We start from the raw sequence: 115,343 nt of genomic DNA, 5'->3' as shown, positions 1-115,343 counted from the left end.
GCGGTTCGGCCCCGTCGCGTATGCGCAGGAAGCCCGCACATTGTTCAAAGGCGCGTGGTCCAAGTCGGGTCACGTTCAGCAAATCCTTGCGTGATCCGAATGCGCCATTCAGATCGCGATACGTGACAATTGCGTCGGCAAGACCTGGGCCAAGACCAGAGACATGAGAGAGCAGGGGAGCTGAAGCCGTGTTCAGATCGACGCCAACTGCGTTCACCACATCTTCGATCACTGACTCGAGCGATTGTGACAGGCGATGTTGGTCCACGTCGTGCTGGTACTGACCGACACCGATCGACTTGGGCTCGATCTTCACAAGTTCTGCCAGAGGATCCTGCAGGCGCCGGGCGATGGACACAGCACCACGCAGGGACACGTCCAGATCCGGGAATTCACGCGCCGCCAGTTCTGAGGCTGAATAGACCGAGGCACCGGCCTCGGACACGACAACCTTGGTTGGCGCTTTCACCGTTTTAGGCAACAGGCTGAGGGTGTCTGCCACCAGCCGCTCCGTCTCGCGGCTGGCAGTGCCATTGCCGATGGCAATCAGCTCGATCTTATGAGCGCTGATCAGGTTCAGAATAGCAGCCTGCGCGCCGCGCAGATCGTTCTTGGGCTGAAATGGATACAGTGTATCCGTCGCGACCACTTTGCCGGTTGCATCGACTACTGCTGCTTTCACTCCGGTCCGAATACCGGGGTCCAGGCCCAACGTTGCGCGTGCCCCGGCAGGGGCGGCGAACAGTAAGTCCTTGAGATTGCGAGAGAAAACCTGAATTGCCTCATCTTGTGCGCGTGAGCGCAGATCAGCCATCAACTCAACCATCATCGACAGCGACAGTTTCACCCGCCAGGTCCAGCCCGCCACTTTGCGTAGCCATAGATCGCCCGGCTGATCGCTGCGCGTCTGCAGATGAGAGGCAACAATGGCTTCAGCTCTTGCCCCGCCTGCCTCGGGTTCCGGCGCGATATCCAGTGTCACGATCCCTTCTTTGGACGCGCGCAACATTGCCAGTGCGCGGTGAGAGGGAACCTTTGCCCATAGCTCGGAGTGTTCAAAATAGTCGCTGAATTTGGCGCCTTCTTTGTCTTTGCCCTCGATCAGCTTCGATGTTAGCAGGGCTTCGCTTTGCATGAAGTTCCGCAACTCGCCCAGCAAAGTCGCGTTTTCTGTCAGACGCTCGGTGATGATATCCCGGGCACCGTTCAGAGCGTCCCTTGTGGTTGGCACCGCTTCGGTCACGTAGGCTTCGGCCATCGTTTCGGGGTTTGCCGACCGGTCATTCAGGATTGCATCTACCAGCGGCTCCAACCCGTTTTCGCGCGCGATCATGGCCTTGGTGCGGCGTTTGGGTTTGTAGGGCAGATAGATGTCTTCCAACTGCGCTTTGGTATCAGCCTGCGCAATGGATTTGACCAGATCATCGGTTAGCTTTCCCTGATCCTTGATCGAGTTCAGGATCGTTTCACGCCGGGCCTCAAGCTCTCGCAGATAGGTCAGGCGATCAGCCAGCGTTCGTAGCTGGCTGTCATCCAGCCCGCCCGTTACCTCTTTACGGTAACGTGCGACAAAAGGCACGGTCGCCCCTTCATCCAGAAGCCTGACTGCGGCACCCACCTGCTCGGGTCGCGCGTTGATTTCCGTGGCGATAGTGCGGGCGATACGATCCAAAGGGGCCTCCTGAAATTCGGTTGGGAGAACTTCTTAGCCAGCAGGGCAGGGGAGGGAAAGAGCATCTGCCCGGCCCAAGAGAAAATTCGCCTTCTGCACAAATTCTGCACGACCGATACGCGGTGATCTGCACCTGTTCGGGCCAGACATGGTCGCACAAAAAAGGAGCAGATCATGGGACAGTATGTTGTACGGGGCGTTCCGGCCTCGGTGTTGCAAGACAGCTGGTGGCTGGACGAACCGGAAAATTCCCCGGACCGGTCTGATGGGACCACAAGTCCGAACAAGAAACTGGCCGGCGGTGCGCTCGCACTGTTGGTTGCATTGGCAGATGTGTTGTTTCTGGACTATGCGCCGGGGATTTCGCTGGCAGTGTTCGCGCTGGTTGTTGCGGGTTTAGTTTGGGTATTGCTGGGTCGGCGATCAGGTCTTTTTGGTCCGGCATTGCTTCTGATCCTCAGCGTTTTGCCTGTTGTGGAATATGTGCAGGCCTTGTCCATCGCTTTTCTGATTGGCGGATCGACAGTGGCGCTGTGCTGGGCTGTTTTGGGCAGCAGGCATGATCTGGGCGCTGCCGTCCGCCGGTTTCTGGGTCTGTGGCCTATTCTGGCTATCTGGCAATTGATCGGCGCGCTTCGCAATGGTCAGGCATTGCCTGACAAAGACAGAATTGGTCTGCAGTTTCTGCGGGCCTGGGCCTTTCCGATTGGGGGCGCTCTGGTTCTGGCGAGCCTGATGGTGTCGGCGAATCCCGTTCTGTCCGAATGGGTGGATGGTCTTTGGAGTTTTGATATCCGGTTTGAGCGGGTGCTGTTCTGGATTGGCGCAGCGATAATGATCTGGCCTGTCCTGGCGGTTGCGTCCCAGCCGGGAATACTGTCACCGAAGTCCGGACCTGCCAAACAGCGAAAGTTGCCAGCGATTGGACTGAACGCGCAGTCCGTGGCGAATGCGTTGATCCTGTTCAACCTTATGTTGGCGGTTCAGACCGTAATGGACGCCTTTTTCCTGTGGGGTAATGTCGAATTGCCCGACGGTATGAGCCATGCGGAATATGCCCATCGTGGGGCATACCCCCTGTTGGTAACTGCTTTGCTTGCTGGCGCATTTGCATTGGCCGCGCGGCCATATCTGACCGAGCGCAAAGGGTTGACCGGTTGGATGATGCTTTGGCTGGGGCAAAACGTTTTGTTGGTAATTTCGTCGATCCTGCGTCTGTCGATCTATGTGCAGGAATACGGTCTGACCTATCTGCGCATCCATGCGGCGATCTGGATGGGACTTGTTGCGGCGGGGCTTTGCCTGACTGCATGGCAAATCCTCAGGGGGCGGTCAAACAGATGGTTGCTGCTGCGATCTGCTGCCCTTGGACTTGCGGTCCTTTATGCGTGTTCGTTTGTGAATTTTGCCGCTGTGATCGCCCGAGAAAACCTGCGGCACACCGAACGATACGATGAGTACTATGTTTGCCAGCTGGGTCCGATGGCCTCGGCCGAGATTGCGGCCTCTGCGCGCCCGACGGGTTGCACGATTTATCCCCCGCATATTGCCAACTGGCGGGAATGGGGGTTTCGCGCGGATCGGGTGAGCCGTAGTCTGAACGCTGAATTGGGATCGGAGACTGGCTATGAAAATCCTCGTCGTGGATGACGACCCGCGCCTGCGCGAGCTGGTTTCCATCACATTGGAGCGCGCGGGATACCAGGTCGTTACTGCGCGCGACGGGCAGATGGCCCTGACCCATGCCATGCGGGAGGCGCCTGATCTGGTTGTTCTGGATGTTGGCCTGCCCGAGTTGGATGGGCTGGAGGTCTGTCGCAGGCTGCGTGCACGGTCGGACGTACCGATCCTGTTTCTGACTGCACGCGATGATGAGATTGATCGGGTGCTGGGACTTGAACTCGGCGCCGATGATTATGTCACCAAGCCCTTCAGCCCGCGTGAGTTGGTGGCGCGGATCAAGGCCATTTTAAAGCGCAGTACAGTCCGTGGTGCTGCAACGGTTCTGCGCTATGGACCACTTGAATTGGACCCGACTGGGCATTCGGCAAAGGTGGAGGGCGAAGCACTGACGCTGACCGCGACTGAATTGTCGATCCTGCGGCGCTTGATGCAAACGCCCGAGGCAATTGTTTCGCGGCCGCAACTGATCGACGCCATTTATGGTTCAGGCAGCCCTGTCTCGGACCGTACGCTCGACAGTCACCTGCGAAATTTGCGGCGCAAGCTGGGGGATCAGGGCTGGGCAAGTGCGATTGAAACCGTGCACGGCATCGGGTTGCGGATGGGCCAATGGCAAGGCTAAGGCGTAAATGGCGCCCATCTCTGAGTTTGGTTCTGGGTGGAGGATTGGCCGGAACATTGGCCTTGTCTTTGCTTGGCCTAATTGCCCTGCGTTATCTTGGCCCCGAGATTGGGTTTCGCAACGCTGCAATTCTGCTTGCCGTGTTGATTGGTCTGGCCACCGCATTTCTGGGATATTTGCTAGTACGTTTGTTGTTGAGGCCGATAACTGCACTGGCTGAGTATTCATCCGCTGTTCACAAGGGCGAATCTGCCTCGCCACCGGGTCATTACGGAACACAGGAGCTATCTCGCCTTGCGGGATCGGTTCTGGATATGGCGGCTACGCTGCAGAGGCGCGAGGCGTCGATCCGCAACTTCGCCGACCATGTGACGCATGAACTGAAAACGCCGGTTACAGCCGTGCGCGCCGCGGCAGAATTGCTGCAGGACGCAGAAGGGTTGGATGATCAGGATCGCGTCGTTTTGAATCAGATCATCGGTGCCAACGATCAGATGCAGACCCAGCTGCGCGCTTTGAATCGGGTCGCCGCGTCTCGTGTGCCCGAGCATCACGGGCAAACAACACTTGCGGAGCTGGAGGCGACACTGCGCGATGAGTTTCCTGAAATTGAGCTGACCATCGATGGTGCTGAGGTGCCGCAGCCCCTGGCTATTTCGGGCATGAAAGTGGTGTTTGGGCAGCTATTGGACAATGCGCGCCGTCATGGGGCAGGGCGGGTCAGTCTAACCTCGACCCCGGGGCGGGTAATCGTGCAGGATGACGGCCCCGGCATTTCCGAAGGGAACCGGGACCGTATCTTTGCGCCATTTTTCACCACTGCGCGTGAACAGGGTGGCACAGGAATGGGTCTGAACATTGCCTCAAATTTGCTGGCCGCACACGGTGCCCGGATCGATCTGGTTTCGTCCGATCAGGGCGCCCGGTTTGAAATCCGGTTTCCGCAGGCCTGATGCACGCTTATTGATCAGTTCTGGATTAGCAAGTTCTGCCGGATCATCTGAACCTCAGCGTCACTAATACCCAGAACATCACGACGATAGGCTTCGAATGAACCGTGTTTGTCGGTGATGGTCTGTAGCGATGCCTGGATCTGCTCGGGATGGGCCCCAAATGCGGGTTGGAGCGATTGAGGGCCTTTGCCAACCAACTGTTCCAGTTCGTCGAAAGTATAGAGATTTGTGGTCAGGTAATCGCGCATCACATCCTGTTCGGAATAGCCCAGCGTCAGCAGAGTGACCGCCGCCATATATCCGGTCCGGTCTTTGCCTCCGGCACAGTGAAAAAGCAGTGGAAAGTTCTGATCATCGGTCAGCAGATGCAGGAAACGTGAGACCTGGGGATCGAATTTGGTCGCAAAATCCCGGTAGCGATCGATCCGTACCTGCGGCAGGTCTACGTTATGATCATCCAGTAATTGATCGATTTCGTCGAACTTGCCATCGAACCACAACGGACGGATCTGTGCTGCAACTTCGACCGGCATGATCTTGGCTATGTCAGCGGGATCAGAGCCGATTGGCAGATTGACATCAAATTCGACCGTATCAAGCCGCGTGTTCGGGTGGGTTTCCAGCTCTTCATGCGAACGCAGGTCGACTATGGTTTCAATGCCAATGGCGGTCAGTTCTGAAACTGCATTCTCGGACAACTCATCCAGTTGATCCGAACGAAACAGCAGATTTGGTTTGATCCCGTTGTCGGGAGTGGTCAGCTGCCGAAAATTCCCAAGCCCTTCAACGGGATGTGTCACGGGAATGGTCTCGCACTCGGCCGGAACATCGATATCCAGCGAAGTCTGACATGCCGGCGATTGTGCAGCGGCCATGTGCCCGAGGGTAAGCAGGCTCAGTGTTGCTGCACCCAAGACCAGAAGAGGGGGCGTTCTCATTTGTGTTGTCCTCACAGCAAAGCCGATTCTTTCCGCGCCCTTTAACCAGACCTATATGTGATATAGAAAGTTAAACTCTATCGTAATTCCTGATGGAGTTTTCAATGTCTGATATCGATCAGCTTCGCGCGTTTGTTGCCGCCGCCGACTGTGGCTCATTCTCTGCCGCAGCACGTAATCTGGGCAAGGCTCAGTCCGTTATCAGCACGACGATATCAAATCTCGAAATTGACCTGAATCTGCCGCTCTTTGATCGAAAAGGCTATCGGCCGGTTTTGACCGAGCAGGGCATCTCGGTGCTGCGACATGCCAGAACAGTGCTGGAAAGCGTTGACGCCCTGCGTGGTCAGGCAGAAGCGTTGAACGGTGCGATGGAGCCTAGTTTTTCACTTTATGTCGAGGATGGGTTGCTGGTCGAACGGGTCAGAAGCTTAATTGCAGAACTGTCCGGGACCTTTCCCGGGATCGAGTTGAGCATCGAACAGCGACCAAGGGACATGATCCTGAATGCGGTCGAGAGTGGCGAGGCCAATGGCGCATTTGTAATTCAGGCACCGGAAGGGGAACGACATTATCAAAGCCGCGGCATCGGGTTTCAAAGGATTGTTCCGGTCTGTCGTGCCGATCACCCTCTGGCCGATAAGAAACGTGTCAGCCGAAGTGATTTGGCCTTCTACCGGCAGATCGTGGAAGGGTTGCCATCGTCAAGCATCCGACATTTCAGCCCGGATGTCTGGGTGTCCGTAAACCCGGATATTCGCAAGCAGTTGGTGAGCGATGGTCTCGGCTGGGCCGAGCTCCCGGTTACTACGGTCGAGCGCGATGTGCTGAGTGGCGAACTGAAGGTGATCGACTATGCGTTTGCGCAGAATGCGATCCTGAAAACCGTTGATTTTCTGACCTCAAATCCTTCGGTGGATGGTCCTGTCATGAGATGGGCAATTGAACAGATCAGCAGTTGGGATCAGCGCGCCTGGATCGGTGATCATCGGGTTGGCAGAAGATAGCCGAGCCCCCCGACTCAGCAGGCGGTCTGCAACAGAACACCCGCTGGTCGCCAATCATCCCATGTGACCGGTTCAACCGGTCAGCCACGCCTTCCTGATCTGAACAGGTAAATGAACACAAAGAGCGACCCGATCGATGTTGTCACGATACCCACGGGCAGTTCCTGTGGTGCCAGCAGAAGTCTGGACAGGATGTCCGAGAGGGTCAGCAGCACGGCTCCTACAAGCGCCGCCGTTATCAACAGGTTCTTGTGAAGTGGTCCGGCAATACCGCGTGCAATGTGCGGGACCATAAGGCCGACGAACCCGATCACGCCCGCCACAGATACAAACGCTGCCGTCGCCAAGGCTGCTGCAAAGAACAGTCTGTATCGCAGTCCTTTGACAGGTATGCCCAGAGTCGAAGCGGTGAAGTCTCCGGTCAGCAGCGCATCCAGCCATCGGCTGCGATAGAGCGCATAGGCTAGGATCAGGCCAAGTCCCGCAAGGACAAGGGGGAAGGTTTCCCACCGCGCCAATCCAAGCCCGCCCAGCATCCAGAAAATCACGGAATGGGCTGCGCGGTTGTCGCCGGCAAAGATCAGATAGTTGGTAATTGCCGAGAACAGGAATGAGACCGAAAGCCCGGCAAGGATCAGTTTTTCCGGTGCACTTGTGCGTAAGCTCTGCACCAAAGCCAGAACAACTCCGGATGCGATGAGACCACCGCAAAAGGCTGCAAGTGGTAAGGTCCAGATGCCCAGAACATCGCCGGTAACGGTGATAACCAGAACTGCACCCGCGGCAGCGCCAGAGGACAGGCCAAACAGAAACGGGTCGGCAAGATCGTTTCGAGTGGTGGTCTGAAGCACGACCCCGACAACACCAAGGCCCGCGCCGATGACAGCAGCAAAAAGAGCGCGTGGTAAACGCAGGTCGAACACGATCCGATGCAGCGGGGACATGTCGCCTTCGCTGATGCCAGTGCCAAGCGAAATGGCGGTCAGGACGTCCGCAACAGGGATCGGCGTGGTGCCATAGATTGTCGACACCAGCAAAAGGGCGACCAGAACGGCCGCCCCCAGCAGTGTTGTCCGGCCCAACGGGCCCATATCAGTTGATCTCGGCGTGCATTTCGCGCGCCATTTTCTCGATCGCTTCGATGTTTGCCGGTCCAGGTGTCAGCTCTTCGTAGCGCAGACCGATCCAGCGTTCATTCTTGACTGCGTCGGTCTGGGACATCACCGGATGCTCTTGCAGGAATTTGAAGGTATCCGCAGCGCCGTTGCCGGTCTGGTAGTCCAGCAGAACCAGGAATTCAGGGTTCGTGGCGGCGACGGCCTCCCACGAGGTGCGGCCCCAGCTGGTGTCCAGATCATGGGTTACGTTTTCGCCACCAGCGGCGGTGATCATCGCGTCAGGGATTGCGAACTTGCCCGCGGTAAAAGGCGCATCAGCCGGACCATCCAGCAGGAAGACGCGTGGTTTCGCCAGATCTGCGGTTTTGGCTTCGATGGCGGACAGCTGGCCCTTCCAGCCATCGACCAGAGCTTCGGCTTTGTCCTCAACATGCATGACTTTGCCCAGACGCAGAACGTCATCGAACAACAGGTCCATGCTGGCTTCGGGGCGGTCCTTGTTCAGGTGTACGCAGCTTTCGGTCAGGACCATGGTCTTGATACCGAACGGGGCCAGCGTGTCCGGAGTGACTTCGCCGCCGGGCTTCATGCCATAATACCACCCGGCAAAGAACAGATCGGGTTCTACCGCTACCAGATTTTCGACAGTGGGGTATTTCGGCGCCAGCTCGGGGATGTCACCGCGCAGCGTGTCGAATTCCGGGCTGGTCTTGTACCATCCGGTGATACCGGTCAGACCAACGATCTTGTCCTGCAGGCCAAGCGCAAAGGCCATGTCGGTCATGTTCATGTCGTGTACGACCAACCGTTCGGGCGTTGAGTCAAAAACAAGCGGTTCGCCGCAATTGTCTACGGTGACCTCATGTGCGGCCGCACTGGTGGCGAGGCCGATGATCAGCGCCACGGGCCAGAGTTTCAGGTTCATGGAAAGCTCCTGTCAGTTTGTAAGCTTGGTTTTTCGGATGTCGAGTGCGGGGATCACCCGGTCTTCGTGTTGAAAACACAGGTATTCGACGCCAAAGGTTTCGCGCACGCGCTGTGGCGTCAGGATGTTGCTGACCGGTCCAAAACCCGTCAGTCGGGTGGATTTCATCAACGCAACATGGGTGGCGAATTCTGGTATCATGACCAGGTCGTGGACGATCATGACCACGGTGATACCAAGATCGGCGACCAGCGAGAGCATGCGCCCCTTGGCGTCGGGATCCAGATGGTTGGTGGGTTCGTCCAGAAACAGCAGCGACGGGTTTTGGGCCAAAGCGCGCGCAATATGCGCGCGCTGACGCTCGCCTCCGGACAGGGTCGACATCTGCTTGCCTGCCAGATGATGCAGCTCGGTCAGGTCAAATATCCTGTCCAATGCCTGTTTATGTTCATCTGCAGATCGGTCGCCTTTGATGGGAATCTGCCCCAAGGCAACGTAATCTCTCAGTCGTAACCGTCCATCGGGCAACTCTTGTTGGCTTACAACAGCGATGGTCCGGGCGCGATCCTGAGGCGATAGCGATCGCAGGCTTTGACCGCGTATCAGTACATCCCCGAGCGCGATGGTTTCGACACCACATAGCAAGTTCAGCAGGGTGGTTTTGCCTGCGCCGTTCGGGCCTGCGATGGCCAGTACTGATCCCTCGTCCAGATCAAAGGACACACCCTGCAGCAGCACATCACCGTTCAATGCATAATACTCGAGATTTTCGGCAACCAGAAATGTCATGCCTGACCTCCAGACAAGATGCGCGGCATGCGCGACAAGGTTTTGGTGTAAAGGGCAGAGGGTCTGTCCGTAGCATTGGTCCAGCCGTCAGCGCTGTCCTGATATTGCCAGGCAAACGCGGCCAGCGCTTCAATGTCCTGCGCTGAACTAATGCGACCGAACAGGTATTGCGCTTTGTCCGCTGCCTGAAAGCCAACAGTCGTAGGATGTGAACAGCCAGCCATGCAGGAAACCCCTCGGATGGCGAAGCAGGACGGAAGCTTATCCGCAATCGCCGCTCGAAGCGCATCGGCACTGTCCGAGCCCTGACAGGTCTCGCAAATCAACAGGAAATGATCAGAGTTTTCTGGCATTACGCGCTCCACTTACTGTCAATCTGAATAATTAGCAATGTAATAACGTAACATAAAATTCACTGCAGGGCGTGTTTGCGAAGCGCCACCGTTGCCAATTCTGAAAACACAAAACGAAGGGTTCAGTTGCTTCCGGCATGGTCCGCTCCACTTGTTGCCAAGTGCGGACAGAAGGTGCCGTTTATGTACACACGCAGATTACGCGCCATCAAAGCCTCCTTCCAGGACGCCCCGCCCCGGGTTGGTTAAACATCTGATGGCAGGTCTCCTGACTTGCGGGTCTATGCTTGGCCAACCTTCCCGGCCTTTGGGCCAGTGGTCTTTTGGCTTCGCTCTCCGCCTACAGTTGCGGGGGCAGTCACGGCATTGGTACGCAGAACGCACCGCACCGTATTCCCATTTTCATCCCTCGGGCAAACCGTCGGGAACCATCTCGTGTCAGCTAGTCTGGTGTCGATAGCGTTGTCAAGCGCCAGCTGAAGGCTTGGTCAACGCGGGGATAGGTTTTTACTTCACGGCCCGAAGCATCGGCCGACGGGAGGTGTCGCCGCGTCTGTCGTTACCGGTCGGAAAGCGATTGGCAAGCGTCAGACCAGCCTGAATCAGATGGGCATCCGGATAGCCGCCGGTAACAAGGTTGACGGCATCGCGCGCTTCGGGCGTGTTGTCGCGCCGCATGTGATGCAGCATCTTCATCAGCGCAAGCTCATCGCATGTCAGTGACCCACGCTGTTCAAGGCAAAGCGGGTCGTTGAAGGCCAACCCCGCCGGGCGGCAATGCAACGTGACCTTGACGATTTTATAGATCAGATGAGCGATGTTCAGGCCCTGATCAACGCCCCAGCGTTCGATGGCCGTGGAATAGGCGTGTTGCCACGATTGCGTATCGGAATCGGCAAAACTGAGGATGAAGTGTCGCATAACAGGCAACAGTCCCAGCTCAAAATCATCGAAGTCTGGTCTGCCCGCAGCTGGTCTGTCGCCGTTTGATCCATAGACTGAAAAGCTCATGCGCGCTTCCTTTCAGAATTTGGGGAATGCGCCGACAGGCTGAGCACGTTTTCTGGCAGCTCATCTGCGGTCAGCTCTGTTTCCGGGCGGGGTGCGGTGGCATGTGCAGGGAACCGCAGGTCGGCTTCGATGGCCTCGCGGAGTTTCGGTTTCAATGCACATCCATGTCGGCTGGCAACAGCATCCATGGCCAGCAGGTCAGCAAGCGATTTTGTCATTATCTGGTTGTCTCTTGGTCAGCGTCGGGCAGGGCGGTGACCGGGCGTGAATCCAGAGAATCTGACTAGGTCGGTATTTAACTGACAAAAATAATCGGGAAAAGCAATGAGGAAAAGACGGACCGGTTGCGACGGCCCGTCTTCCGGCGGGAAAACCCGCCTTCCAAGGCGAAAGCCAACCCTGCGAACCCGAGTCAGCTAACTGATGGGGTTATCAGCCGCCGTTGGAATTCGCGAGCGCAGGCTGGGCAAAGTCGTTTGCCTCAGGGGTAAGATCCTGCGCGCCGGTGCCCGGCATCAGTTCGAAGCCAAGATCGAACTGATCAAGTGTCGAGGCCAGTTGTGCTACGATCTCGGTATCGCCTTCAGATTTGGCGGTTCCATCTGCCAGCATGTCGGTCAGCTTACGTTCGCCGGTCATGACCTTTTCCAGATCAGCGCGGTTCAGGCTGATCGACAGGTCGGCGTTTTCCGCAGTCTGATCAACGATATGGGTCAGGGTGGCGTTGCTCATTTCAACCACAATGTTCTCATCGCGATCGGGAATCGACAGGTTGATGGTGAACTCCATGTTTGCCGCTTTTTCGCTGTTGACGCGGATGCCGAGGAAATCCAGCCACATGGTGGTTTGCATCGCCTTGATCGTATCCGGACCGGTGGTTTCGATGGTGGCACCCTGTGGGATACCGTTGCGCAGTTCATAGGCCGCGCCCAGGAATGAGTTGCGGACCGACGGGCTTTCCTTCTGGTACCCGATCTGCTCGAACGCGTCGGCCAGCAGGTCCTTGGCAGCCTGGTTCTGCGGTTCGGCATAAACCAGTTTGTTGAGGATCTCGGTCGCCTCCAAATACTTGCCGGCATCGACCAGTTCTTGCCCTTTCGCCATGATCGGTTCGGCACCGCCCATCATCTCGACAAACAACGGAGCACTGTCTTCAGGCGAAAGCGGTGTCAGCGTGGTCGGGTTAGCATCCCAATACCCCAGATAGCGGTTGATAACCGCGCGGCTGTTATGCTCGACCGAACCGTGGTAGCTGCGCGCCGCCCATTGCTGTTGCAGACTTTCCGGCACCTCATAGACATTGTGCACCTCATTGATGGTGACGCCTTTGTTGGCGAGGTTCAGAACGCCGTTGTTGAGGTTGGCATAGGTATCGCGCTGCGCCCGCATCACTTCCTGAATGCGGTCATTGCCGAACCGTGGCCAGGAGTGAGAAGCAAACATCACCTCTGCCTCCTGGCCGAACTCGTACAACGCATCGTTGATGTGCTTAGACCAGCTCAGCGCATCGCGGACCAGTGCACCGCGCAGGGTGTAGATATTGTGGATCGTACCGGTGATGTTTTCCGCCGCCCAGAAGGCCTTGAGGTCGGGGAAATAAGTGTTCATCTCGGCAGGGGCTTCGGTGCCGGGGGTATTCTGGAAGATCATGCGGACACCATCAATGGTGATCTCTTCATAATCGTCCGAGACATAGCGGGTTGGCTCGATCAGGCCGGTGGTCCCGGCCGAGATGTTCTTACCGATCGACTGATCCACGTGACCATAGGGGTTACGCGGCAGCAGCACGCCATATTGGAAGAACAGGCGGCGGTTCATCACGTTGCCTGCATAGACGTTTTCGGACACCGCATGTTCCATGAAGCCAGCTGGCGCGATGACCTCTACACCATTTGCAACGTCTTCGTCATTGATGACACCACGGACGCCGCCATAGTGGTCAGCATGCGAGTGTGAATAGACTACGGCCTTAACGGGAAGTTCGCCGACCGTGTCGTTCAGCAGTTTCAGCGCTGCTGCAGCTGTCTCTTTCGAAGCCAGCGGATCAAAGATGATCCAGCCAGTGTCGCCCCGGATGAACGAAATGTTGGACAGGTCGAAACCGCGGACCTGATAGATTTTGTCATCCAGAATCTCGAACAGACCATAGTTCATGTTCAGGATTGCCTGACGCTGCAGCGACGGGTGGATCGAGTCGAATTCCTGACCTTCCTCAAGCAGGAAGTCGTAGCTGCCGATATCCCAGGCAACGATGCCGTCTTCGGTTTTGATCTGACGGTAGTCGGGGACGGCGATCAGGCCCTTGCTGCTTTCTTCAAAGTCGCGCTGATCTTCGAACGGCAGAGAGTCACGCATCAACTCTTGAAATTCAACGGTGAAGCGTGAGGGTGCTTTGCCCTTGGGGTCAAAATGCTCCTGCGCGATCGCGACGCTGGCAGTGAGGCCCAGCAGCGCGGTTGTCAGTACCAAAAAGTTTCGGCGTGCCATATTTAGGACGGCTCCTGTGGATGGTGGTGTCAGAATTCGTACGGGGCAGAAAAAGAAGGGGCGTCGCTGTGCTTATGTGCGGCGTACGTAAATGCATCGGTAGCGATGATGGCCGACATTCAGGCGCTCTCCTTGACCCCTTGAAGCTCGCCGAATTGGCAAACAGTCCGCCCGTCCTAGCCATCCGCATCGTTCCGTGAAGTGCGAACATGTTGCTACCTGCGAGGTAAACAGAGTAAGAGCCGTTGATCGCACACGGTAACTCACCGGTTTTAAAAGCTTTTAGTATTGGGGCTCTGACGAGTGACAATTTCGGAACAGGACATCCGCGAACAGCTTTCGCGCTTACTGAAGCACCCGGATTTTGCCGCGACGCCGCAACGCCGGGCATTCCTGACCTATGTTGTCAATGAGTATTTGGCGGGGCGCGCGGATCAGATCAAAGGCGTTTCGATCGCCATGTCGGTCTTTGATCGCGACGCGAGTTTCGATCAGCAAGTCGATCCGGTTGTCCGGCTCGAGGCGCGCCGGTTGCGTCAGGATATTGACGGCTATTATGCGGGCCCGGGACGGAATGACCCGATCCGGCTGTCGATCCCAAAAGGTGGATATGCCCCCCGATTTGAGCGCGTGGAAATCGTCGACCCGCATTCGCAGGATGATCCGAACACGAGCGTCGAACCCGAACAGCGTTTTCGCTGGCCATATCTGGTCGCAAGTTTGGGTTTGCTGCTCGGTTTGATATTGTTTGCAGTGGTTCAGATCACTCTGGCCCCCGGGCGCGATCCGGAATTGCCCAACGGACCGGTCATCGCTGTTCTTCCCTTCACATCACCAGATGAAGCTCAGGAAACGCTTGCAGATGGTATTACGCAGCAGCTGACCACCGAACTGGTGCGGTTTCGCGATCTCTGGATATTGCCGCTGGGTACTGTCAGCCGGTATCGCCAGCAGGAGATGGACCCACAACAATTGCGAGACGAGTTCGGGGCGGATTTCGCGCTGGAAGGGTCAGTGTTGGAAACCGGTGATCAAGTCATCCTCTCAGCGCGCCTGATCGATTTGAATGAAGGGCGTTATTCCTGGGTGCGCTCCTACACGGTCGGGCAGTCCCCGGGCGAGATCTATGCGGCTCAGGATCAGATTGTTCGGGATGTGACCGGTCAGCTGGCCGGAAAGTATGGGTTGTTGACGCAGAACGCGATGCAAACCGCTGCACGTACGCCGCCGGGAAATCGCGATGCCTATGATTGCGTGCTGGATTACTACAGCTATCAGATCACCATCAATCTTGAGCGGCATGGCGACGTACTGGCCTGCATTCAGAATGCGGTGAAACAAGACCCCGGTTATGCCGAAGCCTGGGCTGTGTTGTCGAACCTTTATCTGCAGCAGATCCGGTTCAACCTCGGGGGGGATCGAGCTGAAATTCTTGCGTCAGCGGATATGGCTGCGCGTAAAGCGATTCAGGCGGATCCCAATCTGGCCGCGGGTCATCTGATGTTGGCGAACATGCGATTTGTCACGGGTGATATCGTAGGGTTCAAACAGGCCGGTCAGGCAGCGGTTGCGCTCAATCCCAACGACGCGGCTGTTCTGGCCCATTACGGGATGCGGCTGGCGTTTGGAGATGATTGGGTCGAGGGGCTGGCCATCGTTGATCGGGCCATTGCGCTGAACCCCGTACACCCACACTGGTATCATTTTCCGCGCGTGTTCTATCTGTTCGATCAAGGTGAGTACGAAGAAGCCCTGACCGTACTTGACCGGATCGATATGCCTGGATTTTTCTGGACACATCTCTGGCGCGCGGCCCTGAGTGTCGAGGCCGGGGACCAGCAGCAAGCTAAGGCTGCGTTGGACAGATTACTGGAACTGCAGCCGGACATCGCGGCCAAAGCACCTGACATCTTTTCGATTTGGCAGCTGGATGAACCATTCAAACGCAAGCTGATGGATAGCCTGAACAGCGCCGGATTGGGAAGCTGACCCTAGTAGTCCGCCACCAGCAGAAAATCGGGTTCGGCATCTTCTTCGATGTTGGCGAAACGAGGGATCGGAGCTTCGAACACGTTGTCGGTGCGGTCATCGTTGACGGTTGAAACTTCGCCGATCAGACAATCGCCCTGTTCCGCCCAAAAGGCGTGCCAGATACCGGGCATCAATGTCACGCTTTGACCGGGTTTCAGGCGCAGATGCTCTCCGGGCTGGATGGTCACCGGGCAGGCATCACTTGGCACAACCACGGGATTGTCGCGATCAATCCCACCTTTCGCGTCAGATGCGTAGATCTCCATCACGAGATCGCCGCCACCACGGTTGATGATATCTTCGGCTTTGACGATGTGACGGTGCATAGGGGACAGCTGGTTCTCACGCGAAATCAGCAGTTTTTCGGCATAAAGCATACCGCGACCTTCGCTTAGGTCTTTCTCATTACCGTTGCGCAGGGTGAACAAAAACAGACCCAACTCGTCGAACTTTCCCTGCCCGTAGTCCGTGATGTCCCAGCCAAGGCTGCGTTCGCGAATTCCGGCGGCCTGTTCGCTGCGCATCTGATCCGGCGACCAGTCTGCAAATGGCGGCAGGACTGCGCCAAAGGAGTGGATGAAAGCTTGTGCGTCGGCCTTGATGCGATTGATCTCGGATCGTTTCATTTCTGGTCTCGTCTTTATCAGAGCTCGTGCGCCCATGGCGGGTTTGCCCCGGCGCGAGATACGGTGATTGCGGCCACTTCGGCCCCAAGGGTGAGCGCGGCATTCAGGTCTGCCGGCTTCATAGCCCGTAAACCTGCTTTGGTCAGATGGCCCGAGCGGTCCAGCTCGGCCAGAACACCAGCGTTGAATGTGTCGCCGGCACCAACCGTGTCCACAACCTGAACCGCCTTTACAGAAACCGATGTTTCCGATCCATCGGCCAGATAGCCTGATGCGCCTTCGCTACCACGGGTGACGATTACCACCGCTGGTCCGGCCTGGAGCAATAGTGGAACTTTCTCGTTCAGGCTTTCGGGGCCGGGGATGATCCAGTCCAGATCCTCATCCGATACCTTCACGATGTCAGCTTGGGCGATCATAGCGTTCAGCCGGGTGCGATAGCGGGTTTGATCCTTGATGAAACCCGGTCGGATATTCGGGTCCAGCATGACAGCACGCTCTGACCCATGTCGCTGCAGCAAAGACGCATAAGCATCGGCGCAGGGTTCACAGGCCAGACTAATCCCCCCAAAATAGAGCGCGGAGACCGCAGGCAATTGATCGGGCATATCATCAGGTCGCAGCATCCGCCCGGCGGTGTTTTCATCAACAAAATTATAGCGTGCCTGACCATCCTGTAGCTGCACAAACGCCAATGTTGTTGGCCGATCTGAGCGAATTACATGGCTCGTATCCACGTGGCTTGTCTGCAAAGCTTCTGCCAGTTGAATGCCGAACATGTCCGTGGAAAGACCGGTCAGCATTCCGGCCGGAACACCCAAGCGCCCCAAAGCGATGGCAGTATTGAAGATGGCACCGCCCGAATGAGGCACAAAGCCTTGTTCGCCTGAAACCGTAGGTGCGGCGATCATGTCGATCAGGGCTTCACCGCAGCATAAGATCATGCCGGGCTCCTTTGATTCTAATGGGTTTCAGGTGACGAGTTTAGTGTGCGAGCGCATTTTTGCAGAAATTGTTAGCGCCAACAATGCCAAATTCGCCTTGCTCTGAAACGTAAAGGTTCATCGAACGCCTCAGATCCTCGAACCGTCCGCCCGCGTTGAAGGCTGCCAGAAAGTCACCCTGAAACAGCCAGCGGTTTTTCTCAGCAACGCCGCCAACAAGAAATACACCCCCGGCGGGCACAAGTGCTACCGCAAGATCACCCATGATCGCGCCAAGGTGGGTGATAAACATATGTGCCGCCCGGACCGCATATTCATCCGATCCCTCCCGGGCATCGTGCAGAATATCCTTGGCATTTCGCAAGCTCTCTTTGGCCTTGCCACCAGCCATCGTGACAGCCTGATACAGGATTGGCAGTCCGGTTCCGCTCAGGAACATTTCTGCCTCGAGCGTCAGGCTGTCGTCAAAGAAACACTCCGGGGCGATCTGCCGGGCGGCTTCAAAGATCTCGACCTCATCACGATGCCGGGGGGAAAGCCCCATATGACCACCTTCGCCGGAAACGGTGTGATAGTGTCCTTCAGAATAGAGCAGCGCCCCGACCCCAAGTCCGGTGCCCGGGCCGACGACCAGTCGCGTGCCTTTGGGTGGGGTGGCTTCACCTTGCAAAACCTCGACATCCGCGGCGGTAATTTCAGCTACCGACCATGCAGCGGCGGTGAAGTCGTTGATTACGTAAGTATGTTGAGCGCCCGTTGCCTTGGCCAGTTCATTCTCTGACAAATCCAGATGGGCGTTGGTCAGGCGGATGGTTCCGTTCTTCACCGGTCCGGCCCCGGCAGCGACGACAGCGCGTGGATCGGTGCCAATCTCATCACGCAAATCATGTAGCGCTGCAAGCAAATCGGGCAGCTTTCCGGTCGGGTATTTCCGCAGGTCGGTCAGCTGGCCGTTGGAGACGACACCGAGCCTTGTATTGGTTCCGCCGATGTCGGCGACCAGGTTCCAGTGTTCATGCATGGCGCCCGCCGGCTGAGACAACGGCAGGGAAACGGGTTGTACTTTTGTGAGTACGGATTTCAGGGTTTCAGGATCTGCCATCGACCCAAGAAAGCAACCTTTGATCGGGTGGTTCTGCTTCAGAGCTCCCACTATAGCGCTGAGATGTTGAGACAGGCTATCGGAGCGCTGATCCGTGGGAATCGTTGCATTGTTGTCGGTAAGATAGATCGGCAGATCACCTGTGTAATCCTTGCGGATTCTGGTCAGGACCTGTGACAGTGCACCGGAAATGTCTTTGTCGGTATGTATGGCCGTATCCGATGAAGTAGTCTGATTCTGAGCGCCAAAGGTCAGCCCATACCAATCAATCGGAGTACCAATCGTTTCCAGGTCGTTTTGCCAACCTGAAGGCAGATGGGGCTCCAACTCCTCCAACACAGTTGCGGGATAGACCCTGTGGAACACGCCACCCAGAATGAATCGTTTGCAGAATTCGTTGTTGAATAGTGCGGTCGGTGCTTTTTCTGAATGGTCAATTGTCGCATTGATCCAATCCAGATCGAACATGGCACCTAGATTGGACATGCCCAAACCGCGCATCGCCTGAACCGCGCGCCCATGCGTCAGCAACACATGGTGCATGGTACGTGCAGTGGCGCGTATGTCGGGATATCCGGACGGTTTGCAGTTTCCGATATGGTTGTGCAAACTGATGTGCTCAGGCTCGCTGATTGGGGCGACGCTGTACATACGATCCCCGATCCGGCCCATGATCACTTCGGTAAAGTCAGCAAACCAGTTGGCAACATCTGGATTGCGCCAACCACCAAGATCAGTGATGGCAAGTGGGAGGTCGTGTTGAAAGAGCGTGGCGCATGGGCGTACTTCACGCTCCAACAGCGCATCTGCCAGAAGGTCGTAGAAATCCAGCCCCGCCTGATTGATCCCGCCTTTGCCCTCGGGCAGCACCTGAGCCCAATTGATCGGGAACCGATAGCCATCAAACCCTATAGACTGAACCAGATCAAATTCCTGGGATTGGTGGCCCAAGCGATCGCCAGCTCTGTCAGAGATGCTCGGGACATGATGTTCAACCGAATTGGCAGAGGCGACCGCACCAAAGAGGAAATCTTTGGGAAAGTCAGTACGGGTGAGCTTCATGTTCGGAACCTGTTGGGGCTGGAATGATTGCGCTATCATCTAGCAGTTCAATCACTGAAACTCCAGTTCTATGAACTCTTGATCAGAAAGTGCTCTGATTTCGGATATTCTGACAAACACGCCCGTAGGAACGACATGCTTGACAAGTCGGGTTGTGATGTTTCACGCTAATTGAAACGTTTCAAAATATTCATAAGCGACAGTATGCGGATATCGGCACAGCTTTATACCGTCCGACAGATCGGCGATCTGAAAGCCCAGCTTGAGTTGGTTGCAGGCACTGGGTTTGCCGATGTTGAAACGATTGGCTTTCATGATCTCAGCCCGTCGCAGATGGTCGATCAGGTTCGACAATCCGGGCTGAATGTAAGATCCGCTCATTTTGAGTGGTGGGAGTTTGAAAGCCGGTTTCAAGACATTCTCTTTCTGCTCAGGGAATTGGAATGCCGTGTGGCTGTCATGCCTTGGCTGACGCCCGAGGCAAGGCCCGACACTGTTAGGGGATGGAGGGCAGTGTCGGGCCAGTTGAACATTTGGGCGGATCAACTGGCGGCCCACGGTGTCAGGCTGGCGTATCACAACCATGATTTCGATCTTGAAGTCTATCAGGGTGTCACACCGCTGGATCTGATTCTTGCGCAAGGGAACATCTGGTGGCAGCCAGATATCGGCTGGTTGGTTGCGGCGGGGCTGGATCCGGCTGCAGCGATTAAGCGTTACGGTGATCGCATCATTTCCGTACATGCCAAGGACGTTGATCCGCTGGCCGGGCACGGGGACGAATGCTGGCGCGATCTTGGGCAAGGTGTCGTGGACTGGCCTGCCGTGCTGGCTGCGCTTGGCAACACTGGCTGCACTGACCTGTTTGTAGAGCATGATGAGACGCTTGATCATCGGCGTACGATGGAAACCGGCCGCCGGTTTCTGACTGATCAGCTTTGTGAGGGCGTGTAATGGCCCGTGCAACGATCAAGTCGATTGCCAAACGCACCGGATACTCTGTCGGTACGGTGTCAAACGCACTTCGCGGCACGGATTCCGTCAAACGCGAAACGCGTGAACAGATTCAACGGGTCGCCAAGGAACTTGGTTATCGTGTCAATCTGGATGGCCTGAAGCTGCGCACCAAGAAATCCTATCGCATCGCCGTTTTGGTAGGCGTCTCGGCAGATGTACCTGAGGAATGGGAGGGGGTGGAATTCACCCGCATCCTTGCCGGGATTTCGAATGCACTGCGGGGATCCATGTATGAGCTCAGCGTGTTCAGCGTGGCTGATATCGACGGGTCGATGAAGACACTGCAATCCATCGTTCGTGAGGGGTTGGCCGATGGGGTGATCTTTTCCGGCACTCGCCGGAATGATCCCCGTATCGCTTACTTGCAGGAACAGGATTTCCCCTTTGTCACTTATGGTATGAGCGACAGTTCCCAGCCCCATCCTTATGTGGATTTTGACAGTCAGGCAGCGGCGTTTGATGCGACCGTCCGTTTATTGAAACTCGGTCACCGCCGCATTGCCCTTATCAATCCGCCGCAAGAGCTGATCTATGCTGCGCAGCGGGAGCAGGGATATTCAGACGCCTTGTCCGCTGCGGGAGAGCCCCAGGATCCTGCGCTTGTTTTCAGCGGCCCAACAACAGCCAAAACCGGCCAACAGGGCTTCATATCTCTGATGAAGATGCCGGATCGTCCAACCGCCATCATCTGCGCGAATGAGGCGATGACCCTTGGTGTGTTGTCTGCTGCCTCTGATACCGGCATTCGGGTCGGGCGCGATATTGTTGTAATCTCAACCGACGATCTTCAGCTCAGCCGCTATTTCGTGCCACCGCCCAGCACCTATTACGTACCGATTGCTGAGACCAGCCACCTGCTGGGTGAATTCATGCTTAAATCCCTGGACGGTGTTGATCCGTCCGAGATCCAAAAAAAGATCAGGGCCACCTTAATCGAGCGGCAACCTGACACCCCGGCGCCGGAAGCGGCGTAAACCACAGACCAACAAAGGAGAAACCGGACATGTTCAAGAAACTGCTTGCTGCCGCAACGCTAGCCGCGATGACAGCGCCTGCGGCCTTTGCCGCCGATCTGGAGGGGCGTGTGCTCAAGATCGGAACGGACGCCACTTACCCGCCGATGGAAACCGTTGATGAAACAACGGGGCAGATCGTGGGCTTTGACGTGGATGTGATGAATGCGATCTGTGAAAAGGTCAATTGCGTCCCGAACTTCGTCAACACCGCCTGGGACGGCATCTTTGCCGCGCTTCAGCAGGGCGAGTTCGATCTGGTGATCTCAGGCGTGTCGATCACGCCGGAACGCGAAGAAACCATGGATTTTTCCGAGCCTTATATCGTGGTCAGCCAGGCGATCCTGCTGCAGGTCGACAATGCCGCTATGACACTGGATGACTTCAAGGCTGGCGGTCAGAAACTGGCGGCTCAAACTGGCACCACGAACGCGCAACTGGCCGAAGAACTGGTCGGGCGTGAAAATGTCAGCCTCTATGACAACTTCTCGGCCGCCATTCTGGCGCTGCAGAACGCGGACGTGCAGGGCGTCATCATCGATGGAACCTCTGCCGCCGCATATGAGCAGGAGTTTGCGGGCGAATTGACCGTCGGTATCACGGGTCTGCAGTCCGATCCGCTGGGCATCGTCTTTCAGGAAGGTGACGCAACCGTTGACGCAATCAACGAAGGACTGGCGGCAATCAAAGAAGACGGAACGCTGGATGCTCTGATCGGTAAGTACTGGAGCACGAACTGATCCGATAAAGCTTCCATAGGCTCCGGCGGCCGCAGTCGCCGGAGCCCTGTCCCAGCGGAGAGAATTCATGTCGCGCCTAAGCCGGATTCGCCCGAGCAACCTTGTGTTGCTCGCTGCAGCCCCGTTCATCATTTACCTGTTTGCCACGTCGTCAAAGTACCTGAGATCGCTGATTGCGATTCTGGGGATAGGCAACAACGCAGGGCCAATCTTTATCGGGTTTCTGTTGATGCTGACTGTGGCGGTTCTGGGTTATCTGTGCGCCCGAAATGCTCGTTTCGCGACCGCACCAAACTGGCTGCGAATTGCGGCTTTGGCCGCGCTACCAGCAGCGCTGGGACTGGCCGTTCTGGGACTTGTTGCGCCTCAGGTGTTGATGCCCTTTGCTGAATCCGTGTTCTTTCATGCACTCAGCGAAAACACATCGACCCTGATTGACCGGACAAATCAGACCTGGGTTCTGTTCCCGGAAGTGGTCGGACAAGTGCAGACCGGATTGCAGGTGCTTTTGGCTGTCTACGCGACCGTCATTGCCTTGTGCCTCGCGTCCGGCCGATTACGCAATCCGCTAAGGGGTCGCGTTACGTTGGGGTTTGAAATTCTGACCGGCGCAGCACTGTTCTACATGCTGTTTATGGCGCATTGGCAGTTTGCCACCGGCGTCGCCATTACGTTTCGTGCCGCCATTTTCGCGTATATCTTTGCCGCGATTCTTGGTCTGATCTGGGTGGGGCTACAGTCGTTCAAATCAAAGGCACGAACAACCGTGACCTATGGTTCGATCAGTCTGGCGCTGCTGGCAATCTCGGCTTTTTTCTTCATGCAGCCGCAGGTCAGTTATGTACTGGTCGGCAGCACCGAAGCGCGTATCGCGATCGTACGTGGTACACCGCAGGCGCAGGCAGATATCATCAGGTTTGGTGAATTCGAAGGTGGCGAAGAACGGCAGTATCGCATCCGCAGCGCGACGGATCCGGCAAGTGCGTTGGAACAGATCGAAACGGTCGACAGTGTCTCAGGCGCCTTTGTCCCGGTCGAGGCGCATACGCAAGGTTATCCCGTTCTCTGGCAGACGAGCTTTCTGCCGGACAAGTATCGCAATCCGGCGCTGACTTTCGCCGTTTTTGGCTTTCTGCTGCTGACGCTTACCATTGGAGGGTCACAGCACAAGTTGCACCCGCTGGCCGTCGGGGCCGAGTTCTTTGTCGACACGATCCGGGGCATACCGATGCTGGTGATCATCCTCTATATCGGGTTGCCGCTGGCAGGTGCGGTCAAGGATGCGACTGGTGGCGGGATCGACATGACCAATATGACCCGCGGGATCATCGCGATCTCGGTCGGTTACTCAGCTTACATGGCCGAGATCTTTCGGTCCGGAATTGAGGCAATTCCCAGAGGGCAACTTGAGGCCGGCAGCTCGCTTGGCCTGTCGCGCTGGCAGACTGCACGATTGATCATCCTGCCTCAGGCATTGCGCATCGTGACGCCGCCTTTGGGGAATGAATTCATCGCGATGATCAAGGATACATCGTTGCTATCGATCCTGTCGGTTCGCGACATGACCCAGCGCATGCGCGAGTTTCAGGCGGCCAGCTTTCTGCCCTTCGCACCCTTCAATACGGCGGCGATCCTGTATGTCGTCATCACGCTTGGTTGCGCCAGCTTCCTGAAATGGATCGAGCGGCGCACCGCAAAGGACGAAAGATGAGCAAACTGGAACTGGGGGTTTGTTACTACCCCGAACAATGGGATCGGTCCCAGTGGCGTGATGATGCGGAGCAGATGGTCGCGATGGGTCTGGACTGGGTTCGGATCGCTGAATTCACCTGGGGGCTGATCGAACCCGAGCGGGGTCGTTTCGACTGGGACTGGCTGGACGAAGTGATCGATATTCTGGGTGCGGCCGGTTTGCGGGTAATGATGTCCACGCCCACTGCGGCACCGCCAAAATGGCTGATTGATGAACATCCCGAGATCCTGCCAGTTGGACCAGATGGTCAGGTTCGCGGTTTTGGTTCACGCAGACACTATTGCTTTTCCAGCGAGATCTATCTGGAAGAAGCCTGTCGCATAGCTAGCGCATACGCCCGAAGATACGGGCAAAATCCGCACGTTCATGCGTGGCAGATCGACAATGAGTATAATGATCACGACACGGTGCTCAGCTACTCCGATGCCGCAAAGCATGGGTTCCGTCTTTGGCTGCGACAGCGCTATGGAACGATTGAGACGCTCAACCAGACATGGGGTACGGTCTTTTGGGGATCGCAATATTCTGACTTTGATCAGATCGAACTGCCAAATGGTCTGGTCGCTAACCCGAACCCGACACATGCGCTGGATTTCGCACGGTATTCATCCGATCGGGTTCGACTGTTCAACAAGGCGCAGGTGGATATTCTACGCGAGTATGCGCCCGGGCGGGACATTACGCACAACTTTATGGCCGGTAGTTTCGAGTTCGATCACCACGCTGTTGCCGCCGATCTGGATGTCGTGGGATTTGACAGCTATCCGCTGGGAAATCTGCTGGGCTCAACCCTGTCTGATCAGGAAAAGCACCGGTATCTGAGAACCGGCGCGCCGGATTATCAGGGCTTTCATTGCGATCTCTACCGATCGCAGGGGCGTGGTCGGATGTGGGTTCTGGAACAACAGCCGGGGCCGGTAGATTGGGCCGAAAAGAACCCCTCGCCCGCCGATGGAATGGTGCGGCTGTGGACATGGGCAGCCTATGCCCATGGTGCACAGGCTGTGATGTTCTTTCGCTGGCGGCAGGCGAAGTTCGCTCAGGAACAGTTTCACACTGCACTTCTGCGATCTGATGGAAGTCCTGATCAGGCAGCAGAGGAACTAGCGCAGATCGTAGCGGAACGGGACGTAATGCCACCCGCCGTTCGGACATGTGCGAAGGTGGCAATGGTGCTGGATTATACGTCAATCTGGGCCGCTGATATTCTGCCTCATGATGATGCGTTTCCGAACGCCCAGATCATCCGCGAATGGTATGCGGCATTGCGCAAACTCGGCGTTGATCTGGATTTTCTGGGGCCCGAAGATGATCCGTCGGGTTATGCACTGGTGATCCTGCCGCAGAATATGATCGTGACATCGGATTTTGCGGCCAAACTGCAGGATTGCGAGGCAAAGCTTTTGATTGGAGCCCGGTCAGCCAGTAAGACCGAGAATATGCATACCCCGGACAACCTCGCTCCGGGTGTTCTGGCCGATCTGACCGGGGTTCGAATCAATCGCGTCGAATCATTACCGGAGTTGGCGGAGGAGGCCGTTCGTTTTGGCGGCGCAGCCACCTTTGATTTCATCGGATGGCGTGAAATTATTGAGACAGAACAGGAAGTTATTGCCAGATTTGTCAGCAAATACCGTGATGGTAGTCCTGCTGTGATCAGATCCGAGCGGGCCACCTATCTGGCAATGGTGCCGCAAGGCCAGCTTTTGCGGATGATTCTAGAGGATGTTTTGGCGTGGGCTGGAATCGAATTCACTGTCTGCGATCCGGATTTGCGGATTACGCAGCGCGGTGATCTGAAATTTGCATTTAATTTCGGCGATGAAGATATCCGGCTGCAAACGGACCAAACACGGTCCTTTCTCGTTGGTGGAGAGGTCGTTCCCCCTTACGGCGTTTGTATTTGGCGAGGTAGCTAGGCGAAGCAGAGCGCGTCGGATGTAGGTCCAGCACGGGGCAATTTCCCGAACTGGACTTAAGAAAACCGCGAACTGTCACTTTTGGGCTGACGCGGGCGCCGCAAATCTCTACGCTGTAAAAAAAGAACAAAAACAACACAATCCAACTACGGGAGAAAACCAATGGTGAAAACCAAATCTGTAACCCGCCGCTCGGTCTTGAAGGGTGCGGGTGCCGCTGCTTTGGCAGCGCCACTTTACAGCAAGAGCGCGCTGGCTTCGTCGGGTGAAATCAACATCCTGATGTGGTCGGACTATCTGCCGCCCAGCTTTATTCAAGAGTTTGAAACTCTAACCGGTATCAAGGTGAACTACACCGGTATCGGATCGAACGAAGAAATCATCAACAAGATGAAGGCGACCAAAGGTCAGGGCTTTGACATCGTCTCGCCGACCAACAACCGTTCGCTTCAGTGGGAGCCGCTGGAACTGTTGCAGCCGTTCGACATGAACAAGGTTCCGATCGATCTGGTGAACCCTGCGATGGCCAAGATCGGCACCGACGCATGGAACTTTGGTGACAGCGGCGCGCACTGGCTGCCGCATATCTGGGGTACCGAAGGCATCGCCTATCGTACTGACCTGTGGCTGCCCGAAGGCGATGCGCCGTCCTATGGCGACGTGTGGTCGGAAGAAAACGCTGGCAAGACCATGGGCCGTGCGCACTCGATGATGCTGGGTGCGGGTCTCTACATGGAGCGCGCTGGAGAGATGGAACCGGGTTCGGTCTGGGCCGCTTATGGTGACGAAGACACCATGCGCAAGGTCTGGGGTCAGATTGCCGACTGGTGCATCGAGCGTAAGAACCGGATCAAGCTGATCTGGAACGACGCGGATACCCAGAAGAACGGTCTGCTGAACGAAGGTGTGGTTGTCGGCCAGACATGGGACGGCCCGCCGCTGGCCCTGAAATCCGCTGGTGAGCCTGTGCACTATCAAGCGCCTGTCGAAGGTGCGATGGCGTGGGTTGACGGTATCTCGATGCCGACAGGCGCGGCGAATATCGATCAGGTCTATGCCTTCATCGACTTTGCCTATCAGGCCAAACCGGCCGGTGTCGCAATCGACAGCCACGGCTATAACTCTCCAGTTCTGGGTGCCGATCAGTATTCGGGCGACACCTACAAAAAGAACTTTGCCGAAGCCTATCCGGGCGACTCGCTGGCCAACCTGAACCCATGGCCGGCCGAAGCACCCTGGTATGCTGAAACCCGGACCGAGTTCGTCAATAAGTTCAAGAGCGCCTGATCGCCTTGAAACCGGGCCCCTCGCGTAACACGCGGGGGGCTGCTACCCGTGCGCCGCCCCGGCGTAACGGACAGTTATGTGACACGGCCCTGTGCCGTGCTCCAGGGAGATACCAAAAATGAGTGCAGGGGTCGGAGTCGATCTGGAAAACCTGTGGATCCGCTTCGGTGATTTTGTCGCCGTGCGTGATGCGAACGTAAACATCAACGGGGGCGATTTCTTTTCGTTCCTTGGCCCCTCTGGCTGTGGCAAGACAACCATCCTGCGCGCCGTTTCGGGCTTTCTGGAGCCCAGCGAAGGCAATGTTCTGATCGGTGGCAATAACATGAGAGGGATCGGGCCGAACAAACGCCCGACCGCACTGATCTTTCAGAACCTTGCGTTGTTCCCTCTGATGAAGGTCTGGGAAAACATCACCTTCTCGATGGAAATCAAGGGCGCCAGCGCTGCAGAACGTCGCAAACGTGCTGATGAGTTGCTGGATATGATCGCACTTCCGGGGCAGGGCGATAAGTTGCCCAGCGAATTGTCAGGTGGTCAGCGTCAGCGTGTGGCAATCGCCCGCGCCCTGTGCGCCGAACCCGATGTTCTGCTGCTGGACGAACCCCTGTCGGCGCTGGACCTCAAACTACGCCAGCACATGCGGACCGAACTGCGTGAAATTCAGCAGCGTGTCGGTATTACTTTCATCTACATCACCCATGACCAGGGCGAGGCGTTGACCATGTCGGACAACATCGCCGTTATGCGGGCAGGGGTGATTGACCAGATTGCAGACGGCAAGACCATCTACAACGATCCAAACACTGCGTTTGCAGCTTCTTTCGTGGGCGAAAACAATGTGTTCCGTGGCAAGGTCAAACAAGTCATGGGAAATGAAGCGCTGATCGCGACTAACCGTTCAGGTGATCTGGTCGCGCGAATTTCCACCGCCAATCAGGGCAAGATGAAAGAGGGTGATGACGCCATGATGTTCATCCGCCCTGAAGCCTTTGCAATTGCCTCTGACGGGGCGGCCGGAGATCACTTTGTTACCGCGCGTGTGAACCACGAGGAATTTGAAGGTAACGTCTTCAACATCTTCACCGAAGGTGAGGGCGGCAAAGAGATCAAGGTCTCGATCCCGAACCTGGGTCAGTCCTTTGAGGATCACACCGGGCAGAACATCACGCTGGAATATGAGACCCGCAACGCGGTTGTCGTTCCCGCGGGTGAACTGGCTGCAGAATAGGGAGGCCCCACGATGCCAGGCTTCCTCAAGGAGTTTTTCAATCGCAATGGCACCGGCATGGGGCTGGCGATCTTGGGTCTGGTCCTGTTCTGGACCATCGGCCTGATCATCCTGCCCCAGCTGTCGATGCTGGACTTTTCCTTCCGTCCGAACCTGCCGCCACCAGAGATTGGTGGGCCCAAGGATGTCTATACGCTGGAGAACTACAAATACCTGATCTACGGACCCGAAGGGGGCAGTCAGTCTTATAACGCTGTCGACTTGCGGGTGTTTTTCCGGACGCTGATTGCGGCGGTCTGTGTAACGATCTTCAACCTGATCATCTGTTACCCGATCGCCTATTACCTCGGTCAGTCCAAGGGCAGCCATATCCGCATCTTTGCGATCATGCTGATCATCCCCTACTGGATCAACGAGATCCTGCGCGCCTTTGCCCTGCGGATTATCTTTGGCGAAACAGGCGTATTGAACACATTGTTCATGGGGCTGGGTATCTTTGATACTCCATTCGACTTCATCCGCAACGATATCGCGCTCTATGCGGGTCTGGGCTATGCCTACATCCTGCTGATGATCTTCCCGATGTACAACGTGATCGAAAGTCTGGATGGAAACCAGATCGAGGCCGCGCGTGATCTTGGTGCACCCTGGTGGCGGATTCACTGGCGTGTGGTCATCCCCTACGCCAAGCCAGGCATCAGTTCGGGCTGTACGATGGTCTTCATGCTGAGCGCCGGTGCGCTGGCCGCGCCGCAGATTCTGGGTGGACCGTCGTCTCTGTGGTTTACGCAGCTGATTTATCAGCAGTTTAATGACAACAACGACTGGCCGCAGGGTGCTGCATACGCCATCGTTCTGCTGGTGACCTGTATCCTGTTCGTGCTGGCGATGATGCGCTTGTTCAAGGTGAACATGGGGGATATCGGGAAATGAACACTTCCTTCCTCCGTATAAGCATCTGGGTCTATCTGGCGATCTTCTTCGCCTATCTGCTGGGGCCGCTGGTGATCATGTCGATCACCGCATTCAACTCGTCCGGTTTCCCAAGGATGTCGCCCTGGGAATGCCTGACCTTCCAGTGGTTCAGTGAACTGTTTCAGGATCAGCGCATTCTGAACGGTATCAAGAACTCGCTGATCATCGGTGCCGGAACAGTTGTTCTGTCGGTAGCGATGGGTCTGGCCGGGGCGCTGATGCTGACCCAGATCTGGCCCAAGCTGCGCGCGACGTACTATACGATCATCATTGCTCCGATCCTTATCCCCGGCGTTGTATTGGGTATCTCGACACTGGTGTTCTGGGATCGGATCAACCGGATGTTGGGTCTGGGTGCCGACAGCTTCTTGTCCAACGGTGTTTTCCTGACGGTGATCGGTCAGTCCACCTTTATCGCCAGCTACTGCATGCTGGTACTGGTGGCGCGTCTGCAGCGTTACGACATCGCCCTGACCGAAGCGGCGCTGGATCTTGGCGCAACTCATGCGCAGGCGTTTCGCAAGATCCTGCTGCCGTTCATGCGTCCGGCGATTGCCTCAGCTGCGGTGCTGGCGTTTCTCGCCTCGTTCGAGAACTACAACACTACCACCTTCACCTTTGGTGAGTACCCAACGCTGACGATCGAACTGGCCCAGAAGGTCCGGTATGGCATCACGCCCGCGATCTCGGCGCTGGCCTTCATCATCGTGGCGTTGACTGTGTTCTTTGCACTGTTGAACGAAGCCAAGCTGAAGCGTCAGGAACTGGTGGCTGCGGCGCGCAAGAAAGCCACGGTTGAAGAACTGGCGGGCAAGATCAAGCTGCCAAGCTTTTTTGCGGGCAACATGGCTGCGGTTTTGTTGGTTGTGTTCGCGGTTGCCACGATCACTGTGGTGGGCACGGCTACGGCCTATAACCCAGCGCAGTGTATCGCCAACGTGAAAGAGCAGAAGCAACTGGAAGCCGAACAGCGCATTCAGGAACTGCGCAAGCAGCGTGAAGAGCGCCGCAAGCAACGCGAAGCCGAAGAGGCCGAGCAGGGCGATGCGCAGCAGTCGGCTCCGAAACCGTCAAACAACAGCGGCTTTGGCAACGTCTTTGCGCCGAATACGTTGGGCGGTGAAGAGGATGAAGGCGCTGCGGATACCGAAGAGCAACCTTCGGGCTCCAATAACAGCGGCTTTGGCGGGGTCTTTGATCCCAACAGCCTGCAAAACGATCAATAGGCACAAACGCCTTGCATAAACAGCGTCCCGCCCGGTCAGGTCAGTCCTGTCCGGGCGGGTTGCGTTTCAGGATGGCGACATCGCACCCACCGATGTCATGATCGTTCCACGTAACCGGTTGTGCGTTGTAATTGATCAGAAACACATGCTCTGCCGTTTCGCGCCGTCGCAATCCGGCGGGCATGGGATGCAGCGCGATGCGGACCTCGCGCGCGGCCAACTCAATGACGCGGTCCCACAAGGCTTCATCCGGAAAGCACCCGAGATACCAAAGGTTCCCCGAACTCATGAGCGCTGGGTTTCCGTCTGAGAATGTCAGTAAATTCCGGGCTTCGCCGGACAGCCGTTCAACCCAATGCAATGCAGCGCCACCACCCTCAACTGACCGTTCACTGGTTGGGGGCAGGGTTTCGATGAGATCGACGTCGCAATCCAGACCTGAAAGACCGGGGCGACCTTGTTGCGGGATTTGAAAATCATCTGTTATCGCGCCGGTTCTTGGTCCGAGGATGACCAGTGATCCGGACGCTTCCAGACGATCTGCCAGTTCAGTGTCCAGTGACGCCAAACCCGGTGCCAGGACCAGCTTGTACTGATCTGCCGGGATATCTGTGGCAGACACAAAGTCCACTGACAGGCCGGCGCGGCGCAAGGCTTTGTAGGTTGAGAAAACCAGTCTGAAGTAGTCGAATCCGGCCCCCTGAGGTTGGGTGTTCCAGGCCCAGTCCGAAGCATAGTCAAAGACGATCGCAACCTCTGCGACCCGCTGACGGACATCGCCAAGCTTGGTCAGGTCATCAGCGACGTGCCGCGCTTCAGCTAGTGCAGGTGCCGCGCGATTATGTGACGTCATAAGCCCCGCGTGCATCTGTTCCTGACCGAACGGGGCCTGACGCCAGCGGAAATAGCTGACGACTTCGGCACCATGGGCAACGGCCTCAAGTGACCACAGGCGCACCATGCCGGGCAGTGGGGCAGGATTGTAGGGCGCCCAGTTCACCGGGCCGGGCTGTTGCTCCATCACCCACCAACGGCCACGCCCGACCGCGCGATAGAGATCGTGATGAAAGGCCTGCATATCCGGGTCGCCCTGCTGCAGATAGGCGGTTTTGTGTGCCTCGTCTGCCTCAAGCCGATCTGAAAGAAAGCCGATCGGATAGCTGTCCCATGTAGCGATATCCAGATCTGCCCCGACCTTGAAATGATCGAAATCCAATATGCGCCCCATGTAGTTGTGCAGCAACGGGGCATTGGTCAGCGGGCGCAGCGCATTTGCCTGCGCCTTGTTGAAGGCAACGACCTGATCCGAACTGAAGCGACGGAAGGCCAAAACATGGGATGGGTTGGGCTCGGTCACAGTCAGGTTCGGCAGATCTATCTGATCAAAGCTGTTGTATTCCATCGACCAAAAGACATTTCCCCATGCCTCGTTCAAGGCATCGATGGTGCCGTACTCGGACGCCAACCAGTTCCGAAATGCCTGCAGGGCAGATGCGCTGTAGCTGACAGTGGTGTCATGACAGCCATATTCGTTGTCGATCTGCCAGGCGGCGACATGCGGGTTTTGCCCGTATCGTTCCCCCATGATGCGCGCGATACGCCAGCATTCGTCGATATAGCCCTGATGGCTGAAACAGTAGTGCCGGCGCGACCCGAATTTGCGCGGGTTACCTTGGGCATCAACGGCCAGCATGTCGGGGTGCTTGTCCAGCATCCAGCGCGGCGGTGTTGCCGTGGGTGTCCCCAGGACAACCTTCAGCCCGGCGTTTCCCAGCGTCTCAATCGCTCGGTCCAGCCAGTCGAATTTCAGATGGCCGGGCGTGGGTTCCATCCGGCTCCAGGCAAACTCACCGATGCGAACCCATCTCAGACCTGTTTCGACCATGCGGGCAGCATCGTCGGCCCACATCGCCTCGGGCCAATGTTCGGGATAGTAGCAAACGCCAAGTTCCGGCTTCATAGGATGACTCTGTGTTCCGCCTGACCTTGCGCCACGTTTGGTGCGGCGAAGGTCATTCCGTTAGAAGGTTGTGTATCGATTGCATGCGCATCCAAGCCCTCGCGGGCCGTTGTGCAGAAAAGCGTCTTCAGATTATCGCCGCCAAAGCCGGGGCACGAGGCGTGTCGGGCGTCAAACTGCACGGCCTTGAGGAACTGTCCACTGGGGCTGTAGGCCGCAACGCGCGATGCGCCCCATTGTGCAATCCATATGTTTCCGTCGGCATCCACCACTGCACCGTCGGGGTTCAGGCCTTCGCTGCGAAGGTCCAGAAACACCGCGCTGTTCCCTTCGGGCCAACCGGTTTCGGGGTTCAGACCCCAACGCCTGACCCGTCTGGTCACGGTATCGCAGAAATAAGCGCAGGATTGGTCCGGCGCAAAACTGATGGCGTTCGATATGGTGATGTCCGAAACCAACTGACGCAATTCCCCACGGTAGAAACGATAGATCGCTCCGGCGCCGGTTTCGGCCTGTTTTCCCATGGTCCCGATCCAGAACCCGCCCCAGGGATCGGCGCGGCCATCGTTTGATCGGGTTACCGGATTGTCTGCTTCCATGGGTGAGATCAGTTCTTTCTGACCATGCTCCAATCCAAACCGCCAAAGACCGGTTTCTGAGGCGACAAACAGCGTGTCCCGGTCAACCCATCCTGCCGCCGAGACATGTTCAGCAAAATCCCAGCTTTGGGGTTCATCATTTGCTCGGGTCATCAGGCGCTTGTTGACGATGTCGAACCAGAAAAGCTGTTTCCGTTCGGGGTGCCACAGCGGACCTTCGCCCAACTCGCAGGGGCGGTCATCATAGATGACGCTCATCAGGCGGCCTCATCATAGGCGGCAACGATTTTTTGGGCACGATCAGCGATTTCGTGGACATCCATACCCGGCTTGTAAAGCGCTGAACCAATACCAAACCCGTCGGCTCCGGCTTTGATCCAATCCCCGAAGTTATCCGGCCCGGCACCACCGACGGCAAACACAAGTGTCTTCGCTGGCAATACAGGCCGCAATGCAGCCAAGCCAGTTGGGCCTGCCATCACACCGGGAAACAGTTTCAACCCGGTTGCTCCCGCCTTGAGTGCGGCAAAGGCTTCGGTCGGTGTGTAAACACCCGGCCAGCTTTGTAGGTTCAATTCAACGGATCGGTGGATCACATCCGCATCGTAATTCGGCGACACGATCAGCTTGCCACCGACATCGGCAACCGCATCGACCTGTTCCGGCGTCAGCACGGTGCCTGCGCCGATAAGGGCTTTGTCGCCAAATTCGCGGGCCATCGCGCTAATGCTGTCCAATGGGTCTGGTGAGTTCAAAGGGACTTCGATCCGGTCGATCCCTGCATCGATCAGGGCGTGTCCGACAGGAATGGCCTCGTGCGGGCGTAAACCACGCAGGATCGCAATGATGGGTCGGCTCATGCGTGTTGCCTCGTCAGGTTTCGGGCCTGCATCAGACCTGCCAGTGTTGATTGGGTTGCGTCAGCGCTTTCGACAAAGGCACCTTGCTGTTGCAACGCATTTGAATATGCATCCGCCAGGCCCGGGGCGCCAATGATTGCCAGTTGCTGGCCCAGCCAATAGGGGCGAGTGGCGGCCAGTTCGGCTCCGATCAGATAGCCTGACAGGCGTGCACGGGCGGTATCCCCATCCTGCCCGTGCAGCAGATCGGCTGCGCGCAGGCCAAACAGTCGAGCGGCCAATTGCTCGGGTTTCGACAGCGTATCTGCAACGGCTTCGGCAAAGGCACCATCATCCCAGCCATCCGCAACCGAGTGTCGCAACACGGATTGACCGCGCAGCAGATCGAATAGCTCTCCGGTCATGAAGGTGCGAAAACTGACCACCTCGCTGGCGCTGATCTGCACCCATTTCGTATGGGTTCCGGGCAGGCAGATCACGCCGTCCCAATTTGGACGGGTTGCGAGATACCCTGCGATCTGGGTTTCTTCACCTCGCATGACATCTGCCGGATTGACCTGTTTCAGACCGGGCACAACAAAGGCCCGGATGCGGGGATCGGTATCCGGCACGCGAACTGGTGCGTTGGGCAACGGAGCAGAGGGTACAGCCGCATACGGAGCCTCGACCCAGCCCTGCCGTGCACCCACCATGCCGCAGGCGACAACGTCGGTTGGCGAAGTACCCAACCAGCCGCCGATCAGTTCCAACAATGCCACCTGAAAGTCGCCACCCGCCACGCGGGACATGCCGTTTTCTGATTGCGCGTGATCTAGGACAGTCTCGCCCTGCATGGCCCAGGCGCGCAGGTGTGACGTTCCCCAATCGACCGCTATCCATTCTGTATTCATGGCACTACCCCGTTGTCACTACGCCGCCATCGACCACCATGCACTGACCGGTCATCGCGCGGCTGGCGTCTGAGGCCAGAAACAACGTCGGTGCAATCATGTCCTCGGGTGTCAGATGTTCTTTCAGGCATTGGCGTTCCATATGAGCTGCCAGATCTTCGGGTGTGGCCCACATGTCCAGTTGTTTCTGTGTCAGCACCCAGCCGGGCGCCAACGCGTTGATGCGGATTTTCTGCGGCCCCAGTTCGCGGGCCAAAGACCGTGTCATTCCGGTAATCCCGGCATTTGAGGTGGTGTAGATCGGATAGCCGGAATTACCCATCATGTAGCTGATCGAACTGAAGTTGATGATCGACCCGCCGGTATCCTGCATTTGCCGCGCGGCCTCCTGACAGGCAAAGTAGTAGGCTTTCAGATTCACCTCGATCATCCAGTCCCAGAACTCTGTCGTGGTCTCGGACAACCCGTGGCGTTTGTCATTGGCGGCGTTGTTGACCAATACTTTGATCGGCCCAAAGGTTTCGGCGGCCTTGACCATCGTTGCATGCAGCAGTTCGGTATCGGTGATGTCACCTTGCAGGAATAAGGGCTCGCGCCCGTGTTTGTCGCGCATTTCTTCAACAAAGCCGGTGGCATCAGAGCGGCCGATAAAGGCGACATTGGCGCCCTGTGCCAAAAAGCCGTCGGTCAATGAGGCACCTACCCCGGACCCGCCCCCGGTGATGAAGACAGATGCGCCCTTGAGGTCGTGGAATGTGGCTGGTTGATCCATCAGTGGCTCTCTCTGGTCACGAGGCGGGTGTCTTTGCCGACAAGGAAATCAAGGTCCGCGCCCTGATCAGCCTGCAGGACATGATCGATGTAAAGCTTGGCGTAACCGCGTGTGTAATGCGGTGCGTCCGGTTCCCATGCAGCGCGGCGAGCGGTCAGCTCCGCCTCATCGACCAGCAACTCAAGCTCGCCCTTGCTGGCCGAAACACGGATGCGGTCGCCGGTTTTTACCAGTGCAAGTGGGCCACCTGCCTGCGCCTCGGGGCTGACATGCAGGATGACAGTACCGAACGCGGTGCCCGACATGCGCGCATCCGAGATACGGATCATGTCGCGTACACCTTCTTTCACCAGTTTGGCCGGGATCGGCATATTGCCCACTTCGGGCATGCCCGGATAACCCTTGGGACCGCAGCCTTTGAGTACCAGAATGGTTTCTGGCGTGACCGGTAGGTCGTCGCGGTCGATATTGGCCTTCAGGTCTTCGATGTTTTCAAAGACATAGGCCTCGGCCTCGGTTTCCAACAACTCATCCGTTGCCGCAGAAGGTTTCACGATCGCGCCGTTGGGGGCGAGGTTTCCGCGCAGTACGCGCAGCCCAGCGGCGGGTTTCACCGGGTCATCGAAACTGTGGATCACGTCGCTGTTGAAACACTCTGCGCCTTCGTAATGGGCCGAGATATCCTTGTTCAGAACAGTTCTTGCCGGGCGCAGGAAGGATTTGAGCTCGTTCAGCACTACAGGCATACCGCCTGCATAGCAGAAATCCTCCATCAGATATTTGCCCGACGGCATGCAATTGACGAGCAGTGGGATGTCCGATCCGATTTCAAAGTCTTTGAGTGTCAGATCAACTCCCACCCGACCCGCCAGGGCCAGCAAGTGAACCACCGCGTTGGTCGAGCCGCCAACAGCGGCATTGGCCAGAATGGCGTTTTCAAACGCTTCCTTGGTCAGAATGTCCGAAGGCTTCAGGTCCTCGTCCACCATCTCGACAATCCGTTTGCCGGTCAGATGCGCCAGCGCCATGCGGCGTGCATCAACAGCAGGAAGTGCGGCGTTGGTGGGCAGGCTCATGCCCATCGCTTCTACCAGCGACGCCATAGTCGACGCCGTACCCATGGTCATGCAGACCCCGGCGCTGCGGGACATGCCGGATTCGGCGTTCATAAAGTCCTGAAGGGTCATCTCTCCGGCGCGCACAGCCTCAGAGAACTTCCAGACATCGGTGCCGGAGCCAATGTCCTGACCGCGATACTTGCCGTTCAGCATAGGGCCAGAACTGACCACGATCGAAGGCAGATCGACCGAGGCCGCGCCCATCAACTGTCCCGGCGTGGTCTTGTCGCAACCACCCAGCAGGACAACGCCATCAATGCCATAAGCACGGATCGATTCCTCGACATCCATTGCCAGCAGGTTGCGGAACAGCATGGCAGTCGGCTTCATCTGGGTCTCACCCAGTGACATCACCGGAAATTCGACGGGGAAACCACCCGCTTCCCAAACGCCACGTTTGACGCCTTCGGCCAGATCCCGCAGGCCCGAGTTGCAGGGCGTCAGTTCCGACCAGGTGTTGCAGATGCCAATGATCGGACGACCATCGAAGGCGTGATCGGGAAAGCCTTGGTTCTTCATCCACGATCTGTGGATAAAGCCATCCTTGTCCAGCTTGCCATACCAATGCTGAGAGCGGCGTTTTTTTGTCATTGTTTTCAGCCTTCTAAATTGGGGTCAGGCAGCCTTGGCGGGTTTGCACCAATCCGGCAGCCAATCGGCATGTGCCACTAGTAGATCACTTACCAGACTGCGTATCTGCCGCAGATCCAATTCAGCCGCAGTGTGGGGGTCCATCATGGCGGCGTGATAAATGTGTTCCGGGTTCTGCTCAACCAGTGCACGTACGGTCAATTCCTGCACGTTTATCTGCGTGCGCATCAGGGCAATCAATTGCGGGGGTATGTCTGTCACGACGGAAGGCTGAACACCGTTGGAATCCACAAGGCACGGCGTTTCGACAGCAGCCCCCAGCGGCAATTGTGGAATCTGACCGGTATTGGGCAGATTGCCGTATGCCACATAGGGTGTATCAGTCGTGATTGCATTCATCAGGTCGGCGGCAAATTCGTGGCTGCGGACAACCTCGATATCTCGTCCGTCGGTCAGAGTTTTGGCCTGTTCCTTCCAGCCGGCGACCTGTTCCTCGCATCGTGTTGGATATTCGTCGAGAGGGATGCTGAATTGATCGATCAGGTCCTGCCGTCCGTCTTTGATGAACCACGGCACGTATTCCGCCAGATGTTCCGAGCTTTCCGTACAGAAATACCCCAGATGGTCCATCACTTCATAGCGTACCTTGTTGGGGCAACGTGGCATCAACAGCGGTGGTTTTGGAATGCGCCCACTGGCATATCCATGACGCAACGAAGGGTAGAGATCACGACCGTCATGGTCCAGTCGCAGGAAAAAGGCGACGTGATTGACGCCGGCGACCTTATACCGGATTTCATCCTTGGGCAGGTCCAAATCATGGGCCAGTTCTTCGACCGTGTTTTGCACCGAATGGCAAAGACCCACATGTTTCAGTGCAGGGAAACGTTCCGCAAGCGCCCAAGTGTTGATTGCCATTGGGTTGACGTATTGCAACAGCGTCGCGTTCGGGCAGAGCTGCATCATGTCCTGCGCCACATCCCACAGAACCGGAACGGTGCGCAGGCCGCGCATTATGCCTCCGATACCCAGTGTGTCGGCGATCGTCTGGCGCAGGCCATACTGTTTGGGAATCTCGAAATCGGTCACCGTGCAGGGTTGGTAGCCACCGATCTGAAAAGCAGTGATGACGAAATCGGCCCCGTCCAACGCGGCCCGGCGGTCGGTATGAGTTGATACGGTCGCGCCTGTTCCCACCGAGCGGATCATGGCATTTGCCACGGCCTCACTTTCAGCCAGCCGAACCGGATCGATATCCATGAGTGCGAAATGGCTGTCCGCCAAGGCGGGGGTCAGCAGCGCGTCGCCCACGATGTTCTGCATGAATATCGTGGAGCCCGCCCCGATAAAGGTGATCTTGGTCATTTTTCAAATCTTTGGTTTGACGTCATTTTACAGCTCCGAGCGTCAGGCCCGCGATGAAGTGTTTCTGCATGAGGAAGAACATGGCCACCGGCGGCAGCGCCGCGACGATGGAACCGGCACTCATTAACTGATAAGCCGCCCTGAACTGAGCGTTGAAACTGGTGATACCTGCCGTAACAGGCTGACTTTCTGCGCCTTGCGTCAGCACGACAGCCCAGAAGTAATCGTTCCAGATGAAAGTAAAGATCAGCACGCTGAGCGCCGCAATAGCTGGCTTCATCAGTGGCAGAACCACATACCAGAAGATGCGCCATTCGCTGATGCCTTCAACGCGCGCGGCCTCGATCAGCTCAAAGGGCAGAGCACGGATGAAGTTGCGCATGAAGAGCGTGCAAAATCCGGTCTGGAACGCGATGTGGAACAGGACAAGCCCGGTTTTTGTATTGTAGAGGCCTAGCTGCAGGGTCAGATCGCGTACCGGCACCATCAGGATCTGGAAGGGAACAAAGTTGCCCGCGACGAACATGAAGAAAATCCAGAGGTTCGATTTGAACTTGTAAATCCCCAGCGCAAAGCCGGTCATGCAGCTAAGCGCAACAGCACCGATCACCGTTGGAATGGTAATCAGGAACGAGTTCAGCAGGTAACGCGGCATGTCCGAATTGAAGAACACCTGCCCATAGTTGAATGCCCCCTCAAAGCTAGATGGCATGCCCCAGTAGTTGGCGTTGGTAAAGTCAGCCTCGGGCTTGACCGAGAACAGGGCAACCGCCAGCAGCGGCCCCAGCCACAGCAGCAATGCCAAAGGTAGCATGGCCTGATAGGTGATTTGCGCTGCGCGAGGTTGTTTTTCGATAGGTTTGGGAAACATCTCAGTGCCCCTTCTCTTCGCGGTACATCGACCAGAGGAAATAGGCGATGAAGCACAGCATGATCAGGAACAGGATCACCGCGATGGCGGCACCATATCCCATGCGGAAACCGTATTCGGACAGCGCGACCTCGAACATGTAGTAGGCAAGCACGCGCGACGATCCGAACGGCCCGCCCTGGGTCATGATCGAGATCAGGTCGAAGGATCGCAAAGCACCGATGATGGTGACGACAAACGCGATGAAGGTCGCGGGGCGCAGTTGCGGCAGGATGATGTGCCACAGCATCCGAAAACCTTTGGCGCCGTCCAGACGTCCGGCCTCGATCTGTTCGGGGTCTACTGCATTCAGGCCGGTGAGATACAGGATCATGCAATAGGCCGTTTGCGGCCAGAGGCCCGCGAAAATGATGCCATAAGTGACATAGCGCTCATCGCCCAGAACATTCAGCGGGCCCATACCAAACAGGCTGAGGAATTCGTTCAACAGGCCAAAGGTTGGGTCGTAGAACCATGTGAAGACCAGGCCGACGACAACCTGTGAAATCACGAAGGGGAAGAAGAAGAGCGATTTATAGAGGCGGATGCCCCACACGGTCTGGTTCAGGAACAATGCAATAAACAATCCCGCTGGGATCGCCAGCAGATACAGGATCAGCCAGATCAGGTTGTTCTTGAGCGATATAAAAAAGGCGTCGCGGTCGACCCATTCCCAATAAAGGTCTTCATAGTTACGAAAGCCTACGTATTCGGCAGCCCCAAGTCCGTCCCACTCGTAAAGAGACAGGTTGAAGGACTGGAACACCGGGATGATCACGTAGACCATGAAGAACAACATGCCCGGAGCCAGAAACAGCCACGGCGCTATGCGCTGTTGGTTTCTGTGGAACCAGCTTTCCTGTTCTGGTGCATCAACGGCAATGGTCATGGAGCATCTCGGGTTTGGTTGGGGTGAAGGCGGGCTGACGCCCGCCCTGCAATTGGTGGTGACATAGGCCAGGCTTAGCCCGGCCTAAGCCTGATCAGTTGTCGTAAATGCGCTGACGTGCGCGTTCCAGCTTGGCCAGAATCTTGTCTGCATTGTCAGGCTTGACCATGAATTCCTGGAAACCTTCCATCGAGACCTTTGCCATTTCGGCAGGCGCGTCGCGGTCCCAGAACTGGGCAACACCGCCGGGGCTGTTGGCCGAAAGCATTTCAAAGCCCTGGTTCAGGAACTTGTCGTTATCAACCGAAGACTTTGCGTTGACGGGCAGTTGGCCCAGGTTCGCGCCGTTGTTGATTTCGGTCTGCTCGTCCGCGGACACGACAAAGCGCAGGAACTCACGAGCTGCTTCTTTGTTCGATGCGTTGGCCGGAATGTGGAACGTATCGGTTGGCGCATCTTCTGCCAGTTCGACATCAGGGTTGATCGCAACGAACTGGTAGAAGTCCAGTTGATCGTCGGTCAGACCCGCATCGCGCAGCGGTGCCACCGCGAAGTTACCCATCAGATAAGCCGCGGCATCACCCTTGACCATGAACGGCAGGGCTTCCTGCCAGCTATAGGTCTGATGGTTATCGATGAATGCGCCCATGTCGATCAGCTGTTTCCAGTTCGCGAAGGTCTGTTTGACTCGATCATCTTCCCAGCTGACTTCGCCGTTGGCGAGTTGCTGATGGAAGTCGAACCCGTTGGTGCGCATGTTCAGATAGTCAAACCAGCCACCAGCAGTCCAAAGAAACTTGGTGCCGATGGTATAGCAGGCGCGACCGGAATCGACGATCTTCTGGCAGTTGGCCAGCTCTTCTTCCCATGTGGTCGGCTCGGACAAGCCCAGCTCGTCAAAGATGTCTTTACGATAGTAGACACCCCACTGGTAATAGGTATAGGGCACGCCCCATTGCTTGCCGTCGATGGTCATCGCACCTTTGGTCGAGGCTAGGTTCTCGGCAATTTCAGGCTCGGCCCACAGGTCCGATACATCCTCGAACAGGCCCGCCTCGACATAAGGCTTCATCCGGTTCGCGGCGTACCATGTGGCAACGTCTGGTGTATCCGCAGTCAGGAAGTTGCGGATCTGAGTTTTATACGCCTCACGGTCGATCACCGTCGTTTCAATCTCCAGCCCCGGATGCTCTGCCGCAAACCGGTCGATCATCGCCTCCATCGTCGCACGTGGCGCCGGGTTTGACGTGTCGAGAAAGATTCGCAGCTCACCGGTGAGTTCGGCTGATGCTGGAGCAGCAATTGCCACACTGGCAGCCAACGCCGCCGCCGTGCGCTTGAACATGGAATGCATGGTTTCCTCCCTTAGCTTCCATTTAGAGGTTCCAAATAGTGAAACCAAGTTTTATATATTGAAAACTACACATCGAATCGGTTAGCGTTGTCAATACTCTCGTGAGGAGGATGCGAGGGTATAAGTGGAGGAGATCGGGCACCCGTGGCTGGTGACGGAACAATAGGTAAGGCATGTGACGTGCTTGAACAGGTAGCCGCGTTTCAGCGGCCCGTCCGGTTTGGAGAGCTGTTGGACAGCAGCGATTTCCCAAAGGCGTCCCTGTACAGATTTCTGCAATCCCTGACCAATCAGGGCATGCTTTCATATGATCCTGACCGGCAAACCTATTCGCCGGGATTGCGACTTGTCCGATTGGCGCATTCGGCCTGGACCCAAAGCTCGCTGGCGCCGATCGCACGGCCCATATTGGATATGCTCAGCGTTGAAACAGGCGAAACCGTGCATTTGGCGCAGCTTGATGCAAGCCAGGTTCTGTATGTGGACAAGCGCAACGCCAAGAACCCGGTCGAGATGTACTCCGAAGCTGGCAAAGTCGGTCCGGCCTATTGCACAGGCGTAGGTAAGGCCATGCTGGCCTATCTGGATGAAGACAGGCTGCAAAAAGCAATTTCATTGCAGAGCTTTCACCGCTTCACAGATCACACGCTTACGTCTGCTGACGCATTGCGGGCAGATCTGGAGCTGATCCGCAACCGTGGCTATGCGGTTGATGATGAAGAGCATGAGCCCGGCATCATCTGTATCGCCTGTCCGATCCTGACCTCTGGTGGACGGATGCTGGGCGCGATCTCCGTGACCGGTTCGACCGAACGGATGGGCTTTGATCAATTGGAAAAATGGGTTCCGCGCGTTCGGCAGGCCGCCGAACGGATCGGGGCTGAAGCACAAGCATGGCGGTTTCCTGAAAGCCGCGAGAACAGGATGCAAGCATCATGACGGGCGTTACTCTGAATGGCGCAATCAAGCGCTATGGCCAGACACAGGTTATTCACGGCGTGGACCTGCAGGTCGAGGATGGCGAATTCTGTGTATTCGTCGGACCTTCGGGATGTGGCAAGTCAACATTGCTGCGAATGATCGCCGGGTTGGAAGAAACCACCGAGGGTGAAATTCACATCGGTCAACGCGAGGTCACGCATGTTGATCCCGCCAAGCGCGGTGTTGCGATGGTGTTCCAGACCTACGCGCTATATCCGCATATGAGTGTCGCCGAGAATATGGGTTTTGGCCTGCGCATGAATGGCGTGCCCAAGGCAGAGATCGACACAAAGGTTCAGGAAGCGTCCGAAATTCTGAAACTGGGCCCGTATCTCAAACGCAAACCCAAAGCCTTGTCAGGTGGTCAGCGCCAGCGCGTTGCCATCGGCCGCGCGATCGTTCGCGGGCCGGAAGTTTTCCTGTTTGACGAACCCCTATCGAACCTCGACGCAGAGCTGCGGGTCGAAATGAGGGTTGAAATTGCGCGCCTGCATCAGGAAATCGGTGCGACGATGATCTATGTGACCCACGATCAGGTCGAGGCGATGACCATGGCCGATAAGATCGTTGTGCTGCGTGATGGGCGGATCGAGCAAGTCGGTGCACCGATGGATCTGTATCGTGATCCGGATAACCAGTTTGTGGCGGGTTTCATCGGGTCCCCTTCGATGAACTTTCTTGATTGTGACATCGTCGACGGGATGGTGCGGCATCCGGCGCTGACGGATGCGATCCCCGTAACCTCGTCTGTGCCAGCAGGTGCAACGAAGGTAACGCTGGGCATTCGCCCTGAACACATTCAGGTGGATCGCGCAGGCGACACCTGCACTGTTGATCTGACCGAGGCGCTTGGCGGGGTGTCCTACACCTATCTGATCGCTTCGAACGGCGACAAGATGATCGTGGAAGAGCGGGATGATCAGCGCAGTGCGCAAGGTGAACGGATCGGTATTTCAGTGCGTCCTGAACGGGCAATGCTGTTTGATCCGGAAAGCGGACAACGACTGCGGTGATAGTGACCTGAAGACCTGTAGTTTCACCGCCGGATGAAACGCCTACCCGGGTTCACGGCGGGCGATAAAGATACACGTTGTTCAGATATCCCTGATCCTCGATACGGAAATGGGTTTCACCGATCTGTTTGAAACCTCGCGCGAGATAAAAGTCGATGGCTGGGTCATTCTCAGCATTTGTTGTCAGCCAGACTGACTCGGCTGATTGTTCCTTGCAGTATCGCAGGGCTGCGTCCAACAGACGGCCGCCGATGCCTTTGCCATGGTGGCGAGGCTGAACGTAGAAAGTAGCGATTTCCATCTCAGAGCAACCTGCCACAGGCGCTTTGCTTTCTGAGGAAACACGAATGAAGCCATCGATGCCGTCTTTGTTCTCGGAAACCAGAATGAACTCATCCGGGTTTGAAATGAGCGCTTCGGTTTTTGCAGTTGTGAATTCGTTCAGCGCATAGTCGGCAAAAAATCCGCTGACGCCATGTTTCAGGTAGGTTCCAAGCCACACTTCAATTGAAATGGCGGCGATGCTGGACGCGTCTGTCTTATGGGCTTTTCTTAAAGGCATGACGCCATAGGTGCCAGAAAGCTTGTGGGGTTCAATGTCTAAATTCGTGTGGTTGAGGGTGGCGGCATAAATGATGTGGATTTTGTATCCAATATCCGCTATGCCCTTATGCAATGAACCTCAGATCAAGCCTGGCCCCGGCCATTCTTTGAAGGATAAGCCCAATGCAATCAGATGTTTTTACCGGCACGATGCCTGCCCTTATGACCCCCTGTACAGCGAATCGCGAGCCGGACTTCGATGCGCTTGTCCGTAAGGGTCAGGAAATGATCGATGCCGGAATGTCGGCGGTGGTCTATTGCGGTTCGATGGGTGACTGGCCCTTGCTGACGGATGCCCAGCGGATGGAAGGTGTCGAGCGCTTGATAGGTGCAGGTCTGCCCGTAGTTGTCGGAACCGGGGCGATCAATACAAAGTCAGCCGTGGCGCACGCGGCCCACGCGCAGAAGATGGGTGCAGCAGGTCTGATGGTTATTCCGCGGGTGCTGTCGCGCGGCAGTTCACCCACGGCACAAAAGAACCATTTCAAGGCGATCCTGACGGCCGCTCCGGATGTACCTGCGATTATCTACAACAGCCCTTACTATGGCTTTGCAACGCGGGCTGATCTGTTTTTTGCTCTGCGGACAGAGCACTCCAATCTTGTTGGTTTCAAGGAGTTTGGGGGGAAGGATGATCTGCGCTATGCGGCCGAAAACATCACCTGTCAGGATGATCAGGTCACGTTGATGGTTGGGGTGGACACAGAGGTTTATCATGGGTTTGTCAATTGCGGTGCGACCGGCTCGATCACCGGGATCGGAACGGCACTGCCGCGCGAGGCCCTGTTGCTTGCGGCTTTGTCGCAAAAGGCAGCATCGGGTCATGCCGAGGCACGCCTGCGTGCACAAGAGCTGACCGAAGCTATTCACGTGCTGTCCAGCTTTGACGAAGGTCCGGATCTGGTGCTGTATTACAAGCATCTTCTGGTGCTGAACGGTGAGCAGGAATACCGTCTGCACTTTAACGAAACCGACGAGCTGACCGATGCGCAGCGCAACTATTGCGAACAGCAATACACCTTGTTCCGCAACTGGTTTGCGGATTGGTCCAAGCAGGGCGGAGTAATCGCTGAATGCATGTGATCGACAGCCATACCGGCGGCGAGCCAACCCGGGTTATCCTGGACGGAGCCCCTGATCTGGGCGCAGGCCCTTTAACTGAGCGCGCGCACCGGTTGGCGACTGAGCATGAAAGCTTCTATCGTTCAGTGATGTTGGAGCCGCGCGGCCAGCCTGCCATGGTGGCTGCATTGCTCGTTGAGCCGGTTGATCCGACCTGTGTCACCGGCGTGATCTACTTTGACGTCGATGCGGTTCTGGGCATGTGCGGTCATGGGACGATTGGGTTGGCCGTGACGTTGGCGCATTTGGGCCGGATCAGCGTTGGGACGCACCGGATTGAAACCCCCGCAGGGGTGGTGACGATCGAATTGCACGATCCCAACACCGTGACCGTGACCAATATCGAAAGCCGCCGTGTCCATCAGTCCGTGACCATTGACGTTCCCGAATATGGCGAAGTGACCGGCGATGTGGCTTATGGTGGCAATTGGTTCTTTATTGTTGATCCCAGTCCTATCCCGGTAGATGCCAACAACATCCGCGCATTGACCGACATGACCGTCGCAATCCGCGAGGCTTCGATCGCACAGGGCGTGGGTGGTGAACAAGGTGAACCCATTGATCACGTGATCTTTCAGGGCATTTCACCAAATGCAGACGTGCATAGCCGTAACTTTGTTTTGTGTCCGGATGACAATTACGACCGCTCCCCCTGCGGCACCGGCAGCTCAGCGCGACTGGCTTGTCTGGCAGCGGATGGGCGCCTGGCGGCGGGGGAGGAAATTGTACAGGAAAGCGTTATTGGGAGTTCCTATCGCCTGTCCTATCAGTCGGGTCCGAACGGAGGGGTGATCCCCTCGATTACCGGGCAGGCCTATGTGATGGCCGAGGCCAAGCTGATCTTTGATGGGCAGGATCCGTTCCGGGACGGGATCGAGACGTGACACAAGAGCCGGTCATTGTCATTGGTGCTGGTGTCATCGGCATTAGCATCGCGCTGGAATTGCAACGCAAAGGCAATTCGGTCCGGGTATTGGACCGCAAAGGGGTGGCCGCAGAAGCATCGGCAGGAAATGCCGGTGCCTTCGCCTTTGCAGAAATCGAACCATTGGCAAAGCCGGGCATCATGCGCAGGGCGCCAAAATGGTTGCTGGACCCGCTTGGGCCGCTTTCTATACCGCCTGCCTATGCGTTGAAGATCGCGCCTTGGATGCTGCGTTTCTGGCAAGCCAGCAGCCTGGATCGCTATGAGCAATCGGTCGGCAATCAGGCAGCGTTGATGGAACATTCTCGCGCGGCTTTGGATCGACAAATAGCGTATGTCGATGGCGAGGCGATGATGCAGCGCGATGGGCAAATGCAGCTATATGAATCCGATGCCGAGTTTCGCGACAGCCTGCCCGGTTGGGAGTTGCGCCGCAGAAATGGCGTCGCGTTTGACCTGCTGGAAAGTCCCGAGGCCATCGCCGAGATTCAGCCGGGCCTAAGCCCGCGGTTCACCCACGCCGGGTATACGCCAGGCTGGATGAACACGACCGACCCTAAACGCTGGGTTCAGCATCTGGTGCAAGTGTTCGAGGGGCTTGGCGGGACAATTGAACGACAAGACGTTTGCGCACTGGAAGTCACAGGTGACCGGCTGCGGGTTGTATCACGAGATGGATCAACCGAATGCTCTCAGGTGATTGTCGCGGCGGGTGCATGGTCACATCAACTCGCCACAACAGTTGGGGACAACATACCGCTGGAAACTGAACGTGGTTACAATACGACCCTGCCTGAAGGGGCATTTGACCTGCGGACCCATCTGACCTTCCCGGCTCATGGATTTGTTGCCAGCCGTATCAACGGCGGGGTGCGGATAGGCGGTGCAGTTGAATTGGGCGGCCTCAAACTGCCGCCAAATTACAAGCGTGCGGATGTCCTTTTGCAGAAGGCCAGTCAGTTTTTGCCCGGTCTCAACACCGATGGCGGAACGCAATGGATGGGTTTCCGGCCATCCTTGCCTGATAGCCTGCCTGTTATCGGCCGCTCCTCCAAGTCAGCCGGACTGGTCTATGCATTCGGGCATGGCCATCTGGGGCTGACCCAATCGGCGGGCACAGCCGAACTGATTTCGGCAATTGTTGAAGGCCAGACGCCTGCCATCCCTCTCGATCCGTTTTCGGCCAACAGATTTTAAGGAAAGCTCATGCGCAGCAGCAAAACCATTCATGTGATTTCAGCCCATGCAGAGGGTGAAGTTGGCGATGTGATTGTGGGCGGTGTAAACCCGCCGCCGGGTGAAACGGTCTGGGATCAGCGGTCCTTTATCGAAAGCGATCAGGTTTTGCGAAATTTCGTTCTGAACGAGCCGCGCGGTGGTGTGTTCCGCCATGTTAACCTGTTGGTTCCACCCAAGAACCCCGAAGCAGACGCCGCATTCATCATCATGGAGCCGGAAGATACGCCCCCCATGTCCGGTTCGAACTCGATATGTGTTTCAACGGTTCTGCTGGATGGTGGGATCTTGCCGATGAATGAACCTGAAACCCACCTGACGCTCGAGGCTCCGGGCGGGTTGGTTCGGGTGCGGGCCGAGTGCCGAAACGGAAAGGCCGAGCGCATCTTTGTGCACAATGTCCCAAGCTTTGCTGACAAGCTGGATGCAATGATCGAAGTTGAAGGGATCGGCACTTTGCGCGTCGACACGAGCTTTGGCGGAGACAGTTTCGTTATTGTCGATGCCGAAGATCTGGGTTTTGCACTGACCCCGGACGAAGGTGGAGACCTGGCGCGTCACGGAGCACGCATCACGGATGCCGCCAATGAGCAACTCGGGTTCAGCCACCCTACCGAGGACTGGAACCACATATCCTTTTGCCAGATCGCTGGGCCGCTTAGCCGGCAGGGCGATATCCTTACGGGTCGAAACACCGTCGCGATCAAACCTGGCAAGCTTGACCGATCCCCTTGCGGAACCGGTGCCTCGGCCCGGATGGCGGTCTTACTGGCTAAAGGCCAGATGAGTGCAGAGGATCAGTATCATGCACGTTCGATCATCGACAGCGAGTTTCGATGCCGTATCGTGGCCCAGCATGACCTGAACGGGCGCGCCGCCATTACGCCCGAGATATCAGGGCGCGCCTGGATTACAGGAATACATCAACACATGCTGGATCCGGATGATCCCTGGCCCGGCGGATATCGCCTCAGCGATACCTGGGGGGCTTAGCTTTCGGGAAAAACTTGAACCGCCAATACCCTGCCGCGCTTCGCACTCTTGGGACATTGGCGGTACAGAAAGTACTGTGTATTCCCCAAAAGCTTTAGACCAACAACGCCAGCAAATCGGTGTGTAGCTGTTCTGGAATTTCCGCATAGCCGCGCTGATGGTTTTGGGCGCGGGCTGCAAAACGCCGTTGCGAGGGCAGGCGAGCGCCCTGATCCAGAATGTCAGCAAACAGGCGTTCGGCACGGGCATCATTGGCCTCGGCTTTCCCGCCGCTGAACTGGTTAGGGTCAAAGGCGATGATGATTTCGCCGTGATACGGCGCACCGCCCGTTCCCTCGGCAAATTCCATACTTTCAAGGCTGGTCAGATCATCAATCAACGGACCGGCCAGAAGCTCGATCATGATCGATAAGGCAGAGCCCTTATAGCTGCCGAATGTCAGCATTGCGCCATCCATCGCCGCCTGCGGATCGGTTGTCGGATTGCCGTCCTTGTCGATTGCAACACCGTCGGGCAGAGGTTTGCCCGCCCGTTTGTAAAGCTCGATCTCGCCACGGGCAAAGGCACTGGTGGCAAAGTCGAAGGTAAACGGATCTTTGCCCATACGTGGCCAGCTGAACGCCAGCGGATTGGTGCCCAGACTGCCCCGCGTACCACCCGCTGGGGCGACCCACGAGTGACTTGGCACCATGGCCATTGCCGCCAGTCCGGCAGAGGACAGGCTTTCAACTTCGGGCCAGAGCGCCGAGAAGTGAAAGCACCGATTGATTGCCATGGCGGCAATCCCGTGCGCGCGGGTTTTCTCGATCAGAACGGGCAGCGCTTTCTGAAATGCAAGCAGCGACATGCCGCCCTGAGCATCCACCCGAACAATCGCATTGTCGGAAGGTTCCAGAACCGGTTCTGCATGGCCGTCGATCTTGCCTGCCTGCATGGTCTGGGCGCACATGAAGAGACGGAACAGACCATGGGACTGACAATCATCCAACTGACAGGTGGTCAGCATTTCCGCAATTGCGGCTGCATGGTCAGGGCCATAGCCCGAATGCGACAGAACCTTCAGGGACAGGTCCCGGATTTCTTCGGGTGTCAGTTTTACTGTTGTGCTCATGTCCCATCCCCTGTGCTGATAAGGGATGGATAGCGGGGAAAAGGGCCGGGTTTCAACTGCATTGGCGGGTGTTTCAGGTTGGAATGACACGAAAAGCCGGATATTTGTATCCAAAATTCAAATGACGGATATCCACTTGCCAGCAAAGCGCGCAATAGCCCGGCAGAGCCTTCCTGACGTCATCGCAAATGACTTGCGAGAACGTATTCTGAGCGGCGAACTGGCCGAAGGTGAGATTATCCGGCAGGAAGCACTGGCCGAAGAATATGACGTTTCGCGCATGCCGGTTCGCGAGGCGCTGAAACAGCTGGACGCCGAAGGGCTGGTGTTACTGACCAACAATCGTGGGGCCAGTGTCACCAAGCATTCCCTGACTGAGATTGGTGAGATTTTTGATCTCCGCGTTTTGCTGGAGGTCGATCTGTTCCGTCGCGCCATTCCGTCGATGACGTCGACAGATTTTGCCCGTTGCGAACAAATACTCAAGCAGATGGAGGCATCATATGATGCCAATGATGTGGGCCGCTGGGGGGCACTGAACTATGAGTATCACTCGGCGCTTTACGCACCCGCAGGGCGCAGCCTGACCAATGAGCTGCTGCAGCGGGTCAGCTTGCAATCAGACCGCTACATTCGCATGCACCTGAGTGTGATGAAACAACGCGAACCAGCGCGGAAAGAGCACCGTGAACTTTTGCGATTGGCGAAAGTAGGGCAGGTGGACGAAGCCTGTGCTTTGCTGACCCTTCATATCGGTCGTACCAAGGACCAGCTTGTAAAACTGGTGGCCGACAAGAGGGCATCCGAGGCTTCGCCAACTGAGTAACTCGATCAAGCTCAGCCCTGTGTTTCTGCCTGAATATACGCGATCACATCGGCGATATCGGAATCCTTCTTCAAACCCGGAAAGGCCATCCGGTTTCCCGGGATGCTTTTGCGAGGATTGGCCAGAAACTCGGTCAGGGCAGCTTCGGTCCAGACAATTCCTGAATCCTGCAGCGCTCCGGAGTATTTGAAACCTTCGACCTGTCCCGCGCTGGCATTGATCACGCCATGCAACGTCGGGCCTACTGTGTTTCGACCCGGTTTCAGTTCGTGGCAGGCCTTGCACTTGCGAAAGACCTTTTTGCCCGCCTTCGGGTCTCCGGCAAGACTTGCTGTCTCTGCGATTGCGGCAGCGGTCGGGGTGGCCTCAGCTTTCTTGTCATCCAATGCAAACACAAAGCGGGCGGTCACCGGGACGGTGCGCGTAATGCCGGGTAGTTCCGCCAGTTCCATCAGCTTATCGACACCCGCGTTGACGCCAGCATCCTCGGTGCTGATGAAAACCATATCGTTGGTCGATACCATCACGGTGGTTTCGGACAAACGGGCCACGAACATCTCGGCATCGAATTCGACCTGCGTCCCGGCCAGCGACAGCACAGCCTCGGCATCCACGATGGCGGTTGCCCCGGTCGCTAGGCCAGAAATCTCCTCCATATCGAACTCGGCTGTCAGTGTGGCAGAACCGGCTTTGCGAAATACGTATTCGATCATCCGTTCGTTGCGGATGTCGATATTGGTCTCGACCGAAGACAGGTCAATTTCTATCTCGGCCTTGCCATCTGCGCTGACCCGTCCACTGAGATTGGTAAAGCTGTTGACCTCGCCCACGGTGTCTTTCTTGATCGTGCCATAGGCCAGATGAGAACCCTCAGGGGTCAGCATCCAGGTATCTGCAGACGTCTGGGTTGCAACAATTGCCGACACAATTGTGACTGCCTTCAACAGAAGTTTCATTTCTTTCCTCCTAGATTTGTGCCAGTCCTGACCGCGCGGGTCCGGCCCGTGCAAAGACAAACACACGCAGGTCGCGATTTATTCGATGGTTGGCGAAATGAATTCCGAACAGGCCGTGCGCGGCGCGATCCAGACGCATTCGAAACGCGTCTGGCGGTTTGGACTTGCCTTGTCGGGCGCATCCGATGTTGCGGATGATTTACTGCAGTCGACCTGCTTGCGGGCTTTGGAACGGCATCATCAGGTTACATCGTATGAACGGCTGGATTCCTGGTTGATGACGATCTGCCGATCGATCTGGCTGAACGAAGTGCGTGCAAGGTCTGTTCGACGCGCGCAGGCGTTGTCGGTTACGCCCGAGGCGGAGCTGGTTGCAACCGGTCCGGATTCGGAAACGAATATTTTCGCCGCTGAAGTGTTTACACAAGTGATGCAGCTGCCAGAGGCGCAGCGGGAAACGGTTATGCTTGTGTTCGTCGAGGGCTACAGCTACCGCGAAGCTGCTGCGTTGCTGGACGTTCCCATCGGTACGATCATGAGCCGGCTATCGAATGCCCGGCAGAAACTGAAAACCGTGATGCAGCATGATTTGGCTGACACCGCGCGACGGAGTGGCAAATGAAGTTTTCCGACGAGACGCTGCTGGCGTATCTGGAAGGCAGTCTTGACGAGGATCAGTGTCGCGCCATTGAGGCTGCGGTCGAGGAAGACGTCACGCTGGAACAGCGCCTGATGTCGCTTGATCCTTTTGCGCCGGTTGTTCAGCAGGTCTTTGAGGGTTTGCCAGCCGATACGCCGCAAGTGGATCTGCCGGAAATGGTTGCTGCGTCGCCTGTGCGTTCATCCGGCGGGTATCTGCGTCTGATCGGTGTCGCGGCGGCGACCGCAATTGCTGCGGTGGCTTTGACCTTTTGGGCCACGCGGCCGGTTGAGCCGGGTTGGGCAGAACAGGCAGCGATTTATCAGTCGCTTTATGTTCCCGAAACGATTGCATCCCTGAACAGTTCTCAGCAGTCGCTTGATGCGCAGTTTGAAATGGCCGAGGAAAAATTGGGCCGTTCACTGAACCGTGATGCATTGGAAGCATTGCCGGGGCTTGAGCTGAAACGCGCTCAGATCCTGTCTTTCAAAGGCAAACCGCTGGTGCAGATCGTGTTTGCGGACGCGCAGGGTGAACCATTTGCGTTCTGTGTCATCCGGCAGGGGCCAGCAGCGCCGAACAGGGACGTCAAACAGGCGGTTCTGAGCGGTCTGGCAACTGCAACCTGGGCGCAGGATGGCTATGGCTACATGTTGCTGGGCAGCAATCCGCAGACCAATTTGGATGGTGAACTGGGTGTTCTGAGAGAAACCTTCTCGGGCTAACCACACCCAAGCAGAAAACCTCTTGTGAACCGGCGGAAATGCCCAAAGAATGGCGGGCATGAAGTCGAAACGTGTCATGCCTGATCCGGATGACGAGGCCGCGGATGTCGGGCCTCAGAGCATCTATGACACTGACGAGCCGGATGAAGAGGATCTGTGGTTTCTTCCGCCCGAAGATGATGAAGTCAGGGATGACTATCTTCCGCCCGGCCCACGGGCAGACCGGCGTCTTCTTTTTGATCCGCGCGACTGGCGGGCGGCGCAGGATGAACTGTCATCTGAACTGGCTGATCTGGCCGTCACTTTCGGTGCATTGGACGAACGTTTGCGCGCCGGACCGGATGGCTGGACGCACCGTCTGGCCTTGATGGATGTATCCGATCTGGGTTGGTGGACCGGTGACCGGATCAGCGTTGACCGGTTGGCCCTTTGGACAGGACTTCGGATCGGTGCGACCAGTGATGACGTGCAGGCCCTGTTTCGCGCAGGTTGGGCCGTGCGCCGCCTGACTTCGGGCGCACCACCTGCTGCGGGCGGGTGGGAAGACGGGCTGACGGCATTTCTCGATCGGCTGGCGCAGGGGATCGAAGATGTTCCCGAAACTGTGGGCGATCTTGCCGAAGTGATGCGTAACGCCGAAGGCTTGCACCCCGTCACACAGGCCGCGATCGCCTTTCATGCGTGGCGTGCCTTGTCGCAAGGAATTGGCCACGATACCGAGGCGGCGATCATTGCAGCCCGCCATGCGGCGTCGATGGGACGTGGTGGAGCGATGTTCATGCCTCTGGCCTTGTCGGGGCCCGGCGCACTGCGCGGTGTGGGTGAACCAGCCGAGAAACTGTCCGCGTGGATACGCGGTGCAGGACAGGCGGCGCTGGCCGCCTTGCTGCATCTGGATCGGGTAAGCGCCTGGGAAAAACGCGCCAGAGAGGCAACCGGAGATCTCAGCGGGCGGACACCACCGATATTGATTGACGTGCTGACGGCATGGCCGATGGTTTCCGTCCCTCTGGCCGAAGAACTGACCGAAGCCTCACGGGCGGCAGCACAGCGGAACATCGACATATTCACCCGGCGTGGTCTGGTCCGCGAGGTAACGGGGCAGGGCCGTTACCGCGTCTGGACGGCGGCACTGTAATCCAGCAACCAATCCCGAAAGGCACGTGCAGGCGGCCGCAGCGCTGCGCGATCCGGATAGATCAGGTGATATGCTTCCTGACCCTCTACTTCGATATCCGGCAGACAAGGCACGAGGCCAGACAGTTCCATAATGCGATCCGATGCGGGCGCGCGCGCCAATGCGACGCCACCGCCGCTGGCAGCAAGCTCAGCCGCCATCAACGAATTGTCAGCAAAGAAGTAGCGCGCTTGTCCTGCAGGCAGGCGCAGGCTTTCGAACAGATGGGGCCAGCTGGCGCGGTGGGTTGAAACCTCGATAAGGTTGAACTGGAACAGATCCTGCGGATGCTGAATCTGGGCAGCGATGTTACGCGGAGCCACCGGATAAAGGCGTTCGCGCAACAACTCGTCACCATCGGTGCCGAAAAGTGCGGGATTGCCGAAGACGATTTGCAGATCGGTAAATCGGTTTGCGAAATCAGCGACCATGTTCCCTGTCGACAGCGACAGATTGATCTGCGGGTGATTGGCCTGAAATTCTGGTAGGCTACCCGCAAGAATGCCGTGTGCAAACAGCAGAACGGATTGCACGTAGAGCCTCTGTTCCCGCGTTTCGCCGAACAGCCCCGTGGTCGCTGTTTCCAGCATCAGCAAGGATTGCTGCACGGATGGCAGATAGGCACGGCCAGCTTCGGTCAATGTCACGGCATGGGCGTGGCGATGGAACAGAGGAGTTCCCAACCGGGTTTCCAGTGCCTTGACCTGTTGACTGACGGCGGCGGCGGACATGTTCAGCTGCACGGCCGCGCGGGCAAAGCTTTCGGTTCGCGCTGCTGCCTCGAACACGCGCAGCCAGTTGAGGGATGGGATACGAGTTGCCATGCACGCAGGCTAAGCAAAACTTAGGCTGACCGGCAAGACATTACGTTCTGAGGATTACGTGACGGGTCGTACAGTGCGTGGCAGCGAACAGAAAGAATGAGCTACGTCATGTCAGATCCCGCCACCCCATCGCGCCCCAAGCGCAAGATCTGGAACTATACCCCGCAACTGCCGATCCAAACCTCGCCCTATTGGGACTGGCCGATGAAGCCGCTGGCCACATTGCGATACCTGTTGCAGAGCTGGAATCCGCTGGCTTTGCGGGCGTTTCTGCTGGTCTTTGCGATCATCACCTGGAACTACCTGACACCTTCGCTGGCCCGGATCGAGACATTGAGCTGGGACTGGGTCGCTGAGATATGGTTCCGCAATTTCTGCATTCTGATGGTGGTAGCAGGCGGTTTGCATCTGGCCTTGTGGAAGTTCCGCACGCAGGCCGACGAATACCGCTATGACATGCGCCCGATGATGAAAGGTGCAAAGGTCTTTACCTTCAAAAACCAGGTTTGGGACAACATGTTCTGGACGCTTGGCCCGGCCCTGACATTCTGGACTTTTTGGGAGTGTTTCATCCTCTACTCCTATGCCAACGGCTGGGTAACGATGATCACCTTCGACGGCAATCCGGTCTGGTTTATTGCGATGGTGGTGTTCATCCCGATCTGGGCTGGTTTCCACTTTTACTGGTTGCACCGCCTGCTGCACGTCGGTCCGCTCTACACCAAGGTTCACGCGTGGCATCACCGCAATATCAATACAGGTCCATGGTCAGGCTTGGCGATGCATCCCGTCGAAAGCTTCTTTCTGATGTTCGACACGATGATTTTCTTCCTGCTGCCGTCGCACCCGGTCCACGCCATTTTCCTGCTGTTCCATCACGGGATTGGTGCTCCGACCTCTCATGCCGGATTCGAGCATGTGAAACTTGGCAACAGAGCCAGGTTCCAGGTTGGAGACTTTTTCCACCAACTGCACCACAAGTTCTTCGACTGCAACTATGGTACGTGGGAGACGCCGTGGGATGAGTGGTTCAACACGTTCCACGATGGCACCGATGAGGGCAACGACATGGTCAAGGAACGCCGTCGAAAAATCTGGGCCGCCGAATAGCTCGACCAGAACAAGACTGTGCCGGGTCCTGATGGGCCCGGCAATTGCTATGAAAGAACAGGGTACATCATGAAAAACATCTACACGTTTGGCCGCCGTCCTGCCCAACGCAACTATACGGTCAAGGACCTGCTGGATCTCAAGAAAACCGGCGAACGGCTGACCATGTGCAACCCGGCGAACGAGGCCGAGATTAAGGCTTGTGTCGATGCCGGAATCGATCTGCTGACGCTGTGGGATGTGCATCTGGATATGGCGCGTGAAATTGCGCCAACCCATTTTGCCGGGACCGCCATGAACTGGGGTCAGTTCGCCGCAAATGACGAGATCATGCGCCATGCCATCGACTGTATGGAGAAGGGCGCAGACATGTATTTCACCAACCGTTCGTTCGAAGTGGTTGAGATGCTGGCGCGCGAAAGCATACCGGTTCAGGTTCATATGGGGCTGGTGCCATCGCTCAGCCATTGGGCAGGTGGGCTGCGCGCATTTGGCCGGACTGCGGATGAGGCAATGCAGATTTACCGGACGTTCAAACGCTATGAGGATGCAGGTGCGATCGCGTGCGAGATTGAATGCGTGGCCGAAGACACTCTGCGCCTGTTGAATGATCGAACCTCGATCGTCACCATCTCATTGGGATCTGGCAATGCAGGCGATGTGATCTTTCTGTTTATGGCCGATATCTGCGGTGAGGCTGAAAACCCGCCGCGCCATGCCCATGCATTCCGTGATCTTGGACGCCTGCACCGGCAAATGTATCAGGAGCGTGTCAAGGCGCTGAAAGAGTTTCAGTCCGAAGTCCGCGCCAAAGCCTTTCCCTATCCGGCTCAGGCCATCTCGATGCGAGATGGCGAACTGGCCAAACTGGAAGAGGCTTTGGACAAAGTCTGACGTAGTGATCGGGCGCGCTCAGCGCCCGACACCAACATAGGATTCAAAGCCGGATTTCAGCGCTTTGCTTTCGGCATAGATATTGCGCAGATCAACCATTCGGGCGGTCTTCATCGCGCCGGCCAGCTCTTCAAGGTTCAAGGCACGGAATTCGTTCCACTCAGTCAGCAGAACCACCGCGTCGGCATCCTTGGCGGCTTCGTAAGGATCTTCTGCCCATTCGACGCCCGGCAACAATGCCTCGCCTTCGGCTTTACCTTGTGGATCAACGACGCGCACTTTTGCGCCTCCGCCAATCAGTGCTGGAACAATAGTCAACGACGGGGCATCGCGCATGTCGTCGGTGTTGGGTTTGAACGTCACCCCAAGGATCGCGACGGTTTTGCCGTTAAAGCTGTCATCGCAGGCATCGCGGATTTTCTCGGTCATCCGTTTCTTGACCTCATCATTCACGCGAATGACGGTCTCGGTAATCTGCATCGGGTGCGCATGTTCCTGTCCGATCCGGGCAAGCGCAGCGGTGTCTTTAGGAAAGCACGAGCCGCCATAGCCGGGACCGGCATGCAGGAATTTGTTGCCGATACGGCCATCCAGCCCGATACCGCGCGCAACCTCTTTGACGTCGCCGCCCACACGTTCGCACAGGCCCGCGATTTCGTTGATGAAGGTGATCTTGGTCGCCAGAAACGCATTGGCTGCGTATTTGATCATCTCGGCGCTTTCCAGATCGGTGGTCAGGATCGGGAAGTCGCGCAGGTAAAGCGGGCGGTAAATCTCGGCCATGACTTCGGCAGCACGATCGCTTTCGACGCCTACGACCACCCGGTCAGGGCGCATGAAATCGTCGATCGCCGCACCCTCACGCAAAAACTCGGGGTTCGAGGCCACGTCGAATGCCGCCTTTGGGTTCGCCGCGGTGACCACCTCATGCACTTTGCGGTTAGTTCCCACCGGAACGGTCGATTTTGTGACGATGACGGTATAGGCGGTGATCGCGTTTGCGATCTCTTCCGCGGCTGCCATCACATAGGTCAGATCGGCATGGCCATCCCCGCGGCGCGTGGGTGTCCCAACGGCAATGAACACCGCATCCGCCCCGTCAACAGCCGCCTTCAGATCGGTGGTGAAACTCAGTCGGCCTGCAGCAACGTTTTTGGCCATAAGGGTATCCAGGCCGGGTTCATAGATGGGCACCTCACCGGCTTGCAGCATGTCGATCTTTTGATCCGCCTTATCAACGCAAACCACGTCGTGACCGAAATCCGAAAAACACACCCCCGACACCAGACCAACATAGCCGGTGCCGATCATCGCAATACGCATACTTAAAAATCCTTCTTACCAATTACGCCGATGGCGCGCATACATTCGAAGAAACTGCTGGCGGATTCAATGCCTGTCAGTGACCTTGGGTTGCATTCAATAGTTTCTCGCCGTCATTGAGACAACAGACAGGACCTCGAAATTGCGAAGCGGAACATCGACCAAGATCGCATTGATAATCGATATTGCCGGTCGGGACGGGTTAAATCTGGCCTCGACATCAGAAACTATGGATTGGTACAGGAAACGCCTCAGCGTTAAGCCGCTCCGTTTTATCTCCGATTTCTCTACGCGGTGGTCAAACTGTATTCCTTTGGGATCACGAAGACCCGCAACGGGGCGGAACGTCTGTGACGCGAAAAATCACGTGAGGTCTGGCAAGAATCTCGCGGGGGCTGAAAGATTGTCCGTTCATGGGCAATCTCAACAGCCTGCGCGATTGGGGTGATGCCGGATTTTTCGGGAGAGAACGTAAATTAGGTCGCAAAGGTGATTGCGGTCGAAGGCGACCATGCGCTGGCCTTGAAAGCATGTGATGTGATCATGCGCATCGATTCCCAATATTCCCGCCTGGTCAACGAGACATTCATGCGCAAGACTTACATGGCAGAGCGTCGCGGGATGGTTGGCTGCGCAATTCTGTTTAAGTTACGTGAGCGGCAGAAGGCTCGTGAAATGCTGGATCTTGTTACTCGCAACCGTAGGGGGTTTGACATGACGGACCAGTCAGCGGCGCCTGAATTCTTTCAGGCACTACAACTTGATGTTGTGGTCCTGGCCGTAGCCAAGGTTGGTGGCATTAGAGCCACCAATTCTATCTTGCAGACTTTGAACACGAAAACCTGCGATCGAGAACAAGGTGATCCATCAAACCCTTGAAGTTGGGGTGCATTGGCTTCTGCAGCTTGGCTGCTCTTACATATCCGGCTTGGTATCTGAATCAGGCTACCAGGATTTGCGGACAAGGTGACCGTCCGGTTTCGGACGGTCTGATTGTTTAGAACCAGCGTCCGACAGCTGTGACTGAGGGAGCCTTTGCGGTGGCATCCGATGTCGCGCAAAGCACCTGCAGCGTCACCTGTGTTTCAGACGGCACATCAATTCCTGCGAACCGCTCAACAGCGCCACCGCTTCCGCTCAGTACCGGGACAGAGCCTGCTGCAAAAGCCACCGGAAAGGTCCAAGTCGTTGATGCACTGGCAAAAAGAGCGCCCACAGAGGTAGTGCAGCTGACGGGGTCCAGATTGGCGGTACAGATCTGTGTGCCATCAGCAAACCGCACAAACTCACCATTTGCAGTGCTGCCGCGCTCGATAACCGCACCGGTTGGGGCGCCGGAGGCTTCGGAAACTGAACCCAAGAGATTTCCTGGCCCATAACCGTAGTCAGCGCGCATCAAACGCCCGGCTGTCGTGTCTGTAGCGTTCGCCTGCACAGCCGCGCCAGTTGCTGTACCAGTGGCTGGATCAATGCTCAGCGCTTCGGTCCAGCTGCCACCATCTGGCGAAACCTTGATGGCAAATCCCGTGTTGCCCGATAACCCCATCTCGGCGTGACCGGTCCAGTTGGATTGAAACAGCAAAGATGCGGTATCGCCTGCACTGGCTTTGTTGATCTTCAACTGATGGCCGCCGCCATCATGGCTCAGCAATGTAGCCGGGCTGCGAACGGACAGGCGATTGGTTGCGTCATGTCCGGTTTGGATGCCGATACCCGGCAGGTTCTGGGTTTCAACAGGCAGGTCAGTCCAGGCGTTCCCATCCCAGATCTTGATGCGATCCGTGTCCTGATCCCATGCACGCCAACCTGTACCCGGTTCGATGAAGTGCCACGCATTGTCCAGCCAGGCCGCAAGCTGCCCGGGGTTGTCGCTCCAGTCTCCGGTTGGTGATGCCCCAAGCGCATACACATCTCCCTGCCCGGGGACGGCGGGTGGGGTGGTTGCATTCATGGACACGACACTCAGCTGCACAATCAAATCCAGCTGACGCAGTGCTTCGTTATGGGTGACATGTTTCTGGGCCTGCGAGGGTTGCAAAAACGGCAGGTTCAGACGGGGTGAGTTTTGTGACATGGGCATCCTCCTGTGGCTGTCGGTTCGACGATGTCGTTGCGCGCCAACCTGCCCTGAAGGGTGTGAAACCTGTCTGACCGACCCGGATGCCCTGATAATTTTCCGGTAACCTAGGATTTCCGAAATGGAAACAAATCAAAGAAAGATCCAGTGTTGTGGAGGGGTGCGTCACCACTCCTCGCAAAGTGATTCTATCCGTTTGGTATAGTGCGATGCAGCGCTTCTGCATCGGCGCAGCGATCACGCAGGCCGCTATTTCCGCGCGTAGAAATCTTCGTACCGGATAATGTCATCCTCACCCAGATAAGCTCCGGTCTGCACCTCAATCAGCACCATCGGAACTTTGCCGGGGTTCTCCAGTCGATGCTTGGCCCCGAGCGGGATGTAGACCGACTGGTTTTCACTCACGAGCTGCTCTTCAGCGTCGATCGTGACCTTTGCAGTGCCTTTCACCACGATCCAGTGTTCAGAACGGTGATGGTGCGATTGCAGGCTCAGCGCGGCGCCGGGATGAACGTGAATGCGTTTGACCTGAAAACGATCATCAATGACCAGGCTTTCAAACCAACCCCAAGGGCGGTGATCAACCGGCAGAGACTCGGCCTGTTTCGCACCCTTTGCCTTGAGGGCTGTAACCGCCTGTTTAACATCTTGCGCACGATCCATGCTGGCCACCAGAACCGCATCGGGCATCGCGACGGTTATCAGGTTCTCAACACCCATCGCCACCACGGTCTGAGCAGGGGATTCTGAACGAACCAACACATTTTGACAGTCGATTGTTGTGACATCGCCGGTTTGGGCGACACCATCCACATCTGGGTAGCTGAGCTCCTGAACAGCAGACCAACTACCAACATCCGACCAACCTGCGGCATAGGGGACGACGCTCAGGTTGTCGGCCTTTTCCATCACCGCATAGTCGATCGAAATGCCCTCAACCTGTTCCCAGGATGTCGCATCCAACCGCAGAAAACCCAAATCCGTCTGAGCCTGATCAACAGCTTGTCGAACCGGTGTAACCAACGCAGAAGCATGTTCTTTGAAAGCGGCAATGATATCGCGCACGGCAAACAGGAATATGCCCGAGTTCCACATATAGCTGCCATCCGCCAGCATGGCTTTGGCGCTATCCAGATCGGGTTTCTCGACGAACCGGTCCAGAGGCACTGCTGAGCCCGATGTGTCCGGTACGCAGCCGAGTTTTAGATAGCCATAGCCGGTTTCAGGACGGTCTGGTGTGATTCCGAATGTAATCAGGTCACCGCGTTCTTCGATGGTTATCAAACCTTCGGCTACAGCTGCATGGAAAGCCGCTTTATCGGGCACTACGTGATCGGATGGGGCAACCAGCATCACAGCATCGGGGTCTTGATCAGACAAATACAGTGCAGCTGCCAGAACAGCCGGTGCGGTATTGCGACCTTTGGGCTCGATCAGGATCGGCCCCGGATCAATGCCAATCGCAGATAGTTGTTCCGGCACGACAAAACGAAATGCTTCGTTGGTCAGCATCAGTGGCTTGGCATATGGCGCCGTTGCCGGGCCGCGCATTCGCACGGCGCAATCCTGCAGCAAACTTGTCTCGCCAAGCAGTGGAACAAACTGCTTGGGATAGCTTTTACGCGACAGGGGCCACAAGCGCGTGCCCGACCCTCCGCACAGGATGACAGGACAGACAGTTTTCATGAATTGCATGCCTTAGGACTGCTCATCACAATCGGTATCGTCAAAATGCAGTCAGAGGAAAGAGCACCCGATTATTGTGCCGCCCGCTCCGTTGCAACGATGTCATGCAGATACTGATTCAAGTCCGCGCGCAGATCATCGCGGGCGAGCGCAAACGCTACGGTTGCCTGCAAAAACCCGGCTTTTGAACCACAGTCGAATCGTTCGCCTTCAAACTGATATCCAAAGACGGGAACACCGTTTCCAATATCCGCAGCAATCGCGTCAGTCAGTTGGATCTCTCCGCCGCTGCCCTTCTTCTTTTGGTTCAGATTGTAAAGAACGGACGGGCCAAGAATATACCGACCGATCACAGCAAGGTTCGAAGGCGCTTCTTCGGGTTTGGGTTTTTCAACCATACCTCTCGCGCGAACGACCGTGCCCATGTTTTCGCCCACATCCAAAACACCGTATGAGCTGGTTTTTTCCGCGGGCACTTCCATTGCGGCGACCATATTGCCACCGGTTTCTTCGTAGGCTTCGACCATTTGCTGCAAGCAGGGCTTGTCTGCAGCGATCACGTCGTCAGGCAGCATGACGGCAAAGGGCTCGTCCCCGATCAGACGCCGTGCGCACCAGACGGCATGTCCCAGACCCAAGGCCTTGTGTTGGCGGATATAGGCGATAGCGCCGCTTTCCATGTTGGTCGCATTCAGCGTTTCCAGCAGGTCATCTTTGCCCTTGGCTTTCAGCTCCTGCTCAAGGACCAGATTGTGGTCAAAATAGTCTTCCAGAGCTGATTTTCCGCGCGACGTCACAAAGATGAATTCGGTGATGCCGGCCGCCCGCGCCTCGTCAATGGCGTATTGTACCAGTGGGCGATCAACGAGAGTCATGATCTCTTTCGGGACGGATTTTGTCGCTGGCAGGAAGCGGGTGCCGAGCCCTGCAACAGGAAAAATCGCCTTGGTGACCTTGCGTGTCATGTTACCTCTCAAATTCAATTCTTCGCCCGGTGGTCCGGGGCTTCCTCTTAGGCCGAGAAACCAGATCAATCAACATTGCCCGGTTGACCGGGCATAGACCCCGCAAAAGGTGCCAGCTTGTCGGTGCGGAGTCAAAATCAGGTATCGTTGTTCTCAGCCCTATATTGGTATTTTGGCAGCTTTTGGGCCTGTCTGGCACGGTCGGGCGTGATAGGCGAGATTGTGCCTGTGAAATCACATAAAGTTCAGATTGGCCAGCAACAAAAAAAGCCCCGAAGCTGGTTCGCAACTTCGGGGCTTTTTCTCAAGTGTTTGCCATAATGGCTTCCAGCGTGTCGTGCTCTGCCACAAAGTGATCGGGCGCGACTTCGCTGAGTTTTGGAACATAGTCCGTCTGGCCACTGTTCAACCTGCTGGGCAGGAAGCGCAGCGCAGCCTTGGGGTCCATGGGCGATGGCAACTCGCCCGGCAGCTTGAGCCGCTGGCGGCTGCGTTCCACATCCGGGTCCGGAATAGGCACCGCTGAGATCAGCGATTTGGTGTATGGATGGATCGGCTCGGAACAAACCACTTCACCATCCCCCAATTCGACGATCCGACCGAGATACAGAACCATGATCCGGTTCGAGACCGCGCGAACCACAGACAAGTCGTGGCTGATGAAGATCATCGACAGGCCGAATTCCTTTTGCAGTTCGCGCAAAAGCTCCACGATCTGAGCCTGAATGGACACGTCCAGCGCCGATACCGCCTCGTCACAAATGATCAGCTTGGGTTTGTTGATCATCGCACGTGCAATACCGACCCGCTGGTTCTGCCCACCAGACAGCTCATGCGGGTAGCGGTTGATCATGTTGGCCTTGAGACCGACCCGTTCCATCATTTCGGCGACCATGTCCTTGCGTTCACGCTCGGTCAGGTCAGGGCGATAGGTCTTCAGCGGTTCGGCAATCGAGGCCGAGATGGTCATACGCGGATCAAGGCTGGCCAACGGATCCTGAAACACGATCTGCAGGTCCTTACGGTACTTGTTCAGCTCGGCGCGTTTCAGTCCGACGATGGGATGACCCAACCAGCTGACATTGCCCGCACTGGGCTCGATCAGTTGCAGGACAGCCCGGGCCAATGTGGACTTGCCGCAACCGGATTCGCCCACAACACCCAGCGTTTCGCCTTTGCGGATGTCGAAGCTGACACCATCAACAGCTTTCAGGGGCACTTTGCGACCAAACAATCCGCCTGAGACGTGGATAGGAAAGTGAACCTTGACGTCATCGACTTTGAGCAGTGGCTCTTCGACTTTGTCCAGCGCTTTAGGGGCGTCACCTGCATCGATCCGGGGCATCGCCTCAAGCAGAGTCCGCGTGTACTCGTGCTGGGGCGCGCGGAAGATCTCGCGCGTATCACCGGCTTCGACGAATTGACCCAGCCGCATGACCTGAATGCGGTCACACATACGTGCGACGACACCCATGTCATGGGTGATCAAAGCAATCGCGGTTCCCTCGTCCTTTTGCAGACGCACCATCAGGTCCAGAATGTCCGCCTGTACGGTTACATCCAGAGCTGTTGTTGGTTCGTCAGCAATCAGCAGCTTTGGGTTACACAGCATCGACATCGCGATCATGACCCGCTGGCGCATACCGCCCGACAGTTCATGGGGATACTGATCCAGACGCCGCTTGGCTTCTGGGATGCGCACGCGATCCAGCCATTCCAGGCAACGCGCCCGCGCCGCCGAGCCTTGCAGCCCTTCGTGAACCTGAAGCACTTCGCGCATCTGCTGCCCGATCCGCAGATGCGGGGTCAGTGCCGTCAGCGGATCCTGAAAGATCATACCGACATCGTCGCCACGGATCTGGTTCAGTTTGTTGACGGGCAGGTTCAGGATTTCCTGCCCGTTCAGCATGGCAGATCCCGAGGCTTTGCCAGCCGGAGGCAGTAATCCCATCGCGGCCATGAAGGTTTGGCTCTTGCCAGACCCGCTTTCGCCCACGATGCCCAGACATTCACCCGGGTTGATATCAAAGCTGATGCCTTTGACAGCCTCGACCACGCCATCGGGTGTGTCGAACTGGACGCTCAGGTCCTTTACGGAAAACAGACTCATATCAGCGATCCTTCGGGTCCAGAGCGTCGCGCAGGCCATCTCCGATGAAGAACATCGTGATGATAATTGCGACGTAGAATGTGAGCGGGAACATCAACTGCCACAGGGTGCCATAACCCATCGTTCCGGCCCCTTCGGCGATCAGACGGCCCAACGAAGTGTAAGGTTCCGAAATCCCCAATCCGAGGAACGAAATGAAGCTCTCGGTCAGGATCATCTCGGGCACCAGCAGCGAGGCGTAAACGATCACCACCCCCAAAAGATTGGGCAGGATGTGGCGATACATGATGGTGAACTCGCTGACACCAGCGGCTCGGGCGGCTTCGATGAACTCGCGGTTTTTCAGGGTCAGGGTCTGCCCCCTAACGATCCGCGCCATGGTCAGCCAGCCGACCGCACCAAGTGCAATGAACAGCATGAAGAATGACCGCCCTGCGACCACAAGCAAAAGGATGATGACCAGTGTCGCCGGAATGGCCAGCAGGATGTCGACAAATCGCATCATGGCGCCGTCTGTGCGGCCACCGATGTATCCGGCGGTAATCCCGTAACAGGTTCCAACGATCAGAGCTGTCGCAGCGCCGATCAAGCCCACCAACAGCGATGTGGTCGTCGCCTGAATGACCCGGCTATAGAGGTCACGCCCAAGATCATCGACACCAAAGTAGTGTCCTGTTTCAATGGACGGCATCCCCATGCCGCGTACGTCACCCATGACGTTCCAATCGATTTCCTCGTTGTTCCACACGGCAAAGTAGGGCCCGATAATCGTGAACAACACGATCAGACCCAGAATGAATACGCTCGCCATTGCGGCCTTGTTGCGGACGAAACGCATGCGCGCGTCCTGCCAGAGTGATCGCCCCTGAATGACCGTGTAATCGGTGATTTCTTCGGCCAGATGGGCGGCTTTTTGTGATTTTCCAAGCATTGCCAGCCCCTCAGTAACGGATTTTCGGATCGAACCAGGCATAGGCCAGGTCGGTCAGAAGGTTCACGAAAACGGTCAGAACGCCGTAGAGGATCGTAACCCCCAACAGCACGGCATAATCGCGAGACAGAGCAGATCCCACATAGGCCTGTCCCAATCCGCCGGTCGAGAAGTAGATGTCGACAAAGACCGAGCCGGTCAGAACGTAGACAAAGACCGGACCCAGATAGGATACGACTGGCAACAGGGTCGGCTTCAGTGCATGGCGCCAGATCACAGTTCTTGTCGGCAGACCTTTTGCGCGGGCGGTGCGGATGAAGTTCGAGTTCAGAACTTCCAGCATCGACGATCGCGTGATCCGGGCGATTGATCCCATGTAGGACGTCGCCAGCGCAATCACGGGCATGATCAGATAGGGCCATTGACCGCCATTCCAGCCACCGCCTGGCAGCCATCCCAGCCACAGGGTAAATGTCAGGATCAGGATCGGACCCATGATGAAGTTCGGCAGTGCCTGCGCCGCGATGCCCAGACCAACGGCGAAATAGTCGATCCAGCTGTTGTGCTTGATGGCAGCAGCAATCCCAAGGCTAACACCGACAAAAGTAGCAACAAGAAACGACAGCGATCCATAGGTCAGCGAGATCGGGAAACCCTGCGCGATGATGTCATTTACGTCGCGGTCCTTAAACTTGAAGGACGGGCCGAAATCGAAATGCACGACGATGTTGTACAGGTAATCCCAGAGCTGCTTCCACAGCGGCTGGTCCAACCCGTACCGCGCCTCGATATTGGCCAGAACCGCCGGCGGCAGTGGCCGTTCCGAGGTGAAGGGTCCACCTGGCGCGAAGTGCATTAAAAAGAAACTGGCAACGATCAGCAAAAGGATCGTTGGGACGGCGATCAGCAATCGCCGGATGATATAGGCAAGCATTCCATGCCCCCATTATTGGCTTTGCCCCGGATAGGGTTCCGGGGCAAAGCACGATTTAGGATGATTATTCGGCGATCTTGTAGAGGTTCTTGGAATACCAGTTCTGCTCTACGTTATTGATCGGCCAGTTCCCCAGGTCGCTGTCCATCATGTAGACGCCAGCATAGTGATAGATCGGAATGACAGGGGTTTCTTGCGCGATGATACGCTCGACCTCGGTGTACAGAGGTGCTGCATCATCTGCTGTCTTTGCTTCGGCCAGCAGCTCATCAACGCGGGCATTGTTGTACTTGCCGTCGTTGTAGCCGGAATCCGACTGCAGCAGATCGAGGAAGGTGGATGCTTCGTTATAGTCACCACACCAAGCGCCACGTGCCAGATCGAAGTTCTGGTTGCCGCGCTCTTCCAGGAAGATCTTCCACTCCATGTTGGCGAGTTCGACGTTGGCACCCAGCTTCTGTTTCCACATCTGGCTCAGCGCCACGGCGACTTTCTTGTGCGCTTCAGAGGTGTTGTAGACCATCGAGAAGGTCAGTGGGTTGTCAGGACCGTAGCCCGCCGCAGCCAGCAGTTCTTTGGCCAGTTCGTCACGCTCGGCTTGCGACATCGACGCCATTTCCACTTCCGGAACGTCAAAGCCTGCTGTCGCTTCGGGTGCGAAAGTGTAGGCCTGCGGCTGACCGCCAGCCATGATGTTCTCGGTGATGATCTTACGGTCAACGGCCAGGGACAGGGCCTGACGAACGTTCGGATCCTTGAATGCCTCGGGGCCACCTTCGGACAGGTTGAACGTGTAGTAATAGTTGCACAGACGTGGATAGCTGATCGCCTCGTCAGGATATTCTTTGCTCAGACGCGGGAACTGACCTGCGGGAACATCGGTACGATCCAGTTCACCTGCCAGATAGCGGGTCAGGGCAACGTTCTCATCATTGATGACCAGGGCAACGACTTTGTCGAGGATGGTGTTCTCGTTATCCCAGTACATTTCGTTGCGCTCACGAACCGAACGCTCCTGCGGCAGGTGCTCGGTCAGAACATAAGCGCCATTCGATACGATGTTACCGGGTTTGGTCCAGGCATCGCCGAACTCTTCGATCACCTTCTGCGGGGCCGGGAATGTGGTCGAATGTGTGGTCATCTGCGGGAAGTAGGGCAGGGGTGCGCTCAGTCTCACTTCCAGCGTTTGATCGTCGATTGCTTTGACGCCCAGTTCGTCAACCGGCTTTTCACCGGCAATGATTGCTGCCGCATTTTCAATCGACATCAGTTCCATGAACCACGCGTAAGGAGAAGACAGCGCGGGATCGACGGCTCGTTTCCAGGCGTATACAAAATCGCCTGCGGTTACCGGATCACCATTTGACCATTTGGCATTATCGCGCAGGGTAAAGGTGTAGACGTCTTTGGTATCGTTGACAGTAAAGTCTGTCGCTACCCCGGGAACGAGGTTGCCGTTTTCGTCCTGGTTCATCAGACCTTCGAACAGGTCACGGACGATATCAGCGCCGTCAGTATCTTCGACAACCTGCGGATCGACCGAGCTGTGTTCATCAAGCACGCGGTAGATAAAGGTCTGATCGTCGGCCAGCGGCTCACCGGTTTCCGGATGGGTGCCTGCAGCAAAGGCGGCACCTGCGATCATGGTCGAGGACAGCAGCCCCGCCAGCGAGTTTCGAATGAATTTATTCATGTTGTTGCTCCCATTTGTCGGCGCCAGAATTGCACTCTGAAAAGGGGGTGGCATCCGGCAGCCTGATTTGTCCGACGTCCGCTGGGACTCAGTTCAATTCGATTTTGGTTTTGCCAATTCGCAAGGAACACTGCGTCGCAGCTTTCTTGATTGCAGTCGGTGAGGTGGTTGCGAAAGTCGACTTTCACTGCTGCAGAACGTGGCATTATTTGGGCAGGGGATAAAGGCTTGGTCAGTCATTTGAGCAACCAAAGGTAGAAAGAAACCCAAAGCCGGGGGGTGCTCGAAATTTTCTGAGGCGGGGCAGTGTCATCGTGATATTTTTGTGAAGGCCCGAGTCTTTTGCAGGGAAAACCTAAGTCCAGAACGTTTGTTTTCTGAGGCTCCAAAGCTCAAAATCAACCGAATCGCTGGTCGGTTTTACGACTCGCTACTGCGCGCTGGAGTGCATTGACGATGAGTGTTTCAGGGCTTGAGTTGTGACTTCATACGGCTTTCAGGAAAGCACGTGGGTGGCTGACCGGTCGCCTCTTGCCACCTGCCGATCGAACGTCGGGTTTTAAAACCGGGAAGCCCGTCTGCTCCGCCCACATCATGCCCCTGCTGCTCAAGTGCACGTTGCATGCTGGCGACATCAGATCGGTACAATCCACCGACTTTACCCCAGCCACTGCTGAAGTTGCCCATCCCATACTGAATGCGGTCCCCAACATGGCCGACGAACAGAGCATAGAGATCGCTCATATTGTAGTCTTTGAGAACGTAGAAATTCGGCGTGACGATAAAGGCAGGGCCATTTCGCCCGGCGGGCATCATGAGATATCCTTCACCGGACAGTTCATGAGGTGGAAACGGTTTGCCCGAGGTTCGCGCGATACCCATCGCCGCCCAGTCCCGAATTGGCCGCCCCTGATCCGGGCCTTCCAACGTACAGGACACAGATAAAGGTACTGATACCTCGAAGCCCCAGTCGCGGCCCGCTACCCAACCATGACGGGCCAGGTAATTGCCGATCGATGCGAGCGTATCATCGGTCGACCCCCAGATGTCCGCGCGTCCGTCGCCATTGCCATCTGCGGCAAAATTCAGAAAACTCGACGGCATAAACTGTGGCTGACCCAATGCACCAGCCCAGCTGCTTTTCATGGCCCTGCCTGAAACATGCCCAGCTTCCGCGATTTGCAATGCGGCGATCAGCTCATCGGTAAAATAATCTGACCGAGTACTCATGAAGCCCTTGGTGCCAAGGACCTGGAATGCATCATGACGGATTGCGACCTGCCCATAACCGCTTTCACGTCCCCAAACAGCCAGAATGATACGTCCCGGAACCCCGGTTTGTGCCTCGATGCGGGCTAAAGTCGCCGCATGACGTGCAGCCATTTTGCGGCCAACCGATGTTGCACCCTGAACTGACCCGGCATTGAAGTATTTTCCCGGTGATCCGAACTCGGCCTGCCGCTGTTTTTTGGGTGTGCTGGCTTTGGTGCCCGGTGGCACCAGATCGGGAAGATCCCAGTTCAGCGTGACGCCAGCAAAGGCCTGGTTCATGGTTTGACGAGAAACGCCTTTGGCACGGGCTTTAGGCCAGACCTCTTGTTGCAGCCAGTTCTGAAACTGTTGTTCAACCGCCGCCCGATTTTGTGCGGCAACATTGGTTCCAAACAAGGTCAGGCTAAGGAGCAAAAGAAATATACGCATCATGAACCGGTCTCGCCTGCCTTAAGAGGCAAGTCAACAGGCTGGTTGTTCGATCAAGCCAGCGGTTGAATGCCCGGTGGCCCTGACAATCACCGGTTTGGAAAAAACCTTGAGAAATTTCATGACTTTGCCGATAGTTGGACGGAATCGAGGGCATGAAAGGACGGGTGGGCGTGAGCATTTTCAGGTTGTCCCTTGCGTCAGTGCCAATACTGGCGGCAATTGCAGTTTTGTTTGCTTCGGCGCAGGTGGCCGGAGCGAGTGACAGTTTCATGGATCCACAGGGTCCGATCGCAGCAGTCCAGAAAACGCATCTGTTGCGGGCAACGGGCTTGATCCTGATTGCTGTTATTCCTGTTCTGCTGCTCGTCCCGCTCATCGCCCTGCGATACCGTCGCCGCAAAGGTGGCACCGCAGCCTACCGGCCCGATTGGGATTTCTCGGCAAAGCTCGAGTTCCTGATGTGGGGCGTTCCGGTCGTGATCGTCGCCATTCTTTCCTTCTACTTATGGAAAGCGACACATCGGCTGGACCCTTATGCTGCACCCTTCGGTGATGAACCTGCTTTGAGAGTGCAGGTCGTGGGCCTGGATTGGAAATGGTTGTTCATCTATCCCGATCTCGGCATCGCCAGCGTGGGTGAGCTGGGCATACCGGTCAAACAACAGGTGGCGATGACACTGACGACCGATACCGTGATGCAATCCTTCATGATTCCCGCTCTGGCAGGTCAGATCTATGCCATGCCGGGGATGACAACCCAGCTGCATGTGGTGGCAGATCAGCCCGAAACGATGCAGGGTGAGAACACGCAATACAACGGCCGCGGCTTTACCAAGCAAAAGTTCCAAACAGTCGCGATGCAGCCGGATGAGTTCGATGCCTGGGTTGAGAAGGTACGCGGCAATGGCATTCTTCTGGATCCGACGACCTATCAGACCCTAGCCATGCGCACGGATCGGGATGAGGTTCAGGCCGCGCTGGGAACCACGCAAATGCCCGAGAATGCTCTCTACTTCAAATTGGACGACGGCGATCTGTTCCACACGATCCTGCACCGATACCATAGCGGCAAGGCATTGCCGCTGGATCAGCAACCCGGCACGACCGAATTTGGTCAGGAGGCGAGCCAATGACATCCACCGATAGCGGTTTCTTTGGTCGTCTGAACTGGGACGCATTCCCGATCGCGGGGCTTATCCAGAACCCGAATACGAATGAAATCGTCGCCAATGCTGCTGCTGGCATAGTGATCGTTGGCGTTGTGGCCGTTTTGGGTCTGCTGACATGGTTCCGACTTTGGGGACCGCTCTGGCGAAACTGGCTGACCAGCGCCGATCACAAGAAGATCGGTATCATGTACATTGTATTTGCAATCGTGATGCTGGCACGTGGTGTGCTTGAGGGTGTGGTCATGCGCGCGCAGCAAGCGGCGGGTCCGGGTGACGGGTTCCTCGAGGCCGAGCATTTTGCCGAATTGTTCAGCACCCACGGCACGATCATGATCTTCTTTGTCGCGGTGCCTTTTGTGTTCGGTGTGGCAAACTTTCTGGTGCCGTTGATGATCGGGGCGCGGGATGTCGCCTTTCCGGTGATGAACCAGATCAGTCTGGGCCTGACCGTCTCTGCTGGCATGATGCTTATGGTATCTCTGGTTGTGGGCGAGTTCTCGACCGGTGGCTGGACAGCCTATCCGCCTTATACGGGCGCAGCCTTCAATCCGGGCGTCGGGCCTGACTACTGGATTTGGGCCATTGTCGTCTCGGGTATCGGAACGACGCTGACGGGCATTAACTTTGCGGTTACGATCTACAAGCTACGCGCGCCGGGGATGAAGTTCATGCGGCTGCCGATGTATTGCTGGACAATCATCTGCAGCTCGATCCTGATTATTTTCGCCATGCCGCCGCTTGGGGTTGCCGCGCTGCTGCTGGCAGCTGACCGCTATCTGGATTTCCACTTCTTCACCAACGACCTTGGCGGCAACATGATGAACTATGCCAACCTGTTCTGGCTGTTCGGCCATCCTGAGGTCTATCTGCTGGTGCTGCCCGCGTATGGTATCTATTCCGAGGTCTTCGCCACGTTCTCGGCGAAACGGCTTTACGGGTACAACTCACTGGTCATAGCCACCATGTCCATTGCGGTGCTGTCATTTACTGTCTGGCTGCATCACTTTTTCACCATGGGCCAAAGCGCTCTGATCAACGCAGTATTCGGTATTGCCACGATGTTGATCGCAATTCCGACAGGTGTGAAGGTGTATGACTGGATGGCGACGCTGTGGCGTGGACGAATCCGGTTCTCGGTTCCGATGCTGTATGGTCTGGCCTTCCTGATGCTGTTCGTCATTGGCGGGCTCAGCGGAGTGACCCTGGCCAACCCGACCGTTGATTATCAGGTTCACAACACCCTGTTTTTGGTCGCGCATTTCCATAACGTGCTGCTGCCGGGCGTGCTGTTCGGTTTGCTTGCCGGATACAACTATTGGTTCCCAAAGGCTTTCGGTTTCCGCCTGAACGAGTTCTGGGGCAGGGTGACCGTGGTGCTTTGGACCGTCGGCTTCATGCTGACCTTTCTGCCACTGTACTTTGTCGGCCTGATGGGTATGCCGCGCCGTTCCTACAGCTGGGAAGACCCCAGTTTCCATCCCTATATGATCGTCGCCGTTCTTGGTGCGCTGGTTATCCTCGCCGCACTATTGTCAGTATTGGTGCAGCTTTGGGTCAGTATCCGCGACCGCGAAAAGACCCGTGTGCCAGTGGGCGATCCGTGGGATGCACGGACGCTGGAATGGTCGATCCCGGCACCGCCGCCACCGTATAATTTTGCCATCATTCCGAATGTCACTGATCGCGACAACTTTGCTGCCGCAAAGGAACGCGGTGACGCCTATCCAACGCCAGACGAATATGAAGACATCGTGATGCCGCGCAATACATCGATCGGTTTCATACTGTGTGTTGTCAGTGGGATCTGGATGTTCGCGCTGGTCTGGTGGATCTGGTGGCTGGCTGCGTTAATGACCGTGCTGATCATTCTGTCGATCATCGTCTGGAGCTTTGATACAGACACAGAAGAGGTCATCACGGCCGAACAAGTGCGCAAAGAACACGAAGCCTGGCTGGCGATCGTTCACAGTGCGGCCGCAGTAGACCGTGATCACGAAACTGCCCCTGAAAACCGCGGACTGGCCCGTCCTGATCTGGAGGCCGTGACATGAGGCGAGCGCCATCCCACAGCTATCCCGGTCTGAACCTGGGAGAAGATCATGCCAGCGCCCACAAGTCGAGTGAGGTTGTTACCTTCGGCTTCTGGGTCTTCTTGATGAGCGATCTGGTCTATTTCGGGCTGATGTTCGCGATCTACATTACGATGATAGACGCGCAGGCGGGCGGGCCGGGGCCGCATGAACTGTTCGATCTGAAGAGCATCTTCGCCCAGACCCTGATCCTTCTGACCAGCAGCCTGACGGTCGGGCTTGCCATGCTGGCGCTGAAATACAATCTGCCACGCGCCCGGATCGTGCTTTGGTTTGGGGTAACCCTTGTTCTTGGGATCAGCTTTCTGGTGCTGGAAATCCGCGATTTCATGGCGATGGCTGAACAGGGGGGAATACCACAGCGCAGCGGTTTTCTATCCGCATTTTATGGTCTGGTTCCCCTGCATGGGCTGCATGTCGCTGCGGGCTGCCTCTGGCTGATTGTGCTTGGCATTCAGCTCAGGGTCATGGGTATGACGGACCTTGTGATTTCACGCGTGATGCGACTGGCGCTGTTCTGGCACTTCCTAGATCTGATCTGGATCGGCATCATTACCATCGTCTATTTCGGAGGGCTGACCTATGGATAAGCGTACCGAGATGCACCGCCGTGAACGCCGTCGTTATGTCATCGGTTATGGCGGTTCTCTGCTGCTGACACTGGCCGTTTTTGCGATTGCCTACTACTTTGGCATCGAAACCAAAGGTGTATACCTGACTATTGGATTGCTGGGCCTTGCACAGCTAATCGTCCAGCTTGTGTATTTCCTGCACATCGACCGGCGTCGCAGCAGCCGCGAAGATCTCGACCTCGTCCTGTTCTCGACAATGGTATTGCTGATCATCATTCTTGGCACAGTCTGGATATTGGGCAACCTGGCCATTCGGATGCACATGCACGTTATGTGATCGATCGCGAACAAGGCAAAAGGATACAGGCACATGAAGTCTCTCAAAGCTGTTGCGGTTGTCGCCATGCTTGTTGCCATCGCGATTGGCCTTTTCCTGTTTTGGAGGCATGAAGAGAGATATCCGTCAACTAAGGATGCCTATGTCGGCGCCAATATCATCAATGTTGCCGCACAGGTGACCGGACAGGTCGCCGAGGTGTCAGTGGTCGAAAACCAAAAGGTCAAAACTGGGGACCTTTTGTTCACCATCGACGAAACGCAGTTCCGTGCGTCTGTCGATCAGGCCAAAGCCGATCTGGACAGCGCCGAACAACAGGCAAAATCCTTTGCGACACAGCTTCCGTCGGCAGAGGCCGAAGTTGATAGCGCTCAATCGGCATTTGATACTGCGCAGAACAATCTGGAACGCGCCAAAGCGCTGTTCTCGACAGGAGATATTGCACAGGCCTCTCTGGACCAGACCACCTCGGCCTTTGCGCAGGCATCAGCGCGCCTGACCACAAGCAAGTCCAGCCTGCTGGCACTGGAGAGCGGTCTGGCTGCCAAGCAGGATGACATTCTGTCGTCGCAGGCCCAGTTGGAGATTGCACAAGCCGATCTGGCATGGACCAAAGTCTATGCCGCAGCCGATGGCTGGGTTGCCAATCTGACCTTGCGTCCCGGATCGTCGGTATCGGCAAACTCGCCGCAGTTTTCCATCGTCGAGTCATCTGATTGGTGGGTCGATGCAAACTTCAAGGAAACATCTCTGCCGCGTATTCGCCCCGGTCAGCCTGTGAAGATCGAGATCGATATGCTTCCCGGCATACAGCTGACAGGCACGGTGGCCTCGATCGGACGCGGGTCGGGTGATACGTTCTCGCTCTTGCCGTCTGAGAATTCCAGCGGCAATTGGGTCAAAGTCACCCGGCGTTTCCCGGTCAGGGTCGAGCTTGATCCGACGGATGCACCGCTGCGCGTCGGTGGCAGCAGCAAGGTGACCGTCGACACCACCGTGACACCCAAGGCATCGCAATGACAATGGCAGGTGCCGCCGCTGGCCGGGTTAACCCGGTCATCGTGGTCGCCGTTGTACTCAGTGCCATGCTCGAGGTGTTGGACAGCACCATCGTCAATGTTGCACTACCCCATATTCAGGCCGCTTTTGGAGCAACCACCGATCAGGCGACGTGGATCCTGACCAGCTATATCGTTTCCGCCGTCGTGATCATGCCGCTCACCGGGTTCGTGGCCCGGCGCGTTGGGCGGCGGCGATTGATCCTGACTGCGGTAACAGGATTTGCGACAATGTCGATGATGTGCGGTCTGTCGTGGAGCCTTGAGACCATCGTGGTGTTCCGTCTGGCCCAGGGCATGTTTGGCGCCTTTCTGATACCGCTGTCGCAATCCATTCTGTTCGATGCGTTCCCGCGCGAAAAACGTGGTCAGGCGATGGCAGTTTTTGGTCTTGGCGTTGTTGTTGCGCCAGTCCTTGGCCCGACGGTGGGTGCCATTTTGACCGAATATTTTTCGTGGCGCATGGTATTCTTCGTAAATCTGCCCGTTGCGGCGATGGCGCTGTTGTTGCTGGCCGGTGAGTTGCCCGATGATGAAACCGAAGATGTAAAAATCGACTGGGCGGGTCTGGCCATGCTCGCAATTGGCATCGGCTGTCTGCAATTCGTGCTCGATCAGGGTGAGACCAAGGACTGGTTGTCGTCTCGGGTCATTCAGGTGGCCGTTATCGCTTCGCTTCTCGGAACGCTTGGGTTCATTATCCATGCCGTGACGAAAAAGGGTGCGATTGTTGATCTGCGCCTGTTTGCAGATCGCAACTTTGCCCTGTCCAATCTGATCATTGCCGGTTTTGCTGTGTCCCTGTTCGGTGGCATCGCGATCCTGCCGACCTTTGTTCAGAGCCTGCTGGACTATCCCGTCATCGAATCCGGGCATCTGTTCATTCCGCGCGGTATCGCAGCCGGGGCTTCGATGGTTGTCACGGGTTCAGTTTTGGTAACTCGTTTTGACCCTCGCGTGCTGGCAGGTCTGGGCCTTTTGCTGACGGCAATCGGAAACTTCATGCTGGGTATGCTCAATCTGAACGCGGGATTCTGGCAATTGGCATGGCCCGGTGCGGTCAGTGGCCTGGGCATGGGGCTGGTCTTTGTTCCCCTTTCGATCCTCGCTTTTGAAAGCATCAGCCAACGTCGGCAGGACGAGGCTTCAGGATTGTTCAACGTAACACGCCAGCTTGGCTCTTCGGTTGGCATCGCGCTGGTCGGAACCTGGGTCGTGCGCGGATTACAGACGAACACGGCCAACCTCAGCCAGAATGTGACGCCCTACAATCCGGCAGCGCAGGCCTATCTGGAGCCGCTTGGTTTGACGCCTGACAGTGCTCAGGGCGCGGCCATTCTGGGTCAGGAAATATCCCGTCAGGCTGAGCTGATCTCATATCTGACAGTGTTCAATAATCTGGGTTTGTTGGCGCTGGCGACGATACCGCTGTTGTTCTTTTGCAAGGCGCCAAAGCCGGGCACACAAGCCACAGTTCACGCGCATTAACGCATCAGGAACAGGCCAAGCCACAGGGCAATCCAACACAGCGCAAGACTGAGAAGAATGTTGCCTGCGGCAAGCGCTATGGTGCGTTCCCGGTGTAGTTGAAGCGATTGATAAGCGAAGCTGGAGAATGTCGTGAATCCGCCACAAAAGCCAAAGACAAGACGCTTTTGCTCTTCGCCCATCTCGACCGGCCCACCGAGATAACCGATCCAAACCCCAAGCAGCAGACTGCCAAGGACATTCACGATGAGGGTGGAAAAGGGCAGGTCATGGGTCACTCGAAGCGCGATCCAGTGTCGCAACACCGCTCCCAGCCCGCCGCCAAGGCCAAACATAGTATGCAGATACAGATCGTTCATTCGGGTGGCCGTTCGGAATGAAATGTACGGCCAATGGCTTCACCAAGCATAGCGGCAGCGAGACCCACTATGATCTCGGCGGCCAGCGCGATGATCACAGCCCAGCCATTGGTTTCGGCAATACGCTCAAGCTCAGCTACAAACGATGAAAAGGTGGACAACCCACCACAAAACCCCACTGCACCCAGATGCAAGACATGTGCATGAACCTTGTGCCGGATCGCATAAAGCCATCCCAGAATGAAACAGGCCACTATGTTGATGCCGAAAGTGGCGGTCAGAAAAGGGGCGCCGGGAATTTCAAGAGAGAACGCTTCGCGCAACAACGAACCTGCTGCGCCGCCCACAAAAACGGATGTATACATCAAGGCGCGTTCCCTGAATGCAGTTGCCGTTTTTGCCACTGATGAAAACCTTGCTCAGCCTCAACTTGCCTTTGGCATATCGTCTGCCTGAACCCGGATCAACCGCTCTGGGTCAGGATCGACCAGCTGACGAGAGTTCACGAATCCGCTTGCTATGGTCGTAACCGGTTCAAACTCTTGCAATTCTACCCCAAGATACTCCACGATTGGTATCGAAACGGCACCGCAGGGTCCGCTACCAGAGGGCAGGTCATGACATCCAATTCTGTTTGTAAAGTGTTGCTGGACATTCTGGCGGATGCAGGGGGGCGGCAGATCTTCGGCGTAACCGGGGATGCGCTCAATCCGCTGCTCGAGGTGATGCGCAGCGATGATCGGTTCGAGTGGATTGGCGTCCGGCATGAAGAGAACGCGGCCTATGCGGCCTATGCCCAATCTCATCTGACGGGAGGCATCGGGATTTGTGCCGGTACAGTGGGGCCGGGGGCGTTGCACCTGATCAACGGTCTTTACAACGCGCGGCGCGAGGGGGCCGGGGTCGTGGCCATTACCGGTCAGATCGCACATCGCGAACGCGGCACTGGTTACCATCAGGAGGTCAATCTCGAAAAGGTTTTCGAGGATGTCTGCGGTTTTCAGGCCGTGATCCATACTCCGGATCAGATGCCCCGTCTGGCACAGATTGCGGTTCAGCGAGCACTGATCAATCGCGAGGTGGTGCGGATCGAACTGCCGATTGATGTCTCAGAACAACAAGTACCCAGCCTGCATCAGCTCCATCCGATCCTCAAACACCCTTCAACCCTGATCCCGCCTGCATGTGAAATTGATCGTGCCGCTGAACTCATCAACGCAGGCAAAAAGGTTGCCCTGTTTGCCGGTGTCGGATGTCGCGACGCAAAAGACAAGGTTCTTGCGTTGTCCGAAAAGCTGAACGCACCGATTGCGCATTCACTAAAAGGCAAAGACATCTTCGACTATGACGACCCCAATGTTGTCGGGATGACTGGCCTGATCGGCAATCCGGGCGGTTATCATGCCGTTCGTGATTGCGATGTGCTTGTCATGTTGGGGACAGATTTCCCCTATGAATGGTTCCTGCCGGAAAAGGCCAAGATCATTCAGATCGATCGAAATGTTGAACATCTGGGTCGCCGTGCGCCAATAGCTTCGGGCTTGTTGGGGGATGTTGGGGCGACGCTGGATCTTTTGTTGCCAAAGGTAGATGCCAAGGCAGATCGCAAGTTTGCCGATCATCAGGTCAAGCTGTGCACCAAATGGCTGAAGCAGCAGGACAAGGATGCCAGTCTGGAACGGGATGCCGAACCGCTGCATCCGCAGCTGTTTGCGCGGGAGATTTCCAACCAGGCCTCTGATGATGCGGTGTTTGCCATGGATATTGGTGAATGCACCGTCTGGGTTGCGCGGCAGACACGGATGCAAGGCGAACGCCGGATGGTGGGATCCTTCAACCACTCCTCCTTAGGCTCGGGCCTGCCGTCCGCACTGGGCGCCGCAGCACTTGATCCGGGCCGTGAAGTCTGGACCTTCTGCGGGGATGGCGGGTTTGGCATGTCGATGCAGGATTTTGTGACGGCTGTGCGCTATGACTGGCCGATCAAGGTGATCGTGTTCAACAACCAGACACTGGGTTTCGTGAAGATGGAGATGGAGGTGTCGGGCTATCCTCTGAACCCAGCTGCGACTGACTTAGTGAACCCGGATTTTGCAGAATACGCCAAGGTTTGTGGCGGTGACGGTGTTCGGGTCGAACACGCGGCCGATATCAAAGATGCGATCGCTCAGGCCAAGGCCAGCACCAAGCCCTTTATCATCGACGCCATGGTAACCCCCGGAGAGTTGGTGATGCCGCCGCATATCGACAGCAAGATGGCCTGGGGATTTGGCATGTCCAAACTGAAAGAGGGCATCCTGCTGGCCAAAGGCGACCACGCACAATGGGATAACTGGGTCAAGGAACTCAAGGCCACGCTCTGATCAGCGTCACCTAGGGAGAACAAAATGATTGTACGCAGAATTTACTACGCGGTGACCTATGTGGTGCTGCCTCTGACATTGATATTGGGGCTCTACTGGCCGCCCGTTCATTGGTTGCTGATCATTTTGATCCCATACGCTGTGGTCGGGCTCTATGACATGCTGACCACCAAGCACAACGTGCTGAATAACTACCCTGTTCTGGGCCACTTTCGCTACATGCTGGAATTTGTGAGCCCCGAAATCCGGCAGTATTTTGTGGAAACCAACGAAAGCGGCCGCCCGTTCAACAGGATCGTTCGCGCGCTGGTCTATTCGCGGGCAAAGGGGCAGGTGGATACGCAGGCTTTTGGCACCCAGTACGACATCATGACCGTCGGCTATCACCGGGCGAACCATTCGCTTGCGCCCAAGGATGTGTCGGAATCCGAAGAACGCATCATGTTGGGCGGCCCACAGTGCGAAAAACCTTATAACGCTTCGCGCCTGAACGTCTCAGCCATGAGTTTCGGAGCGCTCAGCGCAAATGCCATCAAGGCGCTGAATGGTGGTGCCAAAGACGGAGGTTTTGCTCATAATACCGGCGAAGGTGGGCTTTCACCGCATCACCTAGCTGAAGGTGGCGATATCATTTGGCAGATTGGCACAGGTTACTTTGGATGCCGCCGACCCGATGGGGGTTTTGACAAGGACAAATTCGCGGAAAAAGCCAAGAAAGATGTCGTAAAGGCCATTGAGATCAAGCTGTCGCAGGGGGCCAAACCATCTCATGGTGGGGTACTGCCTGCAGCTAAGGTGGATGAGGAAATTGCCGAAATCCGGGGCGTACCTGCGCATCAGGATGTGATCTCGCCGCCAATCCACTCTGCGTTTGAGGGCCCTACAGGTCTGATGCACTTTGTTCAGCATCTGCGGGAAATGTCCGGTGGCAAGCCCGTCGGGTTCAAGCTTTGCATTGGTAACCAGTCCGAGTTCATGGCGATCTGCAAGGCGATGCTGGAAACGGGTATATTGCCCGATTTCATCACCGTTGATGGAGCTGAAGGCGGCACAGGGGCTGCACCTGTTGAATTCACCAACCGTCTGGGTGTGCCGCTGAACGAGGCTTTGATTTTCGTCAACAACTGCCTGCGAGGGGTGGGTCTGCGTGACAAAATCAGGGTGATCTGTTCTGGCAAGGTCGCAACCGGCTATGACATGATCGAGAAATTCGCATTGGGTGCCGATATGTGTAACGCGGCTCGCGCCATGATGTTTGCTGTGGGCTGCATTCAGGCCTTGCATTGCAACACCAACCGCTGCCCTTCTGGCGTAGCAACGCAAGACCCGATCCGGGGTCGCGCGGTGAATGTTCCCCAGAAACGCAAGCGGGTGCACCGTTTTCATGACGCAACGCTGGAAAGCTTTCGTGAGATTCTGGGGGCTATGGGTAAAGAGAAAGTATCTGATCTGCGCCCATCCGATATACGCCGTCGTACGGCGGATGAACGGGAACATTCATACGCTGAGCTATATAGCTTTATCGAGGACGGGGCTTTGCTGGGGGATGCGGTTCCCGAACTCTACGCTGCGGACTGGCAGAAAGCTACGGCCAGCCATTTCTGAGTTAAGTCGAAGAAATAATTTTCGCCCGTTGCCAAGGATCGGGGGTTGGCCTGCGTCTTACTGTTCGAGATGCGAATGATGACTTCGGATGAAGACCTGGCCAAGGCTGCTGCTGGTGGTGACGCGGATGCGTTCGCCACCCTGCTTGCGCGTCACTATGATCGCATGTTCCGGTTGGCCTTTCGGTTAACGGGACGGGCAGAAGCAGCCGAAGATCTGACACAGGATATCTGTGCGGCCTTACCTGCCAAGATCGCAGGGTTCCGGGCACAGGCCAAATTCACCACATGGCTCTACCGTGTCGTCGTCAACGCTGCCGAGGATGCGCGTCGGCGACAGGCCAGCCGGGATCGGGCTGCATCCGGGTGGGGCGATGTTGAACAGATGCGCAGGGCAGAAGCCGTAGAAGCGACCGAGGCGATGAACTGGCTGCAGCAGGCAATGAACTCCCTTCCGGACGAGTTGCGTGAAACGCTGGCGCTGACATTGGAGGATGACATGACACACGCACAGGCAGCAAATGTCCTGGGCGTGTCAGAAGGTACGGTGTCCTGGCGTTTATCCGAGGTTCGCAATCGCCTACGTGCCATGAAACAAGAGGAGCTTGCCAATGAGTGATGAGCTCGATGATCTGAAAACCCTGATGGATGCGGCAATGCCCGCGCCTGATGCAAAACGTCGGTCCGAAAATCTAGATATGGCGCAGAAAAATTTTGCCCAAATCCAAGGATCGCGTGTCGGGACGCGTCCCACTGTCAAGCGAGGCTTTTTGGCTCGCATGACAGAAGGAGCGAAATCCATGTTGAATGCCCTCTCACATCGTGGCGCATTAGCTGCGACGACTGCAGTTGCCGCGGTTGCCCTTGTCATGATTGTCCCGCAAACGCGGGATATCGTGGTGAATCCGACATCCCGGTCTGAAAACAGAGCGGCCGCACCGCAGGTGTCGGCTTTGTCTTCCGAGACTGACCTTGCTGATGAACTGCCAGAAGTCACGCTGGAAGAACCCGTTGTTGAAGCCCCGGTTGCAGTTGAAGAGGCGATAGCACCCTCCTCCAAACGGGTGCAGGGATTTGCGGCGCAAGGTGGGGCCACCGCCGGTTTGCTGGGGGGCGTGGTCGAACCGAGCATCACGCCAGAGCAAAATACCGAAGCTTTCTCCAACGGCGAAACCAATCCATTAAAAGTTACTGCCGAAGATCCGGTTTCCACGTTTTCTATCGATGTTGATACGGCATCTTACTCGATCGTCCGATCCTCGCTGATGAGTGGCCATCTGCCTCCGAAAGACGCGGTACGGGTCGAAGAAATGGTGAACTATTTTCCTTATTCCTATCCGGCGCCCGAAGGGGATGTGCCGTTCAGGCCGACGATCACCGTGACGCCGACGCCTTGGAATGAAGGAACACAGCTTGTCCACATCGGCATTCAGGGTGCGACGCCCGAGATTGATGACCGCCCGCCGCTGAATCTGGTCTTCCTGATCGACACCTCAGGCTCGATGCAGGACGCAAACAAGCTGCCCCTGCTCAAGCAATCGTTCCGCCTGTTGTTGTCCGAGTTGCGGCGCGAGGATCAAGTCTCGATTGTGACCTACGCCGGCAGCGCGGGTCAGGTGCTGGAGCCGACATCGGCATCTGAACGCACCAAGATCCTGTCAGCGCTGGAACAGCTTGAGGCCGGTGGCTCGACCGCTGGTCAGGCAGGCTTGCAGCAAGCGTATCAGGTGGCTGAAGGTATGGCGTCGGATGGGGAAGTGACACGGGTCATTCTGGCGACGGATGGTGATTTCAACGTCGGACTTTCGAATCCTGATGCGCTTGAAGACTTCATCGCGAAAAAGCGTGACAGCGGTACATTCCTCAGCGTTCTGGGCTTTGGTCGCGGTAATCTGGATGACGCCACGATGCAGGCGCTGGCGCAGCATGGTAACGGTCAAGCCGCCTATATCGACACATTGGGAGAAGCGCGGAAGGTTCTGGTTGATCAGCTAACCGGTGCTTTGTTTCCGATTGCCAATGACGTGAAAATTCAGGTCGAGTTCAATCCGGCCCAGATCGCGGAATACCGTCTGATCGGATATGAAACCCGTGCCTTGCGGCGTGAGGATTTTTCGAATGACAAGGTTGATGCGGGTGATATCGGCGCCGGCCATTCTGTCACCGCAATTTACGAAGTGACGCCAGTTGGTTCGGATGCAATCCGCAATGGTCCCCTGCGTTATGCGACCGAAACGGCACCCGAGGGATCAGAGGAACTTGGGTATCTCAAGCTGCGTTACAAATCACCCGGGGCAACGGATAGTCAGCTGATTGAACAGCCAATCCTATTGGGGCAGGGGGTATCGAACGATGATGTGCACTTTTCCTATGCGATTGCTGGGTTTGGGCAATTGCTGCGGGGGGGAGAGTATCTTGGCGAATGGTCCTATGACGATGCGATTGCCCTAGCCAACGAGTCCAAAGGTACTGATCCCTTTGGCTACCGGGCTGAGGCCGTCACCCTGATGCGCTTGGCAGAGACGCTCTCGCAATAATGCTCATTGGCTGCCGCTCAGGCGGCAGCCGCGCTACATCCGTACTAGTTGATGGATGGTCTTGGATTGTTGGCCGCGTGCGTGTTGATCTTGCGTACACTCCACTCGACTGCATCCCGCATTGTCCGACCCAGTGCCAGATCAAACGCTCTGACCAGATCGGGCGTCTTTTCACTGGCGGATACAACTTTTTCTTCAAACGAACTGGAGGCAATGATCTGGTCTTCAAATTCGTCGATGATTTTGATGTTCAGGCGAACCTCGATCTGGATCGTTCTTGAGTTCCCGTCTTGAGCAATGACGATCCCTTGGAACTCACGCAGATCGGGAACAACGAGATAGTCTGCACGTAATCCAACGGTGGATTTGCCGACTGCAGCTACTTTGTTGCTGTTCTCATAGCTTTCTACCAACAGGGATTGAACGATAAGTGGCGCACGATCCACCCAGCGTGCACGCGGCAGATATTGCACCTGTAGCGGTGTCGGCTGGATCGCGATCTGATCGGTGTTGACCGCAGCCGTCGCTGTCGGTTCTTCCACCACTATCTGTTTTCGAATACGCGGAAGCGAAGATGAAAACGTGCTTTTGGGTGTCAGTAGATACAGGTCGTTGGGTTTCGACGCCTGCTTCAGGGTCCCCAAGCCAGCGCACCCGCTAAGCGAAGCTATCGCCAGTGTCAGTAGAAAGGGCCTAATCATTGGCGAAACTCCGATGCTTGAGTGCCCAGCAGGAAGCGTGCGGGATCACGTTCTATCTTGTCCACCAGACGATCGAGGCCAATCACCAACCGCTGCGATTCCTCGACGAAGCGGACGAACTGTGGCAACCCGACCCGCAGGAAATCGGAAACCTGCCGACGGTTTTCCTGAACGATCCCATCGATGGTTCCCAACAGTTCCGATGCGGATTTCGATGCGCTCAGGATGTCAGTGGATATTTTGTCGATCTTGTCGGTGACATTCGAAACGGTGGTCGCAACCTGATCCGCCGCCCGACGAATATCTGCAACGACAGCGGACACATCCTCATCCATGACACGGTTGGCTGAATCAAAGGCCCGCTCGGCTGATGTAAGGGTGGTCTTGGCAGTTTCCATGGCCGATGTGATCGACCCTAGTGTCTTGTTTGCGTTCAGGAACGTCTCTGTAACTGTAGCAAGGGTAACGCTGCCTTCTTCGGACAACACCGTCAGATGTTCGGCAAGGTTTGATGCCCGCTCTATGAATGGGCGTACATCCTGCTGGATGACACGATCCGCTGTGGCCAGCGTTTCTTTGGCGCCATCCAATGCCCCTTTAGCGGACTCTGCGGCTGTCTTGACGCTCTTGAGCGTATCGGTACCGGTTGTTAGCGTGGTTTCTGCCGTATCGGCCAACTGATCAAGTCGCTTGGTGAATGCTCCGATCTCTTTCGCGGCACCACCAAGATCTCCGGACAGTGTTTCGAAATCCGAAAGCGTTTTGTCCAGCCGTCCCGATGCCGACGCCAGATTATCCAGAATGTCCGAAACGGCCTTGCGGTTCTTATCGTCCACGATGGAATTCAGATCCTGCAAAAGGGTGATCGCTTCATCCAACACCTTGGGCGCGCCTTCGAACAGGGATTGAATGGCGCTGCGTTTACTTTTGATGACACTGTCTTCGGATAGACGTTTGGCGTTTGGTGCACCGCCAGAAAGCTCGACATAGCTCACGCCAGTCACACCAAGAGATTGCAGTTGCGCGATTGTGTCTTCGGTAACCGGGATGTCGGCGTCGACCTCAATCCGCACCCTGACCTTGGACGCATCGTCATCGTCCAGCCGCAGCGATATGACCTGACCGACCGGCAAGCCATTGTAGCTGACACCACCCGCGGCCGACAGGCCCGAGACATTGTCGAACAACACATCATAATAAGCGTATTGGCGGTTCACTTCGAATTTGGCCAACCACAGGAAAAAGCCAAATGCGCAGAGAATACCCGCAAGGGTGAACGCGCCGATAAGGATGTAGTTCGCTCGGGTTTCCATCGCCTCTACCTGTCCCTACCCCTTCTTTTGCGCCGCACGAGCGCGGGGGCCGGTGAAATATTCTTGTACCCAAGGATGGTCTACCTTGGTCATTTCTTCAATCGGACCTTCAACCAGGACGCGTTTTTCTGCAAGTACTGCGACTCTGTCGCAAATGGCATACAGGCTGTCCAGGTCATGCGTGACCATGAAAACGGTCAGTCCAAGCGCGTGTTGAAGCTCTCCAATCAGCTCATCATAGGCAGCTGCGCCGATCGGATCCAAACCAGCGGTAGGTTCGTCCAGAAACACGATTTCCGGGTCCAGTGCCAAGGCGCGGGCCAATGCTGCGCGCTTTCGCATACCCCCGGACAGTTCCGAGGGAAACTTGCCGCAGCTCAACTGAGGCAGGCCAACAAGACTGATCTTGAGGCCGCCCAAAGACTGCATCAGGCTTTCGCTGAGCTTGGTGTGCTCGCGCAGCGGTGCCATCACGTTCTGCAAAACAGTCAGGGATGAGAACAGTGCGCCATCCTGAAAGGCGACGCCCCAGTGTTTTTCAATGCGCCGCCGGTCTTCCTCGGGGCCGTTCAGCACATCGACGCCAAGAACTTCGATGCTGCCGGAGGCGGGTTTGTTCAACCCCACGATCGTGCGCAGCAGAACCGACTTGCCCGTACCCGAACCACCAACGATACCCAGAACCTCGCCCCGCCAAACGTCGAGGTTCAGGTTGTCATGAACGACCTGCGGACCAAATCGGTTGGTCAGATTTCGGACGCGGATAACAGCCTCGCGCTGCGCGTCTGCGTGTACGGGTTTCTGTTGGGTCGAGCCGTCCATATCAGACCCCAACTTCTGAGAAGAAGATTGAAAATAGGGCGTCGATGGCGATCACCATAAAGATGGACTGGACGACGGATGCGGTTGTCCTTTGGCCAACGCTTTCGGCCGAACCTTTGACCTGCATGGCCTGCCAGCAGGCAATGACGCCAATGACCAGTGCAAAGAACGGAGCCTTGATCATGCCGACGGCCAACTGCCAGACGCCCGTGTTCTCTTTGAGCCGGGTGATAAACATACCGGGGCTCACGCCCAGATCGATCCAACTCATCAATGCGCCGCCGATCAGACCGGCCATATCAGCCACAAACCCGAGTATTGGCAGCATGATGAGCAGAGCCAGAACGCGCGGGATGACCAGAACCTCAATCGGGTCCAGCCCGAGCGTTCGCATCGCGTCTATTTCTTCCTGCACCTTCATCGAACCGATCGACGCGGTGAAGGCTGAACCGGATCGGCCCGCGACAATGATTGCGGTCAACAGAATGCCAAGCTCACGAAGCACCGAGATCGAGATCAGCTCGACCACGAAAATCTCGGCACCGAACTGTTTCAATTGTGTAGCGCCCTGAAACGCCAGAACCACCCCGATCAGAAAACCCATCAGACTGACGATGGGCAGAGCCTTAAATCCGACTTCCTCCATTTGGGAAACCAGCGCGGCGCGGCGCAGGCGCCAGGGCATGATAGCAGTGCGGAACAGCCGGTGCAGCGTGAGCCCCAGAAATCCAAGGATCGAGAGGGTGTCGCGCCAGGCTCCGACAGTTTTCTCGCCTATATGTTCGACCCAATTAACAAAGCCTCGTGGGGGTTCAGCGGTGCCGACCTCTTTGGGAATGTTCTGCGATACGGTGTCGATTAGCGCAGAATAGGCCGGATCCAGACCATGAAACGCCAGCTTGGCACCTGCCGCAGCATATCGGCGTGACATGTTGGCGATCAGCCAGGCTCCGCCGGTATCCAGCGCCTCGACTTCTGACATATCTACTGTCACGTCACCGCCGCTTGGCTGAATGTTCTCAAAGGCGGATTCCACAGCACTCAGGGATTGCGTCAGCATTTCGCCTGAAATCCTTATGCGTGTGCTGTCTCCATCACGCTCTGATGCAATCGTGGGCAATGTCATGGACGTATCAGAGGTTAAACGATGGTCCGCTGCAATGGCTTTATGCATTTGTGCCGGGATTTCAGTTGGATGAATTGCTCAGGTGTTACAGTCCGGGTTGAGCCAGTGGCAAATGTGATGCGCAAACCGGTCCGTCAGGTGTTGGACACAGGGCGTGAACTGACCTCAAAGCATTTGCGTCGACTATTTTTGATGCTATCTTATTGTCAGTTTTCTTGTTGAGTTAGTTTGGTTGTGTTCAATGGCAGATCATCACGCAAATGTTGATGTCGAAATCGGGTCAGAGCGAGGCTTTGGCTACGTCTTTACAGCAGTTTTTCTGATCATAGCTTTTTGGCCGGTTTGGGGAGGTGGCGATGTTCGCTGGATTCCTCTGGCCATCGCGGCAGTAATTCTCGCGATTACCTTCTTTGCGCCACATGTACTTCGGGTGCCGAACAGGCTGTGGTTCAAGTTCGGCATGTTGCTTGGGGCGATTGTCGCCCCAATCGTAATGTTTTTGGTTTTCATTACGACTTTTGTCCCATTCGGCATTGCGGTGCGGATTTTGGGAAAAGATCTTTTGTCTGTAAAAACAGATAGTTCCAAGAAGAGTTACTGGGTTGAGCGCGACGATCAGCCCGGCAGTATGAAACAACAGTTTTAAGATAGGGGGTACCAGACATGACCTTTGTTTCGGAAATCTGGTCGTTTATGAAAGTCAGGAAAAAATTCTGGCTGTTACCAATTCTCATTGTTCTGGGCGTCTTTGGTGGCTTGATCGTTATCAGCCAGGGTTCGGCCGTAGCACCATTCATTTACACACTGTTCTGATACCATGACGTATATTTTAGGAATATCTGCGCTGTACCATGACAGCGCAGCAGCCCTCCTGCGTGACGGCGAAATTGTCGCCGCCGCTCAGGAAGAGCGGTTTTCTCGTCGGAAACATGACCCTGGATTTCCGGAACTTGCGATTGAGTATGTTCTGCAAGAATCAGGCATTTCACTCGCTGAAGTTGATAATGTTGTCTTCTACGATAAACCGTTTCTGAAATTCGAACGATTGATCGAAACTTATATCGCGGTAGCGCCAAAAGGGTTCAATTCTTTCCGGATGGCCATGCCTGTCTGGTTGCGAGAGAAGCTGTTTCTCAAGGACCTGCTGGCCAAGCAGTTGCGAAAGATGGATCCGGATTTCACGGTCGATAAACTGCTGTTCGCTGAACACCATGTCAGCCACGCGGCAAGTGCCTTTTATCCGTCGCCATTCGAAGAGGCGATCGTGCTGACTGTTGATGGTGTGGGCGAATGGGCCACGACCACGGTAGGTGTTGGTCGCGGCAATGAATTGACCATGTTGAAAGAGCTGCATTTCCCGCATTCGCTGGGGCTGCTTTATTCGGCGTTCACCTATTACACGGGTTTCAAGGTCAATTCGGGCGAATACAAGGTCATGGGCCTCGCCCCTTATGGTGACCCGAAATACAAGGATCTGATCCTTGAGCATCTGGTAGACCTGAAAGAGGATGGGTCGTTCCGCCTGAACCAGAAGTACTTCAACTATACCAGCGGTCTGACCATGACCAGCAAGGCGTTAGAGGATCTGTTCGGCCATCCGGTGCGAAAGCCTGAAACCGATCAGCTAACGCAATTCCACATGGATATCGCGGCCTCAGTACAGGCGGTGACCGAGGAGATCATGCTGCGCATCACACGCGATCTGGCGCGTGAACACGGCATTCGCAATCTGTGTATGGCGGGCGGTGTCGCTCTGAACTGTGTTGCCAACGGTAAGATCCTGCGCGACGGCGCGTTTGATAACCTTTGGGTTCAGCCTGCAGCCGGCGATGCCGGTGGTGCATTGGGTGCCGCTTATGCAGCCTGGCATCAGGAGCTGAAAAAACCCCGCAAGGTTGAGCAAGGCGATCAGATGCGCGGCGCCTATCTGGGGCCGAAGTATGAAGATGGCGACATCGCGCGCGAGCTGACCGAAGTCGGGGCGAAATTCACGACTTATGAAAACGGCGAGATGATCGGTGAAACAGCTCAGGCACTCGCAGATGGCAAGGCAGTCGGTTGGTTCCAGGGTCGGATGGAATTTGGTCCGCGCGCCCTTGGGGCTCGGTCAATTCTGGGTGACCCGCGATCTGAATCCATGCAGAAAACGCTGAACCTCAAGGTCAAGTACCGCGAGAGCTTTCGCCCGTTTGCCCCGTCGGTTTTGCGCGAGGATGTCGCTGAATGGTTCGAGCTGGACGGCGACAGCCCTTATATGCTGATCGTCGCTGATGTTCAGGATCGTATTCGCCGCCAGATGACGGATGAGGAGAACGCGCTGTTCGGGATCGAAAAGCTGAATGTCAAACGGTCCGAGATTCCAGCAGTGACCCATGTGGACTATTCAGCCCGCATTCAGACAGTGCACGAACAGACCAACCCGCAGTATCACGCGCTGATTTCACGGTTCAAAGAGCTGACGGGTTGTTCTCTGGTTGTGAACACCTCGTTCAATGTGCGTGGCGAACCGATCGTATGCACACCGACCGATGCGTTCCGTTGTTTCATGGGCACGGATATCGAGGTTCTTGCAATCGGGAACTGCCTGTTGCGCAAAGAAGATCAGGATCCGTCCCTGAAAGAGAACTACGAGACCAAATACGAGCTCGACTAAGGTCAAATTCCCACCGTTTAGCCACATGAATGGTGGGAATATCCTCTCTTGCGGTCATATGCCGACAAATACCGGTCATTGATCCAAAATATCTTGCGCGCCTTTTGTATCCGCGACACAGTCCGCCTCAGAATCGCGGGCCTTGAATCGAGGATGTCATCATGCGGCGAGCCGGAAATGTCCTGTTCATCATCATCGACCAGCTTCGGGCAGATTGTCTGACGGGGGCGCTGGCGGATCATGTCGATCTGCCAAACATGCGGGCCTTCATGGATGAGGCGGTTACGTTCAACCGGCATTTTTCGGTCACCAACCCTTGCGGCCCCTCACGCGCATCCCTGTTGACGGGGCAATACGCGATGAACCACCGGTCTGTTCGCAACGGTACGCCGCTGCGCCACGACATACCCAACATCGCCACTGAAATGCGCAAAGCGGGATATCTGCCGATGTTGTTCGGCTATACCGACACATCCGCAGATCCGCGTGCCTTTGATGCGAATGACCCGGTACTGAAGACATACGAAAATCCCATGAACGGGTTCCACGAAGTGGTCGAGATGCGAATGGAAGAATCCTATCCATGGCAGTCGCATCTGATGCAAAAAGGGTATGAGTTTGAGAACTACTGGGATGTCTACAAGCCGGTTTCACTGAACGGGGGTGAGCCTAAGCTGAACGACCCGGCCCTCTACCGCGCCGAGGATAGTGATACCGCCTTTTTGACGGATGCATTTTTGAACGGGATTGCGGCCTATCACAAACAGAACTGGTTCGCCCATCTGACCTATATTCGCCCACACCCGCCGTTGGTCGCGCCGGCCCCTTACAATGACATGTATGATCCTGCCTCCATTCCGATGCCGGCGGGTCTGGCCTCGCCCGAGGATGAGGTCAGGGTTCATCCGTTCTTTGGGCCAACACTGGATACCTATACTGCGCGAGAATTTGTGCACGGCTTTGATGAGGTGGAGCCAACGGACGAAAATATACAGACGCTGCGGGCAATTTATCTAGGGTTGGCGACTGAGGTGGATCATCACATCGGTCGGGTTGTCCAATATCTCAAGGATAGCGGGCAGTATGATGATACGCTGCTGGTGATTACCGCAGATCATGGTGAGATGCTGGGTGATCGCCACTCATGGGGTAAGATGTCGGTTTATGACGCGGCCTATCATACGCCGCTGATAATCCGGATGCCTGGGAACCAAAGCCAGGCGGGCGCGGTGATCGATGCTCCGACAGAATCCATCGACATCACGCCGACAATTCTGGATTGGGTTGGGCAGGACATTCCGAATTCGATGGATGGCCGGTCCCTGTTGCCGTTGGTCCGGGGCGAGACGCCGGAAGACTGGCGTAATTATTCCTTCAGCGAACTGGATTTTTCCGAGCCTGAGGCTGCAACAAAGTGGCAAAAGATACTGGGTACCGGAAACAGTGACTCGTGTCTTGGGATCCTGCGCGATGACCGATTTACCTTGGTGGAATTTGCTGCCGACCTGCCGCCGATGCTGTTTGACCATCAGGGGCAGGGAGAGCTGGAAAACGTTGCTGATAAGCCAGAGTTTACAGCGGATCTTGCGCGGCTTGGTCGCCAGATGTTGCGCCACAGGATGCGTAACATGGATCACACTCTGTCGCTATACTCGCTGACCTCTGAAGGCGCGAAATCACAGCGCAGGTATGGCTAGCTGATATTGTCAGAAGGTTTTGCCTGAAAGATGTGTCTCTAACAGCAGAATCCATCCGATTGTCACGCCTGTCGACACGATGCCGATGGGCAGGACATCCTTCATGAACTGGGTGAATGTCACCTCGGTGGCACCCATTCGATCTGCCATCTGAAGCACGATGACATTGCTGGCTGCGCTGATGATGAACACGTTGCCCGCCAATGTTGATACACCGGCCAACATCATCAGGTTGGGTACTTCAAAGGACGGCAACAACTTCAGATACATGTCCACCAAGGGTACATTCGAAAAGATCTGACTGCCGAAAAAGCTGATGCCGGCCGTCACCAACGGCTCGTTCATGTGTTCGCGCTCTTCACCCAGAATGGATTGCAGTGACCCGGAATCGAGCAGTGCACCAGTTACAACGAACATTGAGACAAAGAACACAAGCGTCGGCCAGTCCAGACGGACAAAAGTCCTCACGCGTGCGCCATCAAACAGATACACGGGCAGGCAGGCGATCGCGGCGGCAACACCCAGCGGATAACCGAAATCCGATCCTGTCGCTGCCAGAATGCTCTCGACAGTGACCAGAACAACCAGAACAGCAATGGCCAGAAGGACAGGCCATTGTGTGCCTTCGGTGATGTCTGTCATGTCGGTAGACCCACCCTCTGGTGTTGTCACCACCATTCGCTTGGAAAGCCACAGCGCGCTGCCGCCAAGACAGATAAGGGTTGGAACGATCAGCCAGTGAACAAAGGTCACCATGGGTGCTGGTACTTCGCCACTGGCGGCGATCAGCAGATTTTGCGGATTGCCAATCGGCGTTGTCATACTGCCGATGGTAACTGCCACACAAAGGGCGATCAGAAAGGTGCGCTGATCTGCACCGGTCTGATGTGCCAGCATCAGTGCGATCGGAGTTCCGATAATTGCGGCGGCATCGTTCGTTAGTATGGCTGCAACAAGTGCAAACAACATCATGAACGCGACCAAAGAAACACCGGGGGTGCGCCAGCCCACCATCCAGCCCGCGATGCGGTGCGAGATGCCGTTTTCATACAACGCGCGACCTATGGAAAAGACCGAAAAGAGATACAGCATGACGTTCCAGTCAATCGCGTCCAGCGCGGTTTTGGGTGTTATGGTTCCCGTTGCTATCAGAACAAACGCGCCTGCCGTCATCACGTGCCAGATTTTCAGAAATGAGGGCAGCCATTCGCGTATCGCGATAAGCGTGAAGACGGCAATCGAAACCACAAGGCTGAATGACACGAGGTTCTCTCCGGCTTGTTGTTGAAGGTTACGGGGTCTCCGGGCTTTCGCCGCTGTTCTCATCGTGACGCGCGTGTTGCGCGGTCTCGGGCATCAGGGTTGCAAAAATCAAAGCGCCCAGCAGTGAAACGCCTGCCAAGAAGTAAAAGGCGGTATCGTAACCGCTTAGCTGTACAATTTCTTCGGCGATCAGGTTGCTTGCTGATGCACCAACACCGACCAACGCCGCCAGCGCACCCTGCGCCACGTTAAAGCGCCCGGTTCCTTTGGTTACATCCGACACGATCAGCAGAAACAGCACTGCAAAGATACCATTTGCTACCCCGTCCAGAGATTGGATTGCCACCAGCGCCACCGAGTTATCTGTCAACGTATAGAGAACAGCGCGAACTGGCAGGATCGAGAACGCGAGCAGGAACAGGGGTTTGCGCCCCCAGCTATCGGCAGTGCGACCGCACAGAACCGCCATCCCAATCATGATGAACTGGGCAGAGATAATACAGGCCGACGTAAAGGCGATCCCTGATTTGGTGTCGCCGCCGCTGGCCACCTTTTGACTGACCAGGGGCAGCATGCTGGCATTTGCGCAATGAAACAGAACAATGGATGCGCCGAAAATGATCAGTCGTTTGTCGCTGAGGATCGTGGCAAATCCGCTGGGCTTTTCCTGACCGGTACTATCCTCAGCTACGCCACCGCGCGCTGCTTCGTGATCGATCTGCGATGGCTTGATCAAAAGTGTGCAGCCGATCATGCCCACGCACATAACCGAGATCAGTACGAACACCCCGTCAACAAAACCTGCCAATGCGAGACCGGCGGCAATTCCCGCGGCAGCGACATTGCCGGCGTGGTTCCATGCCTGATTGGCACTGGTTTGCCGCGTAAAGGCTTCTCGACCAACCACACCCAGTGTAATGGCGGCGATCAATGGCCCGAGGAAGGCCAACGCCACACCCATCGTGGTCTGGGCACCGTAGATGGCATATTTCTGGTCAGAGATGACAAGAGTAAGCGCGGCCACTCCGACCGCCGTAACACATGCGATCATCAAGCCGCGTTTCGCATCGGTCCAGTCGATCAGCGCCCCGGCCGGGGTCTGTGCCAGAACGGTTACGATGGACCCAAGTGCAAGTGCAAAGCCGATGCTTTGCGGCGACCAGTGCAACTGCGCCAGCAGATAAATTGCCAGATACGGCCCAAACCCTGCGGTGACGTCGCCTGCAAAGAAGTTTATACCCAGCAGGGGCCGGTTTAGTGCCTTGGTTCCTTGCTTTGCCGTGTCGCCGTCTATCAAAAACTCTCGCGCAAAACGAACGCCTCCTGCCCGGTGCGTCAGCCGACCTCGCACGATACTTTGCGCGTGTCAGCGTGTGCCAATACTGTGGCTTACTTTCGGATACCAAACAACCCAGACGGGATTTGGTTGCCTTGCGCTTATCGAGATGGGGCTAAATACACCCGTCTGTTAGTCCTGCTGTGATATTGGCCGCCAGACATAGCAAAGTGGGTTAGGGCTTTGCTTTTGCTCGACACTGTTCGCTAACACAATCTACGCCTCCGGGTTCCGGCAGCATGATGCCATAAACTTTCTGATATTCGGATAATTCTAGACAAACCCGATACTTAGGGTATCGTGACCTCAAAGATTTCCTGTTCTGATTGAATTGGGCCGGACGGGCGGCTCGGAATTCCAGAGAACGGTACGGTGTTTCTGGTGTTCTGCCTGCCCACAAGTTCGGCGCGTTCCGAGCCTGAATGTGGGAGGTGGGCAATGATTGATTGGTTTGTGAATATTCTGCGAACCTATCCTGAACTGGCGGTGTTTCTGGCTATCGGTATTGGGTTTCTGGTGGGGCCATGGAAGTTCATGGGATTCAGCTTGGGGTCGGTCACCGGTACGCTGCTGGCGGCGGTTGTGATAGGTCAGGCACATATTGATATCGATTCAGCCGTCAAATCGACCTTCTTTATCATGTTCATCTTTGCCGTCGGCTATGGTGTTGGTCCGCAATTCATGCGCGGCCTCAAGGTTGATGGCGCGCGAGAGGTATTCTTTGCGCTCAGTGTTCTGGCCTTGTGTCTGATCGTCCCGCTCATATCCGCCAAGATTGCCGGGTTGGAACTCGGTTATGCTGCGGGTTTCTATGCCGGATCTCAGACTATCTCTGCTGCCATTGGTGTGGCGACTGATCAGATCAATCAGCTGGGGCTACCTGCGGATGAAGCGCAGAAATATGCGAACCAAATTCCTGTCGCGTATGCGGTGACCTATATATACGGAACAATCGGTTCCGCGATTATCCTCGCCAAAATCGGGCCGCGGCTGATCGGGGTCGATCTGGTGGCTGCCTGCAAAGAATACGAGGCCAAGCTTGGCGGTGCATCAGCAGTCGAGACTGGCGACGGGATAGTCTCAGCTTATCGCGCGATCGAAGCGCGCGCCTTTGAAATTCCGGACGGCAGCGATCTGCTTGGAAAGCCGGTCAAGGACCTGCTGCCGGGTGTTCGGATATACGCCGAACGTCTGCGCCGGGATGGCAAGATTATCGAGGTTGACGCCGACACAGTGTTGCAGGCCGGTGATGTCGTGATGTTTTCGGGCCGTCGCGGTGATCTGGTTGGATTGTTGGAAACGAGTCTGAAAGAGGCGGATGCACCCGAATTGCTGAGCATTCCGTCGGAAAAACTGGATGTCCTGATTACAAACAAGGACCTGCACGGTAAAACGCTAGAAGAGTTGGGCAAGCTGCCGGTCGCGCGCGGGGTCTATGTCTCAAAACTGTCGCGCAACATGCTGGAATTGCCTCTCTTGCCCGGCACCGAGGTGCACCGCGGCGATATCCTGACGATCCTTGGCAGCAAGCGACATGTCGAAGCGGCGATTGCCGAGATCGGCTATGCCGACCGTCCTGTCGACACTACTGATCTGGCCTTTGTCGGATGGGGTATTTTCATCGGTGGGCTGATTGGCACGCTGGCGATCATGATGGGCGGTTTCCCCATTAGCCTGTCGACGACCGGGGGCGCGCTTTTGGCGGGTCTGGTGCTGGGCTGGCTGCGCACGGTGCACCCGACCTTTGGCCGTATTCCTGCGCCTTCCCTGTGGTTGATGAACACCCTCGGGCTGAACGTATTCATTGCTGTTGTCGGTATATCGGCAGGGCCGGGGTTCGTGGCCGGTTTGCAGCAGGCGGGCATCGCTCTGCTGCTCTGGGGGATCGTGGCGACTTCGCTACCGATGATCTTTTCGGTCTATGTCGGGCATTACGTGTTCAAGTTTCACCCGGCCATTCTGTTTGGTGCCTGTGCAGGTGCAAGGACGACAACAGCCGCGCTGGGTATGATTCAGGAGGCCGCGCAGAGCCGCATTCCTGCCCTTGGTTACGGTATGCCCTATGCCATCGGCAACACACTGCTGACCATCTTTGGTATGGTCGTTGTTTTGATATTGAGCTGATTTGGAGAGGTTTGACCAATGGACAGATTAAAGCTGCACGACTACGAGGCGCTTAGCCCGTTTCAGATCAAGGATGAACTGATCCAGCTGGCTTCGGCCGAAGCGAGAAAGTCCAACAGCGCTTTCCTGAACGCAGGTCGCGGAAACCCGAACTGGGTGGCGACCCGCCCGCGCGAGGCCTTTTTTGCGCTGGGACAATTCGCGGTCACTGAATCCAAACGTGTCATGAACCATCCAGCCGGAATCGGCGGTATGCCAGCAATGGCCGGTTGCCATGATCGGCTGCAGGAATGGGCCAGCGCCAATGCAGATATGCCGGGCACTGACACATTACTTGAGGTGGTCGCCCATGCGATTTCGGCCTTTGACTTTGACCCCGATGAGTTCGTGCACGAACTGACGGATTCGATCATCGGCGACAATTATCCCGTGCCGGACCGTATTCTAAAGCACAACGCCGTCATCGCGCATGAATACCTGATGTGGGCGATGTGTTCGGGGCGCCGACCAGACATGCAGTTCGATCTGTTTGCGGTCGAAGGCGGCACAGCCGCAATGTGCTATATCTTCAAGACGCTTAAAGCCAACCGGCTGTTGAACCCCGGAGATACTATTGCGCTTTGCACGCCGATCTTCACGCCCTATCTCGAAATGCCCGAGCTGGAGGATTACAGCCTTGAATCCGTACATGTCGAAACGGATGAGGAAGATGGTTTTCAGCTGACTGATGCGGCGGTTGAAAAGCTTAAGGATCCCAAGGTCAAAGCGTTCTTTCTGGTCAATCCCGGCAATCCGTCCTCGGTCGCTTTGAATAAACCTTCGCTGGAAAAGCTTGCCGATCTTGTCGAAAATCACCGGCCTGATCTGATCGTTCTGACAGATGATGTGTACGGCACCTTCGTGCATGATTTTACATCCGTCATGGGGTATGTGCCCCGCAACACGATTGGTGTGTATTCATACTCCAAGTACTTTGGGTGCACTGGTTGGCGGCTTGGTGTCATCGCCGTCGCACAGGATAACATCTTTGACCTCAAACTGGCCGATCACCCCGAGGAGATCAAACAGAAGCTGGATAAGCGCTATGGCACACTCAGTCTGACACCGCGCGACATCAGGTTCATCGACAGGTTGGTTGCCGACAGCCGGGATGTAGCCTTGAACCATACGGCGGGTCTGTCCCTACCACAGCAGATGATGATGACGCTGTTCTCGTTGTGCGAGTTGGTGGATACCAAGAAAGCCTATCAGACTGCCTGTATGGAACTGGTGCATCGCCGGTTCAAAATGCTGACCGAGGCGATGGGGATCGAGGTGGATGCAGGCGAAAACTACGACGCCTATTACGGCATTATCGATTTCGAGTTCTGGTTGCGGAAATATGTTGGCGAGGATGTCGTCGACTGGATCAAGCAGAACGTTCATCCGCTGGATATCGCGTTCAAGCTGGCCGAAGACTATGGCATCGTTCTGTTGAACGGCAGCGGCTTTGACGCGCCTGGCTGGTCCGCGCGGGTGTCGTTCGCCAATCTTCCGGACGAGGCCTATTCCCAGATTGGGCGCGCCGTCCGTTCGGTCGCACGGGGATATGTAGAAGCCTATCGCGCTTCGCAGGGTAAACCTCTGCACGGCTGACTGGTCCTCGATAAGTCACAGGCAGAACCCTGCCTGTGACATCGAAGTTGTTGCGTTTTTCGACTTTATTGATAAACCCGAGTGAATCTGAATCATCGGGAAAAATTATCTATAAAATGTCGGCTACATCGAACACCTGGACGCGCGAAACTGCGCAGGCAATTCACGACCTGCCGCTGATGGATCTTCTTTACCGGGCTCAAACCGTTCATCGCGAGAACTTTGATCCCAACAAGGTGCAGATGTCCCGATTGCTCTCAATCAAGACAGGGGGCTGCGCCGAGGATTGCGCCTATTGTTCGCAATCTGCCCGCAACGGCTCCAAGCTCAGCGCGTCAAAGCTGATCGAGGTCGAACGTGTTCTGAGCGAGGCGCGCAAAGCCGCCGCTTCGGGGTCGACCCGGTTCTGCATGGGCGCTGCCTGGCGCGAGCCCAAGGCCCGCGACATGGATGCGCTGGTTGCCATGATCGAAGGCGTCAAGGCAATGGGCATGGAAACCTGCATGACGCTGGGGATGCTGGATGACAATCAGGTGGTTCAGCTGCGGGATGCCGGGCTCGACTACTACAACCACAATATCGATACTTCGGAACGGTATTACCCCGAGGTGATCACAACCCGTACTTTCGCCGATCGGATCGATACGCTGAACCGCGTTCGCGAGGCGGGCATGAAGGTCTGTTCTGGCGGTATTTTGGGCATGGGTGAAAACGGCGAAGACCGGATCGACATGTTGGTGACCCTGGCTAATCTGCCCGAAGCGCCGGATTCGGTTCCGATCAACATGCTGATGCCTCAGGCGGACACCCCGCTGGCCGATGCCAAGCCTATTGAGCCCATTGAGTTCGTTCGCATCATCGCGCTGGCCCGGATCATGATGCCAAAGTCCCATGTACGTCTGTCCGCTGGCCGCAGCGACATGAGCGACGAGATGCAGGCGATGTGTTTCTTTGCCGGTGCAAACTCGATCTTTGCGGGTGATACGCTGCTGACAGCTGAGAACCCCGAAGAAAGCAGCGATGCGCTGCTGTTCGCCAAATTGGGTATTCAGCCTATGGAACCTGAATCCGAAGCGTGCCTGAAGGCTGCCGAATGACAGCCACCGCAAGGCTGGACCGGGCGTTGGATGTGCTGAAAACACGCCATCGCCTGCGTCAGCTTGCGCCCCGTCAGGGGCTGGATTTCGCGTCAAACGACTATCTTGGACTCGCGGGGTCGGATCTGATGCGTCAAGCCGCGCAGGACGCGCTGGCTCGGGGCGTTCCATTGGGTTCAGGTGGCTCGCGACTATTGCGTGGCAACCATCCCGAGCATGAGCGGTTGGAGGCTGAAGCAGCGGCGTTTTTTGGTGCCGACGCGGCTCTGTTCATGGGCGGTGGCTTTCAGGCCAATCAGGCGATATTCTCAACACTTCCCGCTGCGGGCGATTTGATCCTGCATGATGAGCTGGTCCATGCCAGCGCGCATGAAGGGATGCGATTGGGACGGGCGCAAACTCTCGCTTTTCCACATAACGACGTTAGCGCGGCGCGTCAGGTTCTGGCGGACTGGCGGGCCAGTAATGACGGTCAGGTCTGGATTGCTGTGGAAAGCGTGTATTCCATGGAGGGTGACCTTGCACCTCTGGCTGAACTGGCGGCTTTTGCCCGCTCCGAAAACGCTGTGCTGGTCGTGGACGAGGCCCACGCAACAGGTGTTTTTGGGCCTCAGGGACAAGGGTTGGCCCATGGGTTGGTTGCCGAGGTTCTGACCTTGCATACATGTGGAAAAGGATTGGGTGTCAGCGGTGGTTTGATCTGTGGTCCAAAGCCCATGATTGATACCCTGATCAACCGGGCGCGTCCGTTCATATTCGCCACTGCCCCGTCCCCGTTTGATGCGGCCCTGGTTCGCGCTGCGATCAAAGCACTACAGGAAAGCTATGCGCTGACAATTCACGCCCGGGATCTGATGGCCCATGCGCATTCAGAGGCGCAGCGCCTATGTGGACTGGGCGGTTTTCACAGCCAGATTGTGCCCGTGATTATTGGTGCCGACGAACCAACCATGAGGCGTGCCGAACAATTGCAGGAACTTGGTTTTGACGTAAGAGGCATCCGCCCGCCAACCGTCCCGCGAGGCACATCGCGCCTGCGCGTGTCGATCACGGGCAATGTAACAAACGACGACATTACGGCCCTGTTTCAGGCCATCGCCAACCAGCAAACGGATACCCAATGACCGCGCTGATCGTGACCGGAACCGATACCGGAATAGGCAAGACAGTCTTCTCAGCCGGGCTGACCGCAGCTCTGGGTGCGCACTATTGGAAACCGGTTCAATCCGGTCTGGAGGACGCAACCGACAGCCAGATCGTGGCAGAGTTGTCCGGCCAGCCGGTGCTGCCGGAAACCTACCTGTTGGATATGCCAGCATCGCCCCATCTGTCGGCCGAGGATATGGGTGTCGAGATCGATTTGGATCGACTGGCATTGCCTGATGTTGATGGCCCTTTGGTGGTCGAAGGGGCAGGGGGTATCATGGTGCCGCTCACCCGACAGGCCTATTATCTTGACCTATTTGCCAGATGGAAGGCTCCGGTGATCCTTGTGGCGCGCACCGCGCTGGGGACAATCAACCACACGACCCTTTCCCTGATGGCATTGCGCAATGCCGGTTGTCCGGTTGTCGGTGTAGCCTTTGTCGGCGCAGCTGAACCCGATGTTGAAGAGACCATCATCCAGATGTCCGATGTTCCGCATCTGGGGCGCTTGGACATGATCGACAATCTGAACAGCGCAACCCTCACACAGGCGTTTCAGGCCATCGACATGGACAAAATCCGGAGTGCCCTGTGACACCGCTGGAGTTTGATGCAAGCCATTTGTGGCATCCCTACACGAACGTGGCCGATCCCGGCCCGATGCATCTGATCGACCGCACCGAAGGTGTTTACCTGTTCCGCGAAGATGGTACGAAAATGATCGATGCCATGTCATCTTGGTGGTGCACGATCCACGGTCATCGTCATCCGGCCATCGTGTCCGCGATGCAGCAGCAGCTGGAGCAGATGCCCCATGTCATGTTCGGCGGGCTGACCCACAATCCTGCGATCGAGCTTGGGCAAAAGATGGTGTCGATGCTGCCCGAAGGTCTGGACCGCATTTTCTACTGCGACAGTGGCTCGGTCTCGGTCGAGGTCGCGATGAAAATGGCTGTGCAATACCAAATGGCCCATGGGCGGACCGGTAAAGTCGAATTTGCCACCATCCGCGGCGGCTATCATGGCGATACATGGAAGGCGATGAGCGTTTGTGACCCGGTCAACGGGATGCATGGCCTGTTCCGGGGCGCTCTGTCGATCCAGCACTTCCTGCCGCGTCCTCAGGTTCGGCTGGGTGATGACTGGGTTGATGATGGTGTTCAGAACGGGTTGGCCGCGCTTGAGCAGTTGTTGAAGGAAAAGGGCGATCATATCGCGGCGCTTATCCTTGAACCCATTGTGCAGGGTGCCGGCGGTATGTATTTCTATCACCCCGATTGGCTGCGTGGGGCGAAATCACTGTGCGACGCGCATGATGTTCTGATCATCTTCGATGAGATCGCCACTGGCTTTGGTCGAACAGGGCGCCTGTTCGCCATTGATCACGCGGGGATTACGCCGGATATCATCTGTTTGGGTAAGGCGCTGACTGGCGGCCACATTTCGTTTGCCGCGACGGTCACAAGTAGGAAAGTGGCTTACGGCATTGGCGACAGCGAGGCGGGTGTGTTCATGCACGGCCCGACCTATATGGCGAACCCGCTGGCTTGTGCGGCGGGCATTGCAAGCCTTGGCTTGTTGGATGGTGGTGATTGGCAAGTACGTGTTGCTGAGATCGAGGCACAGATGACCACTGAACTTGCGCCAGCCCGGGATTTGCCCGGTGTTGCAGATGTTCGGGTGCTCGGCGCAATTGGCGTGATTGAGATGAAAGACACCGTTGATCCCCGCATCGCCCATCAGCGTGCACCGGAAACCGGTGTCTGGCTTCGACCCTTTGCGCGCAACATCTATTGCATGCCGCCTTACATTATCTCTCCGGATGACCTGAGCCGTGTCACGGCAGCGATGGTCGCCCTCGCAAGGGGGGATGGATGAGACGGCATTGGCTGGCGCGCGAAGGCGGGTCTGAACTGACCCTTGTTTTTGGCGGGTGGGCCCTTGGGCCTGCGCCGTTCGCCTTGCTTGATGGGGCAGCGGATGTACTGGTCGTAGATGACTTTCGCGACCTTGCGGATGAGTTGTCTGAAACCAGCAGCTACGATCAGGTGCGACTGCTGGCCTATTCCTTTGGCGTTGCATCCGCTGCACATTGGCTGGCGTCTGTGCCCCTGAAACCTTCGCAATTGGTGGCGGTGAACGGGACGCTGTTTCCGGCTGATGTCGAACGGGGCATTTCTCCTGAAACTGTTGAGGCCACGGCTGACGTATTGACCGACGCCAGCTTTGCCCGGTTTTGCCGTCGTGCTGGTTTGAATGGTACGCCCCCGGCATTGGATATTGCTGCCGCTCAGGATGAACTTAGGGTGATCGCCCAACGTGGTACGGCACCTGACACGCAATTCGACCGTATCTGGATCGCCAAGCGGGACAGGATTATCCCCACCAAATCGCAGGAAACGGCGTGGCACGCGCAGGCAGAACGGGTTCGGTTGATTGATGCCCCTCATCAGCCTTTTCTTGCTGGCCAAAGCTGGAAGGAGTGGTTCGCATGAACGCCATGACTTCCGCGCGTGTGCAGCGCAGCTTTAGCCGCAGTTTCCAGAGCTATCATGATTCAGCAGGTCAGCAGGCCCGGATCGCGCAGCAACTGGCGCAACGCCTGTCCGATCTGGGTGCACCCAATTCATACAGCTCTGTTTTCGAGATCGGGTGCGGGACCGGGCATCTTACCGAAGCACTGCATCAGCATTTCAGTCTGGAAAACGTCATTCTGAACGACCTGATGCCCGAAGCCAGCGAAACTGCCCATCTATGGGGTGCTGAGTTTCGATCCGGGGACATTCGCAATGTAGTCTGGCCGGTGCAGCAGGATTTGATTGTATCGACATCGACGATTCAATGGCTGGATACTCCGCAGGATGTAGTGGCCGGCGCTGCCCTGTCTCTCGCCCCCGGAGGCTGGTTGGCGATTTCAGGATTTGGGCAGGATCAGTATGCTGAGCTTGTGCATCTTGGCTCGGGCTCGAGGGCGCCGGGTCTGTGTGGACCCGATGTTCTGGCTCAGGCTTTGAAGGCTGCCGGAGACGAGATGGAGATCGTGGACCTTTGGCAGGAACGTCGCAAGTTGTGGTTCGACACCCCTCATCATGTACTCCGCCATCTGCGGAAAACGGGTGTGAATGGCCGCGCGGCCCAAGTTTGGACGCGTTCCACTCTGGCCGCGTTCTGTGAGGACTACAATCGAGCCTTCGCTACGCCGCAGGGCGTATCGCTGACCTATCACCCGGTCTGGGTGATCGCGCGCAAAAAAACCTAGGGGCCAACAGGTCGCATCCGTTCCCTCTACACCTGCGTCAGATCTGATGTTACGCATATGTCCCGGGGAGGAACGATTTGGACATAAGCGAACAGCGTATAAAGGCGATGACGACCGCCGGGTTGAACCTGATCGGTCAAGCGCTGTCGATCTATGACAGTCAGTTGCGGCTGGTTGTCAGTAACCTCCGGTTTCAGGAAATGTTCGATCTGCCAGATAAGCTCGTGCAGCCCGGGGCGTCGTTTCACGACACGATTCACTTTCTTGCCAGCCGCGGAGAATACGGTGACGATCAGAATGTCGATGAAATGGTCGATGTCCGTGTTGAACAGGCATTGGCGTTCGAGCCGCATTACATGGAACGCGTCCGTCCGAACGGGCAGGTGATTTCGATCGAAGGTGCGCCATTGCCGGCTGGCGGATGGGTTGCGGTTTACACTGATATCACCGGTACAAAACGGGCTGAAGAATTGCTGCGCGCCCGATCCGAAGAACTGTCCGGTCAGCTCTTGAGCCACGCAGAGGAGCTGTCGGCAACAAACCGGAAACTGGCCGCCACAATCACGGCGCTGGAAGAAGCCAAGCGGCAGCTGACTGAGATCGAAGCGCGGACGCGCATGACGACCGAGATGATGCCGGCGCATATTGCTCATCTGGATGCCAGTGGTCGCTATGACTATTCTAATCGCCGCCTAAGTTCCGTGATGCCGGGCCGACCGTCCGAGATTCTGGGTCTGCATATTTCCGAAGCTCTTGGTGCCGCGGCCTTCGACAGGGTGGAGCCGCATCTGGAACGGGCCTATTCCGGCCAGCCTTCGGTTTTCGAGTTCACCGAGGATCAGGATTCTCGCCGTATCCGGGTCTCGTTCACCCCCGATGAGCAGGGTGGTGTATACGTGATGTCGGTCGATATTACCGAAGAGACGCAAGCCCGCGTCGCGCTGCAACAGACACGCAGGCGCGCCATGGCCGCCCAGATGACCAGCGGGCTGGCTCATGACTTTTCGAACCTTTTGACCATCATTCTTGGGATGCAGGCCAAGCTGGACCGGATGAACCTGCCCGATGATGCGGCCGAGCTTGTTTCAGCCACCCAACAAACCGCCCGGCGCGGGGGGCAACTGTTGAACCGGATCGCTGATATGACGGGCAACAGAACACCCCATCCACAAGCAACAGACATGAAGGCGCTGTTGGAGGATTTGCGGATTCTGGCAACCCCCTCTCTGCCGCGCGGGGTGGGGCTTTCAGTGGTAAACACACTTCCGGATGGGGCATTGATGCTGGATCCGGGGATGGTGCAGGATGCGTTGTTGAATCTGGTGCTGAACGCTCGCGACGCCTGCGGACCATCCGGTCAGATCACCATCAGCGCCCATGCAATTGGCAACATCTGGATCGAAATCACCGTCTCAGACACCGGCCCGGGATTTTCGTCCGAGGCATTGAAGAAGGCGCTGAACCCATTCTTCACAACCAAGGGCAGTGATGGCTCGGGGCTGGGACTGCCGATGGTCTATGACACGGTCAAGCTGGCAGGCGGAGATCTGAACTTACGTAATACCCCGTCGGGTGCGTCCGTTGTGTTGCGTTTGCCCTACCGACCGGCACCTCCGGTACGCGAAGGATTGGTGCTGTTGGTTGAGGATAACGATGAACTGCGCAGCCAGTTCCGCGATATGCTTATCGAACTGAGCTGCTCGGTGATCGAGGCAACTTCGGTCGATGAGGCGCTGGCCCTGACCAAGGATATCGGTGATATCGGGCTTGTGCTGTCGGACATCCGCCTGGAGGGTGCGGGGACGGGTATCGATCTTGTCGAGAAACTGAACCATTCCGTACCCTGTATCCTGATGACTTCGTTGCCCCATGACGACCCGTTGTATCGGCGCGCGCTTGGCCTTGCGCCGGTGCTGCAAAAGCCGTTTACCGATACGCAATTGTCTGCCCTGATCCGAACCGAGGCTGCCTGATGACCCAACCGCTGGTGACCATCCTTGACGATGAGCCTGAAATACGCCGGATTCTGACTGATGCACTGGAAGAGGCCGGCTTTCGTACACAGAGCTTTGCCCGCGCGCGGGAGTTCGAAGCCTCACTCAAGCGCGTGACACCGGATGTCTGTTTGGTTGACCTGTCTTTGCCGGATACGGATGGTTTGGCACTGGTTCACCGTCTGGCGCTGGAGCAGGGGGCAGCGGTGATCATCATTTCGGGGCGTGCACAGGTTCAGGACCGGGTGACCGGGCTGGAGCTTGGAGCGGATGACTACATCACCAAACCCTTTGATCCGGCCGAGGTGGTGGCGCGTATCCGCGCGAGGTTACGTTCACCAAAAGCGCAGGCGCAAAGCTCGGAAACAGCAGGATTCAACGGCTGGACGGCCCATTTCGACCGTTATGTGCTGGAAGATGAGACCGGTGCCGAAACCACCTTCAGCCACGCTGAAGGTGAGGTGTTGCGATTGTTCCTCGAAAGCCCGAAACGTCTGATCAGTCGGGCCCAGATGCAGGAAATGCTGGGCGGTGCCGCCGGGGAAAGCTTTGATCGGGCAATGGATGTACGTATTTCCCGATTGCGGACCAAGCTGGGTGAAGATCCCAAAAACCCTCAGTTAATCAAGACGATATATGGGGCTGGTTATATATTTTTGGGAGAAGTTGTGTGGCGCTAGAAGCGACGGATTGCTTAGCTGCTGAGGGCCAGAGCGTGTGTTAATGGTCATGTATCCTCCTATTCTTTGCAGGCCCTCTGGAATCTTGCGCCCGTCCCGCATAACTAGGCGCAACCCGTCTTTTGCGTTGAGTCCAATTCGTTGTGGAACTTTCGGCGTGTGACAGACATGGCCGTGACAGGTTAATAATGATGAGATTTTGGAGAACGGAATGATCAGGAAAGCCTGGACGAAATGGCGATCCGGCTATATCGGCCGTTTGGTAGGTGACAGTATCCGTGGTCAAGGGTGGCTGTACGGTATAGCGATGGTTGCGATGGCCGTTGTTGCTGGTACAACTGCGGGCACCGCCTGGATGATGGAAAACATCGTCGATGCCATGACCAACCCAGATATGCGGTCTCAGGTACATCTGATCGCGTTGGGTGTGGTTGCGCTGTTTTTCACCAAAGCGGTCGCTTCATACATACAGTCTGTTTTTCTGGCGCGTGCGGGTAACCGTATCATCGCGGTGCAGCAAGAGAACGTGTATCGAAAGCTGCTTCGGCGCGGTGTTGACTTCTATTCCAAGGTTGAGTCCTCGGAACTTCTGATGCGCGTGACCTATGGAGCACAGGCCGCGCGGCAGCTGGTTGACGTGATCGTGACCAGTTTCGTACGCGACGCCCTTACCCTGGTGGGTCTCGTTTTCGTCATGGTCTATCAGCAACCCGTTCTCTCGGTGCTGTTCTTCGTCGTTGGCCCGATTGCGTTGCTGAGCGTGCGTTACTTGCTGAAAAGCGTACGAAAAATCATGCAGTCCAACCTCAAGTCACTGGCTGAGATCATCCGTGTGCTTCAGGAAACTTCGGGTGGGATCAAGGTCATCAAAGTGTTCGCGCTGGAAGGTCACATGACCGAGCGCATGGATGAGGCGATCCTTGCGGTAGAAAAGCGTTCCAACGACATTGCCAAGTTGCAGTCTGTTGCCAGCCCCCTGATGGAGTTTCTGGCCGGGCTTGCCGTGGCCGGGGTTCTTGTGGTCAGTACGATGGGAATCGCAGGGTCGGAACCACCGACAGCAGGTCAGCTGATGTCATTCATCACAGCGCTTTTGATGGCCTACGAACCGGCAAAGCGTCTGTCACGCATGCGTGTTGTCATCGAAACCGCGCTGGTGCCGATTGGGATGATGTTCGAACTTCTGGACGAAGAAGATCCGATGCGTGAAAGCACGGAGCCGAAACAGCTGCGCTCGGGCCCGGGTGAAATTCGGATGCACAACGTGACATTTGGTTATCAGGGATCGTTGCCCGTCATCAAAGATATGAATTTGACCTTCGAGGCAGGTAAAACCACTGCTCTTGTGGGGCAATCAGGTGGCGGGAAATCCACGATCTTTGGGTTGATCATGCGGTTTTATGATCCTGACGAGGGGTCTGTTGAAATCGATGGTCAGGATTTGCTTGATGTAAGCTTTGCATCGCTGCGGCGGAAAATATCTTATGTGGGTCAGGATACTTTCCTGTTTTCGACCAACGTGATGGAAAACCTGCGTTTTGCGCGTCCTGATGCGACTGACGAAGAGGTGAAAGCCGCGGCGCGTGCGGCACATGCGCATGATTTCATCAGTGAATTGCCGGAAGGTTACGACACAGAGGTTGGCGAGAATGGCGCATTCCTGTCCGGCGGTCAGAAGCAACGTCTGGCGATTGCGCGCGCTATTCTGCGGAATGCAGAAATTCTGCTGCTTGATGAGGCGACAAGCGCGTTGGATGCCGAATCCGAGGCTCTGGTCAAAGAGGCTCTGGATAAGCTGACAGAAAATGTCACCACGATCGTGATTGCGCACCGTCTGTCAACGATCCTGGAAGCGGACCGAATTATGGTTGTGCAGGATGGTGAAGTTATCGAACAGGGCAACCTTGAGGAGCTGATGGAAGAGAATGGCAGCTTCCGAAGCCTGTTCGATCAGCAATTCAAGACACCTGCTGCCTGACCGGAATTAGGCGGTTTCAGGGGTCAATTCATCCTGCAGCGGCAGCATCAAAGCTGCCGCTTCTACATGTCTGATAACAGTCATTCTCTATTAGATGTGTTGGTCTCACACTTGCGTTGGCGCAGATAGTTCCAAGGCCCGGTTCGGCGCTTCGTTGGCCTACTCTGCTACAAATCCGTAAAACCCTGCAGATGTTTTGTAGAAGATATCTTCCCACTGAGTATCGGGAACGAGGGCAGTGTATCTTGATATGAGTTCTGTATAGGTCGAGGACAGGCTGTCGACCGGAAAGTTTGAGCCGAACATGCAGCGCTCAGGATCGAACTGGAACAGGCAGGTTTCAACAATGGCTCTGACATTGTCCGCTGACCAGTCGTGATCAAACATACCAAGCCCTGAAAGTTTGCAAAAAACCTGAGGCATCGAAGACAGGTTTTGCAGCGCTATGGCCCACGCATCCAGGCCATCTTCCGATCGATCATGCGGGGAACCGGCGTGGCACAAAGCGATTTTTGTTCGAGGCGCACGCTCCAATACCCGGGCAGTCTGTTCCATCAGTTCCGGCAATAGCTGCAGATCGAATGACAGGCCCCGCTCACCCAACTCTCTGAGACCGTCCAGAAACTTTGGGTTTTCCAGTAGATCATTCGTACCTGATTTCGCGTCCTCACTCGGTGACCGACCGATGATCTGCCGTACGCCGCGTACCGATGGAAGTGATTGCAGGCGGTCCAGCTGGTCAGGCAGATCATCCGAGGTCAGGTCGCAATAAGCGACCTGCGCCAGAGGCCAATCCGGGTACTGATCGGCCACAGATTGGACCCACTTGGCCTCGGCCCATGGGTCCGCAGCGCCAACCTGAATGTGAACTGATGCCTTGAAACCGTATGCTTCGGCATCCTTTCGGAACTCGGGAAGAAGATAGTCTCGCTGGATCGGAGTTGGGTCACCAAAAAACCGGGGCGTGCCGGTTTCCATCAGCCACGGATAGTGGACTGCGTTCAGGTCCCACAAATGATGATGCGCATCGATCCTCATGGCGTCTCAATCCCGGTAGTCCGTTCAAGGATATCGACACCCTGCTGTTTCCAGAAATGCAGCAGATCGATAAAGATCCAGTTTTCGGCCAGCTTGTCACCGCTCCTGCGATATATATCAATCACGCGAAACTCACCTGCCTTTCCGGTCGCTGGCATGCCCATGAAGCCGCCAGTTGGGGCTGCAGTGAAATTCGGCCAGCCAAAAAAACCGCCATAGTGCCCTTCGGCCATACGGCAGATGTGATTGGTTTTTGACCTATCCTTAAAAGCTGCACGGAAGGGGCCTGAATGTTGCTTGGCATAACGCTCGATCGTGTAGGTCGCGCCGATGCCTTCCGGACCCCACCAGATCATGTCGTCATGCCATGTGCGGGCCAACTCATCTGTCAGCGAAAACCCGCTATCCCATTGCCCAAGGTCTGCAATCATGGCGTTGATCGCGGCGAGGGTGCGTTGACCTTCTTCCTTAGGCGCATCCTTTTCCAAGATCCCATCATGGGTCAGCGGTCCCGGCTGAACGAGATGAGCTGCTGTTTGCGGGGGGAAAGGATTCTGACCCGCCTGCACCATGAGATGGGGAATGTCGAAGAACATTGCCGTCTCGGTGATTTTTCCCTCAGACACTTTGTTGAATTCACAATAGCGTAAAAAGGCCAATTTGCCGGTGGGGCGTATGCCCAGCCAGGGCTTGTCGAACAGGCCCATCAAATGCCCCATCGAGACAACCCAGATAGCACCCTTATCATCCAGTGAGTTTTCTCCGGCAAAGAATATGTCTTGCCGTCGTTGCAAGCGTGTCAGGCTGCGTTTCAGCGGTCGCCAAAACGCATCCACCACCTGCGCGCCGCCAGTGATTTCATTGAATGGGTGGGAGCCATGCCACCGTAAATCCTGCGCGCAGAATCGCTCAAATATTGAGGGTAAATCTGCTCTATCTGCCTTGTCTAGCTCGTCATGAAACGAAGAGACGAGTTTTTTTTCGTTTTGAAAGATCACTGTATTACCGTTTCTTTGCAGTATGTTACGCTTGTTACATCGGAGCAATGAATCACTGCTCTAAACCAGTTTTGCATACGTATGCAAAAAAGTCTTGCCAGAATTGACAAGTGCCGATTACAGTTTTTGCAAACGTATGCAAAACGAATCCGTAGCAGGGGGCACCATGGCGGAAATTCAACTGCGTAATGTCGGTAAGCGTTGGGGCTCCTTTGTTGGGGTTCACAATTTCGACCTGACAATCGCCGACCGCGAGTTTCTGGTGCTGCTGGGGCCGTCCGGCTGTGGCAAGACCACTACAATGCGCATGATTGCCGGGCTCGAGGATGTCACCGAAGGCGATATCCTGATCGATGGCAAAGTAGTGAACGATCTGGAACCAAAGGATCGGGACGTGGCGATGGTCTTTCAGAGCTATGCTTTGTACCCGAACATGAATGTCTACGAGAACATCCGCTTTCCGTTGAAGGTTCGCGGCATTGATCCGTCAACGCATGATGAAAAGGTTCGCCGCGCCAGCGCGATGGTCGAGCTGGATGATTTTCTGCATCGCAAGCCGGCTGAATTGTCGGGCGGTCAGCGGCAGCGTGTTGCGCTGGCACGCGCCATTGTGCGCGAGCCGAACGTGTTCCTGATGGATGAGCCTCTGTCGAACCTGGATGCCAAGCTGCGGGTTTCAACCCGAGCGCAGATTAAGAACCTGAGCCATGAACTGGCAGTCACCACCATCTACGTGACCCACGACCAGATTGAGGCCATGACACTGGCTGACCGTGTCGTGGTGATGAAACAGGGCGTGGTCCAGCAGGTTGGAAGCCCGACTGAAATCTATGACCGACCCGCGAATACATTTGTAGCCAGCTTCATCGGCTCACCAGCGATGAACCTGATGGACGGCGAAGTTGCGGGCGGAGTGTTCCGTGCTGAACACGTCGAAATTCCGGTAGACGCACCAGACGGTCCCATGACGCTGGGATTCAGGGCCGAAGACGCAAGCCTTGCCGAAGGTAATGGCCAGATCACCGCACCGATTTACACGCTGGAGCTGTTGGGCGACGCGACCATGATTTCGGTTCGGGTTGGCGGTGCTCTGGTTTCCGTAAAGGCGGACAAAACATTCCGTGCCGAGATTGGCGAAACCGTTTCGTTCTCGGTGCCAAACGAAATCTGTCATCTCTTCGAAGCTGGAAGCGGTGCGCGGATCGGGGAGCAACCCCACAAACAGCCCATTCGGGCATAACACCGGTCCGGACGTCGACGACGGACCGATCCTGACAGGGAGAAACGCATGAAACTCAAGACGATCCTCATGGCAGGTGCCATGTCCATTGCTGCAAGTGGCGCTTGGGCTGCTTGTTCATTTGAAAATGACGTGCCGCTGAAATCGCTCTCGGCGGGTTTTGAAGCGTGGAAGGCCGTCACCGATGCGATGGCCGAATGCGGAAACTTCAGTGCTTCGCTGGATCAGGAATTCCGCGAAAAGCAGCCCGAAGCTTTTGCTGCAGATCCTGCGCTGTATCAGATTGGCGGCGTATCGAACGCCACTCTTGTACCACTGCTAAACGCTGGCACGATCCGTCCGCTGGATGATCTGGTCGAGAAGTATGGTCAAGATTTGCTGCCCAACCAGTTGATCAAAGTGGACGGAAAGACCATGGCGATCGCGATGATGGTGAATGCACAGCACCTGATGTATCGCGATGACGTGCTTGCCGAACTGGGTATCGAAGAACCCAAGACCTATGGTGACGTTCTGGATGCTGCCGCCAAGATCAAAGAAGCGGGAGTGATGGATTATCCGATTGGTGGAACGTTCAAGACCGGTTGGAATCTCGGCCAGGAATTCGTCAACATGTATCTTGGCGAGGGCGGTTCGTTCTTTGGCGATGGCAATATGCCAGCCATCAACAACGAGCAGGGCGTAGCTGCACTGGAAACGCTGAAGGCTATGACCGAGTACATGGATCCTGAGTATCTGGTTTCAGACTCGACCTACGTTCAGCAACAGTTCCAGCAGGGCAAGATCGCCATGGCGAACCTCTGGGCCAGCCGGGCGGCTGCGATGAACGATGAGGCCGAAAGCCAGGTTGTTGGCAAGGTCACCATGGCTGCGGCCCCAATGGGTTCGGCAGTACCTGCGACCACCATCTGGTGGGACGGTATCGTTCTGGCTTCGAACATGAGCGACGAAGAGGCCGACGCCGCCTTCCGCGTCGCCCTTGAGGGCATGGACAGCGATATGGTCAGCGCAAACAATGACGTCGCTGTTTGGCTGAGCCCTGCGTATTCAGCAGGTGATTTGGCTGCTGGTGCTGCAGCTTCGGCTGAAGGCGGTGCCAAGGCGTATCCGGCCTCTGGTCCGATGGGTATCATGCACACCGCGCTGGGTAACGGTCTGGCAGACTATCTGACCGGCGCCAAGGATGCACAGACAACACTGGCTGATATCGAGGCAGATTACGTCACTGCCGCGAAAGAAGCAGGTCTGATCAGCAACTGATCCTCCCCTGGGAGGGCTACGGCCCTCCCGTCCCCTCCCTTCGAGAATCATGAGAAAGGCAGAGCCATGAATTTCCGGACATTTGCCGCCTTTGTCGGCCCCTCTGTCTTTATGATGCTTCTCTTCATTGCGTTTCCTCTGGTCAGCGTGTTCAAGCAGAGTTTTTACATCACTCAGCCGATCTATGAGACGGTCGAAAAAGAAACCTGCACCCCGGGTTTCCTGACGCAAACCTGTGTGACCGAGCTGGTGTCTCAGCCAAAGCTTGACGAGCATGGCGAGGTCATTACCCAAACCCAATATGTCGGCTTGCAAAGCTATCGTAACGTATTGGAGCCTGAACGCGCGTGGCGGGCCATAAGCGACGGCAGTTGGCATGTACTGTCCACGATCAACTTCTGGAAGGCGCTTCGGTTTACCCTGACCTTCACGCTGATCACCCTGCCATTGGTAGTAGGTTGCGGGCTAGGGATTGCAATTCTGATCAACAACGCGGCGCGGTCTATTCGCGGGCCAGTGATCTTTGTATCGTTGCTGCCCTTTATTATTACGCCAGTGATCGGTGTGCTGTCGATCAATTGGTTGTTCAGAGGTGACGGCATCCTCACTGCTATGATGGAATGGTGGCTGAACCGCGACATAGCCCTGTTTGCCCAAGCCTGGACTATTGAAGTTCTGATGATGCTTTACCGCGTTTGGCACGTGGCGCCGTTCGCCGCCATTGTCTTCTATGCCGGTCTGCAAACAGTCAATCAGGATAGCCTCGAAAGCGCCGTGATTGACGGGGCAACCCGCTGGCAGCGCCTGAAGTACATTGTCATTCCACACCTGATGCCGCTGATCATATTCGTGTCGATGATCCATTTGATGGACGCCTACCGGGTGTTCGAAGAAATCGTGGGCTTCTCAAGTCAGGGCTACGTCATCTCACTGCAGTGGCTGACCTTCGATTACCTAACTCCGGATCAGGCGGGCAACCGATCAATCAGCCGGGCCTCGGCCAACTCAATGCTGACCATGATCGGTGTCGTGATCCTGCTCATTCTTCCGCTGCGTCGAACCTGGCGCGATCACAAAGGAGGTCACTGATATGTCCTCACGCGCGCTTCGCCAACCGTTCAGCCTGCGTCTGACCTCGAACATCTTTCTGGCGCTTTGGTGTCTGATAGCAGCCTTCCCGATCTTCTGGATCGTGGTGATGAGCTTCAAGTCACCGGTCGATGCTTTCGACAGCAACGCCCTGAATGTGATCTTCGGTCCTGCCACGCTGGGTGTTGGAAAGGGATTGTCACTGCTCGACATTGTTCTGGGCATTGCTGTGATCTGGGGCACGATCTTCGCTGCCACCAAGACACTGCCTTCGATGATAAAATCCTACACCAAGCCCGGTCAGGAATGGTTTGGCTGGCTGATCGGTGTGCTGGCGCTGTTAGTCGGATTTTTGCTGGTCTTCTTTCTCATCTTGCCTGCTGTCCTGAACGTGTTGAACCCACTCTTTGGACCTCTCGGACGAGATGTGCTTGGCCTGACCACGGAACATTATAAGACCGTCTGGATCGATCGCGGTTTTTCGAACAATTTCAAGAATTCGCTGATCGTGACGACCGGTGTGGTTACCGTGTCGCTGACGGTTGGAACGCTGGCCGGATATGGTTTGGCGCGTTCCGGATCGACATTGGCCTTCTGGATCCTTATCGTCGCCTTGGTGTTTCGGGCATTGCCGCATTCGGTTCTGGTGGCAGGCTATCTGCCCGTATTCATCAATTCGGCCGAATGGCTCAGCCCGATCTTGGGTGAAAACGCCCCGACCTTGTATGGTAAGCCTTTCGCGGTGATTGCTGTTCTGGTTGCGATCAACCAACCTTTCACGATCTGGATGTTGCGCTCGTTCTTCCAGAACATCCCGGCCGAGCTGGATGAGGCCGCCCGCGTGGATGGATGCAGCCACTTTCAGGCCTTCCGCCGTGTCATCATGCCGGTGATGTGGCCAGGCGTAATCACGACAGGGCTGTTCAGCTTCCTGCTGGCCTATAACGACTTTCTGGTCACCGCTCT

General features: G+C 56.3%; 101 protein-coding genes and 1 riboswitch (2 of these 102 running past the window's edge). Of the genes, 56 read left to right on the top strand and 45 right to left on the bottom strand.

Annotated features, from left to right (window positions below; translation table 11 throughout):
- On the bottom strand, positions 1 to 1,672 hold the 5' portion of the coding sequence (locus ACR0IO_RS12605) for a Tex family protein (RefSeq protein ID WP_480741976.1). It extends 635 nt beyond the left edge of the window; only the first 1,672 of its 2,307 coding nucleotides appear in the window; its start codon is at positions 1,670 to 1,672; the stop codon falls past the left edge of the window.
- 174 nt (positions 1,673 to 1,846) lie between these two features.
- Between ACR0IO_RS12605 and ACR0IO_RS12600 the strand changes: the two genes are divergently transcribed.
- Genes ACR0IO_RS12600 through ACR0IO_RS12590 form a run of 3 tightly spaced genes read left to right on the top strand, consistent with a single transcriptional unit; the run spans position 1,847 to position 4,930 of the window.
- Positions 1,847 to 3,322 carry a DUF4153 domain-containing protein gene (locus tag ACR0IO_RS12600; protein WP_480741975.1) on the top strand — a complete coding sequence of 492 codons (1,476 nt, stop codon included), beginning with the start codon at positions 1,847 to 1,849 and terminating at the stop codon, positions 3,320 to 3,322.
- Positions 3,300 to 3,977, top strand: coding sequence for a response regulator transcription factor (locus ACR0IO_RS12595; protein WP_155148504.1), 678 nt, complete (start codon positions 3,300 to 3,302; stop codon positions 3,975 to 3,977). Before ACR0IO_RS12600 ends, ACR0IO_RS12595 begins: the two co-directional genes overlap by 23 nt.
- Positions 3,965 to 4,930, top strand: coding sequence for a sensor histidine kinase (locus tag ACR0IO_RS12590; RefSeq protein ID WP_480741974.1), 966 nt, complete (start codon positions 3,965 to 3,967; stop codon positions 4,928 to 4,930). The genes ACR0IO_RS12595 and ACR0IO_RS12590 overlap by 13 nt, the downstream gene beginning before the upstream one ends.
- Positions 4,931 to 4,944: 14 nt before the next feature.
- On the opposite strand, the gene ACR0IO_RS12585 is transcribed toward ACR0IO_RS12590, so the two are convergent.
- Complete coding sequence (locus ACR0IO_RS12585) at positions 4,945 to 5,868, bottom strand: tyrosine-protein phosphatase (RefSeq protein WP_480741973.1); 924 nt, start codon at positions 5,866 to 5,868, stop codon at positions 4,945 to 4,947.
- Positions 5,869 to 5,972: 104 nt separating this feature from the next.
- Between ACR0IO_RS12585 and ACR0IO_RS12580 the strand changes: the two genes are divergently transcribed.
- Positions 5,973 to 6,875, top strand: coding sequence for a LysR family transcriptional regulator (locus ACR0IO_RS12580; protein WP_480741972.1), 903 nt, complete (start codon positions 5,973 to 5,975; stop codon positions 6,873 to 6,875).
- A gap of 80 nt (positions 6,876 to 6,955) precedes the next feature.
- Here ACR0IO_RS12580 and ACR0IO_RS12575 read toward each other — a convergent pair whose 3' ends face one another.
- The 7 genes from ACR0IO_RS12575 to ACR0IO_RS12545 form a co-directional block, all read right to left on the bottom strand.
- Complete coding sequence (locus tag ACR0IO_RS12575) at positions 6,956 to 7,966, bottom strand: FecCD family ABC transporter permease (protein ID WP_155148497.1); 1,011 nt, start codon at positions 7,964 to 7,966, stop codon at positions 6,956 to 6,958.
- A gap of 1 nt (position 7,967) precedes the next feature.
- Positions 7,968 to 8,918, bottom strand: a complete 951-nt coding sequence (locus ACR0IO_RS12570; RefSeq protein ID WP_480741971.1) for an ABC transporter substrate-binding protein — start codon at positions 8,916 to 8,918, stop codon at positions 7,968 to 7,970.
- 12 nt (positions 8,919 to 8,930) lie between these two features.
- The gene (locus ACR0IO_RS12565) at positions 8,931 to 9,707 is read right to left on the bottom strand and encodes an ABC transporter ATP-binding protein (RefSeq protein WP_170333510.1); all 777 of its coding nucleotides are present in this window, start codon (positions 9,705 to 9,707) and stop codon (positions 8,931 to 8,933) included.
- Entirely contained in the window at positions 9,704 to 10,060 is a 357-nt protein-coding gene (locus ACR0IO_RS12560) for a DUF1636 family protein (protein WP_480741970.1), read from the bottom strand. Before ACR0IO_RS12560 ends, ACR0IO_RS12565 begins: the two co-directional genes overlap by 4 nt.
- A 241-nt stretch (positions 10,061 to 10,301) precedes the next feature.
- Positions 10,302 to 10,508: riboswitch (cobalamin riboswitch) on the bottom strand.
- Between the two features lie 59 nt (positions 10,509 to 10,567).
- The gene (locus ACR0IO_RS12555; protein ID WP_480741969.1) at positions 10,568 to 11,071 is read right to left on the bottom strand and encodes a hypothetical protein; all 504 of its coding nucleotides are present in this window, start codon (positions 11,069 to 11,071) and stop codon (positions 10,568 to 10,570) included.
- Positions 11,068 to 11,289, bottom strand: coding sequence for a hypothetical protein (locus tag ACR0IO_RS12550; protein WP_480741968.1), 222 nt, complete (start codon positions 11,287 to 11,289; stop codon positions 11,068 to 11,070). The genes ACR0IO_RS12555 and ACR0IO_RS12550 overlap by 4 nt, the downstream gene beginning before the upstream one ends.
- Before the next feature lie 214 nt (positions 11,290 to 11,503).
- Positions 11,504 to 13,558 carry an alkyl/aryl-sulfatase gene (locus ACR0IO_RS12545; RefSeq protein ID WP_480741967.1) on the bottom strand — a complete coding sequence of 685 codons (2,055 nt, stop codon included), beginning with the start codon at positions 13,556 to 13,558 and terminating at the stop codon, positions 11,504 to 11,506.
- Between the two features lie 303 nt (positions 13,559 to 13,861).
- On the opposite strand from ACR0IO_RS12545, the gene ACR0IO_RS12540 reads away from it, so the two are divergent.
- Complete coding sequence (locus ACR0IO_RS12540; RefSeq protein WP_480741966.1) at positions 13,862 to 15,547, top strand: hypothetical protein; 1,686 nt, start codon at positions 13,862 to 13,864, stop codon at positions 15,545 to 15,547.
- 2 nt (positions 15,548 to 15,549) lie between these two features.
- On the opposite strand, the gene ACR0IO_RS12535 is transcribed toward ACR0IO_RS12540, so the two are convergent.
- The 3 genes from ACR0IO_RS12535 to ACR0IO_RS12525 are packed head-to-tail and all read right to left on the bottom strand — an operon-like array spanning position 15,550 to position 19,323.
- Complete coding sequence (locus ACR0IO_RS12535) at positions 15,550 to 16,215, bottom strand: D-lyxose/D-mannose family sugar isomerase (protein ID WP_480741965.1); 666 nt, start codon at positions 16,213 to 16,215, stop codon at positions 15,550 to 15,552.
- A gap of 17 nt (positions 16,216 to 16,232) precedes the next feature.
- Positions 16,233 to 17,159: a carbohydrate kinase family protein gene (locus ACR0IO_RS12530; RefSeq protein WP_480741964.1), complete on the bottom strand. Its 927-nt coding sequence runs from the start codon at positions 17,157 to 17,159 to the stop codon at positions 16,233 to 16,235.
- 40 nt (positions 17,160 to 17,199) lie between these two features.
- A complete protein-coding gene (locus ACR0IO_RS12525) occupies positions 17,200 to 19,323 on the bottom strand; it encodes a family 1 glycosylhydrolase (protein WP_480741963.1) in 2,124 nt (707 codons plus the stop codon).
- A gap of 171 nt (positions 19,324 to 19,494) precedes the next feature.
- Between ACR0IO_RS12525 and ACR0IO_RS12520 the strand changes: the two genes are divergently transcribed.
- From ACR0IO_RS12520 to ACR0IO_RS12480, 9 genes are all read left to right on the top strand, one after another.
- Complete coding sequence (locus ACR0IO_RS12520) at positions 19,495 to 20,277, top strand: sugar phosphate isomerase/epimerase family protein (RefSeq protein ID WP_480741962.1); 783 nt, start codon at positions 19,495 to 19,497, stop codon at positions 20,275 to 20,277.
- Complete coding sequence (locus ACR0IO_RS12515; RefSeq protein ID WP_480741961.1) at positions 20,277 to 21,314, top strand: LacI family DNA-binding transcriptional regulator; 1,038 nt, start codon at positions 20,277 to 20,279, stop codon at positions 21,312 to 21,314. Before ACR0IO_RS12520 ends, ACR0IO_RS12515 begins: the two co-directional genes overlap by 1 nt.
- Before the next feature lie 29 nt (positions 21,315 to 21,343).
- Positions 21,344 to 22,093 carry a basic amino acid ABC transporter substrate-binding protein gene (locus ACR0IO_RS12510; protein WP_480741960.1) on the top strand — a complete coding sequence of 250 codons (750 nt, stop codon included), beginning with the start codon at positions 21,344 to 21,346 and terminating at the stop codon, positions 22,091 to 22,093.
- 67 nt (positions 22,094 to 22,160) lie between these two features.
- Positions 22,161 to 23,804 (top strand): amino acid ABC transporter permease, encoded by a 1,644-nt coding sequence (locus ACR0IO_RS12505; RefSeq protein ID WP_480741959.1) that lies wholly within the window; start codon positions 22,161 to 22,163, stop codon positions 23,802 to 23,804.
- Complete coding sequence (locus tag ACR0IO_RS12500) at positions 23,801 to 25,765, top strand: beta-galactosidase (RefSeq protein ID WP_480741958.1); 1,965 nt, start codon at positions 23,801 to 23,803, stop codon at positions 25,763 to 25,765. The genes ACR0IO_RS12505 and ACR0IO_RS12500 overlap by 4 nt, the downstream gene beginning before the upstream one ends.
- Before the next feature lie 162 nt (positions 25,766 to 25,927).
- Positions 25,928 to 27,052, top strand: a complete 1,125-nt coding sequence (locus ACR0IO_RS12495) for an extracellular solute-binding protein (RefSeq protein WP_155148469.1) — start codon at positions 25,928 to 25,930, stop codon at positions 27,050 to 27,052.
- 118 nt (positions 27,053 to 27,170) lie between these two features.
- Positions 27,171 to 28,283 carry an ABC transporter ATP-binding protein gene (locus ACR0IO_RS12490; protein ID WP_155148467.1) on the top strand — a complete coding sequence of 371 codons (1,113 nt, stop codon included), beginning with the start codon at positions 27,171 to 27,173 and terminating at the stop codon, positions 28,281 to 28,283.
- Between the two features lie 12 nt (positions 28,284 to 28,295).
- Positions 28,296 to 29,216 (top strand): ABC transporter permease, encoded by a 921-nt coding sequence (locus tag ACR0IO_RS12485; protein ID WP_155148465.1) that lies wholly within the window; start codon positions 28,296 to 28,298, stop codon positions 29,214 to 29,216.
- A complete protein-coding gene (locus tag ACR0IO_RS12480; RefSeq protein WP_155148463.1) occupies positions 29,213 to 30,484 on the top strand; it encodes an ABC transporter permease in 1,272 nt (423 codons plus the stop codon). The genes ACR0IO_RS12485 and ACR0IO_RS12480 overlap by 4 nt, the downstream gene beginning before the upstream one ends.
- Positions 30,485 to 30,524: 40 nt before the next feature.
- Here ACR0IO_RS12480 and ACR0IO_RS12475 read toward each other — a convergent pair whose 3' ends face one another.
- The 10 genes from ACR0IO_RS12475 to ACR0IO_RS12430 all read right to left on the bottom strand — a co-directional run bounded on the left by ACR0IO_RS12475 (position 30,525) and on the right by ACR0IO_RS12430 (position 41,792).
- Positions 30,525 to 32,444, bottom strand: a complete 1,920-nt coding sequence (locus ACR0IO_RS12475; RefSeq protein ID WP_480741957.1) for a beta-galactosidase — start codon at positions 32,442 to 32,444, stop codon at positions 30,525 to 30,527.
- Positions 32,441 to 33,301 carry an SMP-30/gluconolactonase/LRE family protein gene (locus ACR0IO_RS12470; RefSeq protein ID WP_480741956.1) on the bottom strand — a complete coding sequence of 287 codons (861 nt, stop codon included), beginning with the start codon at positions 33,299 to 33,301 and terminating at the stop codon, positions 32,441 to 32,443. The genes ACR0IO_RS12475 and ACR0IO_RS12470 overlap by 4 nt, the downstream gene beginning before the upstream one ends.
- Positions 33,301 to 33,903 (bottom strand): 2-dehydro-3-deoxy-6-phosphogalactonate aldolase, encoded by a 603-nt coding sequence (locus ACR0IO_RS12465; RefSeq protein WP_480741955.1) that lies wholly within the window; start codon positions 33,901 to 33,903, stop codon positions 33,301 to 33,303. Before ACR0IO_RS12465 ends, ACR0IO_RS12470 begins: the two co-directional genes overlap by 1 nt.
- On the bottom strand, positions 33,900 to 34,793 hold the full coding sequence (locus ACR0IO_RS12460; protein WP_480741954.1) for a 2-dehydro-3-deoxygalactonokinase: 894 nt from the start codon (positions 34,791 to 34,793) through the stop codon (positions 33,900 to 33,902). The genes ACR0IO_RS12465 and ACR0IO_RS12460 overlap by 4 nt, the downstream gene beginning before the upstream one ends.
- Positions 34,794 to 34,797: 4 nt before the next feature.
- Entirely contained in the window at positions 34,798 to 35,565 is a 768-nt protein-coding gene (locus ACR0IO_RS12455) for an SDR family NAD(P)-dependent oxidoreductase (protein ID WP_155148454.1), read from the bottom strand.
- The gene (locus tag ACR0IO_RS12450) at positions 35,565 to 37,274 is read right to left on the bottom strand and encodes an IlvD/Edd family dehydratase (protein WP_480741953.1); all 1,710 of its coding nucleotides are present in this window, start codon (positions 37,272 to 37,274) and stop codon (positions 35,565 to 35,567) included. Before ACR0IO_RS12450 ends, ACR0IO_RS12455 begins: the two co-directional genes overlap by 1 nt.
- Before the next feature lie 24 nt (positions 37,275 to 37,298).
- Positions 37,299 to 38,639: an alpha-galactosidase gene (gene melA / locus ACR0IO_RS12445; protein WP_480741952.1), complete on the bottom strand. Its 1,341-nt coding sequence runs from the start codon at positions 38,637 to 38,639 to the stop codon at positions 37,299 to 37,301.
- A 22-nt stretch (positions 38,640 to 38,661) separates the two neighbouring features.
- The gene (locus tag ACR0IO_RS12440) at positions 38,662 to 39,510 is read right to left on the bottom strand and encodes a carbohydrate ABC transporter permease (RefSeq protein ID WP_155148447.1); all 849 of its coding nucleotides are present in this window, start codon (positions 39,508 to 39,510) and stop codon (positions 38,662 to 38,664) included.
- A gap of 1 nt (position 39,511) precedes the next feature.
- A complete protein-coding gene (locus ACR0IO_RS12435) occupies positions 39,512 to 40,438 on the bottom strand; it encodes a carbohydrate ABC transporter permease (RefSeq protein WP_155148445.1) in 927 nt (308 codons plus the stop codon).
- 94 nt (positions 40,439 to 40,532) lie between these two features.
- Entirely contained in the window at positions 40,533 to 41,792 is a 1,260-nt protein-coding gene (locus ACR0IO_RS12430) for an ABC transporter substrate-binding protein (protein WP_155148443.1), read from the bottom strand.
- 144 nt (positions 41,793 to 41,936) lie between these two features.
- Here ACR0IO_RS12430 and ACR0IO_RS12425 point away from each other — a divergent pair, with 144 nt between their 5' ends.
- Both ACR0IO_RS12425 and ACR0IO_RS12420 read left to right on the top strand, forming a co-directional pair.
- On the top strand, positions 41,937 to 42,731 hold the full coding sequence (locus tag ACR0IO_RS12425) for an IclR family transcriptional regulator (protein WP_170333474.1): 795 nt from the start codon (positions 41,937 to 41,939) through the stop codon (positions 42,729 to 42,731).
- The gene (locus tag ACR0IO_RS12420) at positions 42,728 to 43,786 is read left to right on the top strand and encodes an ABC transporter ATP-binding protein (protein WP_170333472.1); all 1,059 of its coding nucleotides are present in this window, start codon (positions 42,728 to 42,730) and stop codon (positions 43,784 to 43,786) included. The genes ACR0IO_RS12425 and ACR0IO_RS12420 overlap by 4 nt, the downstream gene beginning before the upstream one ends.
- 52 nt (positions 43,787 to 43,838) lie before the next feature.
- Here ACR0IO_RS12420 and ACR0IO_RS12415 read toward each other — a convergent pair whose 3' ends face one another.
- On the bottom strand, positions 43,839 to 44,348 hold the full coding sequence (locus ACR0IO_RS12415) for an N-acetyltransferase family protein (protein WP_480741951.1): 510 nt from the start codon (positions 44,346 to 44,348) through the stop codon (positions 43,839 to 43,841).
- Positions 44,349 to 44,512: 164 nt separating this feature from the next.
- On the opposite strand from ACR0IO_RS12415, the gene ACR0IO_RS12410 reads away from it, so the two are divergent.
- From ACR0IO_RS12410 to ACR0IO_RS12395, 4 genes are read left to right on the top strand one after another with little or no spacing between them, the layout of a single operon-like run.
- Positions 44,513 to 45,472, top strand: coding sequence for a dihydrodipicolinate synthase family protein (locus tag ACR0IO_RS12410; protein ID WP_480741950.1), 960 nt, complete (start codon positions 44,513 to 44,515; stop codon positions 45,470 to 45,472).
- Positions 45,463 to 46,395: a 4-hydroxyproline epimerase gene (locus ACR0IO_RS12405; RefSeq protein ID WP_480741949.1), complete on the top strand. Its 933-nt coding sequence runs from the start codon at positions 45,463 to 45,465 to the stop codon at positions 46,393 to 46,395. The genes ACR0IO_RS12410 and ACR0IO_RS12405 overlap by 10 nt, the downstream gene beginning before the upstream one ends.
- Positions 46,392 to 47,633: an NAD(P)/FAD-dependent oxidoreductase gene (locus ACR0IO_RS12400; RefSeq protein WP_480741948.1), complete on the top strand. Its 1,242-nt coding sequence runs from the start codon at positions 46,392 to 46,394 to the stop codon at positions 47,631 to 47,633. Before ACR0IO_RS12405 ends, ACR0IO_RS12400 begins: the two co-directional genes overlap by 4 nt.
- Before the next feature lie 9 nt (positions 47,634 to 47,642).
- Positions 47,643 to 48,665 carry a trans-3-hydroxy-L-proline dehydratase gene (locus tag ACR0IO_RS12395; RefSeq protein WP_480741947.1) on the top strand — a complete coding sequence of 341 codons (1,023 nt, stop codon included), beginning with the start codon at positions 47,643 to 47,645 and terminating at the stop codon, positions 48,663 to 48,665.
- Between the two features lie 94 nt (positions 48,666 to 48,759).
- Here ACR0IO_RS12395 and ACR0IO_RS12390 read toward each other — a convergent pair whose 3' ends face one another.
- Positions 48,760 to 49,776, bottom strand: coding sequence for an Ldh family oxidoreductase (locus tag ACR0IO_RS12390; RefSeq protein WP_480741946.1), 1,017 nt, complete (start codon positions 49,774 to 49,776; stop codon positions 48,760 to 48,762).
- Positions 49,777 to 49,912: 136 nt separating this feature from the next.
- On the opposite strand from ACR0IO_RS12390, the gene ACR0IO_RS12385 reads away from it, so the two are divergent.
- Positions 49,913 to 50,602 carry a GntR family transcriptional regulator gene (locus ACR0IO_RS12385; RefSeq protein WP_480742019.1) on the top strand — a complete coding sequence of 230 codons (690 nt, stop codon included), beginning with the start codon at positions 49,913 to 49,915 and terminating at the stop codon, positions 50,600 to 50,602.
- Positions 50,603 to 50,613: 11 nt separating this feature from the next.
- Here ACR0IO_RS12385 and ACR0IO_RS12380 read toward each other — a convergent pair whose 3' ends face one another.
- Positions 50,614 to 51,558 (bottom strand): c-type cytochrome, encoded by a 945-nt coding sequence (locus tag ACR0IO_RS12380; RefSeq protein ID WP_480741945.1) that lies wholly within the window; start codon positions 51,556 to 51,558, stop codon positions 50,614 to 50,616.
- A gap of 97 nt (positions 51,559 to 51,655) precedes the next feature.
- Between ACR0IO_RS12380 and ACR0IO_RS12375 the strand changes: the two genes are divergently transcribed.
- The 3 genes from ACR0IO_RS12375 to ACR0IO_RS12365 are packed head-to-tail and all read left to right on the top strand — an operon-like array spanning position 51,656 to position 54,061.
- A complete protein-coding gene (locus tag ACR0IO_RS12375) occupies positions 51,656 to 52,180 on the top strand; it encodes an RNA polymerase sigma factor (protein WP_209016296.1) in 525 nt (174 codons plus the stop codon).
- Positions 52,177 to 52,923, top strand: coding sequence for a hypothetical protein (locus ACR0IO_RS12370; protein WP_480741944.1), 747 nt, complete (start codon positions 52,177 to 52,179; stop codon positions 52,921 to 52,923). The genes ACR0IO_RS12375 and ACR0IO_RS12370 overlap by 4 nt, the downstream gene beginning before the upstream one ends.
- A gap of 58 nt (positions 52,924 to 52,981) precedes the next feature.
- Positions 52,982 to 54,061, top strand: a complete 1,080-nt coding sequence (locus ACR0IO_RS12365) for a helix-turn-helix domain-containing protein (RefSeq protein WP_480741943.1) — start codon at positions 52,982 to 52,984, stop codon at positions 54,059 to 54,061.
- Here the strand turns inward: ACR0IO_RS12365 and ACR0IO_RS12360 are convergent.
- Positions 54,034 to 54,924: a LysR substrate-binding domain-containing protein gene (locus ACR0IO_RS12360; protein WP_480741942.1), complete on the bottom strand. Its 891-nt coding sequence runs from the start codon at positions 54,922 to 54,924 to the stop codon at positions 54,034 to 54,036. The two genes, ACR0IO_RS12365 and ACR0IO_RS12360, sit on opposite strands and share 28 nt — an antisense overlap.
- Before the next feature lie 108 nt (positions 54,925 to 55,032).
- Between ACR0IO_RS12360 and ACR0IO_RS12355 the strand changes: the two genes are divergently transcribed.
- Entirely contained in the window at positions 55,033 to 56,034 is a 1,002-nt protein-coding gene (locus tag ACR0IO_RS12355) for a sterol desaturase family protein (protein ID WP_480741941.1), read from the top strand.
- A gap of 69 nt (positions 56,035 to 56,103) precedes the next feature.
- Positions 56,104 to 56,928 (top strand): 3-methyl-2-oxobutanoate hydroxymethyltransferase, encoded by an 825-nt coding sequence (locus ACR0IO_RS12350; protein WP_480741940.1) that lies wholly within the window; start codon positions 56,104 to 56,106, stop codon positions 56,926 to 56,928.
- A gap of 18 nt (positions 56,929 to 56,946) precedes the next feature.
- Here the strand turns inward: ACR0IO_RS12350 and ACR0IO_RS12345 are convergent, their stop codons facing one another.
- On the bottom strand, positions 56,947 to 58,251 hold the full coding sequence (locus ACR0IO_RS12345; RefSeq protein WP_480741939.1) for a UDP-glucose dehydrogenase family protein: 1,305 nt from the start codon (positions 58,249 to 58,251) through the stop codon (positions 56,947 to 56,949).
- A gap of 489 nt (positions 58,252 to 58,740) precedes the next feature.
- Between ACR0IO_RS12345 and ACR0IO_RS12340 the strand changes: the two genes are divergently transcribed.
- Entirely contained in the window at positions 58,741 to 59,130 is a 390-nt protein-coding gene (locus ACR0IO_RS12340; RefSeq protein ID WP_480741938.1) for a hypothetical protein, read from the top strand.
- A gap of 118 nt (positions 59,131 to 59,248) precedes the next feature.
- On the opposite strand, the gene ACR0IO_RS12335 is transcribed toward ACR0IO_RS12340, so the two are convergent.
- From ACR0IO_RS12335 to ACR0IO_RS12300, 8 genes are all read right to left on the bottom strand, one after another.
- A complete protein-coding gene (locus ACR0IO_RS12335; RefSeq protein ID WP_480741937.1) occupies positions 59,249 to 60,325 on the bottom strand; it encodes a DUF2793 domain-containing protein in 1,077 nt (358 codons plus the stop codon).
- Between the two features lie 252 nt (positions 60,326 to 60,577).
- Positions 60,578 to 62,014: a mannose-1-phosphate guanylyltransferase/mannose-6-phosphate isomerase gene (locus ACR0IO_RS12330; protein WP_480742018.1), complete on the bottom strand. Its 1,437-nt coding sequence runs from the start codon at positions 62,012 to 62,014 to the stop codon at positions 60,578 to 60,580.
- Positions 62,015 to 62,085: 71 nt separating this feature from the next.
- The gene (gene galU, locus ACR0IO_RS12325; RefSeq protein WP_155148408.1) at positions 62,086 to 62,979 is read right to left on the bottom strand and encodes a UTP--glucose-1-phosphate uridylyltransferase GalU; all 894 of its coding nucleotides are present in this window, start codon (positions 62,977 to 62,979) and stop codon (positions 62,086 to 62,088) included.
- Between the two features lie 304 nt (positions 62,980 to 63,283).
- Positions 63,284 to 65,089, bottom strand: a complete 1,806-nt coding sequence (locus tag ACR0IO_RS12320; protein ID WP_480741936.1) for an ABC transporter ATP-binding protein — start codon at positions 65,087 to 65,089, stop codon at positions 63,284 to 63,286.
- A gap of 1 nt (position 65,090) precedes the next feature.
- Entirely contained in the window at positions 65,091 to 66,020 is a 930-nt protein-coding gene (locus ACR0IO_RS12315) for an ABC transporter permease subunit (protein ID WP_155148404.1), read from the bottom strand.
- Between the two features lie 10 nt (positions 66,021 to 66,030).
- Positions 66,031 to 66,954: an oligopeptide ABC transporter permease OppB gene (gene oppB, locus ACR0IO_RS12310; protein ID WP_155148402.1), complete on the bottom strand. Its 924-nt coding sequence runs from the start codon at positions 66,952 to 66,954 to the stop codon at positions 66,031 to 66,033.
- A 64-nt stretch (positions 66,955 to 67,018) separates the two neighbouring features.
- A complete protein-coding gene (locus ACR0IO_RS12305; protein ID WP_480741935.1) occupies positions 67,019 to 68,647 on the bottom strand; it encodes a peptide ABC transporter substrate-binding protein in 1,629 nt (542 codons plus the stop codon).
- 465 nt (positions 68,648 to 69,112) lie between these two features.
- Positions 69,113 to 70,348: a lytic murein transglycosylase gene (locus ACR0IO_RS12300; protein ID WP_480741934.1), complete on the bottom strand. Its 1,236-nt coding sequence runs from the start codon at positions 70,346 to 70,348 to the stop codon at positions 69,113 to 69,115.
- Between the two features lie 173 nt (positions 70,349 to 70,521).
- On the opposite strand from ACR0IO_RS12300, the gene ACR0IO_RS12295 reads away from it, so the two are divergent.
- From ACR0IO_RS12295 to ACR0IO_RS12270, 6 genes are read left to right on the top strand one after another with little or no spacing between them, the layout of a single operon-like run.
- Positions 70,522 to 71,484 (top strand): cytochrome ubiquinol oxidase subunit II, encoded by a 963-nt coding sequence (locus ACR0IO_RS12295; RefSeq protein ID WP_209016294.1) that lies wholly within the window; start codon positions 70,522 to 70,524, stop codon positions 71,482 to 71,484.
- Complete coding sequence (locus ACR0IO_RS12290) at positions 71,481 to 73,571, top strand: cbb3-type cytochrome c oxidase subunit I (RefSeq protein WP_480741933.1); 2,091 nt, start codon at positions 71,481 to 71,483, stop codon at positions 73,569 to 73,571. Before ACR0IO_RS12295 ends, ACR0IO_RS12290 begins: the two co-directional genes overlap by 4 nt.
- Positions 73,568 to 74,200 carry a cytochrome c oxidase subunit 3 gene (locus tag ACR0IO_RS12285; RefSeq protein ID WP_170333429.1) on the top strand — a complete coding sequence of 211 codons (633 nt, stop codon included), beginning with the start codon at positions 73,568 to 73,570 and terminating at the stop codon, positions 74,198 to 74,200. The genes ACR0IO_RS12290 and ACR0IO_RS12285 overlap by 4 nt, the downstream gene beginning before the upstream one ends.
- Positions 74,193 to 74,519 carry a cytochrome o ubiquinol oxidase subunit IV gene (locus ACR0IO_RS12280; RefSeq protein WP_209016293.1) on the top strand — a complete coding sequence of 109 codons (327 nt, stop codon included), beginning with the start codon at positions 74,193 to 74,195 and terminating at the stop codon, positions 74,517 to 74,519. Before ACR0IO_RS12285 ends, ACR0IO_RS12280 begins: the two co-directional genes overlap by 8 nt.
- A 33-nt stretch (positions 74,520 to 74,552) precedes the next feature.
- Positions 74,553 to 75,539 carry an HlyD family secretion protein gene (locus tag ACR0IO_RS12275; RefSeq protein WP_480741932.1) on the top strand — a complete coding sequence of 329 codons (987 nt, stop codon included), beginning with the start codon at positions 74,553 to 74,555 and terminating at the stop codon, positions 75,537 to 75,539.
- Positions 75,540 to 75,541: 2 nt separating this feature from the next.
- Positions 75,542 to 77,065: a DHA2 family efflux MFS transporter permease subunit gene (locus ACR0IO_RS12270; protein ID WP_480741931.1), complete on the top strand. Its 1,524-nt coding sequence runs from the start codon at positions 75,542 to 75,544 to the stop codon at positions 77,063 to 77,065.
- Here ACR0IO_RS12270 and crcB read toward each other — a convergent pair.
- Together crcB and ACR0IO_RS12260 are read right to left on the bottom strand one after the other, a co-directional pair.
- A complete protein-coding gene (crcB, locus tag ACR0IO_RS12265) occupies positions 77,062 to 77,424 on the bottom strand; it encodes a fluoride efflux transporter CrcB (protein WP_170333425.1) in 363 nt (120 codons plus the stop codon). The two genes, ACR0IO_RS12270 and crcB, sit on opposite strands and share 4 nt — an antisense overlap.
- On the bottom strand, positions 77,421 to 77,789 hold the full coding sequence (locus ACR0IO_RS12260; protein WP_480741930.1) for a fluoride efflux transporter FluC: 369 nt from the start codon (positions 77,787 to 77,789) through the stop codon (positions 77,421 to 77,423). The genes crcB and ACR0IO_RS12260 overlap by 4 nt, the downstream gene beginning before the upstream one ends.
- Positions 77,790 to 78,041: 252 nt before the next feature.
- On the opposite strand from ACR0IO_RS12260, the gene ACR0IO_RS12255 reads away from it, so the two are divergent.
- The 4 genes from ACR0IO_RS12255 (at position 78,042) to ACR0IO_RS12240 (ending at position 83,928) form a co-directional block, all read left to right on the top strand.
- Positions 78,042 to 79,787, top strand: coding sequence for a thiamine pyrophosphate-dependent enzyme (locus ACR0IO_RS12255; protein WP_480741929.1), 1,746 nt, complete (start codon positions 78,042 to 78,044; stop codon positions 79,785 to 79,787).
- A 24-nt stretch (positions 79,788 to 79,811) separates the two neighbouring features.
- A complete protein-coding gene (locus tag ACR0IO_RS12250; protein ID WP_480741928.1) occupies positions 79,812 to 81,392 on the top strand; it encodes an FMN-binding glutamate synthase family protein in 1,581 nt (526 codons plus the stop codon).
- A 75-nt stretch (positions 81,393 to 81,467) separates the two neighbouring features.
- Positions 81,468 to 82,010 (top strand): RNA polymerase sigma factor, encoded by a 543-nt coding sequence (locus ACR0IO_RS12245; RefSeq protein ID WP_480742017.1) that lies wholly within the window; start codon positions 81,468 to 81,470, stop codon positions 82,008 to 82,010.
- Positions 82,003 to 83,928: a vWA domain-containing protein gene (locus ACR0IO_RS12240; protein WP_480741927.1), complete on the top strand. Its 1,926-nt coding sequence runs from the start codon at positions 82,003 to 82,005 to the stop codon at positions 83,926 to 83,928. Before ACR0IO_RS12245 ends, ACR0IO_RS12240 begins: the two co-directional genes overlap by 8 nt.
- 44 nt (positions 83,929 to 83,972) lie before the next feature.
- Here ACR0IO_RS12240 and ACR0IO_RS12235 read toward each other — a convergent pair whose 3' ends face one another.
- Genes ACR0IO_RS12235 through ACR0IO_RS12220 form a run of 4 tightly spaced genes read right to left on the bottom strand, consistent with a single transcriptional unit; the run spans position 83,973 to position 87,890 of the window.
- The gene (locus ACR0IO_RS12235) at positions 83,973 to 84,629 is read right to left on the bottom strand and encodes an ABC-type transport auxiliary lipoprotein family protein (RefSeq protein WP_170333414.1); all 657 of its coding nucleotides are present in this window, start codon (positions 84,627 to 84,629) and stop codon (positions 83,973 to 83,975) included.
- On the bottom strand, positions 84,626 to 85,942 hold the full coding sequence (locus tag ACR0IO_RS12230; RefSeq protein ID WP_480741926.1) for an MlaD family protein: 1,317 nt from the start codon (positions 85,940 to 85,942) through the stop codon (positions 84,626 to 84,628). Before ACR0IO_RS12230 ends, ACR0IO_RS12235 begins: the two co-directional genes overlap by 4 nt.
- A gap of 15 nt (positions 85,943 to 85,957) precedes the next feature.
- Positions 85,958 to 86,764, bottom strand: a complete 807-nt coding sequence (locus ACR0IO_RS12225; protein WP_170333412.1) for an ABC transporter ATP-binding protein — start codon at positions 86,762 to 86,764, stop codon at positions 85,958 to 85,960.
- 1 nt (position 86,765) lies between these two features.
- Positions 86,766 to 87,890: an ABC transporter permease gene (locus tag ACR0IO_RS12220; protein ID WP_480741925.1), complete on the bottom strand. Its 1,125-nt coding sequence runs from the start codon at positions 87,888 to 87,890 to the stop codon at positions 86,766 to 86,768.
- Positions 87,891 to 88,131: 241 nt separating this feature from the next.
- Here ACR0IO_RS12220 and ACR0IO_RS12215 point away from each other — a divergent pair, with 241 nt between their 5' ends.
- The 4 genes from ACR0IO_RS12215 (at position 88,132) to ACR0IO_RS12200 (ending at position 92,240) form a co-directional block, all read left to right on the top strand.
- On the top strand, positions 88,132 to 88,536 hold the full coding sequence (locus ACR0IO_RS12215) for an SxtJ family membrane protein (RefSeq protein WP_155148368.1): 405 nt from the start codon (positions 88,132 to 88,134) through the stop codon (positions 88,534 to 88,536).
- A 17-nt stretch (positions 88,537 to 88,553) separates the two neighbouring features.
- Positions 88,554 to 88,703, top strand: coding sequence for a DUF5989 family protein (locus ACR0IO_RS12210; RefSeq protein ID WP_155148366.1), 150 nt, complete (start codon positions 88,554 to 88,556; stop codon positions 88,701 to 88,703).
- A gap of 4 nt (positions 88,704 to 88,707) precedes the next feature.
- Entirely contained in the window at positions 88,708 to 90,543 is a 1,836-nt protein-coding gene (locus tag ACR0IO_RS12205) for a carbamoyltransferase family protein (protein WP_155148364.1), read from the top strand.
- A gap of 161 nt (positions 90,544 to 90,704) precedes the next feature.
- Entirely contained in the window at positions 90,705 to 92,240 is a 1,536-nt protein-coding gene (locus ACR0IO_RS12200) for an alkaline phosphatase family protein (protein WP_480741924.1), read from the top strand.
- 9 nt (positions 92,241 to 92,249) lie between these two features.
- Here ACR0IO_RS12200 and ACR0IO_RS12195 read toward each other — a convergent pair whose 3' ends face one another.
- Positions 92,250 to 93,503 (bottom strand): ArsB/NhaD family transporter, encoded by a 1,254-nt coding sequence (locus tag ACR0IO_RS12195; RefSeq protein WP_480741923.1) that lies wholly within the window; start codon positions 93,501 to 93,503, stop codon positions 92,250 to 92,252.
- A 28-nt stretch (positions 93,504 to 93,531) separates the two neighbouring features.
- Positions 93,532 to 94,800, bottom strand: a complete 1,269-nt coding sequence (locus ACR0IO_RS12190; RefSeq protein ID WP_480741922.1) for an MFS transporter — start codon at positions 94,798 to 94,800, stop codon at positions 93,532 to 93,534.
- Between the two features lie 477 nt (positions 94,801 to 95,277).
- On the opposite strand from ACR0IO_RS12190, the gene aspT reads away from it, so the two are divergent.
- The 11 genes from aspT to ACR0IO_RS12135 all read left to right on the top strand — a co-directional run bounded on the left by aspT (position 95,278) and on the right by ACR0IO_RS12135 (position 108,752).
- Positions 95,278 to 96,963 carry an aspartate-alanine antiporter gene (gene aspT, locus ACR0IO_RS12185; protein ID WP_170333404.1) on the top strand — a complete coding sequence of 562 codons (1,686 nt, stop codon included), beginning with the start codon at positions 95,278 to 95,280 and terminating at the stop codon, positions 96,961 to 96,963.
- An 18-nt stretch (positions 96,964 to 96,981) separates the two neighbouring features.
- On the top strand, positions 96,982 to 98,598 hold the full coding sequence (locus ACR0IO_RS12180; protein WP_480741921.1) for a bifunctional aspartate transaminase/aspartate 4-decarboxylase: 1,617 nt from the start codon (positions 96,982 to 96,984) through the stop codon (positions 98,596 to 98,598).
- 116 nt (positions 98,599 to 98,714) lie between these two features.
- Positions 98,715 to 99,695 carry a biotin synthase BioB gene (gene bioB / locus ACR0IO_RS12175; protein ID WP_155148352.1) on the top strand — a complete coding sequence of 327 codons (981 nt, stop codon included), beginning with the start codon at positions 98,715 to 98,717 and terminating at the stop codon, positions 99,693 to 99,695.
- Entirely contained in the window at positions 99,692 to 100,819 is a 1,128-nt protein-coding gene (locus tag ACR0IO_RS12170; protein ID WP_480741920.1) for an 8-amino-7-oxononanoate synthase, read from the top strand. The genes bioB and ACR0IO_RS12170 overlap by 4 nt, the downstream gene beginning before the upstream one ends.
- A complete protein-coding gene (gene bioD, locus ACR0IO_RS12165; protein ID WP_480741919.1) occupies positions 100,816 to 101,436 on the top strand; it encodes a dethiobiotin synthase in 621 nt (206 codons plus the stop codon). Before ACR0IO_RS12170 ends, bioD begins: the two co-directional genes overlap by 4 nt.
- On the top strand, positions 101,433 to 102,719 hold the full coding sequence (gene bioA / locus ACR0IO_RS12160) for an adenosylmethionine--8-amino-7-oxononanoate transaminase (protein WP_480741918.1): 1,287 nt from the start codon (positions 101,433 to 101,435) through the stop codon (positions 102,717 to 102,719). Before bioD ends, bioA begins: the two co-directional genes overlap by 4 nt.
- On the top strand, positions 102,716 to 103,336 hold the full coding sequence (locus tag ACR0IO_RS12155; RefSeq protein ID WP_480741917.1) for a pimeloyl-ACP methyl esterase BioG family protein: 621 nt from the start codon (positions 102,716 to 102,718) through the stop codon (positions 103,334 to 103,336). The genes bioA and ACR0IO_RS12155 overlap by 4 nt, the downstream gene beginning before the upstream one ends.
- On the top strand, positions 103,333 to 104,100 hold the full coding sequence (locus ACR0IO_RS12150) for a methyltransferase domain-containing protein (RefSeq protein ID WP_480741916.1): 768 nt from the start codon (positions 103,333 to 103,335) through the stop codon (positions 104,098 to 104,100). The genes ACR0IO_RS12155 and ACR0IO_RS12150 overlap by 4 nt, the downstream gene beginning before the upstream one ends.
- A gap of 77 nt (positions 104,101 to 104,177) precedes the next feature.
- Complete coding sequence (locus ACR0IO_RS12145; RefSeq protein WP_480741915.1) at positions 104,178 to 106,073, top strand: PAS-domain containing protein; 1,896 nt, start codon at positions 104,178 to 104,180, stop codon at positions 106,071 to 106,073.
- Entirely contained in the window at positions 106,073 to 106,774 is a 702-nt protein-coding gene (locus ACR0IO_RS12140; RefSeq protein WP_480741914.1) for a response regulator transcription factor, read from the top strand. The genes ACR0IO_RS12145 and ACR0IO_RS12140 overlap by 1 nt, the downstream gene beginning before the upstream one ends.
- Positions 106,775 to 106,985: 211 nt before the next feature.
- Positions 106,986 to 108,752, top strand: a complete 1,767-nt coding sequence (locus tag ACR0IO_RS12135; protein WP_480741913.1) for an ABC transporter ATP-binding protein — start codon at positions 106,986 to 106,988, stop codon at positions 108,750 to 108,752.
- Positions 108,753 to 108,911: 159 nt separating this feature from the next.
- Here ACR0IO_RS12135 and ACR0IO_RS12130 read toward each other — a convergent pair whose 3' ends face one another.
- Positions 108,912 to 109,790, bottom strand: coding sequence for an amidohydrolase family protein (locus ACR0IO_RS12130; protein WP_480741912.1), 879 nt, complete (start codon positions 109,788 to 109,790; stop codon positions 108,912 to 108,914).
- Positions 109,787 to 110,788, bottom strand: coding sequence for a nuclear transport factor 2 family protein (locus ACR0IO_RS12125; protein ID WP_480741911.1), 1,002 nt, complete (start codon positions 110,786 to 110,788; stop codon positions 109,787 to 109,789). Before ACR0IO_RS12125 ends, ACR0IO_RS12130 begins: the two co-directional genes overlap by 4 nt.
- Before the next feature lie 166 nt (positions 110,789 to 110,954).
- Between ACR0IO_RS12125 and ACR0IO_RS12120 the strand changes: the two genes are divergently transcribed.
- The 4 genes from ACR0IO_RS12120 to ACR0IO_RS12105 form a co-directional block, all read left to right on the top strand.
- A complete protein-coding gene (locus ACR0IO_RS12120; protein ID WP_170333380.1) occupies positions 110,955 to 112,028 on the top strand; it encodes an ABC transporter ATP-binding protein in 1,074 nt (357 codons plus the stop codon).
- A 48-nt stretch (positions 112,029 to 112,076) separates the two neighbouring features.
- Entirely contained in the window at positions 112,077 to 113,288 is a 1,212-nt protein-coding gene (locus tag ACR0IO_RS12115; protein ID WP_155148332.1) for an ABC transporter substrate-binding protein, read from the top strand.
- 114 nt (positions 113,289 to 113,402) lie between these two features.
- Positions 113,403 to 114,377, top strand: a complete 975-nt coding sequence (locus ACR0IO_RS12110; RefSeq protein ID WP_254436822.1) for a carbohydrate ABC transporter permease — start codon at positions 113,403 to 113,405, stop codon at positions 114,375 to 114,377.
- 1 nt (position 114,378) lies between these two features.
- Positions 114,379 to 115,343, top strand: partial view of a carbohydrate ABC transporter permease gene (locus tag ACR0IO_RS12105; protein WP_480741910.1) — the 5' portion only. Its footprint extends 190 nt past the window's final position; only the first 965 of its 1,155 coding nucleotides appear in the window; the start codon lies at positions 114,379 to 114,381; its stop codon lies beyond the right edge, outside the window.

Source organism: Ruegeria sp. CE12, from assembly GCF_056537525.1.
The sequence above is the reverse complement of the archived record's forward strand: the minus strand, read 5'-3'. Positions and strand labels throughout refer to the sequence as shown.

What these genes read in the sequence shown, in the direction of transcription:
- ACR0IO_RS12130 (WP_480741912.1), bottom strand. Translation starts at nt 109,790, where the DNA reads ATGAGGATCGATGCGCATCATCATTTGTGGGACCTGAACGCAGTCCAC.
- ACR0IO_RS12110 (WP_254436822.1), top strand. Translation starts at nt 113,403, where the DNA reads ATGCTTCTCTTCATTGCGTTTCCTCTGGTCAGCGTGTTCAAGCAGAGT.
- oppB (WP_155148402.1), bottom strand. Translation starts at nt 66,954, where the DNA reads ATGCTTGCCTATATCATCCGGCGATTGCTGATCGCCGTCCCAACGATC.
- ACR0IO_RS12410 (WP_480741950.1), top strand. Translation starts at nt 44,513, where the DNA reads ATGCAATCAGATGTTTTTACCGGCACGATGCCTGCCCTTATGACCCCC.
- ACR0IO_RS12300 (WP_480741934.1), bottom strand. Translation starts at nt 70,348, where the DNA reads ATGCGTATATTTCTTTTGCTCCTTAGCCTGACCTTGTTTGGAACCAAT.
- aspT (WP_170333404.1), top strand. Translation starts at nt 95,278, where the DNA reads ATGATTGATTGGTTTGTGAATATTCTGCGAACCTATCCTGAACTGGCG.
- ACR0IO_RS12250 (WP_480741928.1), top strand. Translation starts at nt 79,812, where the DNA reads ATGATTGTACGCAGAATTTACTACGCGGTGACCTATGTGGTGCTGCCT.
- ACR0IO_RS12380 (WP_480741945.1), bottom strand. Translation starts at nt 51,558, where the DNA reads ATGAAACTTCTGTTGAAGGCAGTCACAATTGTGTCGGCAATTGTTGCA.
- ACR0IO_RS12290 (WP_480741933.1), top strand. Translation starts at nt 71,481, where the DNA reads ATGACATCCACCGATAGCGGTTTCTTTGGTCGTCTGAACTGGGACGCA.
- ACR0IO_RS12505 (WP_480741959.1), top strand. Translation starts at nt 22,161, where the DNA reads ATGTCGCGCCTAAGCCGGATTCGCCCGAGCAACCTTGTGTTGCTCGCT.
- ACR0IO_RS12220 (WP_480741925.1), bottom strand. Translation starts at nt 87,890, where the DNA reads ATGACATTGCCCACGATTGCATCAGAGCGTGATGGAGACAGCACACGC.
- ACR0IO_RS12360 (WP_480741942.1), bottom strand. Translation starts at nt 54,924, where the DNA reads ATGGCAACTCGTATCCCATCCCTCAACTGGCTGCGCGTGTTCGAGGCA.
- ACR0IO_RS12525 (WP_480741963.1), bottom strand. Translation starts at nt 19,323, where the DNA reads ATGAAGCTCACCCGTACTGACTTTCCCAAAGATTTCCTCTTTGGTGCG.
- ACR0IO_RS12495 (WP_155148469.1), top strand. Translation starts at nt 25,928, where the DNA reads ATGGTGAAAACCAAATCTGTAACCCGCCGCTCGGTCTTGAAGGGTGCG.
- ACR0IO_RS12420 (WP_170333472.1), top strand. Translation starts at nt 42,728, where the DNA reads ATGACGGGCGTTACTCTGAATGGCGCAATCAAGCGCTATGGCCAGACA.
- ACR0IO_RS12235 (WP_170333414.1), bottom strand. Translation starts at nt 84,629, where the DNA reads ATGATTAGGCCCTTTCTACTGACACTGGCGATAGCTTCGCTTAGCGGG.
- ACR0IO_RS12270 (WP_480741931.1), top strand. Translation starts at nt 75,542, where the DNA reads ATGGCAGGTGCCGCCGCTGGCCGGGTTAACCCGGTCATCGTGGTCGCC.
- ACR0IO_RS12280 (WP_209016293.1), top strand. Translation starts at nt 74,193, where the DNA reads ATGGATAAGCGTACCGAGATGCACCGCCGTGAACGCCGTCGTTATGTC.
- ACR0IO_RS12305 (WP_480741935.1), bottom strand. Translation starts at nt 68,647, where the DNA reads ATGAATAAATTCATTCGAAACTCGCTGGCGGGGCTGCTGTCCTCGACC.
- ACR0IO_RS12320 (WP_480741936.1), bottom strand. Translation starts at nt 65,089, where the DNA reads ATGAGTCTGTTTTCCGTAAAGGACCTGAGCGTCCAGTTCGACACACCC.
- ACR0IO_RS12375 (WP_209016296.1), top strand. Translation starts at nt 51,656, where the DNA reads ATGAATTCCGAACAGGCCGTGCGCGGCGCGATCCAGACGCATTCGAAA.
- ACR0IO_RS12225 (WP_170333412.1), bottom strand. Translation starts at nt 86,764, where the DNA reads ATGGACGGCTCGACCCAACAGAAACCCGTACACGCAGACGCGCAGCGC.
- ACR0IO_RS12405 (WP_480741949.1), top strand. Translation starts at nt 45,463, where the DNA reads ATGCATGTGATCGACAGCCATACCGGCGGCGAGCCAACCCGGGTTATC.
- ACR0IO_RS12460 (WP_480741954.1), bottom strand. Translation starts at nt 34,793, where the DNA reads ATGAATACAGAATGGATAGCGGTCGATTGGGGAACGTCACACCTGCGC.
- ACR0IO_RS12550 (WP_480741968.1), bottom strand. Translation starts at nt 11,289, where the DNA reads ATGACAAAATCGCTTGCTGACCTGCTGGCCATGGATGCTGTTGCCAGC.
- ACR0IO_RS12215 (WP_155148368.1), top strand. Translation starts at nt 88,132, where the DNA reads ATGGCAGATCATCACGCAAATGTTGATGTCGAAATCGGGTCAGAGCGA.
- ACR0IO_RS12430 (WP_155148443.1), bottom strand. Translation starts at nt 41,792, where the DNA reads ATGCATTCCATGTTCAAGCGCACGGCGGCGGCGTTGGCTGCCAGTGTG.
- ACR0IO_RS12480 (WP_155148463.1), top strand. Translation starts at nt 29,213, where the DNA reads ATGAACACTTCCTTCCTCCGTATAAGCATCTGGGTCTATCTGGCGATC.
- ACR0IO_RS12490 (WP_155148467.1), top strand. Translation starts at nt 27,171, where the DNA reads ATGAGTGCAGGGGTCGGAGTCGATCTGGAAAACCTGTGGATCCGCTTC.
- ACR0IO_RS12535 (WP_480741965.1), bottom strand. Translation starts at nt 16,215, where the DNA reads ATGAAACGATCCGAGATCAATCGCATCAAGGCCGACGCACAAGCTTTC.
- ACR0IO_RS12115 (WP_155148332.1), top strand. Translation starts at nt 112,077, where the DNA reads ATGAAACTCAAGACGATCCTCATGGCAGGTGCCATGTCCATTGCTGCA.
- bioB (WP_155148352.1), top strand. Translation starts at nt 98,715, where the DNA reads ATGTCGGCTACATCGAACACCTGGACGCGCGAAACTGCGCAGGCAATT.
- galU (WP_155148408.1), bottom strand. Translation starts at nt 62,979, where the DNA reads ATGACACGCAAGGTCACCAAGGCGATTTTTCCTGTTGCAGGGCTCGGC.
- ACR0IO_RS12530 (WP_480741964.1), bottom strand. Translation starts at nt 17,159, where the DNA reads ATGATCTTATGCTGCGGTGAAGCCCTGATCGACATGATCGCCGCACCT.
- ACR0IO_RS12150 (WP_480741916.1), top strand. Translation starts at nt 103,333, where the DNA reads ATGAACGCCATGACTTCCGCGCGTGTGCAGCGCAGCTTTAGCCGCAGT.
- ACR0IO_RS12205 (WP_155148364.1), top strand. Translation starts at nt 88,708, where the DNA reads ATGACGTATATTTTAGGAATATCTGCGCTGTACCATGACAGCGCAGCA.
- ACR0IO_RS12555 (WP_480741969.1), bottom strand. Translation starts at nt 11,071, where the DNA reads ATGAGCTTTTCAGTCTATGGATCAAACGGCGACAGACCAGCTGCGGGC.
- ACR0IO_RS12575 (WP_155148497.1), bottom strand. Translation starts at nt 7,966, where the DNA reads ATGGGCCCGTTGGGCCGGACAACACTGCTGGGGGCGGCCGTTCTGGTC.
- ACR0IO_RS12260 (WP_480741930.1), bottom strand. Translation starts at nt 77,789, where the DNA reads ATGTATACATCCGTTTTTGTGGGCGGCGCAGCAGGTTCGTTGTTGCGC.
- ACR0IO_RS12565 (WP_170333510.1), bottom strand. Translation starts at nt 9,707, where the DNA reads ATGACATTTCTGGTTGCCGAAAATCTCGAGTATTATGCATTGAACGGT.
- ACR0IO_RS12200 (WP_480741924.1), top strand. Translation starts at nt 90,705, where the DNA reads ATGCGGCGAGCCGGAAATGTCCTGTTCATCATCATCGACCAGCTTCGG.
- ACR0IO_RS12570 (WP_480741971.1), bottom strand. Translation starts at nt 8,918, where the DNA reads ATGAACCTGAAACTCTGGCCCGTGGCGCTGATCATCGGCCTCGCCACC.
- ACR0IO_RS12345 (WP_480741939.1), bottom strand. Translation starts at nt 58,251, where the DNA reads ATGCGTATTGCGATGATCGGCACCGGCTATGTTGGTCTGGTGTCGGGG.
- ACR0IO_RS12455 (WP_155148454.1), bottom strand. Translation starts at nt 35,565, where the DNA reads ATGGATCAACCAGCCACATTCCACGACCTCAAGGGCGCATCTGTCTTC.
- ACR0IO_RS12590 (WP_480741974.1), top strand. Translation starts at nt 3,965, where the DNA reads ATGGCAAGGCTAAGGCGTAAATGGCGCCCATCTCTGAGTTTGGTTCTG.
- ACR0IO_RS12350 (WP_480741940.1), top strand. Translation starts at nt 56,104, where the DNA reads ATGAAAAACATCTACACGTTTGGCCGCCGTCCTGCCCAACGCAACTAT.
- ACR0IO_RS12275 (WP_480741932.1), top strand. Translation starts at nt 74,553, where the DNA reads ATGAAGTCTCTCAAAGCTGTTGCGGTTGTCGCCATGCTTGTTGCCATC.
- ACR0IO_RS12370 (WP_480741944.1), top strand. Translation starts at nt 52,177, where the DNA reads ATGAAGTTTTCCGACGAGACGCTGCTGGCGTATCTGGAAGGCAGTCTT.
- ACR0IO_RS12180 (WP_480741921.1), top strand. Translation starts at nt 96,982, where the DNA reads ATGGACAGATTAAAGCTGCACGACTACGAGGCGCTTAGCCCGTTTCAG.
- ACR0IO_RS12560 (WP_480741970.1), bottom strand. Translation starts at nt 10,060, where the DNA reads ATGCCAGAAAACTCTGATCATTTCCTGTTGATTTGCGAGACCTGTCAG.
- ACR0IO_RS12365 (WP_480741943.1), top strand. Translation starts at nt 52,982, where the DNA reads ATGAAGTCGAAACGTGTCATGCCTGATCCGGATGACGAGGCCGCGGAT.
- ACR0IO_RS12140 (WP_480741914.1), top strand. Translation starts at nt 106,073, where the DNA reads ATGACCCAACCGCTGGTGACCATCCTTGACGATGAGCCTGAAATACGC.
- ACR0IO_RS12500 (WP_480741958.1), top strand. Translation starts at nt 23,801, where the DNA reads ATGAGCAAACTGGAACTGGGGGTTTGTTACTACCCCGAACAATGGGAT.
- ACR0IO_RS12245 (WP_480742017.1), top strand. Translation starts at nt 81,468, where the DNA reads ATGATGACTTCGGATGAAGACCTGGCCAAGGCTGCTGCTGGTGGTGAC.
- ACR0IO_RS12485 (WP_155148465.1), top strand. Translation starts at nt 28,296, where the DNA reads ATGCCAGGCTTCCTCAAGGAGTTTTTCAATCGCAATGGCACCGGCATG.
- ACR0IO_RS12335 (WP_480741937.1), bottom strand. Translation starts at nt 60,325, where the DNA reads ATGTCACAAAACTCACCCCGTCTGAACCTGCCGTTTTTGCAACCCTCG.
- ACR0IO_RS12475 (WP_480741957.1), bottom strand. Translation starts at nt 32,444, where the DNA reads ATGAAGCCGGAACTTGGCGTTTGCTACTATCCCGAACATTGGCCCGAG.
- melA (WP_480741952.1), bottom strand. Translation starts at nt 38,639, where the DNA reads ATGACCAAGATCACCTTTATCGGGGCGGGCTCCACGATATTCATGCAG.
- ACR0IO_RS12255 (WP_480741929.1), top strand. Translation starts at nt 78,042, where the DNA reads ATGACATCCAATTCTGTTTGTAAAGTGTTGCTGGACATTCTGGCGGAT.
- ACR0IO_RS12600 (WP_480741975.1), top strand. Translation starts at nt 1,847, where the DNA reads ATGGGACAGTATGTTGTACGGGGCGTTCCGGCCTCGGTGTTGCAAGAC.
- ACR0IO_RS12170 (WP_480741920.1), top strand. Translation starts at nt 99,692, where the DNA reads ATGACAGCCACCGCAAGGCTGGACCGGGCGTTGGATGTGCTGAAAACA.
- ACR0IO_RS12285 (WP_170333429.1), top strand. Translation starts at nt 73,568, where the DNA reads ATGAGGCGAGCGCCATCCCACAGCTATCCCGGTCTGAACCTGGGAGAA.
- ACR0IO_RS12510 (WP_480741960.1), top strand. Translation starts at nt 21,344, where the DNA reads ATGTTCAAGAAACTGCTTGCTGCCGCAACGCTAGCCGCGATGACAGCG.
- ACR0IO_RS12515 (WP_480741961.1), top strand. Translation starts at nt 20,277, where the DNA reads ATGGCCCGTGCAACGATCAAGTCGATTGCCAAACGCACCGGATACTCT.
- ACR0IO_RS12395 (WP_480741947.1), top strand. Translation starts at nt 47,643, where the DNA reads ATGCGCAGCAGCAAAACCATTCATGTGATTTCAGCCCATGCAGAGGGT.
- ACR0IO_RS12415 (WP_480741951.1), bottom strand. Translation starts at nt 44,348, where the DNA reads ATGCCTTTAAGAAAAGCCCATAAGACAGACGCGTCCAGCATCGCCGCC.
- ACR0IO_RS12440 (WP_155148447.1), bottom strand. Translation starts at nt 39,510, where the DNA reads ATGTTTCCCAAACCTATCGAAAAACAACCTCGCGCAGCGCAAATCACC.
- ACR0IO_RS12135 (WP_480741913.1), top strand. Translation starts at nt 106,986, where the DNA reads ATGATCAGGAAAGCCTGGACGAAATGGCGATCCGGCTATATCGGCCGT.
- ACR0IO_RS12390 (WP_480741946.1), bottom strand. Translation starts at nt 49,776, where the DNA reads ATGAGCACAACAGTAAAACTGACACCCGAAGAAATCCGGGACCTGTCC.
- ACR0IO_RS12355 (WP_480741941.1), top strand. Translation starts at nt 55,033, where the DNA reads ATGTCAGATCCCGCCACCCCATCGCGCCCCAAGCGCAAGATCTGGAAC.
- ACR0IO_RS12435 (WP_155148445.1), bottom strand. Translation starts at nt 40,438, where the DNA reads ATGACCATTGCCGTTGATGCACCAGAACAGGAAAGCTGGTTCCACAGA.
- ACR0IO_RS12210 (WP_155148366.1), top strand. Translation starts at nt 88,554, where the DNA reads ATGACCTTTGTTTCGGAAATCTGGTCGTTTATGAAAGTCAGGAAAAAA.
- ACR0IO_RS12580 (WP_480741972.1), top strand. Translation starts at nt 5,973, where the DNA reads ATGTCTGATATCGATCAGCTTCGCGCGTTTGTTGCCGCCGCCGACTGT.
- ACR0IO_RS12595 (WP_155148504.1), top strand. Translation starts at nt 3,300, where the DNA reads ATGAAAATCCTCGTCGTGGATGACGACCCGCGCCTGCGCGAGCTGGTT.
- ACR0IO_RS12155 (WP_480741917.1), top strand. Translation starts at nt 102,716, where the DNA reads ATGAGACGGCATTGGCTGGCGCGCGAAGGCGGGTCTGAACTGACCCTT.
- ACR0IO_RS12120 (WP_170333380.1), top strand. Translation starts at nt 110,955, where the DNA reads ATGGCGGAAATTCAACTGCGTAATGTCGGTAAGCGTTGGGGCTCCTTT.
- ACR0IO_RS12330 (WP_480742018.1), bottom strand. Translation starts at nt 62,014, where the DNA reads ATGAAAACTGTCTGTCCTGTCATCCTGTGCGGAGGGTCGGGCACGCGC.
- ACR0IO_RS12450 (WP_480741953.1), bottom strand. Translation starts at nt 37,274, where the DNA reads ATGACAAAAAAACGCCGCTCTCAGCATTGGTATGGCAAGCTGGACAAG.
- ACR0IO_RS12470 (WP_480741956.1), bottom strand. Translation starts at nt 33,301, where the DNA reads ATGAGCGTCATCTATGATGACCGCCCCTGCGAGTTGGGCGAAGGTCCG.
- ACR0IO_RS12465 (WP_480741955.1), bottom strand. Translation starts at nt 33,903, where the DNA reads ATGAGCCGACCCATCATTGCGATCCTGCGTGGTTTACGCCCGCACGAG.
- ACR0IO_RS12545 (WP_480741967.1), bottom strand. Translation starts at nt 13,558, where the DNA reads ATGGCACGCCGAAACTTTTTGGTACTGACAACCGCGCTGCTGGGCCTC.
- ACR0IO_RS12240 (WP_480741927.1), top strand. Translation starts at nt 82,003, where the DNA reads ATGAGTGATGAGCTCGATGATCTGAAAACCCTGATGGATGCGGCAATG.
- ACR0IO_RS12585 (WP_480741973.1), bottom strand. Translation starts at nt 5,868, where the DNA reads ATGAGAACGCCCCCTCTTCTGGTCTTGGGTGCAGCAACACTGAGCCTG.
- crcB (WP_170333425.1), bottom strand. Translation starts at nt 77,424, where the DNA reads ATGAACGATCTGTATCTGCATACTATGTTTGGCCTTGGCGGCGGGCTG.
- ACR0IO_RS12315 (WP_155148404.1), bottom strand. Translation starts at nt 66,020, where the DNA reads ATGCTTGGAAAATCACAAAAAGCCGCCCATCTGGCCGAAGAAATCACC.
- bioD (WP_480741919.1), top strand. Translation starts at nt 100,816, where the DNA reads ATGACCGCGCTGATCGTGACCGGAACCGATACCGGAATAGGCAAGACA.
- ACR0IO_RS12230 (WP_480741926.1), bottom strand. Translation starts at nt 85,942, where the DNA reads ATGGAAACCCGAGCGAACTACATCCTTATCGGCGCGTTCACCCTTGCG.